This window comes from Halobacillus sp. H74, assembly GCF_052246715.1.
Classification (GTDB): domain Bacteria; phylum Bacillota; class Bacilli; order Bacillales; family Halobacillaceae; genus Halobacillus; species Halobacillus litoralis_A.
Map to the genome: position 1 here is coordinate 230,687 of NZ_JBQQCI010000005.1, position 97,807 is coordinate 328,493.

General features: G+C 43.1%; 101 protein-coding genes and 2 riboswitches (1 of these 103 only partly in view). Of the genes, 76 read left to right on the top strand and 25 right to left on the bottom strand.

From position 1 onward, the window contains the following. The 5 genes from ACTWPX_RS13450 to ACTWPX_RS13470 form a co-directional block, all read left to right on the top strand. Nucleotides 1-186 carry the 3' portion of a YqgQ family protein gene (locus tag ACTWPX_RS13450; RefSeq protein WP_443120195.1) on the top strand. The gene continues 51 nt to the left of window position 1, outside the view, so only the last 186 of its 237 coding nucleotides appear in the window; its start codon lies beyond the left edge, outside the window; it ends in the stop codon at nt 184-186. Next, nucleotides 165-1,124: an ROK family glucokinase gene (locus ACTWPX_RS13455; RefSeq protein ID WP_443120196.1), complete on the top strand. Its 960-nt coding sequence runs from the start codon at nt 165-167 to the stop codon at nt 1,122-1,124. The genes ACTWPX_RS13450 and ACTWPX_RS13455 overlap by 22 nt, the downstream gene beginning before the upstream one ends. Before the next feature lie 317 nt (nt 1,125-1,441). Then, nucleotides 1,442-3,322, top strand: coding sequence for an LTA synthase family protein (locus tag ACTWPX_RS13460; RefSeq protein WP_443120197.1), 1,881 nt, complete (start codon nt 1,442-1,444; stop codon nt 3,320-3,322). 278 nt (nt 3,323-3,600) lie between these two features. Then, a complete protein-coding gene (locus tag ACTWPX_RS13465; protein WP_443120198.1) occupies nt 3,601-4,287 on the top strand; it encodes an ABC transporter ATP-binding protein in 687 nt (228 codons plus the stop codon). 14 nt (nt 4,288-4,301) lie between these two features. Continuing rightward, entirely contained in the window at nt 4,302-5,090 is a 789-nt protein-coding gene (locus ACTWPX_RS13470) for an ABC transporter permease (RefSeq protein WP_443120199.1), read from the top strand. Nucleotides 5,091-5,168: 78 nt separating this feature from the next. Here the strand turns inward: ACTWPX_RS13470 and ACTWPX_RS13475 are convergent, their stop codons facing one another. Then, nucleotides 5,169-5,333: a DUF2759 domain-containing protein gene (locus tag ACTWPX_RS13475; RefSeq protein ID WP_128526465.1), complete on the bottom strand. Its 165-nt coding sequence runs from the start codon at nt 5,331-5,333 to the stop codon at nt 5,169-5,171. A 162-nt stretch (nt 5,334-5,495) separates the two neighbouring features. Here ACTWPX_RS13475 and ACTWPX_RS13480 point away from each other — a divergent pair, with 162 nt between their 5' ends. Further along, nucleotides 5,496-6,119: an MBL fold metallo-hydrolase gene (locus ACTWPX_RS13480; RefSeq protein WP_443120200.1), complete on the top strand. Its 624-nt coding sequence runs from the start codon at nt 5,496-5,498 to the stop codon at nt 6,117-6,119. Between the two features lie 111 nt (nt 6,120-6,230). Here ACTWPX_RS13480 and ACTWPX_RS13485 read toward each other — a convergent pair whose 3' ends face one another. Then, entirely contained in the window at nt 6,231-6,476 is a 246-nt protein-coding gene (locus ACTWPX_RS13485; RefSeq protein ID WP_128526467.1) for a DUF2626 domain-containing protein, read from the bottom strand. Nucleotides 6,477-6,725: 249 nt separating this feature from the next. On the opposite strand from ACTWPX_RS13485, the gene ACTWPX_RS13490 reads away from it, so the two are divergent. After that, entirely contained in the window at nt 6,726-7,109 is a 384-nt protein-coding gene (locus tag ACTWPX_RS13490) for a Spx/MgsR family RNA polymerase-binding regulatory protein (RefSeq protein ID WP_443120201.1), read from the top strand. A gap of 396 nt (nt 7,110-7,505) precedes the next feature. Here ACTWPX_RS13490 and ACTWPX_RS13495 read toward each other — a convergent pair whose 3' ends face one another. From ACTWPX_RS13495 to comGA, 7 genes are read right to left on the bottom strand one after another with little or no spacing between them, the layout of a single operon-like run. After that, nucleotides 7,506-7,925 (bottom strand): competence type IV pilus minor pilin ComGF, encoded by a 420-nt coding sequence (locus tag ACTWPX_RS13495; RefSeq protein ID WP_443120202.1) that lies wholly within the window; start codon nt 7,923-7,925, stop codon nt 7,506-7,508. Next, nucleotides 7,906-8,241 carry a hypothetical protein gene (locus ACTWPX_RS13500; RefSeq protein WP_443120203.1) on the bottom strand — a complete coding sequence of 112 codons (336 nt, stop codon included), beginning with the start codon at nt 8,239-8,241 and terminating at the stop codon, nt 7,906-7,908. The genes ACTWPX_RS13495 and ACTWPX_RS13500 overlap by 20 nt, the downstream gene beginning before the upstream one ends. Continuing rightward, on the bottom strand, nt 8,228-8,686 hold the full coding sequence (comGD, locus tag ACTWPX_RS13505) for a competence type IV pilus minor pilin ComGD (protein WP_443120204.1): 459 nt from the start codon (nt 8,684-8,686) through the stop codon (nt 8,228-8,230). Before comGD ends, ACTWPX_RS13500 begins: the two co-directional genes overlap by 14 nt. Further along, nucleotides 8,658-8,960 (bottom strand): competence type IV pilus major pilin ComGC, encoded by a 303-nt coding sequence (gene comGC, locus ACTWPX_RS13510; RefSeq protein ID WP_347232251.1) that lies wholly within the window; start codon nt 8,958-8,960, stop codon nt 8,658-8,660. The genes comGD and comGC overlap by 29 nt, the downstream gene beginning before the upstream one ends. Nucleotides 8,961-8,977: 17 nt before the next feature. Continuing rightward, nucleotides 8,978-9,319, bottom strand: a complete 342-nt coding sequence (locus ACTWPX_RS13515) for a type II secretion system F family protein (RefSeq protein ID WP_443120205.1) — start codon at nt 9,317-9,319, stop codon at nt 8,978-8,980. Then, nucleotides 9,297-10,031 (bottom strand): type II secretion system F family protein, encoded by a 735-nt coding sequence (locus tag ACTWPX_RS13520; protein WP_443120206.1) that lies wholly within the window; start codon nt 10,029-10,031, stop codon nt 9,297-9,299. Before ACTWPX_RS13520 ends, ACTWPX_RS13515 begins: the two co-directional genes overlap by 23 nt. After that, complete coding sequence (gene comGA / locus ACTWPX_RS13525) at nt 9,985-10,995, bottom strand: competence type IV pilus ATPase ComGA (protein WP_443120207.1); 1,011 nt, start codon at nt 10,993-10,995, stop codon at nt 9,985-9,987. Before comGA ends, ACTWPX_RS13520 begins: the two co-directional genes overlap by 47 nt. A 98-nt stretch (nt 10,996-11,093) precedes the next feature. On the opposite strand from comGA, the gene ACTWPX_RS13530 reads away from it, so the two are divergent. Together ACTWPX_RS13530 and ACTWPX_RS13535 are read left to right on the top strand one after the other, a co-directional pair. Then, on the top strand, nt 11,094-11,576 hold the full coding sequence (locus ACTWPX_RS13530) for a shikimate kinase (protein WP_443120208.1): 483 nt from the start codon (nt 11,094-11,096) through the stop codon (nt 11,574-11,576). A gap of 51 nt (nt 11,577-11,627) precedes the next feature. Then, a complete protein-coding gene (locus ACTWPX_RS13535; protein WP_128526475.1) occupies nt 11,628-11,813 on the top strand; it encodes a YqzE family protein in 186 nt (61 codons plus the stop codon). A 115-nt stretch (nt 11,814-11,928) separates the two neighbouring features. Here the strand turns inward: ACTWPX_RS13535 and ACTWPX_RS13540 are convergent, their stop codons facing one another. Together ACTWPX_RS13540 and ACTWPX_RS13545 are read right to left on the bottom strand one after the other, a co-directional pair. After that, nucleotides 11,929-12,732, bottom strand: coding sequence for a YqhG family protein (locus tag ACTWPX_RS13540; protein WP_443120209.1), 804 nt, complete (start codon nt 12,730-12,732; stop codon nt 11,929-11,931). Continuing rightward, on the bottom strand, nt 12,729-14,372 hold the full coding sequence (locus ACTWPX_RS13545; protein WP_443120210.1) for a DEAD/DEAH box helicase: 1,644 nt from the start codon (nt 14,370-14,372) through the stop codon (nt 12,729-12,731). Before ACTWPX_RS13545 ends, ACTWPX_RS13540 begins: the two co-directional genes overlap by 4 nt. 175 nt (nt 14,373-14,547) lie before the next feature. Beyond that, nucleotides 14,548-14,638, top strand: a riboswitch (glycine riboswitch). A gap of 3 nt (nt 14,639-14,641) precedes the next feature. Continuing rightward, a riboswitch (glycine riboswitch) is annotated at nt 14,642-14,740 on the top strand. Between the two features lie 64 nt (nt 14,741-14,804). Here ACTWPX_RS13545 and gcvT point away from each other — a divergent pair. The 3 genes from gcvT to gcvPB are packed head-to-tail and all read left to right on the top strand — an operon-like array spanning nt 14,805 to nt 18,729. After that, nucleotides 14,805-15,905, top strand: a complete 1,101-nt coding sequence (gcvT, locus tag ACTWPX_RS13550; RefSeq protein ID WP_443120211.1) for a glycine cleavage system aminomethyltransferase GcvT — start codon at nt 14,805-14,807, stop codon at nt 15,903-15,905. 21 nt (nt 15,906-15,926) lie between these two features. Continuing rightward, nucleotides 15,927-17,276 (top strand): aminomethyl-transferring glycine dehydrogenase subunit GcvPA, encoded by a 1,350-nt coding sequence (gcvPA, locus tag ACTWPX_RS13555; protein ID WP_443120212.1) that lies wholly within the window; start codon nt 15,927-15,929, stop codon nt 17,274-17,276. Beyond that, a complete protein-coding gene (gene gcvPB / locus ACTWPX_RS13560) occupies nt 17,269-18,729 on the top strand; it encodes an aminomethyl-transferring glycine dehydrogenase subunit GcvPB (protein WP_443120213.1) in 1,461 nt (486 codons plus the stop codon). Before gcvPA ends, gcvPB begins: the two co-directional genes overlap by 8 nt. A gap of 51 nt (nt 18,730-18,780) precedes the next feature. Here the strand turns inward: gcvPB and ACTWPX_RS13565 are convergent, their stop codons facing one another. Continuing rightward, nucleotides 18,781-19,161, bottom strand: coding sequence for a rhodanese-like domain-containing protein (locus ACTWPX_RS13565; protein ID WP_443120214.1), 381 nt, complete (start codon nt 19,159-19,161; stop codon nt 18,781-18,783). Between the two features lie 356 nt (nt 19,162-19,517). Between ACTWPX_RS13565 and ACTWPX_RS13570 the strand changes: the two genes are divergently transcribed. From ACTWPX_RS13570 to ACTWPX_RS13580, 3 genes are all read left to right on the top strand, one after another. Next, a complete protein-coding gene (locus ACTWPX_RS13570) occupies nt 19,518-22,091 on the top strand; it encodes a vitamin B12-dependent ribonucleotide reductase (protein WP_443120215.1) in 2,574 nt (857 codons plus the stop codon). 276 nt (nt 22,092-22,367) lie between these two features. Then, entirely contained in the window at nt 22,368-22,799 is a 432-nt protein-coding gene (gene mntR, locus ACTWPX_RS13575; RefSeq protein WP_443120216.1) for a transcriptional regulator MntR, read from the top strand. 114 nt (nt 22,800-22,913) lie between these two features. Then, on the top strand, nt 22,914-23,801 hold the full coding sequence (locus tag ACTWPX_RS13580; RefSeq protein ID WP_443120217.1) for a patatin-like phospholipase family protein: 888 nt from the start codon (nt 22,914-22,916) through the stop codon (nt 23,799-23,801). A gap of 28 nt (nt 23,802-23,829) precedes the next feature. Here ACTWPX_RS13580 and ACTWPX_RS13585 read toward each other — a convergent pair whose 3' ends face one another. Further along, on the bottom strand, nt 23,830-24,237 hold the full coding sequence (locus ACTWPX_RS13585) for an SA1362 family protein (RefSeq protein WP_128526485.1): 408 nt from the start codon (nt 24,235-24,237) through the stop codon (nt 23,830-23,832). A 347-nt stretch (nt 24,238-24,584) separates the two neighbouring features. Between ACTWPX_RS13585 and ACTWPX_RS13590 the strand changes: the two genes are divergently transcribed. From ACTWPX_RS13590 to efp, 4 genes are read left to right on the top strand one after another with little or no spacing between them, the layout of a single operon-like run. After that, the gene (locus ACTWPX_RS13590) at nt 24,585-25,100 is read left to right on the top strand and encodes a YqhR family membrane protein (protein WP_443120218.1); all 516 of its coding nucleotides are present in this window, start codon (nt 24,585-24,587) and stop codon (nt 25,098-25,100) included. 45 nt (nt 25,101-25,145) lie between these two features. Then, the gene (aroQ, locus tag ACTWPX_RS13595; protein ID WP_443120219.1) at nt 25,146-25,607 is read left to right on the top strand and encodes a type II 3-dehydroquinate dehydratase; all 462 of its coding nucleotides are present in this window, start codon (nt 25,146-25,148) and stop codon (nt 25,605-25,607) included. After that, nucleotides 25,604-26,665, top strand: coding sequence for a M24 family metallopeptidase (locus ACTWPX_RS13600; protein WP_443120220.1), 1,062 nt, complete (start codon nt 25,604-25,606; stop codon nt 26,663-26,665). The genes aroQ and ACTWPX_RS13600 overlap by 4 nt, the downstream gene beginning before the upstream one ends. A gap of 19 nt (nt 26,666-26,684) precedes the next feature. Then, nucleotides 26,685-27,242, top strand: a complete 558-nt coding sequence (gene efp, locus ACTWPX_RS13605) for an elongation factor P (protein WP_128526489.1) — start codon at nt 26,685-26,687, stop codon at nt 27,240-27,242. On the opposite strand, the gene ACTWPX_RS13610 is transcribed toward efp, so the two are convergent. Next, a complete protein-coding gene (locus ACTWPX_RS13610; protein WP_443120221.1) occupies nt 27,239-27,466 on the bottom strand; it encodes a hypothetical protein in 228 nt (75 codons plus the stop codon). The two genes, efp and ACTWPX_RS13610, sit on opposite strands and share 4 nt — an antisense overlap. Before the next feature lie 101 nt (nt 27,467-27,567). Here ACTWPX_RS13610 and spoIIIAA point away from each other — a divergent pair, with 101 nt between their 5' ends. The 23 genes from spoIIIAA to spo0A all read left to right on the top strand — a co-directional run bounded on the left by spoIIIAA (nt 27,568) and on the right by spo0A (nt 48,032). After that, entirely contained in the window at nt 27,568-28,545 is a 978-nt protein-coding gene (spoIIIAA, locus tag ACTWPX_RS13615) for a stage III sporulation protein AA (RefSeq protein WP_443120222.1), read from the top strand. Continuing rightward, complete coding sequence (spoIIIAB, locus tag ACTWPX_RS13620) at nt 28,490-28,999, top strand: stage III sporulation protein SpoIIIAB (RefSeq protein WP_443120223.1); 510 nt, start codon at nt 28,490-28,492, stop codon at nt 28,997-28,999. Before spoIIIAA ends, spoIIIAB begins: the two co-directional genes overlap by 56 nt. Before the next feature lie 17 nt (nt 29,000-29,016). After that, a complete protein-coding gene (gene spoIIIAC / locus ACTWPX_RS13625; protein WP_128526492.1) occupies nt 29,017-29,223 on the top strand; it encodes a stage III sporulation protein AC in 207 nt (68 codons plus the stop codon). Between the two features lie 4 nt (nt 29,224-29,227). Next, the gene (spoIIIAD, locus tag ACTWPX_RS13630; protein ID WP_443120224.1) at nt 29,228-29,620 is read left to right on the top strand and encodes a stage III sporulation protein AD; all 393 of its coding nucleotides are present in this window, start codon (nt 29,228-29,230) and stop codon (nt 29,618-29,620) included. 19 nt (nt 29,621-29,639) lie between these two features. Further along, nucleotides 29,640-30,806 carry a stage III sporulation protein AE gene (gene spoIIIAE, locus ACTWPX_RS13635; RefSeq protein ID WP_443120225.1) on the top strand — a complete coding sequence of 389 codons (1,167 nt, stop codon included), beginning with the start codon at nt 29,640-29,642 and terminating at the stop codon, nt 30,804-30,806. A 10-nt stretch (nt 30,807-30,816) separates the two neighbouring features. Then, nucleotides 30,817-31,419: a stage III sporulation protein AF gene (spoIIIAF, locus tag ACTWPX_RS13640; RefSeq protein ID WP_128526494.1), complete on the top strand. Its 603-nt coding sequence runs from the start codon at nt 30,817-30,819 to the stop codon at nt 31,417-31,419. Further along, complete coding sequence (gene spoIIIAG, locus ACTWPX_RS13645; protein WP_443120226.1) at nt 31,412-32,038, top strand: stage III sporulation protein AG; 627 nt, start codon at nt 31,412-31,414, stop codon at nt 32,036-32,038. Before spoIIIAF ends, spoIIIAG begins: the two co-directional genes overlap by 8 nt. Nucleotides 32,039-32,050: 12 nt before the next feature. Beyond that, on the top strand, nt 32,051-32,602 hold the full coding sequence (locus tag ACTWPX_RS13650; RefSeq protein ID WP_443120227.1) for a SpoIIIAH-like family protein: 552 nt from the start codon (nt 32,051-32,053) through the stop codon (nt 32,600-32,602). A 340-nt stretch (nt 32,603-32,942) separates the two neighbouring features. Further along, nucleotides 32,943-33,449, top strand: coding sequence for an acetyl-CoA carboxylase biotin carboxyl carrier protein (accB, locus tag ACTWPX_RS13655; RefSeq protein ID WP_443120228.1), 507 nt, complete (start codon nt 32,943-32,945; stop codon nt 33,447-33,449). 15 nt (nt 33,450-33,464) lie between these two features. After that, the gene (accC, locus tag ACTWPX_RS13660; RefSeq protein ID WP_128526498.1) at nt 33,465-34,823 is read left to right on the top strand and encodes an acetyl-CoA carboxylase biotin carboxylase subunit; all 1,359 of its coding nucleotides are present in this window, start codon (nt 33,465-33,467) and stop codon (nt 34,821-34,823) included. 14 nt (nt 34,824-34,837) lie between these two features. After that, a complete protein-coding gene (locus ACTWPX_RS13665; protein WP_128526499.1) occupies nt 34,838-35,236 on the top strand; it encodes an Asp23/Gls24 family envelope stress response protein in 399 nt (132 codons plus the stop codon). 143 nt (nt 35,237-35,379) lie between these two features. After that, entirely contained in the window at nt 35,380-35,757 is a 378-nt protein-coding gene (nusB, locus tag ACTWPX_RS13670) for a transcription antitermination factor NusB (protein ID WP_128526500.1), read from the top strand. A gap of 23 nt (nt 35,758-35,780) precedes the next feature. Then, on the top strand, nt 35,781-36,632 hold the full coding sequence (gene folD, locus ACTWPX_RS13675; protein WP_443120229.1) for a bifunctional methylenetetrahydrofolate dehydrogenase/methenyltetrahydrofolate cyclohydrolase FolD: 852 nt from the start codon (nt 35,781-35,783) through the stop codon (nt 36,630-36,632). Nucleotides 36,633-36,645: 13 nt separating this feature from the next. Then, nucleotides 36,646-37,995 carry an exodeoxyribonuclease VII large subunit gene (gene xseA, locus ACTWPX_RS13680; protein ID WP_443120230.1) on the top strand — a complete coding sequence of 450 codons (1,350 nt, stop codon included), beginning with the start codon at nt 36,646-36,648 and terminating at the stop codon, nt 37,993-37,995. Beyond that, nucleotides 37,988-38,224, top strand: a complete 237-nt coding sequence (locus ACTWPX_RS13685; RefSeq protein WP_128526503.1) for an exodeoxyribonuclease VII small subunit — start codon at nt 37,988-37,990, stop codon at nt 38,222-38,224. Before xseA ends, ACTWPX_RS13685 begins: the two co-directional genes overlap by 8 nt. Before the next feature lie 3 nt (nt 38,225-38,227). Beyond that, the gene (locus ACTWPX_RS13690; protein ID WP_241655890.1) at nt 38,228-39,106 is read left to right on the top strand and encodes a polyprenyl synthetase family protein; all 879 of its coding nucleotides are present in this window, start codon (nt 38,228-38,230) and stop codon (nt 39,104-39,106) included. A gap of 707 nt (nt 39,107-39,813) precedes the next feature. Continuing rightward, nucleotides 39,814-40,413: a hypothetical protein gene (locus ACTWPX_RS13695; RefSeq protein ID WP_128526505.1), complete on the top strand. Its 600-nt coding sequence runs from the start codon at nt 39,814-39,816 to the stop codon at nt 40,411-40,413. A gap of 18 nt (nt 40,414-40,431) precedes the next feature. Continuing rightward, on the top strand, nt 40,432-42,324 hold the full coding sequence (gene dxs / locus ACTWPX_RS13700; RefSeq protein ID WP_443120231.1) for a 1-deoxy-D-xylulose-5-phosphate synthase: 1,893 nt from the start codon (nt 40,432-40,434) through the stop codon (nt 42,322-42,324). 5 nt (nt 42,325-42,329) lie between these two features. Next, nucleotides 42,330-43,154 (top strand): TlyA family RNA methyltransferase, encoded by an 825-nt coding sequence (locus ACTWPX_RS13705; RefSeq protein WP_443120232.1) that lies wholly within the window; start codon nt 42,330-42,332, stop codon nt 43,152-43,154. Between the two features lie 63 nt (nt 43,155-43,217). Continuing rightward, nucleotides 43,218-43,667 (top strand): transcriptional regulator AhrC/ArgR, encoded by a 450-nt coding sequence (gene ahrC, locus ACTWPX_RS13710; RefSeq protein ID WP_128526508.1) that lies wholly within the window; start codon nt 43,218-43,220, stop codon nt 43,665-43,667. 17 nt (nt 43,668-43,684) lie between these two features. Further along, nucleotides 43,685-45,409: a DNA repair protein RecN gene (gene recN, locus ACTWPX_RS13715; RefSeq protein ID WP_443120233.1), complete on the top strand. Its 1,725-nt coding sequence runs from the start codon at nt 43,685-43,687 to the stop codon at nt 45,407-45,409. 340 nt (nt 45,410-45,749) lie between these two features. Beyond that, the gene (spoIVB, locus tag ACTWPX_RS13720) at nt 45,750-46,997 is read left to right on the top strand and encodes a SpoIVB peptidase (RefSeq protein WP_443120234.1); all 1,248 of its coding nucleotides are present in this window, start codon (nt 45,750-45,752) and stop codon (nt 46,995-46,997) included. A 255-nt stretch (nt 46,998-47,252) separates the two neighbouring features. Further along, nucleotides 47,253-48,032, top strand: coding sequence for a sporulation transcription factor Spo0A (spo0A, locus tag ACTWPX_RS13725; protein WP_443120235.1), 780 nt, complete (start codon nt 47,253-47,255; stop codon nt 48,030-48,032). A gap of 66 nt (nt 48,033-48,098) precedes the next feature. Here spo0A and ACTWPX_RS13730 read toward each other — a convergent pair whose 3' ends face one another. Then, nucleotides 48,099-48,371 (bottom strand): hypothetical protein, encoded by a 273-nt coding sequence (locus ACTWPX_RS13730; protein ID WP_443120236.1) that lies wholly within the window; start codon nt 48,369-48,371, stop codon nt 48,099-48,101. 205 nt (nt 48,372-48,576) lie between these two features. Between ACTWPX_RS13730 and ACTWPX_RS13735 the strand changes: the two genes are divergently transcribed. Next, nucleotides 48,577-49,929, top strand: coding sequence for an aspartate kinase (locus ACTWPX_RS13735; protein ID WP_443120237.1), 1,353 nt, complete (start codon nt 48,577-48,579; stop codon nt 49,927-49,929). Nucleotides 49,930-49,987: 58 nt separating this feature from the next. On the opposite strand, the gene ACTWPX_RS13740 is transcribed toward ACTWPX_RS13735, so the two are convergent. Genes ACTWPX_RS13740 through ACTWPX_RS13750 form a run of 3 tightly spaced genes read right to left on the bottom strand, consistent with a single transcriptional unit; the run spans nt 49,988 to nt 52,901 of the window. After that, on the bottom strand, nt 49,988-50,734 hold the full coding sequence (locus tag ACTWPX_RS13740) for a 3'-5' exonuclease (protein ID WP_443120238.1): 747 nt from the start codon (nt 50,732-50,734) through the stop codon (nt 49,988-49,990). Then, a complete protein-coding gene (locus ACTWPX_RS13745; RefSeq protein WP_443120239.1) occupies nt 50,734-52,641 on the bottom strand; it encodes a DUF294 nucleotidyltransferase-like domain-containing protein in 1,908 nt (635 codons plus the stop codon). Before ACTWPX_RS13745 ends, ACTWPX_RS13740 begins: the two co-directional genes overlap by 1 nt. Before the next feature lie 14 nt (nt 52,642-52,655). Then, the gene (locus tag ACTWPX_RS13750; RefSeq protein WP_443120240.1) at nt 52,656-52,901 is read right to left on the bottom strand and encodes a DUF2627 domain-containing protein; all 246 of its coding nucleotides are present in this window, start codon (nt 52,899-52,901) and stop codon (nt 52,656-52,658) included. A 133-nt stretch (nt 52,902-53,034) separates the two neighbouring features. On the opposite strand from ACTWPX_RS13750, the gene ACTWPX_RS13755 reads away from it, so the two are divergent. The 11 genes from ACTWPX_RS13755 to ACTWPX_RS13805 all read left to right on the top strand — a co-directional run bounded on the left by ACTWPX_RS13755 (nt 53,035) and on the right by ACTWPX_RS13805 (nt 65,368). Then, nucleotides 53,035-55,110: a sigma 54-interacting transcriptional regulator gene (locus tag ACTWPX_RS13755; protein ID WP_443120241.1), complete on the top strand. Its 2,076-nt coding sequence runs from the start codon at nt 53,035-53,037 to the stop codon at nt 55,108-55,110. 102 nt (nt 55,111-55,212) lie between these two features. Continuing rightward, the gene (gene yqiS, locus ACTWPX_RS13760) at nt 55,213-56,112 is read left to right on the top strand and encodes a phosphate butyryltransferase (RefSeq protein WP_443120242.1); all 900 of its coding nucleotides are present in this window, start codon (nt 55,213-55,215) and stop codon (nt 56,110-56,112) included. A gap of 15 nt (nt 56,113-56,127) precedes the next feature. Beyond that, the gene (bcd, locus tag ACTWPX_RS13765; protein WP_443120243.1) at nt 56,128-57,231 is read left to right on the top strand and encodes a branched-chain amino acid dehydrogenase; all 1,104 of its coding nucleotides are present in this window, start codon (nt 56,128-56,130) and stop codon (nt 57,229-57,231) included. Between the two features lie 15 nt (nt 57,232-57,246). Next, entirely contained in the window at nt 57,247-58,332 is a 1,086-nt protein-coding gene (gene buk / locus ACTWPX_RS13770) for a butyrate kinase (RefSeq protein WP_443120244.1), read from the top strand. Nucleotides 58,333-58,346: 14 nt separating this feature from the next. Then, complete coding sequence (gene lpdA, locus ACTWPX_RS13775) at nt 58,347-59,768, top strand: dihydrolipoyl dehydrogenase (RefSeq protein ID WP_443120245.1); 1,422 nt, start codon at nt 58,347-58,349, stop codon at nt 59,766-59,768. Between the two features lie 20 nt (nt 59,769-59,788). Then, on the top strand, nt 59,789-60,781 hold the full coding sequence (locus tag ACTWPX_RS13780; RefSeq protein WP_443120246.1) for a thiamine pyrophosphate-dependent dehydrogenase E1 component subunit alpha: 993 nt from the start codon (nt 59,789-59,791) through the stop codon (nt 60,779-60,781). A gap of 15 nt (nt 60,782-60,796) precedes the next feature. Next, nucleotides 60,797-61,780 (top strand): alpha-ketoacid dehydrogenase subunit beta, encoded by a 984-nt coding sequence (locus ACTWPX_RS13785; RefSeq protein ID WP_128526523.1) that lies wholly within the window; start codon nt 60,797-60,799, stop codon nt 61,778-61,780. Nucleotides 61,781-61,798: 18 nt separating this feature from the next. Next, a complete protein-coding gene (locus ACTWPX_RS13790; RefSeq protein WP_443120247.1) occupies nt 61,799-63,127 on the top strand; it encodes a dihydrolipoamide acetyltransferase family protein in 1,329 nt (442 codons plus the stop codon). Nucleotides 63,128-63,282: 155 nt separating this feature from the next. Next, complete coding sequence (locus ACTWPX_RS13795) at nt 63,283-63,714, top strand: BrxA/BrxB family bacilliredoxin (protein WP_128526525.1); 432 nt, start codon at nt 63,283-63,285, stop codon at nt 63,712-63,714. Between the two features lie 136 nt (nt 63,715-63,850). Further along, complete coding sequence (locus ACTWPX_RS13800) at nt 63,851-64,801, top strand: aromatic acid exporter family protein (protein WP_443120248.1); 951 nt, start codon at nt 63,851-63,853, stop codon at nt 64,799-64,801. A gap of 45 nt (nt 64,802-64,846) precedes the next feature. Then, entirely contained in the window at nt 64,847-65,368 is a 522-nt protein-coding gene (locus ACTWPX_RS13805; RefSeq protein WP_443120249.1) for a L,D-transpeptidase, read from the top strand. A 160-nt stretch (nt 65,369-65,528) separates the two neighbouring features. Here ACTWPX_RS13805 and prli42 read toward each other — a convergent pair whose 3' ends face one another. Beyond that, nucleotides 65,529-65,651 carry a stressosome-associated protein Prli42 gene (gene prli42 / locus ACTWPX_RS13810; protein ID WP_241655891.1) on the bottom strand — a complete coding sequence of 41 codons (123 nt, stop codon included), beginning with the start codon at nt 65,649-65,651 and terminating at the stop codon, nt 65,529-65,531. Nucleotides 65,652-65,828: 177 nt separating this feature from the next. Here prli42 and ACTWPX_RS13815 point away from each other — a divergent pair, with 177 nt between their 5' ends. The 10 genes from ACTWPX_RS13815 (at nt 65,829) to ACTWPX_RS13860 (ending at nt 76,917) form a co-directional block, all read left to right on the top strand. Beyond that, nucleotides 65,829-67,484, top strand: coding sequence for an acyl-CoA mutase large subunit family protein (locus tag ACTWPX_RS13815; protein WP_443120250.1), 1,656 nt, complete (start codon nt 65,829-65,831; stop codon nt 67,482-67,484). Nucleotides 67,485-67,499: 15 nt separating this feature from the next. Next, on the top strand, nt 67,500-68,312 hold the full coding sequence (gene mce / locus ACTWPX_RS13820) for a methylmalonyl-CoA epimerase (protein ID WP_443120251.1): 813 nt from the start codon (nt 67,500-67,502) through the stop codon (nt 68,310-68,312). Between the two features lie 6 nt (nt 68,313-68,318). Continuing rightward, entirely contained in the window at nt 68,319-69,866 is a 1,548-nt protein-coding gene (locus tag ACTWPX_RS13825) for an acyl-CoA carboxylase subunit beta (protein WP_443120252.1), read from the top strand. A 70-nt stretch (nt 69,867-69,936) separates the two neighbouring features. After that, entirely contained in the window at nt 69,937-71,061 is a 1,125-nt protein-coding gene (locus ACTWPX_RS13830) for a M20/M25/M40 family metallo-hydrolase (RefSeq protein WP_443120253.1), read from the top strand. Nucleotides 71,062-71,241: 180 nt separating this feature from the next. Further along, nucleotides 71,242-72,489 (top strand): DNA polymerase IV, encoded by a 1,248-nt coding sequence (locus ACTWPX_RS13835; RefSeq protein ID WP_443120254.1) that lies wholly within the window; start codon nt 71,242-71,244, stop codon nt 72,487-72,489. A 59-nt stretch (nt 72,490-72,548) separates the two neighbouring features. Then, nucleotides 72,549-72,677, top strand: coding sequence for a YpzI family protein (locus tag ACTWPX_RS13840; protein WP_128526533.1), 129 nt, complete (start codon nt 72,549-72,551; stop codon nt 72,675-72,677). Nucleotides 72,678-72,697: 20 nt separating this feature from the next. Continuing rightward, on the top strand, nt 72,698-72,850 hold the full coding sequence (locus ACTWPX_RS13845) for a small acid-soluble spore protein P (protein ID WP_128526534.1): 153 nt from the start codon (nt 72,698-72,700) through the stop codon (nt 72,848-72,850). A 130-nt stretch (nt 72,851-72,980) separates the two neighbouring features. Then, nucleotides 72,981-73,205, top strand: coding sequence for a DUF3892 domain-containing protein (locus tag ACTWPX_RS13850; protein WP_128526535.1), 225 nt, complete (start codon nt 72,981-72,983; stop codon nt 73,203-73,205). 770 nt (nt 73,206-73,975) lie between these two features. Continuing rightward, nucleotides 73,976-74,677, top strand: coding sequence for an ABC transporter ATP-binding protein (locus ACTWPX_RS13855; RefSeq protein WP_443120255.1), 702 nt, complete (start codon nt 73,976-73,978; stop codon nt 74,675-74,677). Beyond that, nucleotides 74,674-76,917 carry an FtsX-like permease family protein gene (locus tag ACTWPX_RS13860; RefSeq protein ID WP_443120256.1) on the top strand — a complete coding sequence of 748 codons (2,244 nt, stop codon included), beginning with the start codon at nt 74,674-74,676 and terminating at the stop codon, nt 76,915-76,917. The genes ACTWPX_RS13855 and ACTWPX_RS13860 overlap by 4 nt, the downstream gene beginning before the upstream one ends. Before the next feature lie 511 nt (nt 76,918-77,428). Here the strand turns inward: ACTWPX_RS13860 and ACTWPX_RS13865 are convergent. From ACTWPX_RS13865 to ACTWPX_RS13885, 5 genes are all read right to left on the bottom strand, one after another. Next, nucleotides 77,429-78,790: an aldehyde dehydrogenase gene (locus ACTWPX_RS13865; protein WP_443120257.1), complete on the bottom strand. Its 1,362-nt coding sequence runs from the start codon at nt 78,788-78,790 to the stop codon at nt 77,429-77,431. A 12-nt stretch (nt 78,791-78,802) separates the two neighbouring features. Further along, the gene (rnz, locus tag ACTWPX_RS13870; protein ID WP_443120258.1) at nt 78,803-79,729 is read right to left on the bottom strand and encodes a ribonuclease Z; all 927 of its coding nucleotides are present in this window, start codon (nt 79,727-79,729) and stop codon (nt 78,803-78,805) included. A gap of 161 nt (nt 79,730-79,890) precedes the next feature. Then, nucleotides 79,891-80,115, bottom strand: coding sequence for a hypothetical protein (locus ACTWPX_RS13875; protein ID WP_443120259.1), 225 nt, complete (start codon nt 80,113-80,115; stop codon nt 79,891-79,893). Between the two features lie 375 nt (nt 80,116-80,490). Next, nucleotides 80,491-81,510: an NADPH dehydrogenase NamA gene (gene namA, locus ACTWPX_RS13880; protein ID WP_443120260.1), complete on the bottom strand. Its 1,020-nt coding sequence runs from the start codon at nt 81,508-81,510 to the stop codon at nt 80,491-80,493. A 221-nt stretch (nt 81,511-81,731) separates the two neighbouring features. Beyond that, a complete protein-coding gene (locus ACTWPX_RS13885) occupies nt 81,732-82,481 on the bottom strand; it encodes a glycerophosphodiester phosphodiesterase (protein WP_281975684.1) in 750 nt (249 codons plus the stop codon). Between the two features lie 80 nt (nt 82,482-82,561). Here ACTWPX_RS13885 and ACTWPX_RS13890 point away from each other — a divergent pair, with 80 nt between their 5' ends. Continuing rightward, the gene (locus ACTWPX_RS13890; RefSeq protein WP_281975685.1) at nt 82,562-84,196 is read left to right on the top strand and encodes a M20/M25/M40 family metallo-hydrolase; all 1,635 of its coding nucleotides are present in this window, start codon (nt 82,562-82,564) and stop codon (nt 84,194-84,196) included. Nucleotides 84,197-84,719: 523 nt separating this feature from the next. Here ACTWPX_RS13890 and ACTWPX_RS13895 read toward each other — a convergent pair. After that, nucleotides 84,720-86,243 carry an AbgT family transporter gene (locus ACTWPX_RS13895; RefSeq protein WP_443120261.1) on the bottom strand — a complete coding sequence of 508 codons (1,524 nt, stop codon included), beginning with the start codon at nt 86,241-86,243 and terminating at the stop codon, nt 84,720-84,722. A gap of 221 nt (nt 86,244-86,464) precedes the next feature. Here ACTWPX_RS13895 and ACTWPX_RS13900 point away from each other — a divergent pair, with 221 nt between their 5' ends. The 11 genes from ACTWPX_RS13900 (at nt 86,465) to ACTWPX_RS13950 (ending at nt 97,554) form a co-directional block, all read left to right on the top strand. Beyond that, nucleotides 86,465-87,427, top strand: coding sequence for an MBL fold metallo-hydrolase (locus ACTWPX_RS13900; RefSeq protein ID WP_443120262.1), 963 nt, complete (start codon nt 86,465-86,467; stop codon nt 87,425-87,427). Between the two features lie 8 nt (nt 87,428-87,435). Then, complete coding sequence (locus tag ACTWPX_RS13905) at nt 87,436-88,230, top strand: SDR family NAD(P)-dependent oxidoreductase (RefSeq protein ID WP_443120263.1); 795 nt, start codon at nt 87,436-87,438, stop codon at nt 88,228-88,230. Nucleotides 88,231-88,572: 342 nt separating this feature from the next. Next, entirely contained in the window at nt 88,573-89,685 is a 1,113-nt protein-coding gene (gene hisC, locus ACTWPX_RS13910) for a histidinol-phosphate transaminase (RefSeq protein ID WP_443120264.1), read from the top strand. Between the two features lie 17 nt (nt 89,686-89,702). Then, entirely contained in the window at nt 89,703-90,767 is a 1,065-nt protein-coding gene (pdhA, locus tag ACTWPX_RS13915; protein ID WP_443120283.1) for a pyruvate dehydrogenase (acetyl-transferring) E1 component subunit alpha, read from the top strand. Continuing rightward, on the top strand, nt 90,764-91,765 hold the full coding sequence (locus ACTWPX_RS13920; RefSeq protein WP_443120265.1) for an alpha-ketoacid dehydrogenase subunit beta: 1,002 nt from the start codon (nt 90,764-90,766) through the stop codon (nt 91,763-91,765). The genes pdhA and ACTWPX_RS13920 overlap by 4 nt, the downstream gene beginning before the upstream one ends. A gap of 18 nt (nt 91,766-91,783) precedes the next feature. Beyond that, nucleotides 91,784-92,998, top strand: coding sequence for a dihydrolipoamide acetyltransferase family protein (locus ACTWPX_RS13925; RefSeq protein ID WP_443120266.1), 1,215 nt, complete (start codon nt 91,784-91,786; stop codon nt 92,996-92,998). A gap of 33 nt (nt 92,999-93,031) precedes the next feature. After that, a complete protein-coding gene (nhaC, locus tag ACTWPX_RS13930) occupies nt 93,032-94,450 on the top strand; it encodes a Na+/H+ antiporter NhaC (RefSeq protein ID WP_443120267.1) in 1,419 nt (472 codons plus the stop codon). Nucleotides 94,451-94,466: 16 nt separating this feature from the next. Continuing rightward, the gene (locus ACTWPX_RS13935; RefSeq protein WP_443120268.1) at nt 94,467-95,333 is read left to right on the top strand and encodes an alpha/beta hydrolase family esterase; all 867 of its coding nucleotides are present in this window, start codon (nt 94,467-94,469) and stop codon (nt 95,331-95,333) included. A gap of 335 nt (nt 95,334-95,668) precedes the next feature. After that, nucleotides 95,669-96,430, top strand: coding sequence for a fumarylacetoacetate hydrolase family protein (locus tag ACTWPX_RS13940; RefSeq protein WP_443120269.1), 762 nt, complete (start codon nt 95,669-95,671; stop codon nt 96,428-96,430). Further along, a complete protein-coding gene (locus ACTWPX_RS13945; RefSeq protein ID WP_443120270.1) occupies nt 96,427-97,161 on the top strand; it encodes a fumarylacetoacetate hydrolase family protein in 735 nt (244 codons plus the stop codon). The genes ACTWPX_RS13940 and ACTWPX_RS13945 overlap by 4 nt, the downstream gene beginning before the upstream one ends. 12 nt (nt 97,162-97,173) lie before the next feature. Beyond that, on the top strand, nt 97,174-97,554 hold the full coding sequence (locus ACTWPX_RS13950; protein WP_443120271.1) for a 5-carboxymethyl-2-hydroxymuconate Delta-isomerase: 381 nt from the start codon (nt 97,174-97,176) through the stop codon (nt 97,552-97,554). The last annotated feature ends 253 nt before the right edge of the window (nt 97,555-97,807 follow it).

The window sequence follows — 97,807 nt, forward strand, 5'->3', positions numbered from 1 at the left end:
ATATACGTAGGTGATCGTATAGCCGATCTTGAATTGATGGAAGACGAAGTCCGTGAGTTGTATAAATCACAATGTATGACCATCGAGGACTATCAGATGGCTATCTTGTTACTGCGAAGTGAAATGACGCGGCTACGGGATCGAAAGAAGGGGGAAGAAGACCGGTGGGACAAACGTTTTATTTAGGGGCAGATATTGGTGGTACGACCGTAAAATTAGCAGTTCTTCAAGAAGACGGTACAATCGTTGAAAAGTGGGAAATTCCGACAAATACAGAAGAGCAAGGGAAATCTATACCATCAGATATTGCCAAAGCGATCGATGATAAACTGGGGGATCTGCAGATTGAAAAGAATAATCTCGCAGGAATTGGTGCGGGCGCTCCTGGATTTGTTGACACGAAAACCGGTTACATACATGAGGCCGTCAATATAGGATGGAAAGACTTTGCTTTCGGGGAGCGCTTGAGTGAACTGACTAGCCTTCCGGTCTGGGTCGATAATGATGCAAACCTTGCCGCTTTAGGTGAAAACTGGCTGGGAGCTGGTGAAGGTTGCAGTGAACTGATTGCGGTGACACTTGGAACAGGAGTGGGTGGCGGCATCATCGCTAACGGTAACGTTTTGAACGGTGCTAATGGAACGGCGGCTGAACTAGGTCATGTCACAGTAGTTCCAGACGGTGGCGCGCCTTGTAATTGTGGGAAAACCGGTTGTTTAGAAACTGAGGCTTCGGCTACCGGTATTGTGAGAAAGGCGAAAGAAGTCGTGGAACATTATCCCGAATCTTCTCTACACAAAACCATGGCAAGTGGCCAGTTGACAGCGAAGGACGTTTTCGAGGCTGTTGAAGCCGGCGATACAGCAGCGGGACAAGTATTAAAAGACGTATCCGACGTATTGGGAATGGCCATTGCTAATATGGCTATAGCCATCAATCCGGAAAAAATAGTGATCGGGGGTGGAGTTTCTCAAGCTGGCCGTTTACTGTTAAATCCTTTGGAGGTCGCTTACAGAAAATACGCATTGCGCAGAACAGCTGAGGCTTCCAGTTTTGACCTGGCAGAGCTGGGCAATGATGCAGGAGTCATCGGTGGCTGCTACTTAGTTAAGAAGAATAGGTGAAAAAATTGGAGCTTTTTCAGCTCCAATTTTTTATTGTCGCAGTCATGAATATTTCCTCTTTGTCTTATTTTGTAAAGGATTTTTAATGTGAGAGACTTCCAATTCTAATGTTCTTTTATTATGATGGGAAAGACAATAAAACATCATTTTACAAATGTTGGTTTTTACTGATTTTCATGAAACCTTTCTGGTGGTTAATTCGTCATATAATAAGAACGAGTTTAATATTGATTATAAGTGGAAATTGTTAAAAGAGATATGGAATTGGGTAAACGTATGTCTCGTTGGCCTGGTAACGTAGTAGAGGAGGAACCATCATGCAATTGAAAAACATTCGCATGCCTTTATTTGTGATAGCGACATTGCTATTTGGTTTGAAAACATATTTCGTCTATAGATTCATGTTTGATTTATCTATTGAAAATCCGATGCAGGAATTTATATTGCTATTCAACCCAATCGCTAGTGCATACTTGATTTTTGCTATCAGTGTGTGGTTGCAACCGAAAAGGCAAATGAAGTATTTAAGATGGACGATATTGATTGGATCTTTGATCTTATTTGTAAACTTAATTTTTTACCGTAATTTTACAGATTTCATAACTATCCCGGTATTGTTTCAAGGGAATAATGCAGCAGATTTGACAGGCAGCTTCTTGACCTTGCTTCACATTGAGGATCTTCTGATTTTCGCTGATGTCGCACTTGTTTGGTATTTGAGTAAACATAAGTTCGGCTTATCTGTCCAGTTACCAAAAAGAGGGAAAATTGCAGCTACAGCAGTCACATTTCTGCTTTTGTCAGGGAATGTCGTACTTGCAGAGATTGAGCGTCCAATGTTATTTGTCCGTGCTTTTGACCGTGAATACTTGGTGAAAAATATCGGAGTGTACAACTATCACCTTTATGATGCGACGATGCAGACGAAGACGAAAGCACAAAGGGTGTTCGCAGATGGAAGTGAAATCAGTGAGATTGAAACATATTTAGAAGAAAATTCTCCTGATGAAGTTAATAAAAAAGCAGACCTTTATGGCATTGCAGAAGATAAGAATGTCATTTTCGTAAGTGTTGAATCTTTCCAGAATTTCTTATTGGATTCTAAGGTCAACGGTACAGAAACAACACCATTCTTGAATGATTTGAAAGAAAGCAAAGATACTATTTTCTTTAAAAACTTTTATCACCAAACAGCACAAGGGAAAACATCGGATTCCGAGTTCATCGTTGAAAACTCTCTTTATCCTTTAGGGAGGGGAGCGGTGTATTTCACACATGCAGGAAATGAGTACAATGCCCTGCCTGAAATATTGAATGATGAAGGTTATGAAACTTCTGTTTTTCATGCTAATAATGGAAGCTTCTGGAATCGAGATACGATGTATGACAACATTGGATATGATGAGTTCTATGATGAAAAATCTTACCAGGTGACACCAGAGAACTCATTTGGATGGGGCCTTGAGGATAAAGCATTTTTCGAACAATCCATCAAATATATGCAGTCTCAGGAGAAACCGTTTTATAGTAAGTTCATTACTTTGACGCACCACTTTCCTTTTGAACTTCCTGAAGAAAAAGCGAATATTGATAAATTTGATTCAAATTCTAAGACATTGAATTCCTTTTTCCAAACCGCTCGCTATACGGATGAAGCTTTACAGCAATTCTTCCAACAATTGAAGGATGCGGGGTTATATAAGGATTCGATCATCGTATTGATGGGGGACCATTATGGAATCAGTGATTTCCACAATGAAGCGATGGGACAATTCTTAGGGAAAGAAGTGGATCCGTTCGTCCAGACTCAATTGCAGCGTGTCCCATTCATGGTGCACATCCCTGGGTATGAAGGTGGAGGAGTTAGAGAAGACGTCGTCGGCCAAATTGATGTCAAACCTACCTTGCTTCATTTGCTCGGAATAAATGCCGGGGGAGACATGACCTTCGGTGACAATATGTTCGCAGAAGATGGGAAGGACTTCATTGCAATGAGAGACGGAAGCTTTATTAGTGAAGAGTATTTATTTACGAATGAGCAGTGTTATGACCGCGCTACCGGTGAGCTGTTAGCCGAAGAAGAAACGGAGGCTTGCCAACCGATTAAAGAAAAGGTCGAAAAAGAGCTCAATTACTCTGATAACATCATTTATGGAGATCTCTTCAGGTTTTATGATTTCGATTCTTCAAGTGAATAAGAGAAGTACTAGCCGTCATGACATCGATGTCATGGCGGCTTTCTTATGGTAAAGCTTTGTTGAACTTTAGTGGTGACATTTATGGCAGTGACAGTCTTATCTGCAAGTGTGAATCCGCAGGTTTTGGATAATGGTGTTTTGGAGGAGAATAGGAGCGCTGAAGTTTAACCTGGCTTTTGATATAATGATATTTCCGCTTTTTTTATCACATATTTTGATATGAGTAAGGGTAATGATACCAACATACGATAGTCTTTATTAGAAGGTGAGGTTCGATTATGTTCCGTTTTGAAAATGTTTGCCAGGAACCGCTGCATGATTTGAATTTTAGAATAGATAAACAGGATAAGGTTATTCTATTCGGACCGTCAGGAGCAGGTAAGAGCACACTGCTATTTTTATTGAACCGACTAAGCGATCCTGAACAAGGAGAGATTTACTACAAAGACGCCCCTATACAAAACCAGCCGATAACTAAACTTCGTAAAAATGTAGGGCTTGTGCTTCAAGCGCCAAATCTATTCCCAGGTACTGTGCTTGAGAATATTAAATATGGACCAGCACTGTTTGGGGAGTGGGAAGAAAAAGATGGAAAGAAACTGCTTGATTATGTCCAGCTTCCCTCCAGTTATTTAAATCGGGATGTAGAGCAGCTCTCAGGCGGAGAAAAACAGCGGGTATCGTTGGCGCGTACGTTAGCCAATTCACCTGAAGTATTGCTTTTAGATGAGCCGACGAGTGCTTTGGACTATAAGACCGCAGAAGAAATTGAAGAAGTGTTAGCATGTCTGATCCAAGAACATCAGCTGACAATGTTGATGGTGACTCACAATTTGAATCAAGCACGACGCTTGGGAGACCGGGGATTGTTTATTGCAGATGGGAAGCTCCAGGAGGATGGTGCTATACCAGATATGCTCGATGAGCCTAAAACAGAGCGGCTATCCAAATTCTTAGAGCAGTAAGGAAGTGAACACATTTGGAACCTGAAATTTCTAATCAATCGCTGTTTTTTCTTATTATTTTTGTGATCGTTCCATTAGTTCTCTCATATTATTACCAGCTAGGTGTAAGTAAGAGTGTCATTTGGTCAACATTCCGGGGGACGATACAGTTATTTATTATTGGTTATATACTTACTTTTTTATTTGATTTACCTGCATCTTATGGGATCCCGTTCATGCTTATGGTAATGATCGTCATCGCTACCCTTCACGCCCGGCAAAAAGGGAAAGAACTCCCTTATGTTGGGTACGTGATCTTTACTGGCCTTCTTTTTGTTGAAATAGGGGTACTTTCTTTATGGCTCGTTTTTGATATGATCAACTTTCGGCCATCAGAGGTCATTCCGATGAGTGGGATGGTTATTGGTAACAGTATGACAGCTATGGGATTGGCACTTGAAAGAATGAAAAATGAATTCAGGGCTAACAACGGAAGGCTTCTTGCTTCTTTATCGCTGGGAGCGGAACCAAAGCAAGCGTCTCACCTAATTGTTCAAAAGACATTGCATTCCTCGCTCATTCCCAACGTCGATCGTTTGAAAACGATCGGGTTGGTACAATTACCCGGGATGATGACAGGACTTATTTTAGGCGGAGTTTCACCTGTCATGGCCATCAAATATCAGTTGGTCATTTCCCTGAGTATATTTTCCTCTGTATCTTTAAGTGCGATGTTCATAACACTAGCCATGTATCGTTACTTTTTCAATAAAAATAAGCAATTACTGGAGTCGGCAGAAGATATTAAGAGTTCTCGATCTTAAGAATCAGGTTATGTTTCGGATCCACTTGTACAATAAAAAAAGCAGGCTGCTGTATAGCAACCTGCTCTCCTGTGTTCATTAGCCGAATAGATTGTAATAAATCGTCATTACAGAGAACCAACCGAAAATTAATGCTGATGCAGCTGCGAATAAGACGGCAAAAAAGTTTTTCGTTTTCAGTTCGCGGAAAACGGCAAATACACATAGGATTGTTACGAGTAGAAGAAGAATAGCTGTTACCAAGCTCAGCACCCCCTATATCTCTTTTCTTTATTATCATCCCGTTACTATGGATGTTATACTATATGTAGCGAATGTTGATCCTTATTTATTTTATAGTATAAAAGAGAAAATGTCGAGTTATCTATCTGTATTTTAATAAATTACAAAAGAGGTGTCTACCCATTGTTGAAAATTTCACGTCTGCCATTAGGGCCGATGGCTACAAACGCATATATCGTTCATGAAAATAAAAAGGCTTTAGTTATTGATCCTGGAGGAGACTTTGAGAAATTGGAGAGTTACTTGAAAGAACGTGAACTGAATGTGGTTGCAGTGCTTCTGACGCATGCTCATTTTGATCACATAGGCGCTGTCGAAGATGTCCGTAACGCATATGATGCACCTGTGTACATACATGAAAAAGAAGCGGATTGGCTTGGTGATCCTGCAAAGAATGGATCAGGTTTGTTCGGTTTGGGGGAAATAACCGCAAGCCCTGCTGATCACTTCTTTGAAATTGGGCAAGTCGATTTGGGAGGGTTCGCTTTTGAGGTTCGCTATACCCCTGGTCATTCCCCCGGTAGTGTTTCCTTTGTGTTTAGAAACCAACGGTTCGCAATTGCTGGAGATACCCTATTTCAGCGAGGGATAGGGCGAACGGACCTCCCGGGAGGAAGCCGGCAAGAATTAGAGAAGAGCATTGAAAAGGAACTGTTTAGCCTTCGCGATGACATGCGGATCTATCCAGGTCATGGGCTCCCGACTACTATTGGAGAAGAGAGGGAAGAAAACCCGTTTTTTAATTAATCTTTATAGAATACAGGAGTTAATCTAGAAAATGTTTTTGCTGGAATCAAGCGGATTCTCCATTCCATCTTTAAAAAAAGAACCTGTTACCCTTTTGGGTAACAGGTTTTTTTAGTGTCCACCGAAACTCGGTACGAGAATAAATGAAGAATAATACGTAAAACCAATCATGAAAACTGTCAAGTATGAGAAAAATATGTACACATACATACGCTCAGACAGTTTAAGGTAACCAACAGCAAGGAAAAAAGCCGTTTGAGCAAGAGATAATAATGCCGCTTCCATCATATCGCCTGTATAGAACATGACAGCAAATATACCTGTCCAAAAGGCTAGCACTCGAAACATACGATCCATGCTATTCCCCCTCCTTTTCTCTCGTTAAACTATCATACACATTATAAACGACCGCTAAACAATTGTAAATAAATCATATTTTTCTTTACCTTTCAACAGTATTTGTTAAACAACGCTATTATATGCGTTCAAGGCTGGTGAGGGGGAGCATCTTGTTATAAGTCGAAAAACAAGTTTTAAATATTGCACAAAGGTTATACATCAGATGTACAATGTGGATATACTTAAATATAGTGAGGAGAGCTGAATATGGACGAGTTGAAATTCTACACATACCCGAGTTGTACATCATGCAGACGTACAAAGGCATGGTTGAAAAATCAGGGAGTGGAATTTAACGAACAGCACTTATTTCGTGAAACTCCTTCTGCGAATGAACTGAAAAAAATACTCTCGCTTACCACACATGGAATTGATGAGATTCTGGCAAAGAGGAGTAGAGAATATAAAACGTTAGAAGTGGATGTGGAAAATTTATCTTTGAGTGAGTTTTTGGATCTTGTCATCGATAAACCGAAACTTTTGAGACGGCCTATTTTGACGAACGGAAAAAGCCTTGTTATTGGTTATGATCCTGATGGACTAAAAAAGATTACGGATTACCGGATGGAGCCCGTGGGAAATATGTCTTGAATTACGATGATGCTCATCGCACCTCCTGAATGAAGGTGCGATTTTTATTCTGATAATGTATGGAAGGTTCTGGAATGCTGGGTACGCCCGTCGAAATCCTTAAGCACCCATTCACATGCCCATTTTTGTCCAGACTCTCTCATACATACGGAAGAGATTTCGCCATTTGGGTGCTGCGATGTATAATTGTAGGTAGTTTGTAGCTCTGGAAGTGAAATTAAATGATTTTCTAATGAACTTCTTGTTGTTTCTAACATGCTTTGTTTCATGATGGAGCTTTCGTGGAGTTGTGTTAGCACTAATTGATTTTTATATTGTTGGATGGTATTCATAGTGAAGAGGATGAGCAACAATGAGATCATCAACACCCATGGAAAAATAACTCCTCTTTCATTGTTAATGTGGAAGATGGATCGTGCGCTTGTAAACTTTTTCACTTTTCATCATCACTTCCATCATGATGGTTTGGGGGCTCGTATCTATTTTGAATGATTGGACATCCTGTAACAAACTTTCATGCCCTGAACCGTCCACGCTCCTCTTGATGATTGCCCCGTATTGTTCGATTAAGACATTTCGGTGGTTCTTGTCAATAACTGTAATGGCATCCGGATAAATGGAGTAGTTCCTGGATCTGTTAATTTCTTCTTGAATAAATGTCCCAAGTTGCTGAACGGCCATTTCCTCATAATAAAAATTTTTTGTATGAATCAGCGAAAGAAGTGGTGTAGACAATGAGAGTATGATCATTGTCAAAGTCAAGCTGATCATCACTTCTGAAAGGGTGAACGCCCTCTCATTCCTCATAAGGCGCATACAAGCAGAACTCCTTGCTTCGTTTGTGATGATTTTTCCATTCTGCACACCCTTCTATCCAGCCTTTTTCTATTTGGAAACTCATTCTGACAGGGAGGATAGTAGTATCTGACTTGAAATAAGGAAATTCATCAGACGTTTGTATATAATTATAGAACTCATCATGTAAAAGTAAGTGCACTTTCCTTTCCAAAGAGAGATCTTTTTGCGAGCTTTGGACAAGGGTGAGAATGGGGAGCAGGAAGGTGGTGATGACTAATAATATACTGAAAGCAGAGATGGTCTCAATCATTGTAAATCCTTCATTCTTTTTCAATTCGGACCCTGCTTGTACCAAACGGAAAGGTGACTCTATATATAGTACGAGGGGTTTCAATTCTCATCGTACCAGCCTGGTTAATCATTCCCCTTTGATTGAATTGAATAACAGTTTTCAAGGTGAGCATTTTAATCCTCCATTGATCGGGGAGTTTCCTTATAAATATGTTTTCTTTGTTTTTTGCATCATAAAGTTTATATTCGTTTGTTTCTTCTTCGAACAACAACATATGATAGGCATGTTTCTGCATGGTCAACTGCTGGATAAGTAGAACGTCTTCCTGGAATTGTTGGATGAATAATGATGCTTGCACCTGCTGAGACGTTCTGTGGTGGAGAGGAATGATAGAAGATAGAAGGACCGACCAACATAATAGGACAATAACCATTTCTGTGAATGTGTAGCCTTTATAGTTATTCCCCCACAATTGATACTTTCCCATCACTGTATGCTAACTCGTCTCCGTTCGGGCATGTCGTCGTACTGATATAGTCTGATGATTCTAGTATGTCAATGCTGGTTGCGTAAGAATCAGTGTCGATGTAATAAGCTTCTCCTTGAGCTTCGACTGTTTTTATAAGCGCTTCACACCCCTTACTTCGTATCGTCGTACTGTTTTGTGCCATATTCGGAATGGTAATGATCAATAAGACGGAAATAACGAGCAGCACGATAAGCATTTCAATTAGAGTGAAACCTTTTTCGTTGTTTAACAATTCGATTTCTCCTTTAGTTAAATTTGTTGCATCCATTGATAGAGGGGGAGCATAATGGAAGCATAAATGCTGATGATGACGACAGCGATGCAAACAAAAAACACGGGCTGGATCATTTGGAGCCACGCTTTGATTTTTTCTTGCATGTACTCCATGAAGAAGTCCGCAAGCATTTCCAGCTCATCTTGTAATGCTTTTATGTCATTTGTATGGTGGAAGATATCCGTCAATTCCGTTCGGAAAAGCGTGCATGAATGAAGGGCTTCGCCGAAGGACTTTCCTTCAGATAGTTCTGATAGGATCCGTTCACTATAAAAGGAGAGGATTTCATATTGTTTATGGTTTTTCATCAGCTCCATCGACTCTTTTAAAGTCAAGCCTGCCTGCAATAAAGAATAAAGGTGTGTGGTGAAAAGGAACGATAGAGAGAAGGACTGATAAAACTTCACCAGTGGGACACGGTGGTAGAAAGAAAGCTTTTTTTGTAATGTCATATGGGGTAAGATAAACTTGAGGCACATCAGACTTAGGAAGAGGATGATACTGCATATTCCGATTGCGTTGAGAGCATGTGTCATCAAAACCATAAGTCCAAGGGGCTTTATTTTCTTGACCCTCAAATAACAACACGAAATTGGGCATAACCGTTTGTTGAAGAATGAGGAATGCGATAACAAGAAAGATAAACAAAAAGAGGGGATAACGAATGACCTGGAAAAACCTTTGTTTATAGTCCTTTTTCATTTGCAATAAGTCTTTGCATTGTTTCAAAGTCTTCGGTAAATCATTGTGGATATGGCTGAAATATAAAAACTGTGTGACAGTAGAGGAAAAACGGGCTTTTTCACATGCTGCATCAAGCGTGTCTCCTTTACTCAATGATCGTGCTACTGCTTCGGTGGTCGGTTTCAAAGCGACATCCCATCCAGTCATTTTAAGTGCATCGAGCAATGGATAACCTTTTCCCAGGATATGACTTAAACGTTGAAAAAAAGTGATTTGATGCTTAACTGATAAAGGGGGTTCACGAAACCGGATCGATTTCATGTTTCTTAATGAATCCGAGGGCATATGCTTTCCTCCTTAAATGGGAAAAAGAATAAAAAGACTGGTCCCCTGGAGGGTAGCCATGAATTGCTTTCTGTAAATTGCCTCCTTCCAATAATTCAAGTATCGCTGCTCTCTTTGGAAGCTGCTCACCTCCTTCAATGGAGACAAGTTGTTGGGAAGCGATGGCAATCAGAGATTGTTCAAGCTCAGCCTGTTGGATATTCATTTCTTTGAGGCGGTGAATCGTTCCAAAGGCGCTTCTGGCATGGATTGTACTAATGACAAGATGTCCGCTTAAAGCTGCCCGAAATGCGAATTGTGCAGTATCTTGATCACGGATCTCACCGACCATCAGTAAATCAGGGTCATGTCTCAAGGCAGCTTTTAATCCAGTATCATAGGTGATACCTGCTCGTTCGTTGACTTGCACCTGAATAATATTATTCAGGTTTTTTTCGATCGGATCTTCTAATGTGATGGCTTGGAAAGAACTTTGATTCATCAAAGATTGAAGTAAGGCATAGAGCGTGGTGGTTTTTCCGCTGCCAGTAGGTCCTGTGAAAAGGATCATACCGCTGCGGTGATGCAGCCAATGTTTGATTTTCTCTAATTGGTGGGGAAAAAGGAATAGCTGTTCCAGTGGTGTGTGATCCATAGGGTTGAGTATGCGGATGGCTAAGCTTTCCGTCCCTGTGATGGGGAGTGTGGATAGACGCAGGTCGAAAATCGAGTGATTGGCTCTGTGTTGGAGGGTTCCGTTTTGAGGGCGCTTTTGCTCTCCGATATCCATTCCTGAGGTGAATTTAAAGTAAGAGAGCATCTTTTGATAAAGGGGTAACGGAAGATTTGAGTGGAAAATTCTTTTTCCGTGGATTCGAAAATAGATGCTCGCATTTTCTGCGTAGGGAGAGAAGTGGATATCAGAGGCGGTTTGCTGGACAGCAGATACAATCAGGTCATGAGCATGATTGGCAATGGAATTCAATAAACATACCACCTCATCTTTTTATATTTGCAAAGTATACTATTCGACATAACTTGTAATAATCCTGCTTCATTTGATTTTTTTCTAGGAGGTTACGCATGATTTATTTAATTGGTTTTATGGGAAGTGGCAAATCCACAATAGCTAAGCAGCTTAGTGAGGAGCTGCATAAAGAATACATAGAAATGGATGAAGAAATCGAAAAAAAGGAAGGGACTACTATTCCCCAGATGTTTTCAGATCACGGGGAAAGCTACTTCAGGGAGAAAGAAACGCTTTTTTTGAAAAGTATCAAGGGGGATGAAATTGTATCAACCGGCGGCGGAATCATTTTGGCAGATGAAAACAGGGATCTCCTTGCAGAGGGTACAGTTTTTTATTTGCAGGCTTCCTGGGAAACGATTGTCGAGCGGTTGGCTGATGATACCGAACGCCCGCTTTGGAAAGGGGAGATAGCAGAAAAGAAAGCCCGACTCGAAGAGCGTCTTCCTCTTTATGAAAGCCTTGCAGATTATATTATCCCGGTGGACGGAAAAACGCCCGGGGTAATTACAGATGAGATTGTAAAGTGTCTAAAATAAGGGGATTCTGAACATACTATAAATAATATAGGTGAAAAAAGAGGGATTCTCATGAAGCAGAATGACTACGTGAAGTTTTTGACAGAAGAAATGGTCAAGTATATGCACATGTCTAAGGAAGAGAAGAAACAAAAGAAGGAAAAGAAACCATCCAAGAAATCTTCTTTTTACTGGTTTGGAATGGTTCCGATGGCTTTGAAGATGTTCAAAAGAAAAAGGAAATTGACCAATCATTGAAAAGGAAAACGTTCAAGAAGAAGCCGCTGATACATCAGCGGCTTCTTTACGTTGGTACAGGAATTCATAATATACCATCTTGAGTGTGTTTTGTGTTCCAAGAGCTAACTCCATTTCAACCATTGACCCAGGATGCACTTGTTTCTTGAGATATATAAAACAACCCCCCGTTTATGACTTCCATGTCAATGTATGGTTTATAGCGGGTATCGATTTGTTCACGTTCTTTAGTGAATGATTCCAGTCCGATATCTTCGGATTGGTAGAAAGATTCCAGCAATTGTTTTTCTTGGTCTAAATGCCGTAAAGATTCTATCGCCCAATCGTTATTTTTGGATGCGATGTAATTTTCTACATGCCTCTCGATTCTTTTATAGGCACTGGCCAGCGTAATAACAGGTGTCATAGGGAAAGTATAATCAGACACCTTTGTTTCGAAATCAATATTTTGGATTCGCTCCATCATTCTGAGTGTCATTGTCCCATGGATTAAATTCAATCCGATGGATATAGGTTCGTCCTTCGCCTGCTTTCCTCTGTAGTGAAGAAGTGCGTTCACCACCAGCCAGGGGCTCATCGCTTTATTGTGGTCGGGCTGATGGATGACTTCATATAAGCGCGCTGTCCTTGCTTTTTTTATGGCTGTATTGTAAAGAGTATGGAGTTTCGGTGTTCCTGCATGCAAATAGATGCCTTGATTTATTTTCTGATCGGTATCTGTGAAGGTAAGCTGCATGGGATCACCTGCGCGGTTCATCTTCTTCATATAGTGCCAGTAGAAGGGGCGATTCATGATTTCTTCATCCATTTCATTTGTCAATTGTACTTTAAAATGAGAATCGCTTTGTTCAACGACTGAACATCCATACGAGGTGAAAAACTGTTGAACAAACGTAGTATAAGGGTTTAAGGCGTTCAACTGGATTCTCTCCTTTCATTAACGGTGTGCTCTACATAACTGACTAAATTATCCAGCTTGATGTCCATCTCTCCCTGGCTTTCCGACTGTTTCAGGATAGACTGGATTTGCTGTTCAAAAGCTCCTCCCGGGATTTGCTCCAGGATATGATCCAGGTCACCGACTGCATTTTTGAACATTTCGATTTTCTCATAAAGCATTTTCATTATATGATCTTCAATAGTGTCTTTAATGGCGAAATTGAAAATTTTCACATCGTGTTCTTGGCCAAAACGGTGGATACGGCCGATGCGCTGCTCTAAACGCATTGGATTCCACGGTAGATCATAGTTGATCATATGATGACAAAACTGCAGATTGATACCTTCTCCTCCAGCTTCTGTGGCCACCATTACCTGTGCTTTGTTTTGAAAGAGCTGCTTCATCCAATCTCGTTTGCTTTTGTTGAACTTCCCACTGAAAGGTACAGAAGTGATGCCATTTTGCTGCAAGTACCATTGCAGATAAAACTGAGTTGCTCTATATTCCGTGAAAATAATGAATTTTTCCCCTGTATTCTCAATCAATTCTGCCATCCGCTTTGCTTTCACATGATGGGGAAGCTTCCCGACCGCGTCAATGTATTCGTCATATAACTTCCCATTTTCTTCAGAAGCGTTCTTCTTTAATTGATTCAGAGACATATAGCAAGCCTCTCTTGAGGAACAAAGTTCTTTAGCTAAAGTCAACCAGGTAAAAGACGGGTGGGTAGCTTTCAGGTTTTCTAGTTTTAAGTACATCTCCTTTTCTTCTTCAGTAAAGGATAGGCTTTCATTCACGACCTTCCGTTTGGATGAATCCAACCCAGTGTCTTTACGGCGGTTGCGGATCATCAAGTGACCGACAAGGGAGTGAATGTGCTCGATATTACTGTCTTGTTCAGCATTTTTTCTATATTTTTTCTTAAAATCTGTAAGGTTTCCTAGATAACCAGGTTTCAATATCGACACAAGGTTAAAGAGGTCACTCAATTTGTTTTGAATAGGAGTGGCCGTCAAAAGTAAGCAATAGGTTTTTTTCAAGGATTGGACAAATTGATAATTTTTTGTTTGATGGTTTTTCAATTTATGGGCTTCATCAATAATGATGAGGTCATAATCAATGGATAATATTTCTTCCTTGTGGTTTTCCCTTTTAGCCATGTCGATGGAAGTGACTGTGACGTCCCATTCACTCCAGGCAGCTTGTTTTTTTCTGGGAGAAGCAGCCTGGATATAAAATTTTTCGTTCAATTCTTGTATCCACTGGTTCACAAGGGAAGCGGGGGTAAGGATCAGAATTTTTTTGGCACGGCCCCGAATCATATATTCTTTCAAGATCAAACCAGCTTCCAATGTCTTCCCTAACCCTACTTCATCGGCTAAGATAGCTCTGCCATTCATCTGGTGGATGACTGTTTCAGCGGCTTCCAACTGGTGTTCCATAAAATCGACATGTGGAAGATGCTCAATGGAAAGCAGTCCATCAAAGCGGGGGACGGTTTTGAACTGTGCAGCTTTATAGGCTAGTTTGAATCCTTCCCATGTGGCTAATCGGTCGGGTTGATCCAGGTTTTCAGATAAGTTTTGAATAAATGATTGATCTGGTTGAATCTCGATCATTGTTGCAGCCCTCCATCTATTCTTAATAGGAATGATTAAAGATTGTGAATTATTGTAGAATTTTCGTGTCTTTTGCTGAAGACGCGTGATATAATGTAGCTGAAAATGATACTAAAATGCATCTAATCGCTAGGCAATAGTATGCCCGGTAAAATCTAGAAAAATACGAAAGCGAATGACTATAGAGGGAGAGACCGCTTACGTGGCGCCGAAGGAGCAAGCATTTCCGATGTGAATCTCTCAGGCAAAAAGACTTCTATAGGACGCAACTCTGGAGAGTGTTCGCACAAAACAGATGCGAACCACCCAAGAAGCAAGCGTTTGGCACAAAAAGAGGCCGCGTGAAACTTTCTGGTTAACGGACAGAGACTTCCCACGAACGGTGAAGTCTCTTTTTTTATGGGTGAAAATAGTACTGAAGGAGTGATTGGTTTGACAGAATTAAAACGAACACCTTTATATTCTGAGTATAAAAAACTAGGCGCGAAAACGATCGATTTCGGAGGTTGGGCATTACCTGTGCAATTCTCGAGCATCAAGGATGAACATGAGGCGACCAGGACAGCGGCTGGGTTGTTCGATGTTTCCCATATGGCTGAGGTAATGGTTGAAGGGCCGGACAGTTTAGCATTTTTGCAAAAGATGTTGACGAATGATGTGTCTAAGCTTGAACCAGGAAAAGCGCAATATACCATCATGTGTTATGAAAACGGGGGCACGGTAGATGATTTGATTGTTTACCATTTAGATGAAGCGAAATACTTATTAGTCGTAAACGCTGCCAATCGTGAAAAAGATTTTGAATGGTTGAAGCAGCACCAGGATGGAGATGTGCGGATCGGAGATGTTTCTGACGAATATGTACAGTTAGCCGTTCAAGGTCCAAGAGCAGAAGAAACATTGCAGACTTTGACAGATACAGATCTTTCTTCTATCAAATTCTTTCGTTTTGAGCAAAACGTATCCTTACGTGGTGTAGAAGGACGGGCGATTGTTTCCCGAACGGGATATACAGGGGAAGATGGTTTCGAAATCTATTTGCATGCCTCTTCCGGAGCGGAACTATGGCAGGCTCTTCTTAAAGCAGGGGAGCCATTCGGACTGAAGCCTGTCGGTTTAGGCGCGCGTGATACATTGCGCTTTGAAGCGAACCTGGCATTATACGGTCAGGAATTAAGTGCAGATATTACACCAATTGAGGCAGGTCTGAATTTTGCTGTCAAGGTTAAGAAGGATACGGACTTCATTGGCAGGGAAGTCTTGAAGCGACAAAAAGAAGAAGGCCCGGAAAGGAAATTGGTCGGAATCGAAATGATTGATAAAGGGATTCCCCGCACTAATTATGACGTGTTGGACGACGAAAAGGTCATCGGTTTTGTTACTACAGGTACCCAGTCCCCGACGCTTGGCAAAAATGTCGGACTTGCATTGTTGGATAAAAAATATACATCGGAAGGGACAGAAGTCACTGTCCAAGTGCGTAAGCGCCGTTTGAAAGCGAAAGTCGTCTCAACACCATTTTATAAACGATAATGATTCGAGGGGGATATACGTATGGAATTTCGCTATTTGCCAATGACTGAAAGAGATAAAAGAGAGATGCTTGAGGGGATCGGAGTAGAGCAATCGGATGAACTGTTCTCTGATATCCCTGAAAATGTCCGCTTCAAGGGAGAATTGGACATCAAGGCACCGAAAAATGAATTTCAACTAATGAAGGAACTTACGAAGTTATCTGAACAGAATGTCAATCTGAAATCACATTCCTCTTTTTTGGGAGCGGGGGTGTATGATCACTACATTCCTTCCATTGTCGATCACGTAATATCCAGGTCAGAATTCTATACTGCTTATACTCCATACCAACCGGAAATATCCCAGGGTGAATTACAAGCTATTTTTGAATTCCAAACGATGATTTGTGAACTGACCAGCATGGATGTCGCTAATTCTTCAATGTACGATGGAGGAACTGCTTTAGCGGAGGCGGTCAACCTATCCGCTGGCCAGACTAAGAAGAAAAAGGTGCTCGTATCGAAGGCGATCCACCCTGAATCACTTGCTGTTATTCACTCTTATGTTAAAGGGCCGGGAGTGGAAGTGGTTGAAATCGATCACAAAAACGGTATGACTGACCTTGATCAATTAGAACGTGTGCTTGATGATGATACCGCAAGTGTTGTAGTCCAGTATCCAAACTTTTTCGGGCAAGTAGAACCGTTAGATAAAGTCCGTTCTCTTGTAGATACACAGAAAAAGGCGATGATGATCACATCAAGCAATCCTTTAGCTCTCGGTTTCTTGACACCCCCTGGTGAATTTGGTGCAGACATTGTCGTCGGAGATGCTCAAGTATTCGGAATCCCGGCACAATACGGAGGGCCGCATTGTGGTTACTTTGCAACTACTAAAAAATTAATGCGCAAGGTACCAGGACGCCTTGTAGGTCAAACGGTCGATGAAGAAGGGCGACGAGGGTTCGTTCTCACTCTCCAGGCGCGTGAGCAGCATATCCGCAGGGATAAAGCGACATCAAACATTTGTTCCAACCAGGCCTTGAATGCCCTGGCGTCCTCTGTAGCCATGTCTTCTTTAGGAAAACAAGGATTAAGGAAAATGGCTTGGATGAATATTCAAAAAACCTCTTATATGAAGAAAGTGTTACAGGAGAACGGTTTTGAGGTAGCTTTTGAGGGCCCTTTTTTCAATGAACTTGTCGTTAAGCTGAGTCATGATGTCGCTGAAGTTAATCGTGTGTTATTGGATAGAGGTTTTATCGGAGGCTATGACTTAGGTCAAGTAGATAGGAGTTTAACAAAGTCGATGCTCATCGCTGTCACAGAAATCCGCACTAAAGAAGAGATCGATCAATTTGTCAGGGAAATGGGGGATATCCATGGCTAATCAAGATTTTCCAGTGATTTTTGAACTGAGCCAAGAGAGTCGTACAGGTTTCAGCCTGCCTGATTTGGATGTACCAGAAGTCGATGTTGAAGACATGCTTGGAGATGTGTATGTCAGAAAGGACGAACCGGACCTTCCTGAGGTAAGTGAGCTTCAAATTATGAGGCATTATACAGCTTTGTCGAAGCGGAATCATGGAGTAGACTCTGGCTTCTATCCTCTTGGATCCTGTACGATGAAATACAATCCGAAAATGAATGAAGATGTGGCCCGTCTGACAGGCTTCAGCCATATCCACCCACACCAGCCGGCAGAATCGGTCCAGGGGGCCTTGCATTTGATGTATGATCTGCAAGAGTCTTTATCTGCTATCACCGGGATGGATACGGTAACCCTTCAGCCTGCTGCAGGTGCGCACGGAGAATGGACAGGACTTATGATGATACGTGCCTTCCACGAAGCCAACGGTGATGAAAATCGTACGAAGGTCATTGTTCCTGACTCCGCTCATGGGACCAACCCTGCGTCTGCAACAGTAGCCGGCTTTGAAGCTGTGACTGTCAAATCGGATGCACGTGGCCTTGTAGATTTAGAAGACTTGAAACGTGTGGTTGATGATCAGACAGCAGCGTTGATGTTGACGAATCCAAATACGCTGGGGTTGTTTGAAGAAGATATTGAAGAAATGGCAAACATCGTCCACCAAGCTGGAGGTAAGCTGTATTACGATGGGGCGAATTTAAATGCTGTTTTAGGCTATACTCGACCTGGGGACATGGGTTTTGATGTTGTCCACTTGAATCTGCATAAAACATTCACTGGACCTCACGGGGGTGGAGGACCTGGTTCTGGACCAGTCGGTGTTACATCAGAATTAGCTCCTTACTTACCAAAACCGATTTTGACAAAAGTGAATGATACTTATTTGTTCGATTATGACCGTCCGGATTCAATCGGGAGAGTTAAACCTTACTATGGGAACTTCGGAATCAATGTCCGCGCCTATACTTACATCCGTACAATGGGGCCGGAAGGTTTGAAGAAGGTAAGTGAGTATGCCGTGATTAATGCGAATTACATGATGCGCCGTTTACAAGGCGAATTTGAGTTGCCTTTCGATCGTCATTGTAAGCATGAATTTATTCTTTCTGGTAAGCGTCAGAAGAAGCTAGGTGTCCGCACATTGGATATGGCGAAACGACTATTGGACTTTGGCTACCATCCTCCGACAATCTATTTTCCGATCAATGTAGAAGAAGCATTGATGATAGAACCGACGGAAACAGAGTCTAAAGAAACATTGGATGATTTCATCGATGCGATGATCCAAATTTCTAATGAAGCAAAAGATGATCCCGAAAAGGTTCAAGAAGCACCGCATACTACAATTGTCAGCCGAATGGATGAAACACAGGCGGCGCGAAAACCAGTACTGAGGTATATCAAAGAATAATAGAAAAACCGGAGTCCACATGCAGCGGGCTCCGGTTTTCTAATGTGAGATTTATTTTTTCGTTTTGATTTTACCAGACCACTTTTTAAATCCACCTTGAAGCATGTTCAAGTCTTCATAGCCTTTCTTGTGTAACATCATAGCTGCACGGGCAGATCTCGCACCACTTTGACAATACAAGTAAACAGGCTTATCTTTGCGGATTTCCACAAGTCGGTTTTTCATTTGTGAAAGCGGAATGTTTCGTGCACCCAGGATGTGTCCGCCATCGAACTCTTTTGATTCCCTCACATCGATCAATTGTGCCTTCCTGTATCCTTCGCGAAATTCATCTTCAGTCAATGTGTTCATGATTTTTCTAGCTTTGAAGAATCTATAAACACCGAAGGCAATGATTGCTGCAAGTGCCCCGATTAAGATCCATAATTCCATGATTCCATCCCCCTCATTTCTCTACTCCTCTATCTATTATAGGAGGGAATCGACTGCATTTCAAAAATATTTTTTGCACTGCTTATAAAAAATGCTGATTTGATGAGATTGAGGCGACATCTCGGGACGCAAATGATGAAAAAGGTGATGAGGGTGAAAAATAATTGTATTTACTTTCGCTCACTTGCTTTTTCATCGATATTCTTATGATTTCCTGATTGACAAATTTCTACACACTTGTTCAATAACACAATATATTGTGCGACTTTTAAAAAAAGGCACAATATATTGATTAACTTTTCATGAGTGTGGTATGTTACTTATAGTAGATTTATTAATTAAGGGAGAGATGCAAGATGCAAACAACTACCTCCGCGGATGTTCATACAAAAATAAATGTGGAACGATTGAATGCTGATATTCGTCAGTTTTCACAAGTACATGAAATTACAGACTCCATGTCTATTACACACAAAGGTGTGTCGCGACTAGTCATGCTTGATCGTTATGCGTTTAAGGATACAGAAAAGCTTACATTATCGGAAGGGGATTTTGTTGTTCTGACAGTTAAGGACGACCCTAAATTCCCGGCTCGAGGCTTTGGATTTATTCACTCCATCGATTGGGATACACATGAAGCGATCGTACGAGTCGAGAATGAATTTTTGAATGTACTTGACCATGAAGAAGAACGTAAAACCGGGCTGATTCGAAGGAATCTGGATACGATTGACAAGCCTTTGGAAGTATACTACGAACAGATTGCGTTAAGAAACGCAACAGGGCTGGCAGAAGTAGAAACAGATCCCCGGAGAAAGAGTCAAAGCTTTCAAGAGTTTTATGAAGAACTTTCTGATCTTAACTTCATCCCGGCCGGCCGTGTATTATACGGAGCAGGGTCCCAAACGGATGTCACTTATTTCAACTGTTATGTGATGCCATACATTCAAGATTCACGGGAAGGGATTTCGGATCACCGCAAGCAAGTGATGGAAATTATGTCGCGGGGTGGAGGAGTTGGAACAAATGGTTCGACGCTTCGTCCAAGAAACACATTGGCTCGCGGGGTTAATGGAAAATCTTCTGGCTCCGTCTCCTGGTTGGACGATATAGCTAAACTCACGCATCTGGTCGAGCAAGGCGGGTCAAGACGCGGAGCGCAAATGATCATGTTAGCTGATTGGCATCCAGATATCCTCGAATTCATCATTTCTAAAATGCAGAACCCGAGGATCCTTCGATTTTTGATTGAAAATACAGAAGATGAACAAATAAAACAACTTGCCAAGGACAGGCTTAAATTTACGCCGCTAACTGATACAGAAAAGGATTTGTATCAAAGTGTTGTGAATTATAAACATATTCAAGGGCAGGGTGGTTTTACAGATAAGAGCATACAGGAAGCTGAAGAGAAACTTCAAACAGGCGGCACGTATTCCGTTCATAATTCAGAGTTTCTGACCGGAGCGAACATCTCTGTCTGTATTACAAAAGAATTCATGGAAGCGGTAGAAAATGGCACAACATATCAGCTGCGTTTCCCGGACGTTGAAAATTACACAGCAGATGAAATGACGACGTATAACGCCGAATGGCACAACAGCGGTGATGTCCGTGAGTGGGAAGAGCGTGGTTTCGGCATTCGTACCTATCGTACAGTCCAGGCGGAAGAGCTTTGGAATCTGATCAATATTTGTGCGACATACTCTGCTGAACCTGGAATCTTCTTTATTGATAACGCCAATGAAAAAACAAATGCTACAGCATACGGTCAAAAAGTCGTAGCAACAAACCCGTGTGGAGAACAGCCTCTTGCGCCGTTTTCCGTTTGTAACTTAGCAGCTGTAAACCTGGCTAGCGTTGCTGATAAGGAATACAAACGGGTTGATTTCTCCAAGCTTAAGCAAACCGTTGAACGGGGAGTGCGTATGCAGGATAATGTGATCGATGCTACCCCGTATTTCCTGGAAGAAAACAAAGTCCAAGCCCTTGGTGAACGCCGCATAGGTCTTGGGGTTATGGGGCTGCATGACTTATTGATCTACTGTGAAACTGTCTATGGTTCAGAAGAAGGCAATAAGTTGGTAGATGAGATTTTTGAAACAATTGCAACGACTGCCTATCGTGCTTCAATCGACCTTGCTAAAGAAAAAGGAAGCTTCCCTTTCTTAGTTGGTGGTACAGATGCGGAGACGAAAAAACTTCGTGAGCGCTTTATAGAAACAGGTTACATGAAGACGATGCCGCAGGATATCCGAGATGGGGTACTGGCTTATGGTATTCGTAACTCCCACCTCCTCACTGTAGCTCCAACAGGAAGCACAGGTACAATGGTCGGAGTAAGCACAGGTCTTGAACCTTATTTTTCCTTCTCTTATTACCGTAGTGGACGTCTAGGGAAATTCATTGAAGTGAAAGCGGACATTTTACAAGAATACCTGGACCAGCATCCAGAGCAGGATTCTGATGAGCTGCCGGAATGGTTCGTTACGGCGATGACGATGAGGCCGGAAGATCATGCTGATACTCAATGCATCATTCAACGATGGGTGGATAGCAGTATATCCAAGACGGTGAATGCACCGAAAGGGTATACCGTGGAACAAGTTGAAAGTGTCTATCAACGCTTATATCGGGGTGGAGCCAAAGGTGGTACGGTTTACGTCGATGGCAGTCGCGACAGCCAAGTATTGTCCCTGAAAGCTGAGGAAAATGACTTTGATGGTGAACAGACGGAACTTTTTGAGGAAGAAGAGAATACTCCTCGCGTCGTCTTGATGGATACCATTCAGGAATTGGATAAGACTAATGTCACGATCGGTTCAGAAGTTGGCGATACATGCCCGGTTTGCCGCCAGGGGACCGTGGAAGATATCGGTGGTTGTAACACATGCACCAATTGTAACGCTCAGTTGAAATGTGGACTCTGAAATTGACAAACACCAGATGAGGTCCCGCCTTGTCTGGTGTTTGTTTTCTGATATTAATAGAAAATTTGAGGGAGTAAATTAGGAGATATCTTCATCAATAAGTACGCAAGCTTATTCAAAGCGTGACCTTGCTTGTCACAAGGTGGAAACTAGTGTATCATTTTTATGGAAGAATGAGTCTTACTTAACATAGCTCTACGCCTTATGCTATGGAATCCTTAAGGCGCGAGCACAATTGTTCAGCACCTACATATGACAGGTTATTGGGGGTTCAACATGCCAACACCAAGCATGGAAGATTATATCGAACAAATATATATTCTTATAGAAGATAAAGGGTATGCACGGGTATCCGACATTGCAGAAAATCTCCAGGTGCATCCATCCTCTGTCACAAAAATGGTTCAGAAATTGGACCGTGATCAATATTTGAATTATGAAAAGTATCGCGGTCTAATCCTAACACCAAAAGGGAAGAAAGTTGGTAAACGTCTTGTCTACCGCCACGAACTTCTCGAACAGTTTTTAGAAATTATCGGGGTCGACCACGAAAATATCTATGAAGATGTTGAAGGAATTGAACATCATATGAGCTGGAATTCTATTGATCGCATTGGCGATCTCGTCCAATACTTTGATGAGAAACCGGATCGTGTGGATGCATTGCGCGATGTTCAGAAGAAAAATGAAGAACAGAATGAAGAGTGAAAAACAGACGCATGGATTTCCATGCGTCTTTTATTTTTCAAATTTCTTCTTGTGTCTTGCCGTTCTAATTCTTTTATCTCGCGTTTATAATGGAATAAAGTGGGGTGAATCAGGATGAAAGTGGACGGTGTTTTTTCCGGAGGTGGTGTCAAAGCCCTTGCCTTTATCGGTGCTCTGGAGGAGTTGGAAAGTCAAGGTTATTCATTCCATCGAGTGGCGGGTACTTCGGCTGGTGCGATTCTTGCCAGTCTGACTGCAGCCGGTTATTCCGCAACAGAGATCAAAGAGAGATTGAAAAGCTTATCGTTTGAAGAACTCGTCGATGTTCCGATCACAGATCGACTTTTTCCATTTATGAAGTGGCTGCTCTTATATTTTCGTATGGGTTTGTACAAAGGTAATCAACTCGAATTCTTGTTGGAAGAGTGGTTAGAAGAAAAAGGTGTGCGCACGTTCGCAGATATCCCTCAAGGCTCATTGAAAGTCATATGTTCTGATTTGACCCTTGGAAGGATCGTTGTTCTCCCTGATGATTTGAAAAAGGTGTATGGCATTGAACCGGCCACTTTTTCTGTCGCAAAAGCGGTCCGAATGAGTTCAGGGCTTCCTTATTTTTTCATCCCCGTAAAAATCCATGGAAAAAGAGGAAAGTCTGTCATAGTAGATGGAGGAGTGTTAAGTAATTTTCCACTTTGGATATGGGAAAAGAAAGAGGGATGTAGAACACGGCCCATAATTGGAATGAAATTGAGTGATGAACCTGATAAATTACCGGAGCAGAAAATCCAGAACGCGATTCAAATGTTTCATGCCTTGTTCAAAACGATGCAGCAAGCTCATGATGCCCGCTATATATCCAGATCCATGAGTAAAGACATTATTTTCATTCCTGTAAATACGATTGAGACGACAGATTTCGATATGAGTGAGGAAGAAAAAGAAGCATTGATGCATCTTGGGCACGAGCATGCAAGGGAATTTTTGAAACGGTGGAGCAGATAACTTTCTAAACGATAAAAAATCGAGTCACTTAAAAAGTGGCTCGATTTTTATCTTTGCTTTTATTTCCTTCAATGACACGCAATTGAGGTGTGTTCGTTCTTTTGCGTTTTTTCTTGCTGAATGGAGAAGATTTGGCTGGTGTTTTAGCTGCGTTGGTCTTTTTAACTGGCGGACTCGGTTGTTTATATTTTTGTTTAGACTGTTTTACCGCTTGTTTGTATTTCTTCATATCATTGCGGTTTCCGCCCGTTCCCCCTCCAAAACCGCGGTTGCGGAGGAAAAAGAAGTAAATTGCTCCATAAAGGAGGGCAGCAATTCCGATCATCATAACAATCGATGTCAAGAAACTAGAAGTGTTTGTAAACAGTTGGATGGCAACGAAAAAGATGGCTAAACCGATCAATGTGTACATGACAGGAGTCATCCATTTACGCATATGATCATTCCTCCCTTCTAATGAATGTCGCTTAGTGTATGATTATTAATTATATACCCTTATTCGGACCATTATCATCATTTTCTAAGGATTGAATTACGTTTGTGTGTGTTATTTATGATTCTTTCCCTTTTGTATGAAAGTATGCAAAGATTGTTTTAATCTTGTAAAGATTCATAACCGATATTAATAAACTTGTTCCTTCTCGGAGTTTTATTTAAACACTAGAATATTTATTTAGACTACATCTTTATTTTACCTCAAAATGGAAAGAATCACTAGTCTCACTCTTGAAAAGAGCATGAAATAAATCGGGTTGGTTAAAATGAAGGTATGAGGTGATAGAGATGGCAGACAAGCCGAAACAACAGAGACAACAAGAGCCACAGCAAAGTGTTTTAGGAAAAGCTTTAGTGACAGGTTTTACGGCGGGTATCTTATGGAGCGGGTTAGGCGCAATTGCATATTATTTTCATTTCTCAGAGGTTTCAGCTGCTTCCTTCATTTTTCGTTCCTTCTGGCAGACGGACTGGACCGGGACTTGGCTGGCGGAGGTCTTAGCTATTCTTTTTGTTGGTTTACTCTCTCTGGGTAGTGCATTACTTTACTATTTTACACTGAAAAATAAAAATGGAATTTGGCCTGGTGTATTTTTCGGGCTTGCTCTATGGTCTATTGTGTATTTTGTGCTGACTCCTTTATTTCCAGCAATCCCTTCTTTTCTTGACTTGAATAGTGACACATGGGTCACGACAGGCTGTTTATTTATTTTATACGGTGTGTTTATCGGGTATTCCATTTCTTATGAATATCGAGAATTCAACGAGACTGCGAATTCTTATTCAAATGAAGGAAGAGTATGATAAACTGAAAATGTATGACAATTTCGGAAATGGTGGGATCGTCGAATGGGGAAAAAACGACTTTTCTTGATTAACGGACCAAATTTGAACATGCTTGGCAAGAGGGAACCGGACACTTATGGTCATGAAACCTTGGCGGATGTCACAAAAGTCGTCAAAGATACAGCATGGGAACATGGGTATGAAGTGGAGGCCTTTCAATCGAACCATGAAGGTGACTTGGTAGATAAAGTGCAAATGGCAGAAGGAGAGGCTGCGGGTATTGTCATTAATCCAGCAGCTTATACCCACACCAGCATAGCGCTCCGGGATGCAGTCAGTGCTATTAATCCACCAGTAGTAGAAATCCATATATCGAATGTCCATAATCGGGATAGCTTTCGCCATACATCCATGTTGGCACCTGTGTGTGCAGGGCAAGTGGTCGGATTCGGTATTGATGGATATCGCCTGGCTACATTAGGGGTTATTCAAAAGATCGAAAGGGAAGGGAGAAATGATTCATGAGTAAGCTTGTTAGTTTGCGAAAAAAGATAGCTTCAGAAAAATTAGATGGTTTGTTGATTATGAGCGCGAAGAACAGACGTTACATCTCAGGATTTTCAGGCTCTTCGGGAGCAGTGTTGATCACAAAGGATGAGGCAATCCTGATCACTGACTTCCGTTACACTGAACAAGCCAGCGAGCAGGCGAATGAATTCAGTGTCGTTGAACACAAGACTCCTATGCCGAAAGCAGTGGCAGCTAAAGTAGAAGAGCTTGGTTTGGGTAAAATAGGATTTGAAAAGGACCATGTTACATACAGTCTTTTTGAGCAATATAATGAAGCATTAGCAGCAGAACTGATTCCGACATCGGGTATCGTAGAAAAATTACGCTTGATTAAGACGGATGAGGAGATTAGTATATTAAAGGATGCTGTTAAGATTGCAGATGATGCCTTTGACCATATTCTTGGCTACATAAAACCTGGTGTCAGAGAAATCGATGTTTCGAACGAGTTGGAATTCTTCATGCGAAAGCAGGGAGCGACTTCCTCTAGTTTTGATATCATTGTTGCTTCTGGATACCGCTCTGCGTTACCGCACGGAGTGGCATCTGAAAAACAAATCCAGTCAGGTGAGTTAGTCACGCTTGATTTCGGCGCGCTATATAAAGGATATTGTTCAGACATAACGCGAACTATAGCTGTAGGTGAAATCAACGATCAGTTGAAAGAAATCTATGATACTGTTTTACAGGCGCAATTGAAAGGTATGGAAGGAATAAAAGCAGGAATTACTGGCAAAGAAGCCGATGCATTGACGCGTGATTATATCAAGGAGGAAGGGTATGGCGAATACTTCGGTCACTCGACAGGACATGGATTGGGTCTGGATGTTCATGAAGGTCCCGGTTTATCTTTCCGTTCAGATCAAGTCCTCGAGGAAGGTATGGTTGTCACGGTCGAACCGGGAATTTATGTTCCAAATGTAGGCGGCTGCCGCATTGAAGATGATACGATTGTCACGAAGTCAGGCAATGAGCGTTTGAGTCACTCTTCAAAAGAATTGATCACGTTGTAATTTTAAAGGAGGAACAAAGATGATTTCAGTGAACGATTTTCGTACAGGTTTGACAATAGAAGTAGAAGGGGATATTTGGCAGGTCATGGATTTCCAACATGTTAAGCCAGGTAAAGGGGCGGCGTTCGTCCGTTCAAAACTTCGTAACCTCCGTAATGGCAATATCCAGGAAAAAACGTTTCGCGGCGGTGAAAAAGTGGAGCGTGCCCACATTGAAAACCGTAAAATGCAATATTTATATGCAAACGGCGATATGCATGCATTCATGGACACGGAAACATACGAACAAGTTGAAATTCCTACAGCTACGATTGAAGAGCAGCTGAACTACTTGAAAGAGAATATGGAAGTGCAAATCCAGTCTTATCAGAGTGAAACCATCGGTGTAGAACTTCCGAAAAACGTTGAACTTGAAGTGACAGAAACTGAGCCGGGAATCAAAGGAGATACAGCAAGCGGTGGTACAAAACCAGCGACGCTTGAAACAGGCTTGACTGTACAAGTTCCTTTCTTCATTAATGAAGGAGAGAAATTATTGATCAGTACAACAGATGGAAAATATGTTTCACGCGCCTAAGCGTGGATGATAAAAAGAGAGCTTGCCCTGCACATTGCAGGGCAAGCTCTCTTTTCATTGCTTTGGAATTTAAAAATAACAGGCTGATTAATCAGGCTGATAAAAAATCTTCTGAAATTCTCCGAATATGTTCTTCTATTTTTGAATTTTTGATCATTGTAATGAGTAGGAAGCTTTTTATTTTGTTTTTCTATTCCTTCTCTATCATCTCCCATATGACTCACTTTGACTCTCTTAAATTCTTCTATTTTATATCATTCCATCTGTCATAAGCATGGAGTATAGACATACATATGAAGTAAACCAATTAAAGGAGTAAGAGAGGATGAAGGAGATTATCCGTTTGTTTCCATCACCTATCCAACATCTCTTAAAAAGCGAGGTCTGTTGGAAGAGTGTCCAGGAAATCCGCTTGCGAGTCGATCGTCCCATTGAGATCTTAGATTCTTCCCATCATCAAAAATTAAAGGGAACCCTGATGACCCCTGAAAATCTATCTTTTGTTCTAAACCAGATCAGTCAATTCTCACTCTATCGATTCAAAGACGAATTAAAAGAGGGGTTCATTACAATCGAAGGCGGTCATAGAGTTGGTTTGGCTGGAAAAGCGAACACTCATCACAATGAAGTAGATACTTTGAAGCATATCTCTTTCATGAATATCCGAGTCGCTAAGGCTACAAGTGGACAAGTCGAGAGTTTAGTACCGTATTTGTATAAGGATGGGAAATGGCAGAGCACGTTGATCATTGGTCCACCTCACTCAGGAAAAACGACAGTGCTAAGGGAACTCAGCAAATATATCGGCTCCTCTCATCGAGGTTATCAGGCTGCAAAGGTAGCAGTGGTAGACGAGCGTTCAGAAATCGCGGCGAGTATGAAAGGGGTTCCGCAATTAGAAGTAGGAGAGAGGACGGATGTCATGGATGCCTGTCCAAAAGCGGAAGGCATGATGATGATGATTCGCTCGATGTCTCCAGATGTATTGATCGTAGATGAAATAGGTGGAGAAACCGATGCGCTTGCTGTTCGGGAAGCCACGTTCACAGGGGTGGATGTCATATGCAGTATCCACGGAAACAGCTTGTCAGGGGTGAGAAAGAGACCTTCTGCCAATCGATTAATTGAAGAGCAGATTTTTGAAAGATACCTTATTTTAGAGCGTATGGCACCAGCGAAACGGAGAGGTTTAACAATTTTGGATCAATCTGGACAAGTTCTTGCTACATGGAAGGGAAGTGATTCAGGTGCAATGGATCGGAGCCGTCATCATACTGACGGTCACTACGTTAGCAGGTTTTGATATCGCTTCTAGATATAAGCAAAGACCCGGGCACATCCGGCAGTGGAAAAACGCCCTGCAAATGATAGAAGCAGAAATGGTCTATGGTCAATCCTCATTATGGGAAGTTTGTGAAAGTTTATCCAGGCATTTGCCAAGACCGATTTCTCAATTTTTCGAGAAAATTGTCCAGGAGCAAGCCGCATGTGATGATTTCTCTCAGCTTTGGTCCGAACACTTGAAGAAACACTGGTCTTGGAATGCGATGACAAAAAGTGAGCTGGAAATATTGATTCAGTTCGGCCGTACATTGGGTCAACACGATTTAGAGCAGCAGCAAAAACAAATTCAATTGACACTCCATCACCTTGACCGTGAACTCCATGAAGCTCTCGAGGCTGGAGAGCAATACCAAAAGATGGCCAGGGGGATGGGTATCTTGAGCGGGTTGCTCGTAATTATCTTAATTATATAAAAGGGGGAAGGGCCATTGTGCTTCAAGATGCATCGATCTTGTTCCAAATAGCAGGTGTGGGAATAATTGTCGCTATGATTCACAGTATTTTAAAACAAATGGGAAAAGAGGAAATCGCACAGGTTGTAACGTTAACAGGCTTTATCATTGTCCTGTTCATCGTACTTCACCGCCTGGCCGATCTTTTTCAGCAGATCAAATCGGTTTTCCTTTATCAAGGGTAGCGTCATGGACATCATTCAAGTCGTATCCTTAGGATTAGTGGCGGCTTTATTGATTATATTGCTGCAAGAACAAAAATCTTCGGTCGCCTTTCTGCTCCTTTTGTTCACTGTGATCGTCATATTTTTATCTATTCTTGATCAGGTGAAGCATATTTTTTCACTGCTTGCTTATATCGCAGCACAAGCACAAATTGAACCAGTGTACTTCAAGACGATTTTGAAAATTATCGGAATTGCTTACATCGCAGAGTTCGGAGCGCAGCTGATCCGGGATGCGGGGTTGAACGCCCTGGCTTCTAAGGTAGAGCTTGCCGGAAAATTGTTCATTCTCATGCTGGCAATTCCCATTGTCACAGCAGTGATAGAGACAATATTGAACTTCATACCAGGTACCTAGGGAAATCGGGAGGGATGCAATGAAACGATTATTGACGTTGTGCTGCCTAGTCATCGGATTGGTGGGGTCTCCAATAGTCTCCTTCGCTTCTTCTTCCTCTCCCGATGCAGTTCCTTCGATGCTGGATCATGTGACGACAGAGGAATTAGAGGAAAGCTGGAAACAATTAAATCATGAGTATGGGGAATACATGCCTACATTCAATACAAACAACTTCCGTGAATTCATCGAGAGTGAGAGCTCTGTTAAGTCTTCTGATTGGTTCTCAGGTATTTTGAAATTCTTTTTTCATGAATTGCTGTTGAATGGAAAGCTGCTTGCTTCTTTGTTATTTTTGACGTTATTCAGTACGTTATTGCAGTCAGTCCAGTCGGCTTTTGAAAACTCTGTTGTCAGCCGGATTGCATATATGGTTGTCTATCTCGTTTTACTGACTTTAGCATTAGAAAGTTTCGGCCAGGTAATTGGCTATACCTTGAATGCAATCGAACGCATGAGCAGCTTCATGATTGGCCTGATTCCGCTTCTATTGGGAATCATGGCATCTTTCAGTCATTTGATGTCGATCTCTTTCTTCCACCCTATTATCGTAGCACTTGTACAGTCCAGCGGTCTTTTAGTCAAATACCTGCTCATACCATTATTCGCTTCTTCTGCTTTACTTTTGATTGTTGGAAGTTTGAATGAGACGTATAAGGTCGATCAGCTTGCTGAATTATTGAGAAAAACAGGGCTTGCCATTATGGGTATTTTCTTGACGGTATTTCTCGGCGTCATTTCTGTGCAGGGTACAGTCACTGCCGTTCAAGATGGAATCACGATGAAAACAGCAAGGTTTGTCACTGGTAATTTCGTTCCTGTCATCGGAAGACTTTTTACAGATGCGACGGACACCATCTTAGGCGCATCACTTGTATTGAAGAATACATTAGGTATTGCAGGTGTAGTCATCCTACTGGGGATTGCTGTATTTCCTGCTTTGAAAGTATTAGCGATCGCTATCATATATAAAATAGCAGCGGCTTTGCTGCAGCCACTTGGTGATGGTCCAATCATCCAGGCTATGGATGTCGTCAGTCGACATATTATGTATATATTTGCTGCATTATTAATGGTCTCGATGATGTTCTTCTTAGTTATCGTTATCATGGTGGCTGCCAGTAATATCACTATGATGGTCAGGTAGGGTGGTGAATGTGCAACTTTTCATCGAATGGATTACGAAAATCGTCTTATTTCTTATATTAGCGATGATGGCAGATGCATTACTGCCTTCTGGAGTGATGAAAAAATACGCCCGGCTTGTTATGTCCATTCTACTGCTTCTTATTTTTCTCGGGCCTTTACTTCAGCTTTTGAAGATCGAACCAGAGCGTTTGATCCAACAAGCCGATGATACGATGCAGGAACAATGGAATACAGAGTTATTGGATGAAAATATAGAATCTAAGAAAAATGAAATACTCGAGGGACAAGATGCATATAAATTAGAACAAGTTACCCAATCCTTAGCTGCTGAAATTGAGGAACCTTTGAAAGAAGAGCAGAACCTAGCCCTCATGAATGTAGAAATGAGCTTTCTTCAAGAGCCATACAGTATGGAGACACTGGACAAGCTGACCCTCACAGTATCACGTGACAATCAACCCCATACTGTAGAGGAAGTGGACATTACGGTAATGGAAGATACGAGTCCAGAAGAGGGTGGAGACGATCCCAAAGTACAAAAATGGGTAGCTGATTTCTTAAACTTGGACAAAGAACAAATCGATATCCGCTGGGAGGAAGAGGATGGATAAATGGTGGAATAAGCTGTTGCAACCTTTGTCTAGTAAAGAAGGGAGAAAAATCAACAAACCGAAATATTTCATCGGGTTAGGCATAATCGGAATCCTCATCATTTTAACGAGTAACTGGTTTTCTTCTGATCCACCCGCACCACAACAAGTGCCGGAACAAGGAGTGCCATCTCAAGAGGAAGAATCCGCAGCGCCTAAAACAGGTGAGATGACGAACTCCATTTCACAGTTGGAAGTGGAATATGAAAAACAACTCAAGCCGTTACTTGAAAACATTCAAGGTGTCAATGCCGTGGATATTATGATCAACCTGTCATCTACACATAAAAAAGTGTATGACAAAAACTTAATCATAGGAAAGCAAACAACAAAAGAAAATGATAAGAACGGAGGCGAACGGGAAATTGAAGATTATTCGAGAGAACAGCAGTTAGTCCTCGTCCGTCAAGGCGATCGCGAAGTACCACTACTCACTCAAACGTCCAAGCCAGACGTCAGTGGAGTTTTCGTGACTGCTGAGGGTGTCGATCAAATGCAGGTGAAAGCGTGGGTGGTTGAAGCTGTCGCTAGAGTATTGGATGTGCCGACACACAGAATTTCCGTCTTGCCTAAACAATAAGGAGGGGTTACCTTGGTTAAAAAGCAAACAGTTTGGTTGTTGACAATGTTGAGTTTGTTGATCGTATTGAGTGTGTATTATATGACATCACCGGATAGTGGAGAAATGGCCTTCATACAAGAAGATGAATGGGCGGAAATCACCGATGAAGCGACAGGGGAAGAAGGTGCGGAAACCACTGGAGATGGGACGGTGATTTCTCAAGTTTCCACAGAGGAACTCTTCTCAGCCATCCGTTTGGATATGCAGCAGGAACGAGATCAAGTGACTGAACAATTATCTGAGATCATGGCCTCCAGCGATTATTCTACAGAAGAAAAAAATGAAGCTTTAGAAAAAATGGAGACGATCAAATCGACACAATCCAAAGAGTCAATCATTGAAAATACGATTCTAGCCAGTGATTCTTATGAGGATGTTCTGGTTAGAGCTGAAGATGATGTTGTTCATGTAACCGTTAGAGCAAATGAACTTTCTAAAACGGAAACAAACCAAATCATCCAGATGGTATCAGATGAATTCGGCCAAAAAACGGTCCAAGTCCAGTTTCAGCCAACAAGTTGAATCAGCAAAAACCTCACCCCTGTTCCAAAGGGGTGAGGTTTTTTTGTATCAATAAAATTAAAAGATGGAAAGGGGATATAAAAGGTGTGCCATATCTTTAAACAGGGTAAAGATACGGGGAGCGGGTTCTATCTCTGACTGCCTAACGACATCGTTATTTAGTAATCGCAGCTTTTGTTAGTTTCAGCGATTTAGAGGAGTGCTTTCTTTTGAAATTTTTAAAGAAGTTGCTTACGCTTTCATATGGGAAGTTGCAGGGAAGTGGTATTCTATAATAGAATGTTAAGAGGAGTTATTAGTACCAGTTATAAAAAGTTATTTACATAAAGGGGTGCCACATATGTTGAAGGTGCAAGAAATTCGTGAAATTATTAAATTGATCGACCAATCCAATATTGATGAATTTTGTTATGAAGCTAATGGAACAAAAGTGCAAATGAAAAAACAACAAGGACAAGTTGTAACAGAACCTGCTCAGGCCCCGCAGCCCGTCCAGGCAAAAGCGGAACCGAAACCAGAGGTGAAAGAGCAAGCACCGCAACAGAAGCCAAAGGAAGAGCCGACGGAAGAAGAGACTGCCCCCGTCCAGGATTCCAAGAGTGATTATGATGCGGAAGTGACGTCTCCGATGGTTGGAACGTTCTATCAATCACCATCACCGGATCAAGATGTTTATGTGAAGATCGGGGATCAGGTGAAAGAAGATTCCGTCGTCTGTATTGTCGAAGCAATGAAATTATTTAATGAAATTGAAGCGGAAGTATCAGGAGAAATCGTCGAGATTCTTGTTAAAGACGGCGAACTGGTAGAATATGGTCAGCCGTTGTTCCGCGTAAAGTCTAAGTAAACGGGGGATGAGACGTTGATTAAAAAAGTTCTGATAGCCAACCGCGGGGAAATAGCGGTCCGGATCATTCGTGCTTGCAAAGAAATGGGCATCGAAACGGTCGCTGTTTATTCCGAAGCAGATAAAGAAGCGTTGCACGTCCAACTTGCTGATGAAGCATATTGTGTAGGACCGACGCTAAGTAAAGATAGTTACTTGAATTATACGAATATAATGAGTCTTGCAACATTGACCGAAACCGATGCCATCCATCCAGGTTATGGATTTTTAGCTGAAAATGCTGAATTCGCCGAAATGTGTGAGGAATGCAACATTACCTTCATCGGCCCATCTGCATACGCTATCCAGAAGATGGGGACCAAAGACGTGGCGAGAGAAACGATGAGAGAAGCTGGCGTCCCTGTCGTTCCAGGTTCTGCCGGGATTATTGAAGATGAAGAGGATGGTCTGAAAGTAGCCGGGGAAATCGGATACCCTGTTATCATCAAAGCTACAGCCGGTGGTGGCGGTAAAGGGATTCGTGTTGCTCGTAATGAAGAAGATTTGAAAAAAGGAATCCGCATGACCCAACAGGAAGCTGAAACGGCTTTTGGCAACCCGGGAGTTTACATTGAGAAATTCATTGAAGATTTCCGACACGTAGAAATCCAGGTGTTGGCAGATAACCACGGAAATGCCGTACATCTGGGGGAACGTGATTGTACGATTCAGCGCCGTCTTCAGAAGCTGATTGAAGAAACACCATCGCCTGCGATTTCAGATGCAATGAGAGAGAAGATGGGGGATGCAGCTGTAAAAGCTGCTTTAGCTGTGGATTATTCAGGTGCAGGTACTGTCGAGTTTATTTTCGATAAAGAAGCGGACTCCTTTTACTTTATGGAGATGAATACGAGAATCCAAGTGGAACACCCTGTGACAGAGATGGTGACAGGTGTCGACTTGATAAGAGAGATGTTATTGATTGCAAATAACGAACCACTTTCCTTTACTCAAGAGGAAATCAAATTTGAAGGCTGGTCGATTGAATGTCGGATTAATGCAGAAAATCCACACAAGGACTTCATGCCCTCTGCTGGGAAAATCGATATGTACCTTCCACCTGGTGGACTCGGAGTACGCGTGGACTCTGCCGCATATCCAGGGTATATGATCCCACCCTATTATGATTCGATGGTTGCGAAACTGATCACATATGGCAGGGATCGTGACGAAGCAATTCGCAGGATGAAGCGTGCATTGGATGAATTCGTGATCGAAGGTGTTTATACAACCATTCCATTTCACCAGCGTGTCATGAACCATGAAATTTTCGTTGGAGGAGATTTTAACACGAAGTTCTTAGAGAAATATACTATAATGAAAGATGAATCCTAAAAGGAGTGGTCATAGTGAGTGAAAAGCAATTGTTGAATGTGACGGACGGATCGACATTAGGCAATATAGAGATTGCTCCTGAAGTTATTGAAGTCATCGCCGGTATCGCTGTATCGGAGGTGGCTGGTGTTGCCTCCATGCGGGGAAATTTCGCTTCTGGTGTAGCAGAGCGCCTTGGGAAGAAGAACCATGGTAAAGGTGTGAAGGTTGAGTTGACCGAGAGCGGGATATTGCTCGATGCTTACGTCGTTGTGGATTACGGGATTTCGATTCCCGATACAGCACAGAAGATTCAGGACAATACAAGGCAAGCGCTTAAAAATATGACCGCACTCGAAATAAAAGAAATCAATGTGCATATTGTTGGTGTACAGATGGAAAAAGAAGAAGAAATTGAAGTGGAAGAATTTTAAATGATAATCAGAAAGGGGACTCCCTTTCTGATTTTTCTTTTTAATGAAAGAATTCACTATGATTGGTTCTACCCTATCATCATAGCTTTTATTCCGCTAAAATGTTATTATTCTAACGGATATTATCTTAAAGGAGAATGAACATGAAACGACGCACAGCACGAGAAAAAGCGTTACAGGCGCTTTTTCAAACGATTACGAGTGAAATTGACACAGATGAAGCAATCGAGCATGTAGTCGAAGGGCATGAAGTGGATGATTTCCTTTATGATCTCGTACATGGAGTTATGAAGTACCGGGAGGAATTGGATCAATGGATTTCTGACAACCTGGATCATTGGACATTGGCACGTCTGGCTAAAGTAGAGAAGACAGTCTTGCGAATGGCAGCCTATGAAATGAAGTACAAAGAAGATGTACCGACACAGGTGGCGATCAACGAAGCTATCGAATTAGCCAAAATCTTCGGGGAAGAAGATTCAGGGAAGTTTGTCAACGGCGTTTTATCAAAAATGGTATAAAATTTTGAAGGGGGAATGGAGAAATGTCAGCAGAAGTGATTTACGGAAAACCATTAGCTGAAGAACTACGTCAAGAGATGAAAGAAGAAGTCAGTGCTTTACATGAGAAGAAAATTCATCCGAAATTGGTGGTCGTGATCATAGGAGAAGATCCAGCATCCATGTCCTATGTTAAAGGCAAACAGCGTGCTTCTGAAAAAGTTGGTCTTGATTCCGAATTGATTGAACTTCCTGTAGATACTTCAGAGCAATATCTCCTGGATTTAATCGATCGTTTGAATCAGGATGATAAGGTACATGGCATTCTCGTTCAGCTGCCAGTACCAGAGCATATATCTGACCAGAAGATCATTGAAGCAATCGATCCCAAAAAAGATGTCGACGGTTTTCACCCTATGAATGCGGGCAGGATGCTGACTGGACAAGATACATTTTATCCTTGTACCCCCTACGGAATTTTAGTGATGCTCAAGCGTGCAGCTATCTCTTTGGAAGGGAAGCACGTTGTAATCGTGGGCAGAAGTAACCTTGTCGGTAAACCAGTCGGGCAATTGTTGTTGAATGAAAACGCAACAGTTACACATTGCCATTCAAGGACGAAAGATCTGCGTCATCATACTAAACAGGCAGATATATTGATTGTAGCAGCTGGTAAGCCATCTCTTGTATCTGGAGAAGATATTAGAGAAGGGGCAGTGGTCATTGATGTCGGTGTAAATCGTGTGGATGGTAAGTTGACGGGAGATGTCGACTTTGATTCTGCCAAAGAAGTAGCATCCTACATCACCCCGGTCCCTAAAGGAGTTGGGCCGATGACGATTACGATGCTGCTCCATAATACGATTGAAGCCGCCAAACGAATTCACGGCCAGTAAGGGGGAATGGTTGGTGCAGGAACAATATTTAACAGTTACAGCCTTGACGAAGTATATCAAGCGGAAGCTCTCCGGTGATCCACACTTGAAAACTGTGTGGCTCCGGGGAGAGGTCTCTAATTTTAAACACCATAGCCGCGGGCATATGTATCTTTCTCTTAAAGATGAACAAGCCCGCATTCAGGCTGTTATGTTTGCCGGAAACAACCGATCGTTGAAATTCGTCCCCGAAAATGGAATGAATGTGTTGGTCAAAGGGGAAGTGAATGTGTACGAACCGATGGGTCAGTACCAGTTATACCTTAAAGAAATGCAACCTGATGGAATCGGTGCCCTATACTTTGCCTTTGAACAATTAAAAGAAAAGCTTGAAAAAGAAGGGCTGTTCGCTTTCGATCGGAAAAAGCCCCTCCCTACATATCCGCAGCATATTGGGGTCATCACTTCGCCAACAGGCGCTGCCGTCAAGGACATATTAACGACCATTGATCGTAGGTATCCGATTGTCCCTGTCTCGATTCTTCCTGTCCTTGTGCAAGGGGAAAGAGCGGCGAATTCAGTGGTCAATGCCATTCAATATGCGAATGAACATTTAGATTGCGACGTTCTGATCGTCGGTCGAGGCGGAGGTTCCATCGAAGACTTGTGGGGGTTCAATGAAGAGGTGGTCGCAAGGGCGATTGCCGAATCTGAGATTCCAGTGATTTCTGGTGTTGGTCATGAAACAGATACCACAATCAGTGATTTTGTGGCGGATGTAAGGGCAGCGACCCCGACTGGAGCAGCTGAATTGGCAGTACCATCGATAATTGAATTGAAGGACCAGGTTCATGCTTATAATCAACGCTTGATTCGAGTGATGGCTGGAATTCAGTCGGAAGCCAAGCAAAAATTGACTAGATTGCAAAAGTCTTACGCTTTTAAATATCCCGAACAATTGATGCGTCAGAAAGAACAAGACCTTGATCGGATATTAGAACGGATGAACCGGCAGATTGAACGGAAACATTCCCAGCACCAGGAACAGTGGTCTTATTTGACCAAAAGGCTGCGTCAGCAAGGACCGGAAACGAAGATGAAAGAAGGGGCGGAAACGTTGGAAAAGCAGACGAAGCAGCTCCAACTAAGGTTTCAGCATCTTTTGCAACACAAAAAGGAACGTTTCCATACCACAATTGATAAATTAACCCTTTTAAATCCACTTGATATTATGAAGCGCGGTTATGCCATTCCTTTTACTGAAAAAGGAAAAGTCATCAAAAAAGCAAGCAGCGTGAAGTCAGGGGATCCGATCTCGTTGAAAGTGCAGGATGGAACAATCGACTGCCATGTAACAGGCGTGAAGGAGGAAGAAAATGACTGATAATAAAGAAGAAATCAGCTTTGAAGAAGCAATGAAGCAATTGGAAGAGATAGTAGAGAAACTTGAAACAGGCGAAGTACCTTTGGAAAAAGCGATCCAATTTTATCAAGAAGGGATGAAACTTTCCAAATTATGTAGTGAAAAGCTCGGCAATGTAGAAACACAAATGCAGAAGATCATGAATGAGCATGGTGAATTCGAGCCGTTTTCGGTGCAGGAGGAAGAGTGAATCGTGCAATTATCGGAATATTTGAACCAAAAACGCCGATTAATTAATGAACAGCTGAAACTCTATGTGCGGGATTATTCCGTACCCGGAAGAATCCAGGATGCCATGATGTATTCTATCGAAGCGGGAGGTAAACGACTTCGGCCGATTTTACTTATGGCTACGGCGGAAGCTTTTGGTGCTGATGAGCAAAAAGCAATAGGGGTGGCTTCCAGTCTTGAAATGATTCACACGTATTCACTTATCCATGATGATTTGCCAGCAATGGATAACGACGATATGCGAAGAGGCATGCCTACAAGTCATAAGCAGTTCGATGAGGCGACGGCCATTTTAGCTGGTGATGCATTATTGACATTGAGCTCCCAAATAATTGCAGAGGATTCCAGTCTTGATGCTCATGAGCGGGTATATTTGATTCGCGAACTCTCTAAGGCGAGTGGGGCGACAGGAATGGTCGAAGGGCAAATGCAGGATATGCTGAGCGAAAATAAAAAAGTTTCCCTGGAACAGCTGGAAAGCATTCATAAGAATAAAACAGGCCAATTATTACGCTTCTCCATTATAGCTGGAGCGTACCTTGGTAAAGCTGCAGGTGATTCAAAAGAAGAAATCACCAAAATGGCGGAAGCAATTGGGCTCATTTTTCAAATCCAGGATGATATTCTTGATGTTACCGGAGATGCAGATAAAATCGGTAAGCCGATTGGAAGTGACGAAGACAACCTGAAGAGTACCTATCCGCAACTGCTGGGAGTGGAGGGAGCTAAGAAACAAAAAGAGAAATATGTCTTGACGGCCCAGGAATCTTTGAAAAATGCCGGGGTCGAAGGGACTTATCTTTCTGCATTAATCGATTATCTCAGCAGCCGTGATTACTGATTAGAATGTTTCGATTGAGGACGACATTATAATATGATATATTAGGATTACAAAAGGAATGGTGCAGTATTCTAGTCGGCCCTCCGTTTCTGAAGGCGGGCCTAAAAATCCGCCAAAGGGCATATCGATGAAGTTCCTTGTGTTGGCTTGAGGCGCCCAGCCTTGGGTCGATGCTGGGAGTTAAGGTCGCAGGGCGATCCACAAAGGCATGTGGGCGTTGACCCTGCTTCCGCGGAGGCCCATTCTTGTGATGGTATCTGAGCCAGATACCGTTATGAAATGGGGTATGAACCTGCAGCATATGGAGTAACATCTATATGCGCAGCGTAGCCTGCCTTGAGTGGTTTTTGAGGGGATTATAGTCATTGAACACCAAGCAGCTTCAGATGGCCACTGAGGTGCTGGTGCGTAAACTATATGAAATCAATACTGCAAAAGAGGCTAAGGAACGGTTAAAGGCTGTCGGGGAAATCCCCTAGACTGTTCAGAAATGGACATGGAATAAGAATTATAGTGTGGACTAAGTGGCAATCTAGTCCAACTTTCGGAAACGGAGTTGAGTCGAGTTTAAAGGGGAACCGCCAGAGTGGTGACACTCGGTACTCGATTGGGAAAACCTACTAGACCTAAGCCGCAATTTTTACTTGTTCCATGACCATTCCTTTCGAATACATACATTCCTTAATTTTAAGATATAGAGGTAAAGAATGGATAATAAATTAAAAAGAGCTGTACAATTCAGTTTAAGTATTGCCGTTATCACATTTGTGTTAGCGGCTATTTTTTCAGTTATATCTTCTTCCGTATTGAGCGGAGTCATTTGGATTTTCGGCCTCGTCATTGTATTCATCATCGTTTTTACAGGTGTGGTTTTTGACATGCTCGGTATTGCGGCTACGGCTGCTCAAGAGAAGCCGTTTCATGCGATGGCATCTGAAAAAGTGCCTGGTGCCAAGGAAGCGATTGCTATTGTCAGAAATGCAGACCGATTCGCAAGTTTCTGTAACGACGTTATCGGGGATATATCTGGTATAGTAAGTGGGACGGCTTCTGCAGTCGTCGTCATTCAGCTGGCCAACAGTTTCGGTTACAGTGACGGTTCTACCGTTCAAATCGTCATTTCTGTAGCCCTGACAAGTATTGTGGCCGCTTTGACGGTCGGAGGGAAAGCGCTCGGGAAATATTTTGCTATTCATTCATCAACGAAAATCATCTTTTTTGCCGCTAAAGTAATCTCATGGTTAGAAAAAAGGCTGAAAGTAAGAATAGTAACAAGTGCCGCGACATCCACAAAAAAATCAAGATAACTACAAGGGGGTCCTTTAATGGATCTGTGTAAAATCAAAGACCCTTCGATACTGAAGGACATGAATATGAATCAACTGGAAGACTTTGCTGAGGAAACGAGACAGTTTCTTATTGAAAATTTAGCTACGACAGGCGGACACTTAGGTGCGAACCTTGGTGTAGTGGAACTTACATTGGCCTTGCACAAAGTGTACAAGAGCCCGGAAGACCGACTTTTATGGGATGTCGGACATCAATCCTATATTCATAAAATTTTGACGGGCCGCGGTGGTAAATTCGATACGCTACGCCAATACCAGGGTTTGTGCGGATTCCCGAAACGGGATGAAAGTGAACATGATATTTGGGAAACAGGACATAGTTCAACATCCCTGTCAGCTGCGATGGGAATGGCTATCGCCCGTGATTTGAAGAAAGAAGATCATTCGATTTTACCGATTATCGGTGATGGTGCTTTGACAGGTGGAATGGCTTTAGAAGCACTCAACCACATCGGACATGAGAAAAAAAATGTAACCGTTATCCTCAATGATAATGAAATGTCAATTGCTAAAAACGTGGGAGCACTGCACGGAGCACTCGGACGTATGAGAAGCGCAGGAAAATACAACAGGGCGAAAGATGATCTTGAATGGTTATTGAAAAAAATACCGGCAATCGGAGGCAAAATTGCTCAAGCGGCTGAGCGTCTGAAAGATAGCATGAAGTATTTTGTTGTGCCGGGTATGTTTTTCGAAGAACTTGGGTTCACCTATTACGGTCCGGTTGATGGCCACGATTTCAATGATTTGATTGAGAACTTGAACTATGCGAAAAAGACGGACGGGCCGGTAATCGTCCACGTCATGACTAAAAAAGGAAAAGGATACCACCCAGCCGAAACCGATGTGAAGGATAAATGGCATGGAGTAGGACCTTATAAGATCGAGTCTGGAGAAAAGATTAAACCAGCGGATGCTCCACCTGCATGGAGTTCTGTCATCAGTGATGCCTTAAGAGTGGAGGCGCGTCAGGATGATCGGATTGTAGCTGTTACACCTGCTATGATTCTCGGCTCGAAGTTAGAGAAGTTCGGGGAAGAGTTCCCGGATCGTTTGTATGATGTGGGAATCGCAGAACAGCATGCGACCACTTTGTCTGCAGGTTTAGCTACCCAAGGGATGAAACCGTTTTTAGCCATCTATTCCACGTTTTTACAACGGGGGTATGATCAAGTGATCCACGATGTCGCCAGGCAAAAATTGAATGTCACATTCGGTATCGATCGTGCGGGTCTCGTCGGTGCGGATGGGGAGACCCATCAGGGAGTTTTTGATGTAGCGTTTTTAAGATCCGTACCCAATATGATCATCTCAATGCCGAAGGATGAAAATGAGGCGCAGCATCTTGTACACACAGCAACACAGTATGATGATGGTCCATTCGCCATCCGCTACCCGCGCGGAAACGCAAAAGGTGTCGAGACAGATCAGAAACTACAAACGATTCCCATCGGAAGCTGGGACGTGCTCAAAGAAGGTTCCGATGCTGTTGTTTTGACATTCGGTACTACCATTGACATGGCATTGGAAGCCAGTGAGCGCATGGAAAAAGAGGGACGTTCTGTCCGGGTCGTAAATGCACGCTTCATTAAACCATTGGATGATAGCATGTTGCACGATATTATGAAAGAAGGCCTTCCAATTTTGACAGTGGAAGAAGCTGTATTACAAGGTGGTTTTGGCTCAAGTGTCTTGGAATTTGCTGAAGAAAACAGCTATACCTCCCAGTGGGTGAAACGCATGGGGATTCCTGACCGATTCATTGAACATGGCAGTGTACCTAAGCTTTGGGAAGAAATCGGTTTGACAGCTGAAAATATGGTTCACTATTTGAAAGAAATGACACCGACTAAGAGGCAAAGGGCTTAATTGATATGAGCAGAAAAGTCAGATTAGATGTTTTATTAGTGGAAAAAGGTTATATAGAAACACGGGAAAAAGCGAAAAGGTCTATCATGGCGGGCTTAGTTTTTCACGACCAGGTCCGGTTGGATAAGCCGGGTCAGAAGGTAGAGGAAGATGTTGAGCTGACTGTCAAAGGAAAAGCGATTCCTTATGTCAGCAGGGGTGGACTGAAGCTCGAAAAGGCCTTGAAGGAATTCAATCTTAGTGTAGAGGACAAACTGATGATCGATATCGGATCTTCAACAGGCGGTTTTACGGATTGTGGGTTACAAAATGGTGTGAAATTAAGCTATGCCATTGATGTGGGGTACAATCAGTTAGACTGGACGTTGCGTAATCATGAGCAAGTCATTGTGATGGAGCGGACGAATTTCCGTTACGTTACGAAAGAAGATTTAACAGCAGGAAGTCCACAATTCGCTTCAATCGATGTTTCTTTCATATCGTTACGCATCATCTTGCCGGTGCTTGCGACAATCCTGGAAGAACAGGGAGATGTCGTCGCTTTAATAAAACCCCAGTTCGAAGCCGGTCGTGAGCAGGTTGGTAAGAAAGGAATTGTCAAGGACCCGCGTATTCATAGGCAGGTCGTTGAAACGATTCTTGATTTTGCTGTAGATCATGGCTATTCTGTTTATGGACTTACTTTTTCTCCAATTACCGGAGGGGACGGAAACATAGAGTTTCTTGTACACCTTCGTCTGACTGGCGAAAAAAGAGGAAATATAATGGATGGCGTCGATATCGGGGCGGTGATAGCCGAAGCGCATGATGCGCACAGCAAAAACGCATAATGTATGTAAAAGGGCTGTTAAGAGGCCCTTTTCTTATGGAAGGACTTGAAACGGAGGATGGTCATGAATAAAGGACAACGGCATATCAAAATCAGGGAACTCATAACGAACGACGATATTGAAACTCAAGATGAATTAGTCGATCGATTGAAGGGTATGGGATATAATGTCACTCAGGCTACAGTTTCCCGTGACATAAAAGAACTGCATCTTGTCAAAGTGCCAATGATGGATGGACGCTATAAGTACAGCCTTCCTGCGGATCAGCGCTTTAACCCTTTTGAGAAGTTGAAGCGTTTGATGATGGATGCATTTGTCAGTATTGACAGGGCAGGTCACTTCATCATTTTGAAGACTTTACCGGGAAACGCCAACGCCGTCGGTGCATTAGTGGACAACCTGGAGTGGGATGAAATCATGGGCACAATTTGTGGTGATGATACATGCTTGATTATTTGCCGGAGTGAAGAACAGACAGAAACGATTAGTGACCAATTGCTAAATATGCTATAACTGAGGTGGTTAGTTTCATGCTGACAGAATTGTCTATTCGTGATTTTGCAATTATTGATCGAATTTCAATCACGTTCAAAGAAGGGTTGACCGTCTTGACAGGGGAGACCGGTGCAGGAAAGTCGATAATCATCGATGCAATCCAATTGCTGGCTGGAGGACGGGGATCCGTCGAATTTGTTCGTCATGGAACAAAAAAAGCCGAAATTGAAGGGTTGTTTACGATCGATCCGGATCACCCGATTTATAAAACGGGAGCAGAGTTCGGAGTGGACATCGATGAGGACGGAATGGTAGTTCTGCAAAGAACGATTACCCATCAAGGAAAAAGCATTTGCCGGGTTAATGGCAAACTTGTCACTCTTGGCATAATGAAGGAATTCGGAAGAACACTCATCGACATCCATAGTCAACATGAAACCCAGTCATTGATGGACCCTGACCGGCATATCGAGTTACTGGATGTTTTCTCCAGCAGTGATTTAAAGCCTTCCTTCGAGGAGTACCGCCGTGTCTATGATAAATATCGCAGCTTAGTGAAACGCTATAAAGAATTAAGTGAAAATGAGCAGGAGATGGCTCAACGCTTGGACCTTTTGGAGTTTCAACTTCGTGAACTGCAAGAAGCTGAATTGCAGCCTTTAGAGGACGAACAGTTAGAAGAAGAACGAAGTAAACTTATGAATTATGAAAAGATCTACCAAGGTATCCATGATGCGTACTATTCATTATATGGTGAGCAGAGGGGTTTGGACTGGCTCAGTCATGCAATGACATCGCTTGAAAGCACAGCGGATGTCGATGAACAGTTAGCGAAATTGTCCGAAGAACTTTCGAACTCTTATTATTTGATTGAGGAAATGACTTTTCAACTGAGCAATCAAATGGCTGAGCTTGAATTCGATCCGGAGCGATTAAACTCAATTGAGTCACGACTTGATGAACTGAACCGTTTAAAGAAAAAGTATGGTGCCAAAGTTGATGACATGTTGCAATATGCCTCGAAGATCGAGGAAGAAATCGATGAAATTCGCAATAAGGATTCACACTTAAATAAAATGGAGAATGAAATCCATGAATTGGCGCAGGATGCTGTGTTGGAAGCTAAGACTATGCATGATATCCGCACGCATACAGCCGCGACACTTTCCGACTATATACATGAAGAGTTAAGAGGCCTTTACCTGGAAAAAGCATCTTTTGCTGTTGATATTCAAACGAAAGAAGGACGATCCTCCGATCCTACGTTAGATGGCAAGCCAGTACAACTGCTTCCAAACGGATTCGATATCGTTAAGTTCTTAATTACCACTAACCCGGGTGAACCACTCAAAGAATTACATAAAGTGGCTTCCGGTGGAGAAATGTCACGGATCATGCTCGCATTGAAACGGATTTTTTCACGCCATCAAGGTGTAACCAGTGTAATTTTCGACGAAGTCGATACTGGTGTCAGCGGGCGGGTAGCTCAAGCGATTGCTGAAAAAATACATGGCATCTCCGAAGGGTCCCAAGTTCTTTGTATATCTCATTTGCCACAAGTAGCGGCTATGGCAGATACACATGTACGAATCGAAAAACGCGTAGATAATGAACGTACTCAAACCGCAGCTTCAGAACTGAATGATGAGGAAAAAGCAGACGAAATTTCACGGATGATTACAGGTGCAGAGTTGACAGAAACGACAGTCGAGCATGCAAAAGAATTGCTTGTAATGGCAGGAAAACATAAAAATAAATAAAAGTTTTTAATTAAGGGTAAAATAAATAAACGCATGGAACTGTTCCATGCGTTTATTTATTTTACCCTTCTATAAAAGGTTAATCCAAAATCAGGCAGAATAATAATCCTCTCATGAACCCAACCTTCAGAAAAACCCGCTTTCGCAGGCTGCTTCCATTTTTCAGCCACTTCCTATTCCTGAATATTATCCAATGTTTTCATATACGTTGGAGAATGTTTCAAGTCAAGGGAATCGGTACTATATTTACTGTGATTATGCTCGTTTAAAAAAGGCTCCTGAAGACCACATTATAAGTAAGCCATTTAAATGGTACTGGAGTGATAAGGAGTGTGAACCCGTGATTCATCAAAAAACATTTAAATATATATGTGGTTCTGTTCTCCTGCTGTTCATGCTCATTTTACCTTTGATAGCACCTGTGCAAAAATATCTGTCCATCCCTACAGAAGTTAAGGTCACTGCTACAGCAGATAAGGAAGTAGATGCTGGCGGGGATGATTCAGAAGCTTTGACTGCCTTTTCTTCGACCGATGATCATCAAGTGTTTTACGAATTCGCTGGGGTTCCACTGAAGAAAACGGAACTGAAAACGATGAAAGATATTCGTTTGGTCCCAGGCGGGCAGTCAGTTGGCGTCGAGCTGCATACTAAGGGTGTACTCGTAGTGGGACATCATTTAGTGAATGTGAATGGAGAAGAGAAATCTTCCCCGGGAGAAGAAGCGAATGTCCTAGTCGGTGATATCTTACTGAAGGGTAACGGCAAAGAACTCAATAGTATGGAAGAACTTTCATCCATTGTCAAAGACTCTGGAGAAGATGAGCAAGCCATTGACTTGACTATCAAGCGAGGCGAAGAAATTATTAAGACATCTTTAACACCTGCATTCAATGCGCAGGAAGATGAATATCAAATTGGTTTATATATCCGTGACTCGGCTGCGGGAATTGGAACAATGACCTTTTTTCATCCGGAAAGTAAAAAATATGGTGCTTTAGGACATGTCATTTCTGATATGGATACGAAAAAACCTATCGAAATTCACGAAGGTACAATCGTCAGGTCTCATGTCACCTCAATAGAAAAAGGGAGCCAGGGAATTCCGGGTGAAAAGAAAGCGAAATTTTCGATGAGAGACGATCGATTAGGTAATATCACAAAGAATACGCCATTCGGCATTTTTGGGAAACTTGATGGAGATATGGAAAATTCCTCTTATCCAGATGGTTTGCCGATTGGATTCGCTGAACAAGTAGAAGAAGGACCTGCTAAAATCATGACTGTTTTAGATGGAGAAGAAATGCAAAGTTTTGACGTAGAGATAGTCAGTAATATGCCGAAGAAATCTGCTGTTACTAAGGGTATGATCGTTAAAATTACAGACAAGGAACTGCTCGCCAAAACGGGCGGCATCGTCCAAGGTATGAGCGGCAGTCCGATCATTCAAAATGGAAAAATAATCGGTGCAGTCACTCACGTTTTCGTCAATGATCCGACTAGTGGATATGGCGTACACATCGAGTGGATGCTACAAGAAGCCGGGATTGAATTATCAGAGACAAAAGAAGGTCAAAAAGCAAGTTAGAAGAGCTCAAAAAAGAGCTCTTCTTTTTTTGGGGGAAAATTACTGAGGGTTTAGTCATGGATACATTCGACAAATTTCGACAATAAGGAGTAAATATTGTCGAATTACTGCGATTTTCAAAGTATTTAAAAGCATTTTGGAGATAATATAAAATATTGGATTTTATTTGTTATAATAAAAAAGGGATGAATTTCCTTTGTGTCGAATATATGAGTTACAGTAAGAAAGAGGACTATTTTGTAAGGAGGAAGATAAATGGAAAAAATTAAGGTATGTTTGGCTGATGATAACCGCGAGCTTGTAAAGCTTCTTGAGGAATATTTTGGTGATACCCATGACATTGACGTAGTCGGTACTTCGTATAACGGGAAAGATTGTTTGCAAATGGTGGAAGAGAAGAACCCTGATGTATTGATTCTTGATATTATCATGCCTCATTTGGATGGCCTTGCAGTTTTGAATAAGTTGAAGGATTTGGACAAGCAGCCGGAAGTTATCATGTTGACAGCGTTCGGTCAGGAAGAAGTGACGAAGAAAGCGGTGGAATTAGGAGCTGCTTACTTCATGATGAAACCATTTGATCTTGACCATTTAGGAGAACAGGTACGTCAAATCAAACACGCAGGTGACCCAATCAACCGTGCCCTTGGAAACAGCTACACTTCGACGAAGTCAAGAAAACCTGATTTGGATACAAGTATCACTCATATCATTCACGAAGTCGGTGTTCCAGCTCATATTAAAGGTTATCAATACTTACGTGAAGCAATCACTATGGTTTATCGTGATCTTGAATTGCTGGGTTCCATTACAAAAGTCCTCTATCCAGATATTGCAACGAAATATAATACTACTGCTTCAAGGGTGGAACGAGCGATACGTCACGCCATTGAAGTAGCTTGGAACCGTGGGAACATCGATGCGATTTCATCTTTATTCGGTTATACGATTTCAACTACGAAAGCGAAACCGACGAACAGCGAATTCATTGCAATGGTTGCAGATCGCTTACGGTTGGAGCACAAAGCAAGTTAATAGCATTTCGTTGAATCATAAAACATTTCCAGAAAGCGCGAGGGTCCAGAACTCTCGTGCTTTCTTTTATTTCATAAGGGCTGTGATTTTCTTGGCCAATTGAGGGTCATCGTAATATCCTTCATCGATTTTTGTGACTTCATTTAACAGAAATTCACAGACCTGCTCTTCCAGTAAGAGTATGCCGTCCCTGTTTATGAGGCGGTAACTGAAAGGAAGGTCCAAGTATCGAATGATTACATATCTGTAACCTGTATTAATATAGGTACATAGGACAGTAATTTCACCGTTTTCAGGATAAAATCTTGATCCACCGAACCCATCTCTGCGTAAAACCATAGTACCATCCTTCCTTTCACCTACCATATTAAAGGAAAAGCAGAAAAGATGTAATAGATATACATAATTAATGTAAAAATTCCCACTATAACGTCGGAATTTCGTTTTTAAATGTTTTTTTATATTTGTTGTTCATTTTTTTGTGTGATTTGTGATACAATTCTTAATTATTAATAACTTTGTTCATTAGCGGGGTGTTTTACATATGAAGGTTGTAAAATTTGGAGGCAGCTCACTTGCCGATGCAAGTCAAATGGCGAAAGTGAGAAGCATTATTGAAGCAGATGAGAATCGAAGAGTAGTCGTTGTATCCGCACCAGGTAAAAGAAGGGGTGAGGATACTAAAGTTACGGATCTGTTGATTCAATTAGGGGACTCCATTCACACAGACGGTACGATGGATATGGAGACTTATATGAAAATCATTGAACGTTTCAGAACAATGGCAGAAGAATTAGGTCTGCCAATCGGGGTCCTAGAAACAGTGAAGGATCGCATCGATCAGGCAATCGATTTAGTGAAAGGACAGTGCAACAATGCTTTGGATACATTAAAGGCGTGTGGAGAAGATGGGTCTGCGTTGATTGTCAGCTCCTATCTTCAGCAAAGCGGGTTACAAGCTTCTTACGTAAACCCGAAAGAAGCGGGTATCCTCGTCTGTGATCAACCAGGTGGAGCAATAGTACTTGAAGAGAGCTTTGAGCGCTTGTACGGGCTCAGAGAGCGTAATGAAATTCTTGTTATCCCAGGATTCTTCGGATTTACCCCGGAAGGACAGTTGGTTACCTTCTCGAGGGGTGGGTCGGATATTACAGGTGCCATCGTAGCAGCTGGATTGAAAGCGGATATGTATGAGAACTTTACCGATGTGGACTCTGTTTATTGTGTGAATCCGATGTATGTGGAATCACCGAAACAACTGACATCATTGACCTATAGAGAGATGAGGGAACTGTCGTATGCAGGATTTTCAGTCTTCCATGATGAAGCGTTAATTCCTGCATTTAAAGAAAAGATACCGGTCTGTATCAAGAACACGAATAATCCTTCAGCTCAAGGGACGATGATTGTGGCTGAGTTACCGGAGCGAGAATCGCATGTAGTGGGCATTGCAAGTGACAAAGGATTCTTAAACTTATATGTAAGCAAATTTTTGATGAACCGAGAGATTGGCTTCGGAAGAAAATTACTGCATATCCTTGAAGATGAAGGGGTTTCTTTTGAACATGCACCTTCTGGAATCGATGATATGTCCGTCATTATCCGTGATCATCAGTTGCCACCAGAAAAAGAACAGGTTGTAGTTCAGCGGATCAAGGAAGAGTTAGAAGTGGACATGGTCATGATTGAAAGAGACATGGCGATGATTATGATTGTCGGTGAAGGCATGAATCAGACCGTTGGCATAGCAAGTAATGCCGCATGTGCTTTCCGTGAGGCAGGGGTGAATATTGAGATGATTAACCAGGGATCATCGGAAGTCTCGATGATGTTCGGAGTCAAATCTTCAGAATTATCAATTGCGGTAGAATCTTTATACAGAACTTTTTTTGAATGAGAGTATAGGAATGAAAAGAATAAGACTATATGCGAACAAAATGCAAAAAGCGAAGCAGTCAGGATTTCTGCTTCGCTTTTTTTTGCTGTTCCAAAATTTTATGAAGTTCTGCAAATGTGTGAAGTCCTTGATCGGTCGTTTTCCTCAAGAGATACCGGAATAGCTCAGCCGTCATAATTGCATCGTTCAGCGCATGGTGGCGATCTCGCTTGTCAATGCCGACATATTTTAATAATGGATCCAATTGATGTCTCACTTCAGGTAAAAGCCATTGGGCCATCAATTGAGAATCAATAACAGGGGGATCGTAGTCAGGCAGATGCCAGCGTCGGAGCATAGCTTTTAAAAAACGCATATCGAACTTTGCTGGGTGGGCGACCAGTACTGATCCTTCGCTGAAATCCATGAAGTTTTGAAACCCTTCAATGAAGGGGCTGGCATTTCTCAAACGCTCTTTAGTTAAGCCTGTCAGTCGCAGTGTTTGTTTATTCACCGGGCGGATCGGCTGTATGACTTGGTGGAATTTCACATTATGACAAGCATTCATTCCTTGCAGCCGTATCGCACCAATGGAGATGATCTCATGGCCGATTTCAGGAAGGAAGCCAGTCGTTTCCAAATCAAAAATAGTATAGTCCAAGTTTTTCAATGGTTGTTCATCAAGTCGTGAATCTTTTTCATAATTACTCAGCTGTTCTTCAAGCTTATGATAAGTATTCCATTTCAAATAAGGCTTGATTTTGTAATGGTACATCGGCTTTTCGAAGAGAAGGTATTTTATGATTTGTAAGTCTACTGGTAACATCATACCACCCGATTTCGGTTGTAGCTCAATTCCAGGACTTGCTGCAGGCGTTTAGCAATGACCAAGGATTCCCTCAATGATCGTCGTTCTTCTTTTTTGAGAGGGATGAGTTTTAAGTCATTGGATAATGGCTCGTTTTCTTCTAACTGCTCTAAGTTTGCTTTCAGTCGGAACAGCATCAAGCGATGGAGAGCAGTTTTAGCGTTTTCGACATCTCGTGGGTGAAAACGTTCTTGCTCAGCTAGTGCGTCAAGGCGGTTGACAGTATTGATCTCTTCGATGCCATATTTCATACTGTAAATACGGATGGCATTGACGATTTGCATGATTGCAGATTTCTTCAAATTGAGTGTACGTTTTTTTCCGATTCCGGAGATACGTCCAAACGGCTGGACTGGCACACGGAAGCGTAATGTATCTTTCATCAGGAGCTGATGAAGGTTCAGAGACTTTTGTACCCGTTTAGTCACGTGTTTTTTTAAGTCGTATGCCAGGGAGTAATCTCCGAAGATCGGGCGGAAGTCCATGAAAATGGTAAAGTCACGTATTTCTTCAGCATCCATTTTTCGGATCCAGCGATCGATGCTTTCATGCCACTCCGTTGTCTGTTGCCGCCATTTTTCTTCTTTTGCCATGATGCCTCCTGTGCAGTAAGGAAAGCCGCATTCATCAAGCATATCGTTGATCTTTTTTGTAAAAATAGAAAAGAATTGTTCAATTTTCGCTTTATTTTTAGACCCTTCATAATCGGCAAGGATCATTGCATTGTCCTGGTCAGTGGAGAATGCCTGCTCTTTACGGCCTTCACTGCCCATTACCAAAAAACAATAGTTGATCGGAGGTACGCCATAGCCATCTTTGATCATCTCATCTTCTGCAATCTGGACGACTTGCTTATGAATCCGGTCATTGTAATTCGTCATCAGTTCCGCGATGTCGTAGGCAAACATATGATCCTTGATCAAGCTCGCTATGAACTGCTGGAACCTGGTGTTATGGATCGGTGACAAAGGTTTGATTTCATCGATGTTGGTAGCATTTGAAATTTTATAGGTCAAATCAAAGTAAACGGAATTCTTAATCGTGAAAAAGGAGGACTGCCTTAATATCCCTACAATTTTGTCTTTGTGTAGAACAGGGATGATTTCAGTTGGATGGTGCTTTAAGTAACTGAGGGCATCATAAATGAACTCTTGCTCATTGATTTCATAGGCTTCCTCGGCCATATACGCTTTGACCGGGTTGTTATGGTCGTTTTCAAAATAAGCCCGCAAAATTTCACCGTATCCGATCATCCCGAGCATCGTTTGCTGATCTTCACTGACGATAAGCGCCTCAATCTTTTGTTGCTGCAGCATACGAGCTGCTTTTTCAATTGAGGCTTCTGGATGAATAAATGTCGGCGGCTCCATATAAGCGTCAGCACGCTTTTTATATAGTTCACGATCATCCTGTTCATCTGTGGTGGAGCTTTTATATTTCACTTCATCATATAAACTTTTCATTAAATGGCTGATGCCGTCCATAACCACCTTTGAGAAAAGGTTATTGTTGGACATTATTTTCAAAAAAGCTTCTCTGTTAAAACGCACGGTTTTGATGGGTTCTAAGGCTTGTACAGAAAATCTCATTTCACCACTAGTCAGGAGAATCATGACACCGACCAGGTCACCAGGGTAATAAAACCTTACCGATAATTGGCGGCCATTGGATCTGTGCATGATGTTCTTTGCTAATCCCGACACCATGAAGTGGATATCGATCATGTCATCATTCTCATCTTCGTGGATGATGAACTCATTTGTCCCGTATTCCTTTACAACAGCGTCACCGAATACTTCTTCAAACTCTTCATCAGAAAGTAAATCGAATGGGTACTGCTTTCTGAATAACTCAAACTCTGTCACACAGCAAAACTCCTTCATTCCGGGTGGTCATTTTGTTTAAAACGCCCCTTTGTCAAATTCCTCTTCCGGTCTCTATGTAATATGAATCCACCGATGAACGCGATTCCGCCGACCACGAACAATATTCCGAGGATCCCTTGAACGGCGATGTGAAAAAAAACTTCGTGGAATTCACCAAATAGGGCATCACGGATCAACTTTATCCCATAAACGGCGATGAGCCCCGGGGTGACTAATAGTAATAAAGCAATTAATCGCATATTCGTAACTCCTTTTTTTCAATCAATGATTAGTATATCAAATGCAGCGTCTATAGGGAACATTCATACACTTGCTAAATCATGCAGAATAGTATAGGATGAAGATGCGCAAAATATTGCAGGGTGTGATGAAATGAAACGTGTGTTGATTGTCGGTGCAGGGAAAGGTGGAACCGCCCTGTTGAAATTGCTGAATGAAATCGACCGTATGCAAATAGTCGCTGTCACAGATATAAACCCCGGGGCTGCTGGGCTATCTATCGCAAAAAGTTATGGGATCCCGACAGATCGGAATTGGAAAGATTGGATACATAAAGACATTGATATCATTATTGAAGCGACAGGGGAAGAGGAAGTATTCAATGCAATCAGGGAGACTCGTCATCGATCAACCGTCGTTATTCCTGGATCGGTTGCATATGTAACCGCTGAGCTGCTGGAAGAAAAAGAATCACTAGTCCAAGAACTGAAGCAGCAGGCAGAGAATCAACATCTCATTCTGAACAGTATCCACGACGGTATGATTGTCATTACAGAGGAGGGAAAGGTTTCTTTTCTCAATCGCAGTGCCGAACGGATTTTAAGCAGGAAAAGATCTTCGATGATCGGTGAACCGATCAATGAGATCATCCCTGCATCGAGACTGCCGCAGATATTGACCTCACGAAAAAAAGAAGTCAACCAAAAGCTCGAATTGGATAATGGAAAAAAGGTAATTACTACGAGGATACCGATGATTGGACAAGATCAAAAAGTCATTGGAGCCTATGCTGTTTTTAAAGACATCACAGAAGTTGTCAATTTAGCAGAGGAAATCACGGACTTGAAAGAAGTTAAAACAATGCTTGAAGCCATCATTCATTCATCAGATGAGGCGATTTCTGTAGTTGATGAAAATGGAAGCGGTTTAATGATAAATCCTGCTTATACAAGAATTACCGGTTTATCAGAGAGTGAAATCGTAGGGGAGCCTGCTACGGTTGATATCTCTGAAGGGGAAAGCATGCACATGAAAGTACTGCGCACAAGAAGACCGGTGCGTGGGGTGAGAATGAAAGTTGGGCCGTCGAAGAAAGATGTCCTCGTCAATGTTGCTCCCGTGATTGTAGATGGAAAACTGAAGGGGAGTGTCGGGGTCCTTCATGATGTCTCGGAAATTCAATCATTAACGAGTGAATTGAAGCGTGCCCGTCAAATCATCCGAAGCCTGGAAGCGAAATACACCTTTGATGATATCATTGGTGACTCACCGGAAATGACCCTTGCTTTAGAGCAGGCCAAAGTCGGTGCACGTACGCCGGCGACCGTTCTTCTCCGCGGAGAGTCAGGGACAGGGAAAGAACTTTTCGCCCATGCGATTCATAACGAAAGTAAGCGGCGCCATAATAAGTTTATCCGTGTCAATTGCGCAGCCATTGCGGAATCACTTCTGGAGAGTGAACTTTTCGGTTATGAAGAAGGTGCTTTCTCCGGAGCGAAGCGGGGCGGGAAAAAGGGACTGTTTGAAGAGGGCAATTATGGCAGCATTTTTCTTGACGAAATCGGAGAACTGACTTTACCAATGCAGGCTAAGCTCCTACGCGTATTACAAGAAAATGAAATTATGCGGGTGGGGGGCACAAAACCGGTCCACGTGGATGTTCGCGTAATAGCTGCAACGAATATAAATTTAGAAAAGGCAATAATGAACAAAAAGTTCAGAGAAGACTTGTATTACCGTTTAAACCGGCTGCCAATTTATATCCCGCCTCTCAGGGAGCGGAGAGGAGACGTCCATCTGCTGACAGAGCACTTGATTCAGAAACTGAATGAAGATTATGGGCGCCATGTCATTTCAGTCAATGATCAAGCATTCCAACAGTTGAAGGACTACGATTGGCCTGGTAATGTCCGTGAGTTAGAGAATATCATCGGACGGGCAATGATCTACATGGAGAACGTAGAAGATACCATATTACCAGGGCACCTTCCTCATTTGAAAAAAGCAGCAACAGATGCAGCTAATCAGGAAAAAGACACGCCTTGGCTAGGAGAAACTTTGCAACAAGCAGTTGATGAATATGAGAAGAAATTACTCGCAGACGCTTACCGGTCTCATAATTACAACAAAACGCAAACAGCGAAAGCATTAGGGATCTCCATTAGGAATTTGTATTATAAATTGGAAAAATATCATTTGGACAAAAACAGCATGCAAAATTTTTCATAATGCAAATGTTTGCAATGTTGAACAAGCCTTTATTATAGTGTTTTCTAGAAAAGGTTAGTTGGCATGAAACTTGCAAGTATAACAGTGGGAAGAGGTGACAACATGAAATCATTAGACGATTTAATTGAAGGCGTCGATCGTACGAACCTTAAAACGGTCGCTGTCGCTCAAGCAGTAGATGAAGAAGTCTTGAAAGCCGTCAAAAAAGCGCGCGAAACGAACCTGGCGAATTTCATCCTTGTCGGTGAAGAGATTGAAATAAGCCATTCAGCTTCGGCGATCGGCTTAGATTTACACCAAGAGGGGATCCATGTAATCCAAGCCTCAAAAGAAGAGAGTGCCTCTATTGCCGTGAAATCGGTGCATGACGAAGAAGCACATGTACTCATGAAAGGCAATATCGATACGAAATCGTTGTTGAAAGCGGTGCTGGATAAACAGTATGGTTTACGCAAAGGGAATGTCTTATCCCATGTATCCTTGTTTGAAATACCTGGGCGTGAGAAATTGATTTTCTTGACAGATGCAGCTATGAACATCGCCCCAACATTAGAAGAAAAAGTACAAATCATTAATAATGCGGTCGAAGTTGCCAGGCAGGCAGGATGGGAAAAACCTAAAGTTGCCTCATTGGCAGCTGTTGAAGTCGTCAACCCGGCAATGCCGACGACACATGACGCAGCAATACTCACTCAAATGAATAGGCGGGGCCAAATCAAGGATTGTATTGTCGATGGGCCACTAGCTTTTGATAACGCGGTCGATCTGAAGGCTGCAAAGCAAAAAGGGGTAGAGTCGGAAGTTGCTGGACAAGCAGACATACTTGCAGTACCAACGATTGAAGTAGCCAACGCCTTATATAAATCATTCATGTATTTTGCCAATGCTGAAGTAGCTGCCGTGATAAGCGGAGCGAAAGCACCGATCGTTTTAACGTCTCGTGCTGATGATGCAGAAAGCAAAATAAATTCATTGGCTTTAGCTCTTAAAGCCAGTCATTAAAGAGGAGGATTCATCATGGAAATTTTTAGTTATATGCAAGAATACGATTACGAGCAATTGGTATTTTGTCAAGATGAACAATCAGGGTTGAAAGCGATTATCGCGATTCATGATACAACATTAGGGCCTGCATTGGGTGGAACACGGATGTGGACTTACGCATCAGAAGACCATGCCGTTGAAGATGCATTGCGTCTCGCCAAAGGGATGACCTATAAGAACGCAGCAGCAGGTTTGAACCTTGGAGGAGGAAAGACTGTTATCATCGGAGATCCGAAGCAGGATAAGAATGAAGAAATGTTCCGTGCATTCGGTCGTTATATTCAAGGGTTGAATGGCCGTTACATCACTGCAGAGGATGTAGGGACAACAGTTCAGGATATGGACTTGATCCATGAAGAAACTGATTACGTGACAGGGATTTCTCCGGCTTTCGGTTCTTCTGGTAACCCTTCACCCGTTACAGCTTATGGGGTTTATCGCGGCATGAAAGCAGCAGCGAAAGAAGGGTTCGGTTCTGATTCCCTAGAAGGAAAAACCGTAGCTGTTCAAGGTGTCGGAAATGTGGCTTTCACTCTGTGCCGGCACTTGCATGAAGAAGGGGCGAATTTGATCGTCACAGACATCAACAAAGAAGCTGTTCAACGTGCGGTCGAAGAATTTGGAGCAAGAGCTGTAGACCCTGATGATATTTACAGTGTTGATTGTGATATTTATGCACCTTGCGCCCTTGGTGCGACAATCAATGACGAAACAATTCCTCAATTAAAAGCGAAAGTTATAGCTGGTGCTGCAAACAATCAGCTTAAAGATACAAAACATGGCGACATCCTTCATAAAAAAGGCATCGTTTATACACCAGATTATGTTCTTAACGCAGGTGGAGTCATTAACGTAGCCGATGAGCTTCATGGCTATAATAAAGACCGTGCGATGAAACGTGTCGAAACGATTTACGATAATGTCTCTCGCGTATTTGATATTTCACGCCGTGATGATCTTCCAACTTACGCAGCGGCAGACCGAATGGCAGAGGAACGCATTGAGCGCATGCGCCGTTCTCGCAGCCAGTTTTTACAGAATGGCCATCATATCTTGAGCAGAAAACAGAACGGATAACGGGGGTTTAGGGAATTGCAAACACATCGAATCCTTGTCATCAATCCTGGGTCCACATCAACGAAAATAGGAGTCTTTGATGATGTGGAAGTGGTTTTTGAAAAGACAATCCGTCACAATGCGGAAGAAATCAATCAGTACAAACGAATCATCGATCAATATGAATTCAGAAAACAAGTCATTCTGAATGAACTTGATCAAGAGGGGATCAACATCAGCAAGCTGAGTGCTGTATGTGGACGAGGCGGGCTTCTGCGTCCGATAGAAGGCGGCACTTATGAAGTGAACGAAGCGATGCTTGAAGATTTGAAAAATGGTTACAATGGTGAACATGCTTCCAATCTGGGTGGAATCATTGCACATGAGATTGCCAAAGGATTGAATATCGGAGCTTATATCGTCGACCCGGTCGTCGTAGATGAACTGCAGGAGCTTGCCCGGGTATCAGGTGTGCCAGAAATTCCGCGAAAAAGTATTTTTCATGCACTGAATCAAAAGGCTGTTGCACGCAGAGCTGCTGCTGATTTACAGAAGCCCTACAAAGACGCGCGGTTGATCGTCACTCACATGGGCGGGGGGATTACAGTCGGAGCGCATGCAGATGGACGTGTCATCGATGTGAATAATGGCCTCCATGGTGACGGTCCATTTTCACCAGAACGTGCGGGAACTGTTCCAGCAGGGGATCTTGTATCCCTCTGTTTCTCTGGACAATACTATCGTGATGAAGTCATGAAGAAATTGGTCGGTCAGGGCGGGCTCATGGCGTATTTACATACCAATGATGCTCGCGAAGTCGAACAAATGGTGGAAAATGGTGATCGGAAAGCGAAAGTCGTCTTTGATGCGATGGCTTACCAAATCGCCAAGGAAATCGGCAGCATGAGTGCTGTTTTGGAAGGAAGGGTCGATGCAGTGGCATTGACAGGTGGACTGGCTTACGGTAAAGGATTCGTAGAAGAAATTTCTAAGAGGATCCATTGGATCGCAGATGTCCTTGTCTACCCGGGTGAAAATGAATTAGAAGCATTGAATGAGGGAACATTGCGTGTGCTGAATAATGAAGAAGCACCGAAACAATATCCTAATTTTGCAGAATAGGAAGGAGAGTCCAAATGGCACAAGAATACGATTTAGTGGTCCTCGGAGGCGGAACTGGTGGCTATGTAGCTGCTATTCGAGCTTCGAAACTTGGACTTAAAACAGCAATCGTTGAGGAGCGGGAATTAGGCGGGACGTGTCTGCATCGCGGATGCATCCCATCTAAAGCATTACTCCGGAGTGCGGAGGTTTTCCGACAAACGAAGGAAGCCGATGCGTTTGGTGTGAGCACGGAATCGCCGACATTGAATTTCACTAAAGTGCAAGAACGGAAACAATCCATCGTGGACACATTACATAAAGGTGTTCAAGGACTGATGAAAAAAGGCAAGATCGACATTTATGAAGGGTTTGGACGTATTTTGGGTCCGTCGATTTTTTCACCGACCGCGGGAACAATTTCTGTTGAAATGAACAACGGTGAAGAAAACGAAATGCTGATTCCTAAAAACGTGCTGGTTGCAACAGGGTCCAGCCCGAAATCACTCCCAGGACTTGAAGTCGATGGCGAATTAGTTATGACATCTGATGAAGCTCTTTATATGGAGGAACTGCCATCTTCCATTGTTATCGTAGGCGGAGGTGTCATCGGAATCGAATGGGCATCAATGCTTGCTGACTTTGGTATTGAGGTTACTGTTCTTGAATACTTACCGCACATTTTACCTACAGAGGACGAGGATGTCTCTAAGGAAATGTTGAAGCAAATGAAGAATAAAGGCGTGAACATCGTTACTGATGCAAAAGTGATGGCCGACACCCTTGAAAAAGGGAAAGGGGTCACCATAAAAGCCGATGTCGGTGGAGAAACGACGACCTATCAGGCAGACCGTATGCTTGTGTCTGTTGGTCGCTCTGCGAATGTAAAGAATATCGGTCTTGAAAACACAGATATAGTCGTTGAGAATGGGGTCATCCAGACGAACAATTTTTACCAGACGAAAGAGAGTCACATTTATGCGATCGGTGATGTCATCGGAGGAATGCAGCTTGCTCATGTCGCTTCACATGAAGGGATGATTGCCGTTGAACATATGGCAGATGGTTCCCCTCACCCGATGAACCCGGAACAAGTGCCGACATGTATTTATTCCAATCCTGAAGTGGCAAGCGTCGGCTTGACAGAGACAGGGGCTAAAGAAAAAGGTTTTGAAGTCAAGGTTGGGAAGTTTCCATTCAAGGCAATCGGCAAAGCACTCGTATACGGGGAGACAGATGGCTTCGTAAAGATTGTCGCTGACAAAGAAACAGACGATCTGTTAGGTGTCCATATGGTCGGTCCTCATGTCACAGATATGATTTCAGAAGCAGGGCTTGCAAAAGTATTGGATGCTACTCCATGGGAAATTGCAGAAAGCATCCACCCGCACCCGACACTTGCAGAGGCAATCGGCGAAGCGGCAATGGCTGTTGATGGCAACCAAATCCACGGTTAAAGAACAAAGGAGGGAATCACATGGCTGAAAATCGCCATAAATCTTTAGGTTTAAGTGATGTACAAGTGTTAGATATGTTTCGCACGATGTTACTAGCAAGGAGAATCGACGAACGGATGTGGCTGTTAAACCGAGCAGGTAAAATTCCATTCGTCATCTCATGTCAAGGACAAGAGGCGGCGCAAGTGGGTGCATCTTATGCCCTCGATCGCGAGAAAGACTACGCACTGCCTTATTACAGGGACATGGGAGTCGTTCTTTCTTTCGGTATGACACCACAAGATCTGATGTTGTCCGGGTTTGCAAAATCCGAAGACCCGAACTCTGGTGGTCGTCAAATGCCAGGGCACTTCGGGCAGAAGAAAAATCGTATCGTAACAGGTTCTTCACCTGTTACCACACAAGTTCCGCATGCGGTCGGTATCGCCTTGGCAGGGAAAATGGAGAAAAAAGATTTCGTTTCTCTTGTCACTTTCGGAGAAGGATCTTCTAATCAGGGAGACTTCCACGAAGGCGCAAACTTTGCAGGCGTGCACAAGCTTCCGGTCATTTTCATGGTAGAAAACAATAAATATGCGATTTCAATACCTGTATCAAAGCAACTTGCATGTGAAAAAGTCTCTGACCGTGCAATCGGGTACGGTATGCCGGGTTATACGGTAGACGGAAATGATCCACTAGCTGTCTATGAAGCAGTCAAAGCAGCAGCTGATCGCGGGCGTAACGGTGAAGGACCGACTTTGATTGAAACCGTTTCTTATCGACTTACACCTCACTCCAGTGACGATGATGATCGTACTTACCGTGAACGTGAAGAAGTCGACGAAGCGAAGAAGAAAGACTCGATCGTTACATTTGCCAACTACTTACGTGAGCAAGGCATCTTGACAGAAGAAAAAGAAACAGCGATGAATGACGAAATTAATCAAATCGTCAATGAAGCGACTGATTATGCAGAGGATGCTGCATATGCGGAAGCTGAATCTGCACTGAAATATGTGTACGAAGAGTAAGGAGGGGGAGAAACTATGGCAGTTATTTCATATATTCAAGCCGTAACTCAAGCGTTGAAAGAAGAAATGCAGCGGGATGAAAAGGTTTTCGTACTTGGTGAAGATGTCGGAAAACGCGGAGGGGTATTCCGTGCAACCGACGGCCTTTACGATGAATTCGGTGAAGATCGTGTGTTAGATACTCCGCTTGCTGAATCAGCTATAGCCGGCGTTGGAATAGGTGCAGCTATGTATGGCATGCGTCCTGTGGCGGAAATGCAGTTCGCAGACTTCATCATGCCTGCGGTTAACCAAATCATCTCAGAGGCTGCGAAAATTCGTTATCGTTCGAATAATGACTGGAGTGCCCCGCTTACCATTCGTGCTCCTTATGGCGGGGGAGTCCACGGTGCCTTATACCATTCTCAGTCCGTCGAAGCGGTGTTCGCTAATCAGCCAGGCTTGAAAATCGTCATGCCGTCAACTCCGTATGATGTCAAGGGATTATTGAAAGCATCCATACGCGATAACGACCCTGTCCTGTTTTTCGAACATAAGCGTGCCTATCGTCTGATTAAAGGTGAAGTGCCAGATGAGGATTATACATTGCCGATCGGAAAGGCGGATGTCAAACGGGAAGGTTCAGATATTACGGTTATCACTTATGGTCTTTGTGTCCATTTTGCCCTCCAGGCGGCAGAGAAGCTTGCTGAAGAAGGCATAGATGCACACATCCTCGACCTTCGAACTGTATACCCGTTAGATAAAGAAGGGATCATTGAAGCGGCTTCAAAAACGGGTAAGGTATTGCTCGTTACAGAAGACAATAAAGAAGGCGGCATTATTTCAGAAGTTTCTGCGATCATCAGTGAAAACTGCTTATTCGATCTTGATGCACCTGTTCAACGTCTGGCAGGACCTGATGTGCCATCAATGCCATACGCGCCGACGATGGAGAAATACTTTATGATGAATCCAGATAAAGTTGAAAAAGCGATGCGCGATCTTGCGGAATTTTAATCAAAGGAGGAATTCCTGGTGGGTTTAGAAAAAATCAATATGCCTCAACTTGGTGAGAGTGTAACAGAAGGAACAATAAGCACTTGGCTCGTCCAGCCTGGCGATAAAGTGAATAAATACGATCCAATTGCTGAAGTCATGACTGATAAAGTAAATGCCGAAGTACCATCTTCTTTTACAGGGGAAATTAAAGAACTTGTAGCATCTGAAGGAGATACGATTTCTGTAGGTGATTTGATGTGCCATATCGAAGTCGAAGGCTCCGGTCCTGCTGAAAAGCCTGAGCAAGAAGAGAAAAAAGAAGAAGTACCACCAGAAAAAGAAGCGTCGAAAACAGCTGCTTCCGAAAAAACGGCAGGCTCTGCACCGAAACAGGACAAAGGAAGTAAAAAACGCTATTCTCCTGCAGTAATGACACTTGCTCAAGAGCATGATATTGACCTGAATCAAGTAGAGGGTTCAGGGCGCGGGGGCCGGATCACTCGAAAAGATATCGAGAAAATCATTGAAAGCGGGAGCATTCCTACTGTCGATCAGGAACCTGCGGAAGGCAGCGGACCTGCTCAAGAACCAGCAGCAGCACAACCAGAAGCACAGTCCCAAGCACCAACCCAGCAAACTTCCGCTGCTCCTGCTCAAACAGGCGAAGGTGATGTAGAGATTCCTGTGACAGGTGTGCGTAAGGCGATTGCAGCAAACATGGTGAAATCCAAAACGGAAATTCCTCATGCATGGATGATGGTTGAAGTCGATGTAACGAACTTGGTAGAACTGCGTAATGCCAAGAAAAACAAATTCAAGCAGCAGGAAGGCTTCAGCTTGACTTATTTCGCATTCTTTGTGAAAGCTGTCGCCCAAGCATTGAAAGAATATCCACAGTTGAACAGCATGTGGGCAGGCGACAAGATCATTCAGAAGAAAGCAATTAACTTGAACATAGCTGTAGCGAAAGACGACCAGTTGTTCGTGCCGGTGATCCGTGATGCTGACGAAAAAAGTATCAAAGGCATTGCCAAGGATATTACAGATCTTGCAGGAAAAGCCCGACAAGGCAAGCTGACTTCTAAAGACATGGAAGGCGGTACATTTACGGTGAATAATACAGGTTCATTTGGTTCCGTACAATCCATGGGGGTCATCAATCATCCGCAATCGGCGATTCTGCAAGTGGAATCGATTGTGAAGAAGCCGGTTTATCAGAATGGGATGTTCGGGGCTCGTGATATGGTGAATCTCTGTCTATCTTTAGATCACCGCGTATTGGATGGGCTTGTTGCCGGTAACTTCTTAGCACGAGTAAAAGAAATATTAGAAAAGATGTCTGAAGATAATACTTCTGTTTATTGATTTAAGGGCTGTCTTCCTAGTTTGGAAGGCAGTTTTTGTTTTTGAAACAATCAAAAAATCTCAGCTTGAGATTATATTAGAGCCAATTCAATTGAAAGCCTGCTGATATCTTGGTAAAATGTTCATAGTATTTCTAAAAAAAGGGGCCATGTGATATGGATTTCAATATTTTTATGAACGATGTGGTTACAAAAGCACGTGAAGAAATTACTCAGGCCGGTTATTCTGAGCTGACAACTGCAGAAGAAGTCGAGCAATCCTTGAATAAAGAGGGGACAACTCTTGTCATGATCAACTCAGTTTGTGGTTGTGCAGGTGGAATCGCACGTCCTGCAGCTGCGCACGCAATTCATTATGACAAGCGTCCAGATCAGCTGGTAACTGTATTCGCTGGTCAGGATCGCGAGGCGACCGAACGTGCAAGAGAATATTTTGAAGGGTACCCACCATCTTCTCCTTCTTTTGCGCTTTTGAAAGATGGTAAAATCCAAACGATGGTCGAGCGTCATGATATTGAAGGGTTTGAGCCGATGGAAGTGATCGGAAAGCTTCAACGCAGTTTTGAAGAGTACTGTGAAGAAGTATAATTGAATCATTAGCTCAGGATCTTTGTTGAGAAGCAAAGATCCTTTTTTCGTCCAGGAATCAATAAAGTTACGGCTTGTTGAACGTTTTGTAATCGGTGAAATCGTTAATATATAGTAGAGCGAGGTGAGGTTGGCAGTGAAAATCGGATATCGGACGGTTAAAACAGCATTAGGTACACCTTTGGCCATATGGATTGCACAATTGCTTCAATTGGAAAATTTCGCATCGGCAGGTATTTTGACAATCCTTTGTATCCAAATTACGAGAAAGCGGTCATTCTTGAGTGCATGGCATAGGTTCTCAGCTTGTTTGGTCGCGATGGTTTTCTCTTTTACTTTCTTTGAACTTCTTGGTTACAACCCCATCTCGATCGGTTTGATGCTGTTTGCCTTTATACCTGTTACGGTCTGGATGAGGATCACACCTGGAATCGTTACTAGTTCAGTCATTATCCTTCATTTGTATGGGTCAGGCGCTATCGACTGGGGAGTAATTTGGAATGAAATGGTGTTGATAACGGTCGGGATAGGAACTGCACTAATACTTAATCTGTATATGCCGAGTTTGGAAAATAAGTTGAAGAAATATCAAAAAGAAGTGGAAAACAACTTTTCCATCATTCTGAAGGAAATAGCTGAGTTCATGCGTGAAGGTGATCATGATTGGACAGGGAAAGAACTAACAGATACAGCCGCATTATTAGAAAAGGCAAAGTCGCTTTCCTTCCGAGATGTTGAAAACCATCTGCTTCGTTCCCATAACCATTATTATCATTATTTCCATATGCGGACAAAACAGTTTGAGCTTCTTGAACGCATGTTGCCGCTTGTCAGCCGGATCTCAAGTTTGGATATCCATGGTCAAAAAATTGCTGATTTTTTCGAAGACTTAGCTGAAGGAATCCATCCAGGGAACACGGCTTTGATTTACTTAAGAAAATTAAAGGAAATGAAAGAGGAATTTAGAGAAGACAGGCTTCCTGAGACACGGGAAGAATTTGAAGTTAGAGCAAGTTTATTTCACTTGCTGAATGAAATCGAGGAATATTTGATCATTAAACGCTCCTTCAAAAAGAGTGATGTATAGAGGCTGTGTACGAGGGGAAACTTTGACTAAAAGAGGATGACTCTTATGAAGATTATTGCTTTCGTACTTTTTCTTGTCAGCCCATTGCTGCCGCCGAACGTCAATGGAGAGCCGGTCATTGTTGTAAATAAAGCCACCCATGAGGTCGTACTTTTCTCGGATGGAGAAGAAGTATTCAAAGCTCCTGCTGCTATCGGAAAAACAAAAGAATTGACGCCGGAAGGACGCTTTCACATCAAAGTGAAAGCGAAAGATCCTTATTATCGAAAGAAAAACATCCCCGGAGGTGATCCGGATAACCCTTTAGGGAGCCGCTGGATCGGTTTCGATGCTCGTGGCACTGATGGAAGGATCTACGGAATACACGGTACAAACCGCCCGGAATCAATCGGAAAGTCTGTTTCTGCGGGGTGTATCCGCTTGAATAATGAAGATGTGGAAAAACTGTACGAACTTGTCCCTGTGGAAATGGATGTCATTATTGTTGACTCCGATGAAGAACTGAAAACTATTTATCAAGCCTGGGAAAAAGAGAAATTGGACAGAATGCTGAATCCGGCAACTTGAACATTAGAAAGCCGATAGAAAGGTGAAACCCTTTTCTATCGGCTTTTTCATTGTCTGGAATATTCCATATGCTGTATAAGTCGTATCCCCCTAAAGCACACCAAGCACTGGAATGTTATGCTTTAGGGGGGACACAATTCGCTTGCAATTTCAATTTTTCTTATAAGAAGAAACTGGCGCCTGCCAATACGGTAGATAAAACCATAGAAAGAATCATGATATAAATGATGACTTTCATGCGGCGTTCACGTTTCGAGCGTTTTTTTGTTTTTGTCTCAGCCAAGGTGTGTAACCTCCTTCTCAGTCAATCCTACAAACATTCTACCGAAAAAAGAGAAATTGGACAAGGGCGTGAAATCATTTACAATATAATTGTGAATTCTAATAATTTTTAGATAGGTAAGCGCTTTATTTCTGGTATGCTAGAAGAGAGAACGGACTGAATAAGGAGGCCTTTCGTATGACCCTTTCATCAAATGATCAACATCCTAAACAAAATTGGGAAAAAGACGTCGAAAAAACGACGCAGCGTTTTCCAGAACGGAAAGATTCGTTTCAAACGAGTTCAGAAATTCCGGTGGAAAGACTTTATACACCTGAAAATATCAATGAAGATTACATAAAGGAGATAGGGTTTCCCGGCCAGTACCCTTATACCAGGGGAATTCAGCCCACCATGTACCGCAGTCGTTATTGGACGATGCGCCAGTATGCAGGTTTCGGTTCGGCAGAGGAGACGAATGAAAGATTCCGCTATTTGCTGAAGCAAGGTCAAACCGGCTTGTCTGTCGCCTTCGACCTACCGACTCAAATCGGTTACGACTCCGATGACCCGATGGCTGATGGGGAAGTAGGCAAGGTCGGTGTCGCTATTGATTCTTTAAAGGATATGGAACAACTTTTCGATCGGATCCCATTGGATCGAGTGAGTACATCGATGACGATCAATGCGCCGGCAAGTATTCTTTTAGCTATGTATATTGCAGTCGGAGAGAAACAGGGAGTTTCACCTGAAAAATTGACAGGAACCATCCAAAACGACATATTGAAAGAATACATTGCACGCGGGACGTATATCTATCCGCCTAAACCATCAATGCGGCTGATTACAGATATTTTCGGATATTGCCAGGATCATTTACCGAAATTCAACACAATCAGCATTTCAGGATATCACATTCGTGAAGCAGGATCGACAGCTGTCCAGGAGGTTGCCTTTACGATTGCCAATGGTATGGCATATGTAGATGCAGCTATTGAAGCTGGGCTGGAAGTGGATCAATTCGCTCCCCGTCTTGCCTTTTTCTTCAATGCTCATAATCAATTCTTTGAAGAAGCAGCAAAATTCCGGGCTGCTCGGCGGATGTGGGCGAAAATAATGAAAGAGCATTATGGTGCATTAAACCCGAAAAGCTGGAAACTCAGGTTCCACACACAGACCGGTGGGAGTACATTAACGGCTCAGCAGCCGGATAACAATATCGTCCGCGTAACTATGCAAGCGCTTGCTGCTGTCATGGGAGGGACCCAAAGCCTTCATACAAATTCCCGTGATGAAGCGCTCGCTTTACCGACAGAAGATTCTGCACGGATTGCCTTAAGAACACAACAAATCATTGCTAATGAGAGTGGGGTGGCAGACACAATCGATCCACTAGCAGGTTCTTATTATGTCGAGTCACTTACAGATGAAATCGAAAAAGAAGCAAATGATTACTTGGAACGTATCAAAGAATATGGTGGAGCGGTCCAGGCAGTGGAAGAAGGCTATATGCAGCGGGAGATCCATAAGGCAGCCTATGATGCTCAAAAACGGATCGAGTCGAATGAAGAAATTGTCGTCGGCATGAATGAATACAAGTTAGAGGAAGAAATCCATGCTGATTTGTTAAGGGTGGATGAAGCTCTTGAACAAGCTCAAATTGAAAAAACAAATGAGGTGAGATCTTCACGTGATCAAAAGAAAGTGGACATATGCCTGGCAGATTTGCGTCGTGCTGCGAAAGGGACCGACAATGTGATGCCGCACATTGTCGATGCCGTAAAGGTGTATGCAACTGTTGGAGAAATCGCAAATGTATTACGTGATGAATTTGGAGAATATACCGGAATGTAGGAAGGGATGAAGAGGATGAAACCAATACGTGTACTCATAGCAAAACCAGGGCTGGATGGACATGATCGAGGGGCTTTGATTATCGCCCAGGCGCTCAGAGATCATGGTATGGAAGTGATCTATACTGGCCTGCGTCAATCAGCCATCCAGATTGCTCGAGCAGCTATACAGGAAGATGTCGATGTCGTCGGCCTCTCGTCTTTATCTGGAGCTCACAAGTCGTTATTTCCAAAAGTGGTAGAAGCACTTGCAGAGGAAGGAGCAGCGGATATTCCAGTTATCGGCGGAGGTGTCATCCCAGCTGAGGATATTCCTTATTTAGAAGAAAAAGGGGTCAACAAGATTTTCACAAGTGGCTCGCCAACAGATGCGATTGCCATTTATATTAAACAAATGATGCAAAAAGAAATAATCAAAGAACCAAAGAAAGTCGCGCATATCGGGATTGCTGTCGAGAGCATCGAAGCCGTGATACCTTTCTACCAAAATATATTAGGCCTTGAACTGGAAGCCGTCGAACATGTTGAAGCGGAACAAGTCCGTGTAGCTTTCCTAAGAATAGGGGAAACGAAGTTTGAATTGCTGGAACCGCTCAGTGAAGAGTCGGCGATTCAGTCCTTTTTAACGAAAAAGGGTGAAGGGGTCCATCATATAGCGCTTGAAGTCGATGATATTCATACCCGACTGAAACAATACAAAGACCAGGGCATACGCATGATAAATGAGGAACCGAAATTAGGCGCGCGCAATAGTCAAATCGCTTTTTTGCATCCGAAAGCAGCAAACGGCGTCTTGTTCGAGTTATGCCAGCAGGATGAGGAGGAGTGATTGTAAATGGACATTTTCGATAAGATTAATGAACTGTATGATAAACGTCGCCAGGTTGAAATGGGCGGTGGTGATGAGCGAATTGAGAAACAGCATGAAAAAGGCAAGTGGACCGCACGTGAACGGATCGACTATTTGCTAGATGAAACCTCATTCATTGAGCTGAATCCATTCACAGAACACCGTCATGATGCATTTGGTATGGATGGGAAATCAGCCCCCGGCGAAGGGGTCGTTACCGGTTTTGGAAAAATTGGCGGACGTGATATTTATTTGTTCGCACAGGATTTCACAGTGTATGGCGGAGCCTTGGGAGAAATGCACGCGAAAAAAATTGCAGCAGTCATGGATTTAGCGGCTAAGAATGGTACACCATTCATCGGTCTGAATGATTCTGGAGGAGCGCGGATACAAGAAGGCGTTTCTTCGTTAGATGGTTATGGTCAGGTTTTCTATCGTAACTCGATATACTCAGGGGTCATCCCGCAAATATCAGTCATTATGGGCCCATGTGCCGGTGGTGCGGTTTATTCTCCTGCCATTACTGACTTTGTCATCATGGTGGAGAAAACATCCCAAATGTTTATTACAGGACCGAAAGTCATTGAAACAGTGACAGGAGAACAAATATCAGCGGAAGATCTTGGTGGCGCAGGCGTACATAATTCATTGAGCGGCAATGCCCATCTGAAGACGAATGATGAAGCTTCTGCTCTTGAAGCAGTAAAGAATCTCGTCAGTTATCTGCCCCAAAATAATCAAGAAAAAACACCCATAGCAGAGATAGAGAAAACGGATGATTTTCGACCAGATATCACGGACAAAATTCCGTTTGACCCGATTCGTCCTTATGATGTCAGAATCATCATTGATGAAGTAGTCGATCCAGACTCATTTTTTGAAATCCATAAAGATTTCGCAAAGAACATCGTTGTCGGCTTTGCCCGTTTGCAAGGCAAAACGGTAGGGCTTGTATGTAATCAGCCGAAATATATGGCCGGAGGTCTCGACATCGACTCAAGCGATAAAGCAGCTCGCTTTATCCGTACATGTGATTCATTCAATATTCCTTTGATCACATTTGAAGATGTGACAGGCTTTTTCCCTGGTATTAAACAGGAGCATGGAGGTATTATCCGGCACGGAGCAAAAATACTTTATGCCTACTCGGAAGCTACTGTTCCCAAGCTGACTGTAATTACAAGAAAAGCCTATGGTGGGGCATATGTGGCACTTAATAGTAAGTCGATTGGTGCTGACCTCGTCTATGCATGGCCGAATGCTGAAATCGCTGTGATGGGCCCTGAAGGCGCAGCAAATATCATTTTTGCCAAAGAAATCCGTGAGAGTGATACTCCAGATGAAACACGGCAGAACAAAATCAATGAATATCGTGAGCGCTTTGCCAACCCATATGTAGCGGCTGGTTTAGGAATGATTGATGATGTGATCGATCCGAGGGAAACGCGTTCGACACTGATCAATGCTCTAGATATGCTGAAGAACAAACGTGAGGATCGTCCTTATAAAAAACATGGGAACATCCCTCTCTGATTGACACCATTCCCGAGTTCCGCTAACGTACTAAGAGGAATGGGTTTACATATGAAGGAGGATAATATTTATGGTAGCGATTAATAAAGAACGCTTGCTTGAAGAGTTTCTTGAATTGGTGCAAATCGATTCAGAAACGAAATATGAATCTGAAATTGCTAAGGTTTTGAAGAAGAAATTTGAATATCTTGGTCTTGAAGTATTAGAAGATGAAGCCGCATCTGTGACAGGTCACGGAGCCAATAATCTGATTTGTAATTTGAAAGGGTCTAAAGAAGCAGCAGATACCATCTACTTCACTTCCCACATGGATACGGTAGTCCCAGGGAACGGCATCAACCCTGCTGTGGAAGATGGATATATTGTAACGGATGGTACGACAATTCTTGGAGCAGATGATAAAGCAGGAGTCGCGGCAATCTTAGAAGCGATCCGTTCGTTAAAAGAACAAAGCGTTGAACATGGGGATCTCCAGTTCGTTATCACTGTAGGTGAGGAAAGTGGTCTTGTAGGTGCTAAAGCACTGGACAGCTCATTATTGAAAGCTAAATTCGGCTATGCCATCGATAGTGATGGTCAAGTAGGAAACATTATCATTGCAGCCCCGACTCAGGCTAAAATTAATGCAATAGTGAAGGGGAAGACCGCGCATGCAGGTGTCGCTCCTGAGAAGGGGATCTCTGCGATTACACTGGCATCTCGTGCGATAGCAAAAATGCCTTTGGGACGCATCGATGATGAAACAACAGCGAACATCGGTCGATTTGAAGGTGGTCAGAAAACGAATATTGTCTGCGATCATGTGGAGGTTTTAGCCGAAGCGCGTTCCTTGAATCCAGATAAGATGGAAGCCCAAGTAGAGAAAATGAAAAAAGCATTCACAGAAACTGCGGAAGAGATGGGTGGAGAAGTAGATATTGATATCGAAATCATGTACCCTGGTTACAAACAGCAGGCAGGAGACGAAGTTGTAGAAGTAGCTCGTTCTGCTGCTGCACGAATCGGTCGTGAAAGCCAATTGCTTACAAGCGGGGGCGGCAGTGACGCAAACGTAATTGCTGGACACGGCGTTCCGACTGTCAACCTAAGTGTTGGCTATGAAGAGATTCATACGACAAATGAGCGGATGCCTGTCGGTGAACTTGAAAAAATTGCAGAATTTGTGACAGCGATTATCGAAGAAGTCGCGCAATAAGAGATGGTGGATGCCTCCAGGATATGGAGGCATTTTTTTAATAACTTAGGAAATGGTGAATTCAATCAATATGTTACAGGAAAACTTCGATGACAATTGCGTTCGATGGGACTCCTATTGGACAGAGGAAAGGAACCTCATGTTATAATAGAACAAATGTTCCAATGGAGGAAGAAGAGTATGGAGTCCAGGTGGTATCCGAAAAAAGGCCGTGTTATTTTCCATGTTGATATGAACAGTTTCTATGCGTCCGTAGAAGCGGCTTTCGACCCGAGTTTGAAAGGGAAACCTCTCGCAATCGCAGGGAACCCCGAAGAACGTCGCGGAATCGTTGTCACAAGCAGCTACGAAGCAAGAAAATACGGAGTGAAAACAACGATGCCTGTCGGTGAAGCAAGACGTTTGTGCCCTGATCTGCTCGTCATGCGTCCGAACTTCGAACGGTATCGGACGGCTTCCAAAGAGATTTTCAAAATTCTTGCAGACGTAACATCTCTCATCCAGCCTGTTTCGATCGATGAGGGTTATATGGATATAACAGCTTGTGAAGACCAGGGTTCTCCCCCGGTCATTGCTGAGCGCATTCAACAGCGGATTGCAGATGAACTGGATTTGCCCTGCAGCATCGGCATTGCTCCAAACAAATTTTTAGCGAAGATGGCCTCTGACATGAAAAAACCGATGGGGATTACAATCTTGAGAAAAAGGGACTTACGCCATAAGTTATGGCCTCTTCCCATCGAAGAAATGTATGGTGTCGGATCAAAGACAGCAGAAAAATTGCGGAAAATGGAAATAGAAACGATCGGGCATTTAGCGGATCATCCTGTACTTGACTTGAAACAAGTGCTGGGGATAAACGGGGAACGGTTGCAAAACAGAGCAAATGGAATAGATGACAGGCATGTAGATCCCGACGCTGTCCACGAATTCAAAAGCATCGGTACATCTACGACGCTCCCTGAAGATACCACCGACGATGCAGAAATCCAGGCGGTCCTGCGTCGTTTATCCAATAAAGTAGAAGCTCGTATGAAAAACAAAAAAGTACTTGCGAGAAATGTGCAGCTGATGATTCGTTACTACGATCGTAAAACTGTCACAAGAAGCCGGCAATTGCAGGAATTCATCCATACATCCGAGGATCTTTTTCAAACAGCAATGCAGCTCTTTGATGAACATTGGAACCAGCAGCCCGTGAGACTCTTAGGTGTGACAGCAAGTGATTTGGCCGAGAAATCAGAGGTGACACAGCAGCTGGATTTATTCAACTACCAGCAATATGCAAGTAAAGAAAAGCTTTACAAAACCATTGATGATCTTACTGAAAAATATGGAAGTAATCCTTTCCGTAAATTAAGTAATCCTAATGAAAACCAAGTGACGACAAGCTTTCAAAAGGATTTTCTCGATGATTTCAAAAAATGATTACCAGGCATGACTCCTCCTTTCTTGTTTCATACTAAACAGGAAGGGAGGAGTTTTTTATGGGTAGAGATCGTCAAGAGAAAAAATTGAAACGATCCGGAAAAGTTGAATCTGATCGTGACCAGAAATTGAGCTATAATGGGGCGACTATGTTGGAAGGCCCAGAAGAAGCTCGTAAACGCAGATAAGCTGAAGGAGGCGGATTCTTATGGGTGGACGACGCATGGGACCGAAACAGCAGGAACAACCAAATTTACCTCTTGGGCCGAAGCAATCCTATGGTGAGCCGGCACAAGGTTCTCATAAAGTGAAGAATGCCAATCATTCCCGTCAAAAACAAAAATCTTCACACGATATGTAAACAGAAGGCAGCCTGAAAGGGCTGTCTTTTTAGCATTGACGGCTAGTGGAACTATTGTCAGTTAAATCAACTTAGTAACCGTATAATTTCTTCATCACTTCACACACTATCACTGAGGAGGTTGAGAATGATGCCAGAACGAATTGTCGCTGTTAGAAAAAACGGCCAAGGAAGCATTGTTGAGATGCAGCTGTCGTCAGGGCAGGTGGTCGATTACAAACGAGCTCATGACATGGCTCGCAGTGGTGACCTGGAACACGTGAATTTAATTCGAGGCAAAGATGGGGAAGACCATCTACGCAGTGAACCAGATGGCATTCAATCCAACAATTTGGACAACCTTCCATCTTTTTAATTATGGGACCCAGGAAGAGCATCAGCTCATCCTGGGTTTCTTCTTTTGTTTTATTCTTAGGTTTAAAAAACTCTTATTGATTGGATGATAAAAAGGTATTAAGCAATCGTGCAGGATACTGGAAGACTCGATTTCAAGACTTTTATTGAGATTATAGGGCTACGGGGAACAACTCATCCAGTTCCATTGCCCAGCCACTCGCGTCATAAGCAGAGCATCAAAGGAATGAAAAAGCACATTCCGTTGATGTTCTGCTTATGCCAGTCGTGTCTCCCAGGGCAATTCCGCATTTGAACACTTTCCGCGGGAGTGCGATGAGCCTCCTCGAGCTAACCCTCTGTGGGGTCTCACCCTGCACTCTTGTCCCGCAGGAGTCTCCTTGTTCCCCTCCGCCCTTACCGAAAAATTTTCTCGAAATCGTATCGAACTCAAGGATCTTTCTAAATGTTGAGAACTCTGACCAAATACTATTTTTCATACCCTTTTTTCAACTTAGAAATCCTTTCTACTATAAATCGGTTTCGAAAATCTCTTATGGCAAGCGACCTTTTATTCCACACAAACATTTTGAAACTGATTCTTCTGGATATGGGGGGGCTTTAGTGGGGTAGGGAAGGTTTGAATTAACAATAGTAAGTTATTTCTTAATAAATAATGAAATATATTAATGTAAATAATTCAAAAATTATTGACTTATCTTTTTCTTGATGTAAACTGAAAATGAAATATATGTTGCGAATGATTACAAAACTTTCAATGGGGATGATGTTATGATGATCTTCGCAAACAAGGTCAATAAAACGTATGAAAGCGGAGAGGTAACGGTTCAAGCACTGAAACAAGCGTCTCTTACAATTCATGGTCAGAAAATCGTGACTATTCTAGGACCTTCCGGATCAGGAAAATCAACGTTACTTAATGTCATTGGGGGAATCGATCGTTACGATTCAGGCTCTATTACTATAGGTGATCAAGTGTTAGAAAAATTAAAAGATCGCCAACTGACGGAATACAGGAGAAATCTTGTCGGTTTTATATTCCAACAGTATAATTTGATACCAACTCTGACGGTCGAAGAAAATGTTGAGGTGGGGGGGGAACTGAGTAAACAACCACTTGAAATGAAAGACATATTATTAAAGGTCGGGATGTGGGATAAAAAAGACAAATTCCCTTATCAACTAAGTGGGGGTGAACAGCAGCGGGTGGCCATTGCGCGTGCCCTGATCAAAAATCCGCAGATTCTTTTATGTGATGAGCCTACAGGGGCATTGGATGAAGAAACAGGTAAAAATATTCTGCGTCTATTGAAATATGTCAACGAAAATTACGGTACGACGGTTTTAATCATTACTCACAACCAGGGTATCGGAGAAATGGCCCACACTGTCATCCGGATGAGCAGTGGAGAGATAGTCGATACGTATCAAAATGAGCAGCCGATTGACCCGGAGAAGGTGACTTGGTCATGATTTTAAAAAAGACGATTCGCCGAACCTTGAAGGATAAGAAATTTCAATATGCCGGCGTTATTGTTTTACTCATGTTAGCGGTCATGCTATATGTTTCGTTATCTATGGCAATCACAACGCTGGAAGAGAGAAATGAGCAATTTTCTGAGGAATATAAACAGGAGTCCTTTCATTTTGTCACCGGTGAGGAAGTTCCAGAGAGCCACATTTCTTCATGGGAAGAACAATTTTCATTGACCCTCGAAAAAAGGAGGTACACCGATCTCTCTTTAGGTGAGGAGCGCATTTTAAGACTTTTTTCCATAACAGATGAAGTGAACCTTCCATATATTTCTGAAGGGGATATGCCTGATCAGGAAGGTGAGATAGCTATTTCTAAGGTGTTTGCCGATAAACATGGGTATGAGCTCGGTGATGAGATCGACCACGCCGGATATGAGGCAACCATAACGGGATATGTTTTTCTTCCTGACTATATTTATATGGTCCAACAACAGACCGACTTATTGGCGGATGCTGAGAAGTTTGCAGTCGGGATAGCTGCGGAAGCTACTATAGAACAGCTTGCAGGTGATGGTCAGACAGAAGTTTTGGGCCGGTCTGACGGAGGAGTAACGGAAGAGTTCCGATCGACAGTAAGCGAAGAAGCGACAATTCTTCAATTTGTAAATAGCGAAGAAAATGCGAGAATTCAATTTGTAGAGACCGAAATTGAAGGGGCCAAAGGGATGATCACGACCTTGCCTCTCTTCATTCTCGCTTTGTCCTTAGCTATGGTCCTGATGCTCATGAAGCGTCGCATTGATATGCAGCGTAAAGAAATTGGAACATTGATGGCGCTCGGTTATCGTAAAGGGGAGCTGCTCAAAAACTACTTGGGGTATGCGTGGTTTATTGGATTGACAGGAACATTGCTCGGTCTTGCAGCAGGTGCCGGTCTTTCTGTCCCTTTATCAGACGTATACGCCACCTATTTCAATCTCCCGGCTATTTCCCTGTTTGACTGGGATCCGATGGTACTCGTCATCGGCTTAGTCATTCCAATTACGCTGCTTGTTCTGTTGACAGCACTCGTTGTTTGGCGTTCACTGAACACGGACCCACTGACACTATTAAGACCGAAAGAAATGTCTAGTGGTAAAAAATCCTGGCTTGAAAAATTGCCCGGTACGAACCGAGGAGGATTTGTCCGGCGTTTCCGAATTCGCTTGTTAGTTCGGAGTAAAGCGCGTAGTTTATATGTTTTCTTAGGTGTCATGTTTTCGACTGTCTTACTGTTGTTCGGCTTGATTACGTTCAACAGTATGGATCAGCTTGTGGAGACAACATATCAGGATATACAAACCTATGATTATGCTGTCCATTATAAATCTCTTCAAACGGAAAGAACTGAAGCAGGTGCTAGCCTTTTTACAATGAATGAACTGACAGCTGCAGAACGGGATATTAAAGTCACGGCATTTGGTATGGAACCGGATACAGATTATATTCATCTGCTTGCTGATGGCGAACCGCTTAATTCGGAATTAACAGACGGTGCTGTCATCAGTGCTCCCTTATCAGTTGTATTGGATGTGAAGAAAGGGGATACCATTACTTTAGAGAATAGACTTAACGATGATACGCTCTCAGTGAATGTGGCAGGAGTTGCAGATGTGTTTATCGGGCATCATCTTTATTTGCCGAGAGAGCAGCTGAACGAATTTCTCGGATTTCCTGAAATGGCCTACACCGCTGTTTGGCAGGAAGAGGAACCAGGCTCTTCTGAGGAGATCTATATGGTTGAAGACAAACAAAAAGCAATCAGCAGCTTCGAGGCTACAACAGGCGCGACACGCGGGTCTGTTCTGGGAATGGCCGTATTTGCTGTCTTGATCGGAGTCATCATTCTTACATTGCTGACAAACTTGATTGTTGAAGAGAACTCGCCATCTATTTCTCTTTTCAAAGTGATGGGATATCATGATAAAGAAGTATCAAAGCTTGTTTTGAGCGTCTACACTCCGATTGTGTTAATTTCATATTTTGTATCCATACCGCTGGCAAGCCTCGGTTTAGAACAAACTATGAATACTCTCGTGCAGGAAACAGGCTTTCTTATGCCGACTGACATAGCCTGGTGGATGATTTTTGTAGGCTTTGTCGTCATTATGATGACCTATTGGTTTTCTTTGACATTGTCGAAACGTAAATTAAAGCAAATATCCTTGCAGGAAGCATTGAAAAAACAGCAGGATTAAAAAGGGCGGGAAGCATTAAACTCAAAAAAAGCGAAGGGCATCAGTAGGCCACTGAAAAACCTTTTCAATCCAGAGGAGCTGTCAACGTTTGTTGTTGCTTTCCACGCATCGCTTATCGGTAGATGCTTACCGCGGGCACGGCCTCAGCTAACTTGGTCAAGAAGATCACTTGACCAAGTGGATCTTCGGCTCGCGCTGTTCCCGCAGGCGTCACCACCGAACGCTCATCGTGGAAGGACCGAGGCCCATATGAAAAGAGTGATTTTCTTTGATTTATAAAAGAAATTATCCTGTGCGTACAATGCCGGTTGGCGATATTTACCGTCAATCTAAAGTGAATATTTAAGCCCTTGGAGGAGTACGAACCCGAATATTTCATCGCAATTAAGAAGCCGAGTTGAACGAGAAAATCGTCCTACTCGGCTTTTTCTTTGCTTGATAATCAGAATGTTGCAGTTCTTCAGTAGACTCAACGTCGGTCTTGTTTTTTTCGCGAGTAGAGACCACTTCTTTATCCAAATATACGTTTCATGACTGCTAGCCTAAAAGGGGAACCGGGATAGCGGAAGCTCTGATCGAATTTCGTGGTCTGCTTCGTAATACTTTTCTTATGTGTGAACGTATCAAAGCTTGCTCGGCCATGATAGCTGCCCATTCCACTTTCCCCGACACCGCCGAAGGGGAGATGTGGATTGATAATATGGTAAAGAGTATCATTGATACAACCGCCGCCAAAGGAAATCGAATCCATAATTAGCTGTTGATTCTCATCTTTCTCACCAAAGTAATAGAGAGCGAGCGGTTTCGGGCGTTCGTTGATTTGAGTAATGACCTCATCAAGATCAGCATAGGTCAAGACAGGGAGTACAGGACCGAATATTTCATCTTGCATAACAGCATCACTCCAGGTGACTTGGTCCAATATAGTCGGTTCAATTTTATCGACTTGATCATCTGTTGTACCACCTGAAACCACTGTCCCGGATTCGAGGTACGAAGTGAGTCGGTTGAAATGGCTATGATTGACGATTTTGGTGTACTCAGGATTTTCAAGTGGCCTGTCACCGTAAAACTCTCTGATATACTTCTTCAGAGCTTGGATCAAGTCTGCTTTTACTTCATGGTGTACATAAAGGTAATCAGGCGCAATACACGTTTGTCCTGCATTGGTGAATTTCCCCCAGACGATTCTTTTGGCAGCAAGGTCAATGGAGGCGTCCTTATGGATGATAGCAGGGCTCTTCCCACCGAGCTCCAGAGTAATTGGAATCAGTCGTTTACTTGCTTTTTCCATAATGACTTTTCCTACTGGGACGCTTCCTGTGAAAAAGATATAGTCAAGGGGCTGATCGAGAAGTTCCTGGGTAACATTTTTATCGCCTTCAACGACAGCGATGTAATGAGCGGGGAAATACTGCTCGATCATTTTTCTCAGGACCCATGAAACCGTCGGTGTGAGTTCAGACGGTTTAATAATAACGGTGTTTCCCGCGGCTACAGCCCCGATTACGGGGGCTAATGCCAGTTGTATCGGATAGTTCCAAGGAGCAATGACGAGCACTGTGCCGTAGGGTTCTTTACGAATGAAATTTTTAGACCCTGTGTGGGTGAGAGGTGCCTTTACTTTTGTCGGCTGCATCCAGGATTTCAATTGCTTAAGGTGATGATCGATCTCGCTTTTTAGAAATGCGATTTCAGATGCATAAGCTTCATATTCAGATTTGTTCAAATCGAACTTCAACGCGTTGATGATAGGCTTTTCGAATGTAGTCAGCATTTTCTTCATCTTTACCAGTTGTTCTTTTCGGAAGTTATAGCTTTTCGTATGGCCTTCTTTGAACCATGATTTTTGCAGTTTGACAGTTGCGTTCATCATGAAACCTCCTTAGCGTTTTCGTTCGATTGGATGTTGATAAAAATCGTGGGCGATGGTCGTGCTTGGGAAAATGGCAGCAGCTTCGTTGCGGAGTTCAGCCACGGCATCTCCTTGATAACGGGAAGAGAGGTGGTTGAGAATCAATTCGCCTGCATCTGCCTCTTTTGCTAACATGGCTGCCTGCTTAACAGTCGAATGGAAATATTCATAGGCCATCTCTTCCTCATTACCAGCGAATGTCGCTTCATGGACAAGGACATCGGTGTTTTTCAAAAGGCCGGCGAGCTCAGGTATGTATCGTGTATCACCGAGAATCGCAATTTTTCTACCTTTCTTCGGTGGTCCGATAACATCTTCTCTCCTAATGATGCGACCATCTTCCAGCTCTGTTCGTGATTGGCTTTTGATCTGCTGATAGATGGGGCCTGGTTTTATTCCGAGTGCCTTTAATTTATCAGGTTGCAGCTCACCCAATTTGTCTTTTTCTTTCAAGATATACCCGAAGCTGGCAAGGCCATGCTTCAGCTTGACAGCTTCTACGATGAACTGTTCATCTTCAAAAAGCAGCCCTTCTTCCACTTCTTCAACATAGAGGGGATAGCGCAAATGTGTGCCGCTAATACGCAGGCTTATATCGAGGTATTCTTTTAATCCGCGTGGGCCGTAAATGGTAACAGGGGTTTCGCCACCTTGGAAGGAGCGGCTGCTCAGCAACCCCGGAAGACCGTAAATGTGATCCCCATGCAAGTGGGTGATGAAAATGACTTCAATTCTGCGCGGTCGTATATTCGTATTTAAAATTTGTTGTTGGGTTCCTTCGCCGCAGTCGAACACCCATGTGGTACCGCGTTCTTCTAAAATGCGGAGGACAAGAGAGGATACGTTACGCTCTTTTGACGGCACCCCTGAACCTGTACCTAGAAAAAAAAGTTCCATAGAAAACACACTCCTATTATTCCCATCATACCACCAGTTGGCATGGAAAACACTTCAAAAGGAATGAAAAAAACTGCTGGTTACGATCCAGCAGTTTTGAGGTATTGGAAACTGAAAGAGTTATCGTGAGGGAGGAGGTAACTGAGAGTTGAATTTTTTAATTACATTTGTAAAATACCGCCAGCAAGTAAACTGAATATGAAACTGATAGTTGTTAAAGCGGCGCCAGGTATAGCAAAAGCCGGGTCGTTTCTAAATTCATTAATTGCTGCAATACTTCCTACAATGCAAAGTGCCCACCATAAAGGAACAAATATTTGATCGGCAACATTGACAGGTAATAAAGAGTAAGCACCTGTCAGAAAGAGCAGCCAATTGAATGTCATCAATCCCAAAATGCCGTAAGAAACTTTATGGGGAGTCAGACCCTTGCCCCCCCCTGTTACCAACGAGAAATTTTGAGTTATGCATCAATTCGGCTTCTTTCAATGTACAAGGAAAAAGAGTGATTTTCTTTGTTTTTAAATCAAAGAAAATCACTCTTTTTAGGTGGCCTCGTTGCTTCCACGATGAGCGTTCGGTGGTGACGCCCGCGGCAAGCCCCCACCGACAAACGATTCGTGAGAAGCAACAACAAACTTAAACAGCTCCTCTAGATTGAGAAGGGTTTTTCAGGGACCACGCTACAGCTGCTCCCTTTTTTTATAATGATTACTTTATTAACTATTTTCTTGCAAAATAAGTAAGTAAATGATTAAACTCTATTGCCAAGCTCTCGTGTACTGCCTCGGCCCTTCAAGTTCGTGACCGAGTTCGTCAGCCGCTTGTTTCGGCCAGTATGGGTTTTTCAGCAGTGCTCGCGCGAGGAAGATGAGATCAGCACGATCATTTTGCAGAATTTCCTCTGCCTGGTTGCCGCTTGTAATCAAACCAACAGCCCCTGTATTTATTTTCGCACCTTCTTTGACTTGTTCTGCGAATTTCACCTGGTAACCTGGATACGGTTCAATGGCAGCAGGAACAATGCCTCCTGAGCTGACATCAATCAGATCCACGCCTTGATCCTTCATTTCGGAAGAGAAGTAAACGAAATCTTCCATAGTATTTCCGCCTTTGTGGTATTCGGCTCCAGAGATGCGTACGAACAAGGGCCCATCCCACTCTTTCTGAACAGCTGTGATCGTGTCCGCTAAGAATCGATAACGATTTTTCCGAGAACCTCCATATTCATCTGTGCGTTTGTTCGTCAACGGGGATAGAAATTGATTGATTAAATAACCATGGGCTCCATGAAGTTCAACAATATCAAAACCTGCTTTTTTTGAACGAGCAGCTCCTTTTTGAAAGGATTTAATGGTACGTTGGATATCTTCTTTTGTCATTTCTGACGGTACTTTCATGGCATCACTGAAAGCCTCCGCACTAGGCGCGAATATTTCATCACGCAAATTGGCCTTTCTACCTGCATGAGCAAGCTGGATTCCTGCTTTAGCACCATGCCGGTGGATGCCTTCATTTATACTTTTCAACCCTTCGATATGAGAATCATCCCAAATGCCAAGGTCTTCATGTGAAATCCGGCCTTCTGGCAGAATTGAGGTAGCCTCTGTAAAAACCAGGCCGACTTGCCCGGCAGCACGGCTCTCATAGTGGGCGAAATGAAAGGGTTGAGCATGTCCATCTTGACCATAAGCCGAGTACATACACATAGGAGACATGACGATGCGGTTTTTCAACGTTACATTTTTTACAGTATAGGGTTCAAATAGTTTGAGTTTCACTTGTTGTCCTCCTCGGATAGTTGGTAAAATTGTTTTAATTATTGTATGGAATAATGGTTTCCTAGCAGGTTCAAGCATAAGCACCCTCCATAATGGATGGACGGAAAGGAGAGCGAGAACCATTGCTTCTGTATTGCGTAACCCGAGTGGTAAAGCTATATAAGCGAAATAACAAAAGGAGATAATTTGCGCTCATTCATCCTTTGCCCTAACCATGGTCTTTAGCCCTTTCTGCGCTTTTTCCAAAGATCACGGTACTCGATGGCCTGATGCGGAACATCTGTAAAAATGCCATTCACCCCGAGTTGATAGCACTTTTTCATCATCGAAGGGCGGTTGACAGTATAGATTCTCAGTTCTAACTCTTGCTTGTGACATCGTTTCATGAGTTTTTTATCAAGTAACCGATGCTTCACATGCAATGCATTGCAATCCAGTGATTTGGCATATTGAGGCAGGTTGCGCATGTTTGTAGAGGTAAGGAACGCGGTCTGGACAGACGGATTGATTGATTTCATACGGACAAGTGAGTCGGAATTGAAACTGGAGATGACTGACCGTTCCAGGACATGATACCGCTTCAAAGATTCATAGACGATGCGTTCGATATTCTTATATTCAATAACATTCGTTTTCAGTTCAATATTCAAAAACATCGGCTGCTCATGGAACCAGCGAAGGAACTCGTCCAGTGTTACAATATAAGTGTCAGAAAATTTAGGAGAAAACCAGCTTCCTGCATCAAGCAGACGAAGCTGAGCATATGTATAATCTTGTACGAACCCTGTTCCATTCGTGGTGCGGCGGAGATTCTCATCGTGGATGAGTACGGGAATCTGATCTTTCGTCAACTGGACATCGGTCTCGATTCCTTCCGCTCCAGCTGCTCGTGCCAGTTCAAACGCAGGCATTGTATTTTCAGGGGCCAGTTTACTAGCTCCTCTGTGAGCATATATCAATGTTTTAACCAAAAGACATTCACCTCTTCCAGATAGGCTTTAAGTTTGATTGTGTTTGATAATTCAGGAAAAGTCAATAAGGAGTGTTTTATATGAGTCTATGGCAAACGAAAGATCAGTTGACAGATTTATTGTGTTCCCTCGTAGAATACCCCAGTATTACAAACAGCAATGAGGAAATCGCAATCATCGAATACTTATATTATATTTTAGAAGATCGCGATTATTATAAAAAACGCCCCGAACAATTGAATTTGCATCCATTGGATGATGGGCGTCAGCTGCTGACAGCTTTGGTGAAAAAAGACGAAGCAAAAGAGACGCTTGTCCTGCTTGCTCATGTAGATGTCGTCGGTGTCGATGACTATGGGTCTTATCAGAATTTAGCATTTTACCCTCGTGATCTTACACAGGAGCTGCAGAAAAATATCCAGGACTTACCAAAAGAAGCAGCAAGAGATCTCAAAACGGGGAACTGGTTGTTCGGACGCGGAACGATGGACATGAAAGCGGGGTTGACCGTTCATCTTTCGCTGTTGGAAAAAGCGATGGCGGGGGAGTTCGATGGTAATCTGTTGTTGGTTGCCGTGCCGGATGAAGAAGTCAATTCAGAGGGGATGTTAGCAGCTTTACCTGCCCTTGCAGAAATTAAAGAAAAGCAGAACCTCACCTTCAAGGGCGCACTGAATGGCGAACCGATGTTCAGTAAATATCCAGGCGATTCTGCTTATTATCTTTACACAGGATCGATCGGCAAAACGCTTCCGGGCTTTTTATGTTACGGAAAGGAAACCCACGCAGGAGAACCATTCGGAGGATTGAACGCGAATTTGATGGTCAGTTACCTGGCTCAAGAGATGGAATTGAACGAGGCTTTCATTGAAAAAGTGGGGGGAGAGCGGACACCGCCGCCTCTCAGTTTGATGCTGCGCGATTTGAAACATGAATATTCCGTCCAGACGCCCCAGGCAGCAGTGGCGATGTACAACGTCCTGTATATGAAACAGACGATTCAAGAACTGAATGAAAAGTTGCTGTTAGCAGCACAGCGGGCCAAGGCGAAAATCATCAACCATTATCACCATCAAGCATCGTTTTATTTAGAGGGAACTCAAACATCAGCCTTTCACCCAGACATAACTATCTTATCGTATGAACAACTATACAAGGAGGCAGTCGATCGGTACGGGAAAAAGGAAGTCGAACGAAGGCAGAACCGGTTAGTGAATTTAAGAGACCAGGGGGACCGTGATTTCTCCACGACCCTCGTCCAGAGTCTTGCTTCATTATGTAAAGATATCAGTCCGATGATCGTTCTGTTCTATAGTCCTCCATTTTATCCATCGGTTTCTTCACACAACGATCCGTTCATCAAGCATGGCGCTAAAGTGGCAATGGATTATGCAAAAGAAAATTTTGATGAAGAACTTGAGGTCGTCGAGTATTTCACGGGGCTTTCGGATTTAAGCTTCATCGGCCCGTCTTCAACGGCATCGTCGCTTTCTGATTTGACTAAACAAATGCCGATCCACGGGAATGGTTTCGAGTGGCCGGCAGAAGTGATGGAATCGATTACGATGCCGATTATCAATATCGGCCCGTTAGGCAGAGACCCCCACCAATGGACTGAACGCTTGGAACTTTCTTATAGTTTTGAGAAACTCCCACAGATATTGACGAGGACGATTCACGAGCTGTTCAAGACAGAGCGCTCTTCTACAGTTTAAAGGCTATTAATGCGGGAAGACTCAGTTTCGATATTTTTGTATGAGGCAATGGTGGATGGAAAAACGGATCGCTTTCCGCGGGGATGGCGGTAAGCCTGCCCATCCATTCCCGCAGGAGTCCCACCGTTTTCCCATCCACCATACTTAAGAACGAGCTCGAAACTACCTTCATGGTTAGGAGCATTTTTTGCTGAAAATGCTATAGTCACGAGACAGAATGATACATGCTCATCAATGCTGCTTATACCTAATGTTTTCGAGAACATTTTATCGCAAGGGTCGGCGGGGAATGGTGAGACTCCTGCGGGAAGAGAGTGCTTGGTGAGATCCCGGAAGGCGAAAGCCTGAGGAAGCTCACGGCGCTCCCGCGGAAAGCTAGCTATTCCCCGGCGATCCGATCCACTCATCAAACATCTCGAAATCAAATCTTTAGGATGAGGGGGCTTTAGTTGAAATGTGGTGAGCGTAACGGGAATACAAAAAAGAGTCGGGACTTCGATGTCCCGACTCTTTTTATGAATGATTAACCATTATAGTAAAACTCTGCTCCTGGGCCGATCGGTTGTCCTGTCAGCATCCAAATTAACAGCATGATGATCCAAACAACGGAAAATGCGATGGAATAAGGAAGCATCGTGGAGATCAATGTTCCGATTCCGACTTTTCTGTCATACTTCTGAGCAAAAGCGATAACGATTGCGAAGTATGGCATCAACGGTGAAATGATGTTCGTCGTTGAATCTGCAATCCGGTAAGCGAGTGTAGTCAGCTCCGGAGAGTAGCCAAGCTGCATCATCAATGGAACAAATACAGGCGCCATGATCGCCCATTTGGCTGAAGAACTCCCGATGAACAAATTGATAAATCCAGCGACGAAAATAAAGGCAATGATCAAACCGATTCCTGTGAACCCTACAGAATCAAGAAATTCAGCTCCGCTGACAGCAATGACTTTTCCTAAATTCGTATGGTTGAAGTAGGCTACGAATTGTCCAGCTGTGAAGGCAAGTACAATGTAAATGCCCATTGAAGCCATCGTATCAGACATTTGATTGGCAACATCTTTATCACTCTTGATTTCATCCGTAATTTTTCCGTACACATACCCTGGAATCAGGAACATGATTAAAATGACCGGGACGAGACTATGGAAAAATGGAGAAGCTAAGAAATCATCCGGATTGCGCAACGGCCCCCAAGTCGGCACTACTAAAAGAGACAGCACGCCGACCGTAACGATGAAGGCGATCAGAGCACCGATCATCCCTTTTTTCTCTAGTGGAGTAACGTTCTGAGCTTCCTCTTTAATCCCACCTGTGTATGTGCCAAGGCGCGGCTCGACAATTTTATCAGTGACGAGTGTACCGATGATTGTCAGTACGAAGACAGAAACAATCATGAAATAATAGTTCATTGTGTACAAGATCGCATCTGCATAGGCAGGGTCGATGGTTGCGGCTGCCTGTATCGTTAAGTCACCAAGTAATGGATCAAGCGATGTCAAAAGCAGATTGGCACTGAAACCTGCAGACACACCGGCGAATGCGGCGGCTAAACCAGCTAGCGGGTGACGTCCGAGTCCGGCGAATAATACAGCACCAAGCGGAGTCAATACGACATAACCTGCGTCAGCGGCCATACTGGACATGATTCCGCCGAATACCAGTGCAGCTGTCATTAATGAACGAGGGACGGAAGTGACTAATCCACGAAGCATCGCACTGATTAACCCGGAACGTTCGGCTACTCCTATACCGAGCATCGTGACCAGGACAGTCCCAAGAGGTGCGAAGCCTACGAAATTCTCTACCATACTTTCAAAGATGTATTTAATGCCGTCACTTGATAATAGGTTGACGACTTGCAGGGTTTCGCCTGTAGCCGGGTCTTCAACTTCTACATTCAATGTAGCGAAAACCCAAGAAGCGACGATTACCATAAGAGCAAATATTGCGAACAATGTGACAGGGTGAGGCAATTTGTTCCCGATTCGTTCAATCCAGTCGAGAATGCGCATTGTCAGCCCCTTCTTTTCTTGATGTTCCATGATTTTCCTCCTTATTGACTCTAACACTACCTAAAAATTACAATAACGCGTTAAAGTATAATGAAAAATAATTTTATTTTGAAGTCTTTTGGAAAAAGTTCCACTAGAAAAATAATTAAGAATAATAAGAGGAATAGCAATTTTTTATGAATTAGGGAAAATAGTTGGGAACCATGCTACAATAGTAATAAATGAATGATCATTCAGTATGGAGGAAGTGTATGAAAACATTGAAGGATACTATTGCTCAAATAACTTTGCCGACCCCATTTGCTGTCGGTGATGTCCATGTATATGTATTGAAGGGAGACCGGTTAACCTTGGTCGATGCCGGTGTGAAAACAGAGGAAGCTTGGGAAGCACTCTGTGCTCAACTGAAAATGATCGGGTACCGGCCGGAAGATATTGAACAAGTGATTCTCACTCATCACCACCCTGATCACATGGGGTTCCTAGAAGAGCTCCCGAATGTTGATACAATCGCCGCGCATCCGAAATTACGGCCATGGCTAGAGCGGGAGGAAGATTTCTTTGTACGTTATGAACAGTTTTATTTGGAAATGTACAAACAATCTGGTGTTCCTGACCGCTTTTACAAGCTTTTAAAAGGATTGCGAAAGCCTTTAAAATGGACGGCTAAAGGCACCATTACACATGAATTAGGGGAAGGAAGCAAACTTCCTGGACACGAGGAATGGTGGACGACCGAAACCCCTGGCCATGCTCAGAGTCACTTGTCTTTTTTTCGTGAGGAGGATGGAGCGTTGATCGGTGGCGATCACTTACTTGGACATATTTCTTCAAATCCTTTGCTTGAACCGCCATTCCTAGAAGGTGGAGATCGTCCGCGTCCACTACTGCAGTACCGTGATTCAATGGAAAAGTTATTAAAAATGGAAATCGGAGACGTTTACCCTGGACATGGAAAAATATTCGACCATGCCCATGCCCTTGTACATGACAGATTGAAAAAGCAAGAGCAACGAGCAAATAAAGTATATGGGATGTTTAGTGAGGGGACATTGCGTGCATATGATGTATGCGAGCGGTTGTTTCCTAAACATGTGGAAACACAGTTCGGGTTGACGATGTCTGAGACGATTGGACAGCTTGATTACTTAGAACACATAGGAAAACTGGAGACATTTACGGAACAAAACCAAACATTTTATAAGGTGAAATAGGTGATGAAATGAATGAACAAGTCAAAGGGAAAAAAGTATTAATTACAGGGGCCTCCGGCGGAATCGGCGAATATTTGGCTATCCATGTAGCAAGAGTGGGAGGTATTCCGATTCTTGTTGCACGGTCGGCAGGCAAGCTTGATATTATCGCAGAAAAGATTGAAGCAGCATTCGGTGTGGAGTGCCCGTGGTACAAAGCGGATCTTTCTATGGATGCGGAGTGGAAAGATGTGATCGACCGGATCTGCTATGAACACGGATCTATTGACGGGCTCATTAATAATGCTGGGATAGCAGTGTTCGATCTTGTTGCTGAATCCAACTGGCAGGATATTGATCGGATGCTTTCTGTTAATGTGAAGTCACTATTTCGTACAACCCATCAGTTACTTCCTCACTTTTTACAAAAAGGGGAAGGTCATATTGTTAACATCGCTTCGCAAGCAGGTAAGATTGCAACACCTAAGTCCGCCGTCTATTCAGCGACCAAGCACGCTGTTATCGGGTTCACAAATGCTCTGAGAATGGAAGTCGAACCTAAGGGCGTTCATGTCACCTCGGTAAATCTAGGCCCTGTCCGGACGAACTTCTTCCAGCAGGCAGACCCGACCGGAAGTTATGAAAAGTCAGTGGACAAAATCATGCTCGACCCGAACCGAGTTGCTCGCACGGTCGTTGGTCATTTATTCACAAAGCAACGGGAAATCAACCTTCCTTCCTGGATGGATTCGGGAAGCAAAGTCTATTCTATTGCTCCAGTATCAATGGAGAAACTTATGCAAAAACAATTCAACAAAAAATAAGTATAAACACCCCCTCTTTCATTAAAAAGGAAGAGGGGTTTTTATTTGGAAAAAAATGTTATACCTGAGGTGGAAATATATGGTTCACTTGAGGTGGGGGGAATTGGAAGTGTAGGACGTTTATCGTGTTTTTCTATATGATTTTGGTATGGACGCTATATGATAAACGCTTGGCCCTCTTGAAAAGCCTTTTATATAAAGGTTTGACAGATAGTTACAAACTTTTATTTTAGCGCGTAAAAGTGATATTGCTTTAAATAAGGTTCTTGATAGAAAATTTTGATAATTCTAAACTTAAACTGATACAGTTTTTTACATATTGAGATAGAGGAGGAATGTTTGATGATAGATCCACGACCACAGCTTGACGGAATATCGATGTATTCGCCGGGGAAACCGATTGAAGAAGTGAAACGGGAGAAAGGCTTGACGAAAATATATAAAATGGCTTCCAATGAAAATCCGTTTGGCTGCTCACCATTAGCAGAAGAAGCGATCAAAAATGAAATGAAAGAAATGACGCGCTACCCTGAGACTACATCTCCCGCACTGGCAGCAAAATTAGCTCAACGTCTTGGACTGAAAGCCGATCAGCTTATCTTCGGAAACGGTTCTGACGAAATTATTCGTTTGCTGACCCGTTCCTATATAAATCATGGAGATGAGGTGGTCATGGCACGTGTCACTTTCCCACGTTATCAAACAAATGTATTGATCGAAGGGGGTGTGCCTGTTCAGGTTGATATGAACAATGGCAGTCATGACCTTGATGGTATGCTTGGTGCACTCACAGACAAAACGAAAATGGTCTTCGTTTGTAACCCTAATAATCCGACGGGGACCATCGTCGAACGACAAGCTCTATTGAATTTCATTGAGCAAGTGCCTTCCCACATCCTTCTCGTTATAGACGAAGCCTATTTCGAATATGCAGATAGCGATGAGTATTTAGATACACGCCCATTGCTGCCTCATTATAATAATATCGTCATTTTAAGGACTTTCTCTAAGATTTATGGTCTGGCAGCGCTCAGAATCGGTTACGGTATGATGCATCGGGAAATCGTCCATCAATTACAAAAAGTAAAGGACCCTTTCAATGTAAATCGTTTAGCCTCTGCAGCAGCTGCTGCATCTTTGGATGATGAAGCGTTTTTGGAGGAGACGATCGCCAAAAACCGCGAAGGGAGAAACTTTCTTCTCCGAAATTTTGAGGAGATGGACCTCTATTATTTCCAAACCCAAACGAACTTCATCATGGTAGATGTCAATCGACCGGCAAAAGAGGTTTATGAATCACTGCTGGAGGAAGGAATCATTGTCCGTCCTGGTCACCTGATGGGGTATCCGGAAATGATCCGAGTCACTATCGGCCAACAAGAGGAGAATGCAGCATTCATACAGAAATTACAAGCCATTTTAAATAGGCCTGCTTCAAACCTGCAGAATCATTGAGGAGGATGGATATGAATATGGAAAAACAGTTTCCAATTGTACAATATGTTGATGAAGATGGACAGTTGGTGAAGGACGATGCACGATTAGATAAGGAACAGCTTTACCAATTTTACCGGGCAATGCTTCGGGCACGGATGATGGATAAAAAGTGTTTGAATTTGCAAAGGCAAGGTAGGATTGGGACATATGTTCAATATGAAGGCCAGGAAGCCGCCCAGGTCGGCAGTGCTCTAGCTGTAGAAGATGAAGACTGGATGTTTCCGACCTACCGTGATCATGCGGCAACAATGACGTTCGGTCACTCTTTAAAGAACCTTTTCCTTTATTGGAAAGGGCGTCTGGAAGGAAGCATCCCCCCAGAAGGGAAAAATATTTTTCCACCGGCTGTGCCGATTGCATCTCAGCTCCTCCATGCAACAGGAACCGCGTGGGCGGAGAAGAAAAAGAAGAGTGATCGGGTCTCTATCGCCTATTTCGGAGATGGCGCGACATCTGAAGGAGATTTTCACGAAGGGCTCAATTTTGCAAGCGTTTTCAATATTCCTGTCGTCTTCTTTAACCAAAACAATGGGTATGCCATCAGTGTCCCAATGGAGAAACAGATGAAGTCTAAAACGATCGCGCAAAAAGGCCTCGCCTATGACATTCCAAGTATAAGGGTGGATGGAAATGATATTCTGGCGGTTTATTTTGAAACAGAGAAAGCAGTCGAACGTGCACGAAGGGGAGGTGGGTCGACATTGATCGAGGCAGTGACGTGGAGGTATGGAGCGCATACGACCGCTGATGATCCATCCAAATATAGAAACCAACAGGAAAGCGACCAGCGCAGACAGACTACGGATCCGATTCTCCGTATTGAAAAACTTTTAAACAACCAGGGATGGTGGAACGAAGCTGCGGTTAAGGAGATGCAAGAAGAAATTACGGATGAAATGAATGACGCTCTTCAAGCATCTGAAAGTGTGGAAGAGCCTGACTTGAATCAGCTGTTCGACAATGTATTTGCTGAACCGACGTGGACGATTGAAGAACAGCGAATGAAGCATAACCGAATCAGTAAGGAGGTTGGCCAATGACGACAGTGGCTGCGCAAGTGAAAAAGTTGACGATGATCCAAGCGATTACTGATGCCATGAAAACAATGATGAAGGAAGATGACTCTGTTCTTATTCTTGGGGAGGATGTAGGAATTAACGGTGGGGTGTTCCGGGCGACAGAAGGGCTCATTGAAGAATTTGGCGACGAGCGGGTTGTAGACACACCATTAGCTGAGTCCGGCATTGTAGGAACGTCAGTTGGTCTTGCGGTTAACGGTTTTAAACCGATATGCGAGATGCAATTCTTTGGTTTCATTTACCCGGCATTCAATCAACTCATCACGCATGCGACAAGGATGAGACAGCGTTCTCTTGGCCGTTATACTGTTCCGATGGTGATTCGTGCTCCTTATGGCGCTGGTGTCAAAGCACCGGAGATTCATTCGGATAGTGTTGAAGCACTTTTCACCCATATCCCTGGCCTTAAGGTCGTAACTCCTTCTAATCCCTACGATGCTAAAGGTCTACTTATAGCAAGTATTGAAGATCCGGACCCTGTGCTTTTCATCGAACCGATGCGTTGTTACCGAACAGGACGTACACAAGTTCCAGACGAAAAGTATGCTGTCGAATTAGGAAAGGCAGCAACGGTCAAAGTAGGTACAGATGTAACAATTTTCACTTGGGGAGCTATGGTGCAGGATACTGTTAAGGCAGTGGAGAAGTGGGAAGCTGGCAAAGATGCATCCTGTGAAATTATCGACTTGCGGACACTTTATCCATTAGACAAAGAGACGATCAGAAAGTCAGTTGAAAAGACCGGAAGAGCCGTTGTAGTCCACGAAGCTCCAGAAACGGGCGGGGTCAGTGGAGACGTCATTTCACTAATTAACGATTGCGCTTTCTTCTATCTGAAAGCACCTGTTCAAAAAGTGACAGGCTTCGATACACCTGTCCCTGTCTATTCTTTAGAGCTCGATTATCTGCCAAGTGCTCAGAAAATCACCCATGCGGTTGAACAAGTCCTGCAATACTAGATGAAGGAGGAAATAGGGATGGAAGTGAAATTACACGATATAGGCGAGGGAATGCATGAAGCAGAGATTCTTCATTATTTTGTAGAGCCTGGGCAAAACGTGAAAAACGACGAACCGCTTGTTGAAATTCAAACAGACAAAATGACAGCTGAACTCACGGCTCCTGCTGACGGGGTCGTCGAGGAATTGAGGTTTCATATTGGCGAAGTGGTGGAAGTTGGTACGACGATTCTTTCATTACGGACAGATGATTATGAAGAAACCCAGACAATGATCGTCCAGCGTGAACAAAAACAGCCTATGAAAGCAGGGGCGTCTTCTACAAGTACAAAACCTTATAATAACGAAAATCCGCACAAGCGCGTGCAAGCCTCCCCTCATACGCGCCGGGTTGCAAGAGAACAAGGGGTCAACATTGAAGAGGTGACAGGCACGGGCCCTTCCGGAAGAATCACCGATGAAGATATCTATCATTTTTTGAAAGCGCCTTCAAAATCTGTCTCGGAAAAGTCAACAGAGGAGGCTCAGCCAAAAGAACAGGAAGAACGCAAATTCGTCCCATTCCGTGGACGCAGAAAGCAGATAGCTAAGAAAATGGTGAAGTCACTCCATACTGCACCACATGTGACACATTTTGATGAAGTCATGATGAGCGATCTACTAGACTTGAAGCAACAATTAAAGCAGGAGGGAACATCGATTTCTGTAGCTGCTTTTTTCATTAAAGCGATCCAAATGTCACTTGAGGAGCATGGAATCTTCAATAGCAAGTTGAATGAAGAACAAGAGCGTATAGAGCTCGAGCCTCATTTCAACATCGGATTAGCAACAGATACTGAAGAAGGGCTCATTGTTCCAGTCATCAAGAATGTGGAAGACAAGTCAATTGAACTTATTCATAAAGAAATGAAAGAGCTGACCGCAAAAGCCAAAGAAAATCAGTTGTCTGCGAAAGAGTTATCTGGCGGGACGTTCACCATGAGTAATGTAGGACCGTTAGGAAGTACGGGCGCAACGCCGATCTTGAATTACCCAGAGACGGGGCTGATCGCCTTTCATAAAACAAAACGGATGCCAGTAGTCGTAAATGAAGAAATAGTTATCCGTGATGTGATGAATATTTCCTTTACATTCGACCATCGTGTTGCAGATGGGGCAAAAGCTGCCGCCTTCGTCAATCGTTTCATTGATTATATACACCATCCATCAAAGATGCTCGTGAAACTCGTATAATTTTTCGTTTGAAAAAATGTGAGGAGGCGTAATGTGGAAAAAAGAACACCATCGTTCGCTATGTCGATAACGATTTTCGCTGCTATCATAGCAATTCTCGGGGTCAGTATCCTGGTATTCGGGGCTGCTCCACATATCCCGATTGTTTTAGTAGCAATCATTGTAGCTGTTTATGGGTTCAAGCTCGGCTACACTTGGAAGGAATTAGAGAAAGCCATCACTAAAGGAGTGTCCCACGGGGTTCCTGCCATATTGATTTTAAGCTTAATCGGGATTCTTGTAGGGGTGTGGGTCTTGAATGGAACAGTTCAGACGATTACCTTTTATGGGCTTCAAGTTCTTTCGCCCTCCATTTTCCTCGTCTCAGCCGTTATTATTACGGCGGTCGTCGCTACCATGACAGGAAGTTCGTGGAGTGCGATCAGTACTATAGGCATCGCACTTATGGGGGTTTCCTATGGGATGGAAATCTCAGCGTCCATGACTGCAGGAGCAATCGTATGCGGAGCCATTTTCGGTGATAAAATGTCTCCATTATCTGACACCACGAACTTGACAGCAGCTACAGCCAAGGTAGATATTTTCCAGCACATTAAACATATGTTATGGACAACTGTTCCAAGCTTGCTGATCACGTTGCTCATCTTCGGGGTGATCAGTTTTATGACATCATCTGGTGCAGCCAGCACAGATAATGTCCAAATGATGATATCTACGCTTGAAAATGAGTACAATCTTACGCCGATTTCGCTGATTTCACCTTTATTGATCATCATTCTTGCTTTCCGGAGAGTGAGCTCGATACCTGCGCTTGTCATCGGGTTGGTGGCGGCTGTTGCGACAACGTTCTATACGGTTCCAGGAGTGACCTTCGGCGAGATCATGAGTACCGCTCATTTCGGCTATACCGCAGAGACGGGTGTGGAAGCAATCGACAGCTTGCTCTCCCTGGGAGGGCTTGATAGTATGCTGTTCGGTGTATCACTTATTTTGATCGCATTATCATTCGGTGGAATCATTCGGGAAATCGGTATCGCCTATGCCCTTATCGACGGCATGCGTAACTTTCTGAAAAACCGTGGCAACGTGGTGTTATCGACGGTGCTTTCTTGTTTAGGAATTAATGTAGCTGTAGGGGAGCAATATTTGTCCATCATTTTGCCTGGTCAAATGTTAGAGGACAGTTACAAAGAAGCCAATCTTCATCCGAAGAATTTATCACGGACATTAGAGGATGCAGGCACAATCATCCACCCGCTCATCCCGTGGGGAGTAACAGGAGTATTCATTATGTCGACATTGAATATCGGTATGGGGTACATCCCGTTCGCTTTCATTTGTTTCATTACCCCGGTTATTGCCATTATTTATGGCTACACCGGCTTTGCTATGACACCATTGAATGAAGACACGATCAAACTGGAGAAAGCCAGATGGGAAAAAGACGCATAAACGGAGAGGATCAAAGATGAACACACACGTACAAGTCGCAAAGGATTCGATCCCCTCAAAGGATGGAGATCGCACATTCTATTACACATTGCCAGAATCAGAGGGAGAACCTGTCCCACTCGTGTTTTGTTTTCACGGTGCTGGAAGCAGTGCAAAGTATCACATGAGTATGACGAATTTTCATGAACTCGCAGCAAAAGCAAAGGCTTGTTTCGTCTTCCCTGAAGCGATGCAGGTCGATCCGGATGATCCGATGTCAAAACAATTCAATGAAGGGAGAAGAAAAAACAAATCGTTTCAAAATGAAATTGATGATGCCGGGTTTGTATTACGTTTGATCGATTATTTCCGTTCGCTCTCCCACATTGATGAAACACGGATTTTCCTGTCAGGATTTTCGAATGGATCTGCCTTTGCTATGAAACTCGCTATCGAAAATCCGGAACTTTTTGCTGCTGTTGGAGGTGTGTCCGGGCCTGTAGTGAAAGAGGTAGCTGCTAAGGTTGAATGGTCGAAACCAATGCCTCTTATCTTTTTCATGGGTGAAGACGACCGGGTCGTACCTTATGACGGGGTGGATGCTCCTCATTATATGATTGACCAGCTCTTGTCAGCGAAGGGGACGGCACAGGCATTTGCCTGCTCTCTTCCTGCTCCGATGGAAGAAAAGATCAAAAAGGATGGAAAAGTGACCCAACACATTTATCAGTCAGGAGATGAAGGCGCAGAAGTCATTTTTTATTCTATTGAAGGGAGCGGACACACATGGCCGGGCAGCTCACTGAAACAGGAAAGCCAGCTGTTCGGGAATGTCTCCCAGGAACTTGATGCTGCTGGATTGATATGGAGTTTTTTTGAGAAAATGACAAAGGAAGAACACTGAACATAATCAATTGTTCAACAATCTGAAATATCATGCAATATTTTGGAGGCCTGAAAAGTAGTTCAGTCTGTGAGTCAAGTGGCGGTTTGGTCTCTAAGACTGAACTGCTTTTCATTCATTGGCCGTCTTAAACAAACAATGGAGTCTTTCGAATTCCATAATCAAGTGTACTTTTGGTTGAAGATCTCTAGGTTTAATAAATTTATTAAACCTAGAGAGAATTTTCTTTTATATACTTTTTTCATATTCATTTCAAATCTTATCTATATTTTATAGATAGATCATTGAGTGGTAGGTTGGAATTATCGAATACTTCACAAAAAGGAGAGGCGATAATGAATTCATATGTACGTGCGCGAGTAAATGGACTTCCCTATGACCAGCACTTGTCAGCTTCCTTCGTTGAAGAAGGAATACAGGTGGATGAACAATCCGTGGATTCTTGGTCTCCTCCAGTCCAAGGGACCGTCTACGGGACACTTTTGAATGATCGAGAGGCACTCAAAGCCATGGAGAATGAGTTGGATAACCCTCCATATAAAAAGCCGCCCGAAGCCCCGGTGTTGTACATAAAGCCAATCAACACCTTTTCATCACACAAGGCGGATATCGTCCTTCCAGACGGGGAAGACCAGCTTCAAATCGGAGCGAGTGTAGGCCTTGTCATCGGAAAAGAAGCCACCAATATCCCACTTGAAAATGCCTATGATTATATAGAAGGTTACACGATTGTAAATGATGTCAGTATCCCGCATAAAAGTGTCTTTCGTCCAGCAATCAAGGAAAAGTCACGGGACGGTTTTTGTCCGATAGGGCCATGGGTCGTACCAAAAGGAAACATCGCTGATCCGGATCAACTAGAGTTGAACCTTTATATCAATCAGGAATTCAAACAGCGTTTTTCAACAAGAAACTTAGTCAGATCGATCCCCGAACTTCTATCAGACGTGACAGAGTTCATGACGCTGCAAGAAGGAGATTTGCTGATGGTCGGGTGTGGAGCGCGCCTGCCAACAGTTAAAGAAGGTGAAACAATCCGCGTGGAGTGCGCTGAACTTGGGGTGCTGGAAAACACAGTAAGGAGGGTCCGTCTATGAAAACAGCACGAATAGCGTTTGAAGGAGATATTCATTCTGCTGCTTCCACTTCCGAGGGGTTGTTGCTTGCGAACGGAAAAGTGGTTGAGGAAGAGGAAGTGGTATGGCTGCCGCCTGTCAAGCCAGTTACATGTTTTGCACTTGGCCTCAATTATATCGACCACGCCAGTGAATTGGAATTCCAGGCACCAGAGGAACCGCTCGTTTTTTTAAAAGGGCCGAACACGTTCATCGGTCATAACGGACGTACAAAAAGACCTTGTGACGTTACAAACATGCACTATGAATGTGAACTGGCAGTTGTAATCGGCCACCAAGCCAAAAAGGTCCACCAACAAGCGGCTTATGACTATGTGGCTGGCTACACGATTGCAAATGACTATGCCTTCAGAGATTACTTGGAAAACTATTATCGCCCGAATTTACGCGTTAAAAACCGTGATCACTCAACACCGATCGGACCTTGGTTAGTGGATGCGGCAGATGTCGAAGATCCAATGAATATGAATTTGCGGACGTTTGTCAATGGGGAGCTCGTCCAGGAAGGTTCTACGAAGGATATGATTTTCGGTGTGCCATTCTTGATTGAATATTTGAGCAGCTTTATGACCTTGAATCCCGGAGATGTTATTTTGACGGGGACCCCTAAAGGAATGATTGATACAAAAGTTGGGGATGAAGTCGTAACAGAAATCGAAGGTCTGGGCCGCTTGAAGAACACTGTTGAATAAGGAGGATTCATGATGCCGCACATCGTCGTAGAATACACCGGCAATTTGTCTTCACACATAGATATCAAAGGTTTGTTAGAACAAATTAATGCCGCTGTCATGGCGGAAAAAGACGTCTTCCCGATTGGAGGTATTCGGAGTCGTGCCTACGAACTGAAGGATTATCACGTTGCGGATGGAAAGGAAAACGATGCTTTCGTACATCTCAATTTAAAAATCGGGAAAGGACGATCAGACGAGGAAAAAAAGAGAGTATGTGAGCGGCTTTTTCAAGTTTTGCAGGAATACTTTTCCGAATATGCAAGTGACCACTACCTGGCTTTATCACTTGAACTGAATGAGTTTCAGCATAAGACCTATAAAGCGAATAATATTCACAAACGATTCTCATGAGTATGCTAACGGCATGCTCTTTTTTTATTGGCGCGATTCAAACCACATACTTCGACATAATGGCAGGATTGTTGAAGACACGATTTCGAGTCATTTTGTGAGAGAATCGGGTCGCCGGGGAATGCTTTCGCTTTCCGCGGGAGCGCGTTGAGCCTCCTCGGACGCTGTCCTGTGGGGTCTCAACATGCCCTCTCTTCCCGCAGGAGTCTTCGCATTCCCCGCCGCCCCTTGCTATATGTTTTTCTCGAAATTC

Bases quoted from the DNA above. Each gene is read 5' to 3' on its own strand.
- pdhA (WP_443120283.1), top strand. From the start codon at position 89,703: ATGGAAAAACAGTTTCCAATTGTACAATATGTTGATGAAGATGGACAG.
- ACTWPX_RS13895 (WP_443120261.1), bottom strand. From the start codon at position 86,243: ATGGAACATCAAGAAAAGAAGGGGCTGACAATGCGCATTCTCGACTGG.
- ACTWPX_RS13515 (WP_443120205.1), bottom strand. From the start codon at position 9,319: ATGGAGCTGATGAAAAACCATAAACAATATGAAATCCTCTCCTTTTAT.
- ACTWPX_RS13570 (WP_443120215.1), top strand. From the start codon at position 19,518: ATGCAAACAACTACCTCCGCGGATGTTCATACAAAAATAAATGTGGAA.
- recN (WP_443120233.1), top strand. From the start codon at position 43,685: ATGCTGACAGAATTGTCTATTCGTGATTTTGCAATTATTGATCGAATT.
- aroQ (WP_443120219.1), top strand. From the start codon at position 25,146: ATGGGGAAAAAACGACTTTTCTTGATTAACGGACCAAATTTGAACATG.
- comGD (WP_443120204.1), bottom strand. From the start codon at position 8,686: ATGGGAAAGTATCAATTGTGGGGGAATAACTATAAAGGCTACACATTC.
- ACTWPX_RS13900 (WP_443120262.1), top strand. From the start codon at position 86,465: ATGAAAACATTGAAGGATACTATTGCTCAAATAACTTTGCCGACCCCA.
- ACTWPX_RS13535 (WP_128526475.1), top strand. From the start codon at position 11,628: ATGAAGCAGAATGACTACGTGAAGTTTTTGACAGAAGAAATGGTCAAG.
- accB (WP_443120228.1), top strand. From the start codon at position 32,943: ATGTTGAAGGTGCAAGAAATTCGTGAAATTATTAAATTGATCGACCAA.
- ACTWPX_RS13520 (WP_443120206.1), bottom strand. From the start codon at position 10,031: ATGCCCTCGGATTCATTAAGAAACATGAAATCGATCCGGTTTCGTGAA.
- ACTWPX_RS13785 (WP_128526523.1), top strand. From the start codon at position 60,797: ATGGCAGTTATTTCATATATTCAAGCCGTAACTCAAGCGTTGAAAGAA.
- spoIIIAE (WP_443120225.1), top strand. From the start codon at position 29,640: ATGAAACGATTATTGACGTTGTGCTGCCTAGTCATCGGATTGGTGGGG.
- ACTWPX_RS13795 (WP_128526525.1), top strand. From the start codon at position 63,283: ATGGATTTCAATATTTTTATGAACGATGTGGTTACAAAAGCACGTGAA.
- ACTWPX_RS13490 (WP_443120201.1), top strand. From the start codon at position 6,726: ATGGACGAGTTGAAATTCTACACATACCCGAGTTGTACATCATGCAGA.
- ACTWPX_RS13860 (WP_443120256.1), top strand. From the start codon at position 74,674: ATGATTTTAAAAAAGACGATTCGCCGAACCTTGAAGGATAAGAAATTT.
- ACTWPX_RS13865 (WP_443120257.1), bottom strand. From the start codon at position 78,790: ATGAACGCAACTGTCAAACTGCAAAAATCATGGTTCAAAGAAGGCCAT.
- ACTWPX_RS13945 (WP_443120270.1), top strand. From the start codon at position 96,427: ATGAAAACAGCACGAATAGCGTTTGAAGGAGATATTCATTCTGCTGCT.
- ACTWPX_RS13485 (WP_128526467.1), bottom strand. From the start codon at position 6,476: ATGGATCGTATGTTTCGAGTGCTAGCCTTTTGGACAGGTATATTTGCT.
- rnz (WP_443120258.1), bottom strand. From the start codon at position 79,729: ATGGAACTTTTTTTTCTAGGTACAGGTTCAGGGGTGCCGTCAAAAGAG.
- spoIIIAG (WP_443120226.1), top strand. From the start codon at position 31,412: ATGGATAAATGGTGGAATAAGCTGTTGCAACCTTTGTCTAGTAAAGAA.
- lpdA (WP_443120245.1), top strand. From the start codon at position 58,347: ATGGCACAAGAATACGATTTAGTGGTCCTCGGAGGCGGAACTGGTGGC.
- ACTWPX_RS13940 (WP_443120269.1), top strand. From the start codon at position 95,669: ATGAATTCATATGTACGTGCGCGAGTAAATGGACTTCCCTATGACCAG.
- ACTWPX_RS13935 (WP_443120268.1), top strand. From the start codon at position 94,467: ATGAACACACACGTACAAGTCGCAAAGGATTCGATCCCCTCAAAGGAT.
- ACTWPX_RS13590 (WP_443120218.1), top strand. From the start codon at position 24,585: ATGGCAGACAAGCCGAAACAACAGAGACAACAAGAGCCACAGCAAAGT.
- ACTWPX_RS13875 (WP_443120259.1), bottom strand. From the start codon at position 80,115: ATGACATTCAATTGGCTGCTCTTTCTGACAGGTGCTTACTCTTTATTA.
- ACTWPX_RS13840 (WP_128526533.1), top strand. From the start codon at position 72,549: ATGGGTAGAGATCGTCAAGAGAAAAAATTGAAACGATCCGGAAAAGTT.
- hisC (WP_443120264.1), top strand. From the start codon at position 88,573: ATGATAGATCCACGACCACAGCTTGACGGAATATCGATGTATTCGCCG.
- ACTWPX_RS13780 (WP_443120246.1), top strand. From the start codon at position 59,789: ATGGCTGAAAATCGCCATAAATCTTTAGGTTTAAGTGATGTACAAGTG.
- mntR (WP_443120216.1), top strand. From the start codon at position 22,368: ATGCCAACACCAAGCATGGAAGATTATATCGAACAAATATATATTCTT.
- ACTWPX_RS13890 (WP_281975685.1), top strand. From the start codon at position 82,562: ATGAGTCTATGGCAAACGAAAGATCAGTTGACAGATTTATTGTGTTCC.
- ACTWPX_RS13835 (WP_443120254.1), top strand. From the start codon at position 71,242: ATGGAGTCCAGGTGGTATCCGAAAAAAGGCCGTGTTATTTTCCATGTT.
- bcd (WP_443120243.1), top strand. From the start codon at position 56,128: ATGGAAATTTTTAGTTATATGCAAGAATACGATTACGAGCAATTGGTA.
- ACTWPX_RS13855 (WP_443120255.1), top strand. From the start codon at position 73,976: ATGATGATCTTCGCAAACAAGGTCAATAAAACGTATGAAAGCGGAGAG.
- ACTWPX_RS13740 (WP_443120238.1), bottom strand. From the start codon at position 50,734: ATGTTACCAGTAGACTTACAAATCATAAAATACCTTCTCTTCGAAAAG.
- ACTWPX_RS13805 (WP_443120249.1), top strand. From the start codon at position 64,847: ATGAAGATTATTGCTTTCGTACTTTTTCTTGTCAGCCCATTGCTGCCG.
- gcvPA (WP_443120212.1), top strand. From the start codon at position 15,927: ATGGAATTTCGCTATTTGCCAATGACTGAAAGAGATAAAAGAGAGATG.
- spoIIIAA (WP_443120222.1), top strand. From the start codon at position 27,568: ATGAAGGAGATTATCCGTTTGTTTCCATCACCTATCCAACATCTCTTA.
- ACTWPX_RS13755 (WP_443120241.1), top strand. From the start codon at position 53,035: ATGAAACGTGTGTTGATTGTCGGTGCAGGGAAAGGTGGAACCGCCCTG.
- ACTWPX_RS13735 (WP_443120237.1), top strand. From the start codon at position 48,577: ATGAAGGTTGTAAAATTTGGAGGCAGCTCACTTGCCGATGCAAGTCAA.
- ACTWPX_RS13545 (WP_443120210.1), bottom strand. From the start codon at position 14,372: ATGATCGAGATTCAACCAGATCAATCATTTATTCAAAACTTATCTGAA.
- ACTWPX_RS13815 (WP_443120250.1), top strand. From the start codon at position 65,829: ATGACCCTTTCATCAAATGATCAACATCCTAAACAAAATTGGGAAAAA.
- nusB (WP_128526500.1), top strand. From the start codon at position 35,380: ATGAAACGACGCACAGCACGAGAAAAAGCGTTACAGGCGCTTTTTCAA.
- ahrC (WP_128526508.1), top strand. From the start codon at position 43,218: ATGAATAAAGGACAACGGCATATCAAAATCAGGGAACTCATAACGAAC.
- ACTWPX_RS13685 (WP_128526503.1), top strand. From the start codon at position 37,988: ATGACTGATAATAAAGAAGAAATCAGCTTTGAAGAAGCAATGAAGCAA.
- yqiS (WP_443120242.1), top strand. From the start codon at position 55,213: ATGAAATCATTAGACGATTTAATTGAAGGCGTCGATCGTACGAACCTT.
- folD (WP_443120229.1), top strand. From the start codon at position 35,781: ATGTCAGCAGAAGTGATTTACGGAAAACCATTAGCTGAAGAACTACGT.
- spoIIIAD (WP_443120224.1), top strand. From the start codon at position 29,228: ATGGACATCATTCAAGTCGTATCCTTAGGATTAGTGGCGGCTTTATTG.
- ACTWPX_RS13695 (WP_128526505.1), top strand. From the start codon at position 39,814: ATGGATAATAAATTAAAAAGAGCTGTACAATTCAGTTTAAGTATTGCC.
- ACTWPX_RS13460 (WP_443120197.1), top strand. From the start codon at position 1,442: ATGCAATTGAAAAACATTCGCATGCCTTTATTTGTGATAGCGACATTG.
- ACTWPX_RS13905 (WP_443120263.1), top strand. From the start codon at position 87,436: ATGAATGAACAAGTCAAAGGGAAAAAAGTATTAATTACAGGGGCCTCC.
- ACTWPX_RS13920 (WP_443120265.1), top strand. From the start codon at position 90,764: ATGACGACAGTGGCTGCGCAAGTGAAAAAGTTGACGATGATCCAAGCG.
- mce (WP_443120251.1), top strand. From the start codon at position 67,500: ATGAAACCAATACGTGTACTCATAGCAAAACCAGGGCTGGATGGACAT.
- ACTWPX_RS13580 (WP_443120217.1), top strand. From the start codon at position 22,914: ATGAAAGTGGACGGTGTTTTTTCCGGAGGTGGTGTCAAAGCCCTTGCC.
- ACTWPX_RS13495 (WP_443120202.1), bottom strand. From the start codon at position 7,925: ATGCGCCTTATGAGGAATGAGAGGGCGTTCACCCTTTCAGAAGTGATG.
- ACTWPX_RS13925 (WP_443120266.1), top strand. From the start codon at position 91,784: ATGGAAGTGAAATTACACGATATAGGCGAGGGAATGCATGAAGCAGAG.
- ACTWPX_RS13530 (WP_443120208.1), top strand. From the start codon at position 11,094: ATGATTTATTTAATTGGTTTTATGGGAAGTGGCAAATCCACAATAGCT.
- ACTWPX_RS13565 (WP_443120214.1), bottom strand. From the start codon at position 19,161: ATGGAATTATGGATCTTAATCGGGGCACTTGCAGCAATCATTGCCTTC.
- ACTWPX_RS13850 (WP_128526535.1), top strand. From the start codon at position 72,981: ATGCCAGAACGAATTGTCGCTGTTAGAAAAAACGGCCAAGGAAGCATT.
- ACTWPX_RS13465 (WP_443120198.1), top strand. From the start codon at position 3,601: ATGTTCCGTTTTGAAAATGTTTGCCAGGAACCGCTGCATGATTTGAAT.
- ACTWPX_RS13750 (WP_443120240.1), bottom strand. From the start codon at position 52,901: ATGCGATTAATTGCTTTATTACTATTAGTCACCCCGGGGCTCATCGCC.
- gcvPB (WP_443120213.1), top strand. From the start codon at position 17,269: ATGGCTAATCAAGATTTTCCAGTGATTTTTGAACTGAGCCAAGAGAGT.
- dxs (WP_443120231.1), top strand. From the start codon at position 40,432: ATGGATCTGTGTAAAATCAAAGACCCTTCGATACTGAAGGACATGAAT.
- ACTWPX_RS13585 (WP_128526485.1), bottom strand. From the start codon at position 24,237: ATGCGTAAATGGATGACTCCTGTCATGTACACATTGATCGGTTTAGCC.
- ACTWPX_RS13600 (WP_443120220.1), top strand. From the start codon at position 25,604: ATGAGTAAGCTTGTTAGTTTGCGAAAAAAGATAGCTTCAGAAAAATTA.
- spo0A (WP_443120235.1), top strand. From the start codon at position 47,253: ATGGAAAAAATTAAGGTATGTTTGGCTGATGATAACCGCGAGCTTGTA.
- ACTWPX_RS13705 (WP_443120232.1), top strand. From the start codon at position 42,330: ATGAGCAGAAAAGTCAGATTAGATGTTTTATTAGTGGAAAAAGGTTAT.
- ACTWPX_RS13730 (WP_443120236.1), bottom strand. From the start codon at position 48,371: ATGGTTTTACGCAGAGATGGGTTCGGTGGATCAAGATTTTATCCTGAA.
- ACTWPX_RS13825 (WP_443120252.1), top strand. From the start codon at position 68,319: ATGGACATTTTCGATAAGATTAATGAACTGTATGATAAACGTCGCCAG.
- ACTWPX_RS13950 (WP_443120271.1), top strand. From the start codon at position 97,174: ATGCCGCACATCGTCGTAGAATACACCGGCAATTTGTCTTCACACATA.
- efp (WP_128526489.1), top strand. From the start codon at position 26,685: ATGATTTCAGTGAACGATTTTCGTACAGGTTTGACAATAGAAGTAGAA.
- ACTWPX_RS13845 (WP_128526534.1), top strand. From the start codon at position 72,698: ATGGGTGGACGACGCATGGGACCGAAACAGCAGGAACAACCAAATTTA.
- ACTWPX_RS13830 (WP_443120253.1), top strand. From the start codon at position 69,937: ATGGTAGCGATTAATAAAGAACGCTTGCTTGAAGAGTTTCTTGAATTG.